This is a genomic window from Citrobacter sp. RHBSTW-00881, assembly GCF_013728515.1.
In the GTDB taxonomy this organism is placed as follows: domain Bacteria; phylum Pseudomonadota; class Gammaproteobacteria; order Enterobacterales; family Enterobacteriaceae; genus Citrobacter; species Citrobacter braakii.
On the sequence record NZ_CP056269.1, the window covers coordinates 57,672 to 173,014 of the forward strand.

At 50.1% G+C, this 115,343-nt stretch carries 112 protein-coding genes, 1 tRNA gene and 2 pseudogenes (2 of these 115 cut by a window edge); 59 read left to right on the forward strand and 56 right to left on the reverse strand.

What is annotated here, in order from left to right; all coding sequences use genetic code 11:
* Positions 1-176, reverse strand: partial view of a S6 family peptidase gene (locus HV311_RS00270; RefSeq protein ID WP_191220590.1) — the 5' end (the start) only. Its footprint begins 3,661 nt before the window's first position; 176 of the gene's 3,837 nt are visible here — the first part of the coding sequence; the start codon lies at positions 174-176; its stop codon lies beyond the left edge, outside the window.
* Between the two features lie 344 nt (positions 177-520).
* Here HV311_RS00270 and HV311_RS00275 point away from each other — a divergent pair, with 344 nt between their 5' ends.
* From HV311_RS00275 to HV311_RS00300, 6 genes are all read left to right on the forward strand, one after another.
* Positions 521-1,051 carry a fimbrial protein gene (locus HV311_RS00275; protein ID WP_049282824.1) on the forward strand — a complete coding sequence of 177 codons (531 nt, stop codon included), beginning with the start codon at positions 521-523 and terminating at the stop codon, positions 1,049-1,051.
* 86 nt (positions 1,052-1,137) lie between these two features.
* Positions 1,138-3,495, forward strand: a complete 2,358-nt coding sequence (gene pefC, locus HV311_RS00280) for a PefC/AfrB family outer membrane usher protein (RefSeq protein ID WP_191220591.1) — start codon at positions 1,138-1,140, stop codon at positions 3,493-3,495.
* The gene (locus HV311_RS00285) at positions 3,488-4,186 is read left to right on the forward strand and encodes a fimbrial chaperone (protein WP_191220592.1); all 699 of its coding nucleotides are present in this window, start codon (positions 3,488-3,490) and stop codon (positions 4,184-4,186) included. Before pefC ends, HV311_RS00285 begins: the two co-directional genes overlap by 8 nt.
* A 20-nt stretch (positions 4,187-4,206) precedes the next feature.
* Positions 4,207-5,214 (forward strand): fimbrial protein, encoded by a 1,008-nt coding sequence (locus tag HV311_RS00290; RefSeq protein WP_181598738.1) that lies wholly within the window; start codon positions 4,207-4,209, stop codon positions 5,212-5,214.
* 11 nt (positions 5,215-5,225) lie between these two features.
* Complete coding sequence (locus HV311_RS00295) at positions 5,226-5,744, forward strand: fimbrial protein (protein ID WP_103767027.1); 519 nt, start codon at positions 5,226-5,228, stop codon at positions 5,742-5,744.
* The gene (locus HV311_RS00300; RefSeq protein WP_155574567.1) at positions 5,737-6,255 is read left to right on the forward strand and encodes a fimbrial protein; all 519 of its coding nucleotides are present in this window, start codon (positions 5,737-5,739) and stop codon (positions 6,253-6,255) included. The genes HV311_RS00295 and HV311_RS00300 overlap by 8 nt, the downstream gene beginning before the upstream one ends.
* 45 nt (positions 6,256-6,300) lie before the next feature.
* Here the strand turns inward: HV311_RS00300 and HV311_RS00305 are convergent, their stop codons facing one another.
* The 15 genes and pseudogenes from HV311_RS00305 to HV311_RS00370 form a co-directional block, all read right to left on the reverse strand.
* The gene (locus HV311_RS00305) at positions 6,301-6,762 is read right to left on the reverse strand and encodes an anti-virulence regulator CigR family protein (protein WP_191221173.1); all 462 of its coding nucleotides are present in this window, start codon (positions 6,760-6,762) and stop codon (positions 6,301-6,303) included.
* Between the two features lie 7 nt (positions 6,763-6,769).
* A pseudogene (locus tag HV311_RS27915) lies at positions 6,770-6,998 on the reverse strand (hypothetical protein); the annotation flags it as partial.
* Between the two features lie 435 nt (positions 6,999-7,433).
* On the reverse strand, positions 7,434-8,267 hold the full coding sequence (locus HV311_RS00310) for a DUF4942 domain-containing protein (protein ID WP_039026305.1): 834 nt from the start codon (positions 8,265-8,267) through the stop codon (positions 7,434-7,436).
* A 115-nt stretch (positions 8,268-8,382) separates the two neighbouring features.
* Positions 8,383-8,724 carry a TA system toxin CbtA family protein gene (locus tag HV311_RS00315; RefSeq protein ID WP_039026306.1) on the reverse strand — a complete coding sequence of 114 codons (342 nt, stop codon included), beginning with the start codon at positions 8,722-8,724 and terminating at the stop codon, positions 8,383-8,385.
* A 21-nt stretch (positions 8,725-8,745) separates the two neighbouring features.
* Positions 8,746-9,063 carry a type IV toxin-antitoxin system YeeU family antitoxin gene (locus tag HV311_RS00320; RefSeq protein ID WP_039026307.1) on the reverse strand — a complete coding sequence of 106 codons (318 nt, stop codon included), beginning with the start codon at positions 9,061-9,063 and terminating at the stop codon, positions 8,746-8,748.
* A gap of 17 nt (positions 9,064-9,080) precedes the next feature.
* Entirely contained in the window at positions 9,081-9,302 is a 222-nt protein-coding gene (locus HV311_RS00325; RefSeq protein ID WP_000691995.1) for a DUF987 domain-containing protein, read from the reverse strand.
* An 8-nt stretch (positions 9,303-9,310) separates the two neighbouring features.
* Positions 9,311-9,787 (reverse strand): JAB domain-containing protein, encoded by a 477-nt coding sequence (locus tag HV311_RS00330; protein ID WP_039026308.1) that lies wholly within the window; start codon positions 9,785-9,787, stop codon positions 9,311-9,313.
* A 15-nt stretch (positions 9,788-9,802) separates the two neighbouring features.
* Positions 9,803-10,261: an antirestriction protein gene (locus HV311_RS00335; RefSeq protein WP_039026309.1), complete on the reverse strand. Its 459-nt coding sequence runs from the start codon at positions 10,259-10,261 to the stop codon at positions 9,803-9,805.
* 114 nt (positions 10,262-10,375) lie between these two features.
* Positions 10,376-10,600, reverse strand: coding sequence for a DUF905 domain-containing protein (locus HV311_RS00340; protein ID WP_039026310.1), 225 nt, complete (start codon positions 10,598-10,600; stop codon positions 10,376-10,378).
* Between the two features lie 95 nt (positions 10,601-10,695).
* Positions 10,696-11,631, reverse strand: a complete 936-nt coding sequence (locus HV311_RS00345) for an Ivy family c-type lysozyme inhibitor (protein ID WP_072038556.1) — start codon at positions 11,629-11,631, stop codon at positions 10,696-10,698.
* Between the two features lie 50 nt (positions 11,632-11,681).
* Positions 11,682-11,897 (reverse strand): hypothetical protein, encoded by a 216-nt coding sequence (locus HV311_RS00350; RefSeq protein WP_039026311.1) that lies wholly within the window; start codon positions 11,895-11,897, stop codon positions 11,682-11,684.
* 327 nt (positions 11,898-12,224) lie between these two features.
* Positions 12,225-12,923: a DeoR family transcriptional regulator gene (locus HV311_RS00355; protein ID WP_039026312.1), complete on the reverse strand. Its 699-nt coding sequence runs from the start codon at positions 12,921-12,923 to the stop codon at positions 12,225-12,227.
* A gap of 208 nt (positions 12,924-13,131) precedes the next feature.
* The gene (locus HV311_RS00360; protein ID WP_039026313.1) at positions 13,132-13,956 is read right to left on the reverse strand and encodes a DUF932 domain-containing protein; all 825 of its coding nucleotides are present in this window, start codon (positions 13,954-13,956) and stop codon (positions 13,132-13,134) included.
* A 93-nt stretch (positions 13,957-14,049) separates the two neighbouring features.
* Positions 14,050-14,913: a GTPase family protein gene (locus tag HV311_RS00365; protein ID WP_039026314.1), complete on the reverse strand. Its 864-nt coding sequence runs from the start codon at positions 14,911-14,913 to the stop codon at positions 14,050-14,052.
* A gap of 99 nt (positions 14,914-15,012) precedes the next feature.
* Positions 15,013-15,942: a hypothetical protein gene (locus HV311_RS00370; RefSeq protein ID WP_073528237.1), complete on the reverse strand. Its 930-nt coding sequence runs from the start codon at positions 15,940-15,942 to the stop codon at positions 15,013-15,015.
* Positions 15,943-16,522: 580 nt separating this feature from the next.
* On the opposite strand from HV311_RS00370, the gene HV311_RS00375 reads away from it, so the two are divergent.
* The 6 genes from HV311_RS00375 to HV311_RS00400 all read left to right on the forward strand — a co-directional run bounded on the left by HV311_RS00375 (position 16,523) and on the right by HV311_RS00400 (position 24,524).
* Complete coding sequence (locus HV311_RS00375) at positions 16,523-17,104, forward strand: rolling circle replication-associated protein (protein ID WP_039026316.1); 582 nt, start codon at positions 16,523-16,525, stop codon at positions 17,102-17,104.
* A gap of 89 nt (positions 17,105-17,193) precedes the next feature.
* Positions 17,194-17,400, forward strand: coding sequence for a helix-turn-helix transcriptional regulator (locus HV311_RS00380; protein WP_039026317.1), 207 nt, complete (start codon positions 17,194-17,196; stop codon positions 17,398-17,400).
* A 102-nt stretch (positions 17,401-17,502) separates the two neighbouring features.
* Positions 17,503-18,078, forward strand: a complete 576-nt coding sequence (locus HV311_RS00385) for a hypothetical protein (RefSeq protein ID WP_039026318.1) — start codon at positions 17,503-17,505, stop codon at positions 18,076-18,078.
* Between the two features lie 165 nt (positions 18,079-18,243).
* On the forward strand, positions 18,244-21,657 hold the full coding sequence (locus tag HV311_RS00390) for a DEAD/DEAH box helicase family protein (protein ID WP_039026319.1): 3,414 nt from the start codon (positions 18,244-18,246) through the stop codon (positions 21,655-21,657).
* Positions 21,658-21,720: 63 nt separating this feature from the next.
* Entirely contained in the window at positions 21,721-23,355 is a 1,635-nt protein-coding gene (locus HV311_RS00395; RefSeq protein WP_032250300.1) for a type I restriction-modification system subunit M, read from the forward strand.
* Positions 23,352-24,524, forward strand: a complete 1,173-nt coding sequence (locus HV311_RS00400; protein WP_032250633.1) for a restriction endonuclease subunit S — start codon at positions 23,352-23,354, stop codon at positions 24,522-24,524. Before HV311_RS00395 ends, HV311_RS00400 begins: the two co-directional genes overlap by 4 nt.
* Positions 24,525-24,567: 43 nt before the next feature.
* On the opposite strand, the gene HV311_RS00405 is transcribed toward HV311_RS00400, so the two are convergent.
* Positions 24,568-26,157: an SIR2 family protein gene (locus tag HV311_RS00405; RefSeq protein WP_032250632.1), complete on the reverse strand. Its 1,590-nt coding sequence runs from the start codon at positions 26,155-26,157 to the stop codon at positions 24,568-24,570.
* 220 nt (positions 26,158-26,377) lie between these two features.
* Here HV311_RS00405 and HV311_RS00410 point away from each other — a divergent pair, with 220 nt between their 5' ends.
* Positions 26,378-27,343 carry a 5'-nucleotidase gene (locus tag HV311_RS00410; protein ID WP_032250630.1) on the forward strand — a complete coding sequence of 322 codons (966 nt, stop codon included), beginning with the start codon at positions 26,378-26,380 and terminating at the stop codon, positions 27,341-27,343.
* Between the two features lie 48 nt (positions 27,344-27,391).
* On the opposite strand, the gene HV311_RS00415 is transcribed toward HV311_RS00410, so the two are convergent.
* Positions 27,392-28,606 carry a tyrosine-type recombinase/integrase gene (locus tag HV311_RS00415; protein WP_191220593.1) on the reverse strand — a complete coding sequence of 405 codons (1,215 nt, stop codon included), beginning with the start codon at positions 28,604-28,606 and terminating at the stop codon, positions 27,392-27,394.
* A 295-nt stretch (positions 28,607-28,901) separates the two neighbouring features.
* Positions 28,902-28,996, reverse strand: a tRNA-Sec gene (locus tag HV311_RS00420).
* Between the two features lie 290 nt (positions 28,997-29,286).
* Between HV311_RS00420 and HV311_RS00425 the strand changes: the two genes are divergently transcribed.
* The 9 genes from HV311_RS00425 (at position 29,287) to HV311_RS00465 (ending at position 39,490) form a co-directional block, all read left to right on the forward strand.
* A complete protein-coding gene (locus HV311_RS00425) occupies positions 29,287-30,669 on the forward strand; it encodes a glycoside-pentoside-hexuronide family transporter (protein WP_016155017.1) in 1,383 nt (460 codons plus the stop codon).
* Positions 30,670-30,679: 10 nt separating this feature from the next.
* Positions 30,680-32,998, forward strand: a complete 2,319-nt coding sequence (gene yicI / locus HV311_RS00430) for an alpha-xylosidase (RefSeq protein ID WP_191220594.1) — start codon at positions 30,680-30,682, stop codon at positions 32,996-32,998.
* Between the two features lie 446 nt (positions 32,999-33,444).
* Entirely contained in the window at positions 33,445-34,998 is a 1,554-nt protein-coding gene (locus HV311_RS00435) for a BglG family transcription antiterminator (protein ID WP_149382467.1), read from the forward strand.
* Between the two features lie 26 nt (positions 34,999-35,024).
* Complete coding sequence (locus HV311_RS00440; protein WP_191220595.1) at positions 35,025-35,495, forward strand: PTS sugar transporter subunit IIA; 471 nt, start codon at positions 35,025-35,027, stop codon at positions 35,493-35,495.
* Positions 35,496-35,514: 19 nt separating this feature from the next.
* Entirely contained in the window at positions 35,515-35,835 is a 321-nt protein-coding gene (locus tag HV311_RS00445; RefSeq protein WP_016155014.1) for a PTS fructose transporter subunit IIB, read from the forward strand.
* Between the two features lie 26 nt (positions 35,836-35,861).
* Positions 35,862-36,953, forward strand: a complete 1,092-nt coding sequence (locus tag HV311_RS00450; protein ID WP_191220596.1) for a PTS fructose transporter subunit IIC — start codon at positions 35,862-35,864, stop codon at positions 36,951-36,953.
* An 11-nt stretch (positions 36,954-36,964) separates the two neighbouring features.
* Entirely contained in the window at positions 36,965-37,816 is an 852-nt protein-coding gene (locus HV311_RS00455) for a class II fructose-bisphosphate aldolase (RefSeq protein WP_191220597.1), read from the forward strand.
* Positions 37,817-37,896: 80 nt separating this feature from the next.
* Positions 37,897-38,757, forward strand: a complete 861-nt coding sequence (locus tag HV311_RS00460; protein ID WP_191220598.1) for a ketose-bisphosphate aldolase — start codon at positions 37,897-37,899, stop codon at positions 38,755-38,757.
* Between the two features lie 49 nt (positions 38,758-38,806).
* The gene (locus HV311_RS00465) at positions 38,807-39,490 is read left to right on the forward strand and encodes a D-lyxose/D-mannose family sugar isomerase (RefSeq protein WP_065554401.1); all 684 of its coding nucleotides are present in this window, start codon (positions 38,807-38,809) and stop codon (positions 39,488-39,490) included.
* 41 nt (positions 39,491-39,531) lie between these two features.
* Here HV311_RS00465 and HV311_RS00470 read toward each other — a convergent pair whose 3' ends face one another.
* Both HV311_RS00470 and xanP read right to left on the reverse strand, forming a co-directional pair.
* Positions 39,532-41,241, reverse strand: coding sequence for an AsmA family protein (locus tag HV311_RS00470; protein WP_047358797.1), 1,710 nt, complete (start codon positions 41,239-41,241; stop codon positions 39,532-39,534).
* A gap of 121 nt (positions 41,242-41,362) precedes the next feature.
* Positions 41,363-42,754 (reverse strand): xanthine/proton symporter XanP, encoded by a 1,392-nt coding sequence (gene xanP, locus HV311_RS00475; RefSeq protein WP_003024026.1) that lies wholly within the window; start codon positions 42,752-42,754, stop codon positions 41,363-41,365.
* Positions 42,755-42,979: 225 nt separating this feature from the next.
* Here xanP and gltS point away from each other — a divergent pair, with 225 nt between their 5' ends.
* A complete protein-coding gene (gltS, locus tag HV311_RS00480; protein ID WP_016155009.1) occupies positions 42,980-44,185 on the forward strand; it encodes a sodium/glutamate symporter in 1,206 nt (401 codons plus the stop codon).
* 42 nt (positions 44,186-44,227) lie between these two features.
* Here gltS and recG read toward each other — a convergent pair whose 3' ends face one another.
* From recG to gmk, 5 genes are read right to left on the reverse strand one after another with little or no spacing between them, the layout of a single operon-like run.
* Entirely contained in the window at positions 44,228-46,309 is a 2,082-nt protein-coding gene (recG, locus tag HV311_RS00485; RefSeq protein WP_065554400.1) for an ATP-dependent DNA helicase RecG, read from the reverse strand.
* Positions 46,310-46,314: 5 nt separating this feature from the next.
* Positions 46,315-47,004, reverse strand: coding sequence for a tRNA (guanosine(18)-2'-O)-methyltransferase TrmH (gene trmH, locus HV311_RS00490; protein WP_016155007.1), 690 nt, complete (start codon positions 47,002-47,004; stop codon positions 46,315-46,317).
* Positions 47,005-47,014: 10 nt separating this feature from the next.
* Entirely contained in the window at positions 47,015-49,129 is a 2,115-nt protein-coding gene (spoT, locus tag HV311_RS00495; RefSeq protein ID WP_003024038.1) for a bifunctional GTP diphosphokinase/guanosine-3',5'-bis pyrophosphate 3'-pyrophosphohydrolase, read from the reverse strand.
* An 18-nt stretch (positions 49,130-49,147) separates the two neighbouring features.
* Entirely contained in the window at positions 49,148-49,423 is a 276-nt protein-coding gene (gene rpoZ, locus HV311_RS00500) for a DNA-directed RNA polymerase subunit omega (RefSeq protein WP_000135058.1), read from the reverse strand.
* A 54-nt stretch (positions 49,424-49,477) separates the two neighbouring features.
* Positions 49,478-50,101: a guanylate kinase gene (gene gmk, locus HV311_RS00505; protein ID WP_191220599.1), complete on the reverse strand. Its 624-nt coding sequence runs from the start codon at positions 50,099-50,101 to the stop codon at positions 49,478-49,480.
* Positions 50,102-50,362: 261 nt separating this feature from the next.
* Between gmk and ligB the strand changes: the two genes are divergently transcribed.
* A complete protein-coding gene (gene ligB, locus HV311_RS00510; protein WP_191220600.1) occupies positions 50,363-52,042 on the forward strand; it encodes an NAD-dependent DNA ligase LigB in 1,680 nt (559 codons plus the stop codon).
* Here the strand turns inward: ligB and HV311_RS00515 are convergent.
* Positions 52,039-52,656: a trimeric intracellular cation channel family protein gene (locus tag HV311_RS00515; RefSeq protein ID WP_003024049.1), complete on the reverse strand. Its 618-nt coding sequence runs from the start codon at positions 52,654-52,656 to the stop codon at positions 52,039-52,041. The genes ligB and HV311_RS00515 overlap by 4 nt on opposite strands.
* Before the next feature lie 549 nt (positions 52,657-53,205).
* Between HV311_RS00515 and HV311_RS00520 the strand changes: the two genes are divergently transcribed.
* Both HV311_RS00520 and HV311_RS00525 read left to right on the forward strand, forming a co-directional pair.
* The gene (locus HV311_RS00520; RefSeq protein WP_223952447.1) at positions 53,206-53,790 is read left to right on the forward strand and encodes a hypothetical protein; all 585 of its coding nucleotides are present in this window, start codon (positions 53,206-53,208) and stop codon (positions 53,788-53,790) included.
* Positions 53,791-53,803: 13 nt separating this feature from the next.
* Positions 53,804-54,244 carry a hypothetical protein gene (locus HV311_RS00525; RefSeq protein WP_019078037.1) on the forward strand — a complete coding sequence of 147 codons (441 nt, stop codon included), beginning with the start codon at positions 53,804-53,806 and terminating at the stop codon, positions 54,242-54,244.
* A gap of 101 nt (positions 54,245-54,345) precedes the next feature.
* Here the strand turns inward: HV311_RS00525 and HV311_RS00530 are convergent, their stop codons facing one another.
* A complete protein-coding gene (locus HV311_RS00530) occupies positions 54,346-55,209 on the reverse strand; it encodes a YicC/YloC family endoribonuclease (RefSeq protein ID WP_080859272.1) in 864 nt (287 codons plus the stop codon).
* 125 nt (positions 55,210-55,334) lie between these two features.
* Here HV311_RS00530 and rph point away from each other — a divergent pair, with 125 nt between their 5' ends.
* A complete protein-coding gene (rph, locus tag HV311_RS00535) occupies positions 55,335-56,051 on the forward strand; it encodes a ribonuclease PH (RefSeq protein WP_016154991.1) in 717 nt (238 codons plus the stop codon).
* Positions 56,052-56,116: 65 nt separating this feature from the next.
* Positions 56,117-56,758 carry an orotate phosphoribosyltransferase gene (gene pyrE, locus HV311_RS00540; RefSeq protein WP_016157763.1) on the forward strand — a complete coding sequence of 214 codons (642 nt, stop codon included), beginning with the start codon at positions 56,117-56,119 and terminating at the stop codon, positions 56,756-56,758.
* An 87-nt stretch (positions 56,759-56,845) separates the two neighbouring features.
* Here pyrE and slmA read toward each other — a convergent pair whose 3' ends face one another.
* The 3 genes from slmA to coaBC form a co-directional block, all read right to left on the reverse strand.
* Positions 56,846-57,442, reverse strand: coding sequence for a nucleoid occlusion factor SlmA (slmA, locus tag HV311_RS00545; RefSeq protein ID WP_016154989.1), 597 nt, complete (start codon positions 57,440-57,442; stop codon positions 56,846-56,848).
* A gap of 116 nt (positions 57,443-57,558) precedes the next feature.
* Positions 57,559-58,017 carry a dUTP diphosphatase gene (gene dut, locus HV311_RS00550; RefSeq protein WP_016154988.1) on the reverse strand — a complete coding sequence of 153 codons (459 nt, stop codon included), beginning with the start codon at positions 58,015-58,017 and terminating at the stop codon, positions 57,559-57,561.
* Complete coding sequence (gene coaBC, locus HV311_RS00555) at positions 57,995-59,215, reverse strand: bifunctional phosphopantothenoylcysteine decarboxylase/phosphopantothenate--cysteine ligase CoaBC (RefSeq protein WP_088583168.1); 1,221 nt, start codon at positions 59,213-59,215, stop codon at positions 57,995-57,997. The genes dut and coaBC overlap by 23 nt, the downstream gene beginning before the upstream one ends.
* Positions 59,216-59,387: 172 nt before the next feature.
* Between coaBC and radC the strand changes: the two genes are divergently transcribed.
* From radC to mutM, 4 genes are all read left to right on the forward strand, one after another.
* Positions 59,388-60,053: a RadC family protein gene (gene radC, locus HV311_RS00560; protein ID WP_016154986.1), complete on the forward strand. Its 666-nt coding sequence runs from the start codon at positions 59,388-59,390 to the stop codon at positions 60,051-60,053.
* 276 nt (positions 60,054-60,329) lie between these two features.
* Positions 60,330-60,566: a 50S ribosomal protein L28 gene (gene rpmB / locus HV311_RS00565; RefSeq protein ID WP_003024071.1), complete on the forward strand. Its 237-nt coding sequence runs from the start codon at positions 60,330-60,332 to the stop codon at positions 60,564-60,566.
* A gap of 20 nt (positions 60,567-60,586) precedes the next feature.
* Positions 60,587-60,754, forward strand: coding sequence for a 50S ribosomal protein L33 (gene rpmG, locus HV311_RS00570; RefSeq protein ID WP_003024094.1), 168 nt, complete (start codon positions 60,587-60,589; stop codon positions 60,752-60,754).
* A 98-nt stretch (positions 60,755-60,852) separates the two neighbouring features.
* Positions 60,853-61,662 (forward strand): bifunctional DNA-formamidopyrimidine glycosylase/DNA-(apurinic or apyrimidinic site) lyase, encoded by an 810-nt coding sequence (gene mutM, locus HV311_RS00575; RefSeq protein ID WP_019078041.1) that lies wholly within the window; start codon positions 60,853-60,855, stop codon positions 61,660-61,662.
* Positions 61,663-61,709: 47 nt separating this feature from the next.
* On the opposite strand, the gene coaD is transcribed toward mutM, so the two are convergent.
* Positions 61,710-62,189 carry a pantetheine-phosphate adenylyltransferase gene (gene coaD / locus HV311_RS00580; RefSeq protein ID WP_016154984.1) on the reverse strand — a complete coding sequence of 160 codons (480 nt, stop codon included), beginning with the start codon at positions 62,187-62,189 and terminating at the stop codon, positions 61,710-61,712.
* A gap of 8 nt (positions 62,190-62,197) precedes the next feature.
* Positions 62,198-63,475, reverse strand: a complete 1,278-nt coding sequence (gene waaA, locus HV311_RS00585; protein ID WP_047415798.1) for a lipid IV(A) 3-deoxy-D-manno-octulosonic acid transferase — start codon at positions 63,473-63,475, stop codon at positions 62,198-62,200.
* Between the two features lie 397 nt (positions 63,476-63,872).
* On the opposite strand from waaA, the gene rfaQ reads away from it, so the two are divergent.
* From rfaQ to HV311_RS00615, 6 genes are all read left to right on the forward strand, one after another.
* Positions 63,873-64,943 carry a lipopolysaccharide core heptosyltransferase RfaQ gene (gene rfaQ, locus HV311_RS00590; RefSeq protein WP_016157758.1) on the forward strand — a complete coding sequence of 357 codons (1,071 nt, stop codon included), beginning with the start codon at positions 63,873-63,875 and terminating at the stop codon, positions 64,941-64,943.
* Positions 64,940-66,064, forward strand: a complete 1,125-nt coding sequence (locus HV311_RS00595; protein ID WP_181629604.1) for a glycosyltransferase family 4 protein — start codon at positions 64,940-64,942, stop codon at positions 66,062-66,064. The genes rfaQ and HV311_RS00595 overlap by 4 nt, the downstream gene beginning before the upstream one ends.
* Positions 66,057-66,854 (forward strand): lipopolysaccharide core heptose(I) kinase RfaP, encoded by a 798-nt coding sequence (gene rfaP / locus HV311_RS00600; RefSeq protein WP_019078045.1) that lies wholly within the window; start codon positions 66,057-66,059, stop codon positions 66,852-66,854. The genes HV311_RS00595 and rfaP overlap by 8 nt, the downstream gene beginning before the upstream one ends.
* 74 nt (positions 66,855-66,928) lie before the next feature.
* Entirely contained in the window at positions 66,929-67,939 is a 1,011-nt protein-coding gene (gene waaO / locus HV311_RS00605; protein WP_191221174.1) for a lipopolysaccharide 3-alpha-galactosyltransferase, read from the forward strand.
* 90 nt (positions 67,940-68,029) lie between these two features.
* Positions 68,030-69,043: a glycosyltransferase family 8 protein gene (locus tag HV311_RS00610; protein WP_191220601.1), complete on the forward strand. Its 1,014-nt coding sequence runs from the start codon at positions 68,030-68,032 to the stop codon at positions 69,041-69,043.
* Between the two features lie 11 nt (positions 69,044-69,054).
* Positions 69,055-70,197, forward strand: coding sequence for a lipopolysaccharide N-acetylglucosaminyltransferase (locus HV311_RS00615; RefSeq protein ID WP_191220602.1), 1,143 nt, complete (start codon positions 69,055-69,057; stop codon positions 70,195-70,197).
* Positions 70,198-70,234: 37 nt separating this feature from the next.
* Here the strand turns inward: HV311_RS00615 and rfaL are convergent, their stop codons facing one another.
* Genes rfaL through rfaD form a run of 4 tightly spaced genes read right to left on the reverse strand, consistent with a single transcriptional unit; the run spans position 70,235 to position 74,420 of the window.
* Positions 70,235-71,443, reverse strand: a complete 1,209-nt coding sequence (gene rfaL, locus HV311_RS00620; protein ID WP_191221175.1) for an O-antigen ligase RfaL — start codon at positions 71,441-71,443, stop codon at positions 70,235-70,237.
* Between the two features lie 14 nt (positions 71,444-71,457).
* Positions 71,458-72,435, reverse strand: coding sequence for a lipopolysaccharide heptosyltransferase RfaC (gene rfaC, locus HV311_RS00625; protein ID WP_016157751.1), 978 nt, complete (start codon positions 72,433-72,435; stop codon positions 71,458-71,460).
* A gap of 3 nt (positions 72,436-72,438) precedes the next feature.
* Positions 72,439-73,485: an ADP-heptose--LPS heptosyltransferase RfaF gene (gene rfaF / locus HV311_RS00630; protein ID WP_016154975.1), complete on the reverse strand. Its 1,047-nt coding sequence runs from the start codon at positions 73,483-73,485 to the stop codon at positions 72,439-72,441.
* Between the two features lie 2 nt (positions 73,486-73,487).
* The gene (rfaD, locus tag HV311_RS00635) at positions 73,488-74,420 is read right to left on the reverse strand and encodes an ADP-glyceromanno-heptose 6-epimerase (protein WP_003827312.1); all 933 of its coding nucleotides are present in this window, start codon (positions 74,418-74,420) and stop codon (positions 73,488-73,490) included.
* 278 nt (positions 74,421-74,698) lie between these two features.
* Here rfaD and yibB point away from each other — a divergent pair, with 278 nt between their 5' ends.
* The 3 genes from yibB to tdh all read left to right on the forward strand — a co-directional run bounded on the left by yibB (position 74,699) and on the right by tdh (position 78,067).
* A complete protein-coding gene (gene yibB, locus HV311_RS00645; RefSeq protein ID WP_032932023.1) occupies positions 74,699-75,556 on the forward strand; it encodes a protein YibB in 858 nt (285 codons plus the stop codon).
* 279 nt (positions 75,557-75,835) lie between these two features.
* Entirely contained in the window at positions 75,836-77,032 is a 1,197-nt protein-coding gene (gene kbl / locus HV311_RS00650; protein ID WP_191220603.1) for a glycine C-acetyltransferase, read from the forward strand.
* Positions 77,033-77,041: 9 nt separating this feature from the next.
* Positions 77,042-78,067: an L-threonine 3-dehydrogenase gene (gene tdh / locus HV311_RS00655; protein WP_046275753.1), complete on the forward strand. Its 1,026-nt coding sequence runs from the start codon at positions 77,042-77,044 to the stop codon at positions 78,065-78,067.
* 67 nt (positions 78,068-78,134) lie between these two features.
* Here the strand turns inward: tdh and rfaY are convergent, their stop codons facing one another.
* Positions 78,135-78,821: a lipopolysaccharide core heptose(II) kinase RfaY gene (gene rfaY / locus HV311_RS00660; protein WP_047502168.1), complete on the reverse strand. Its 687-nt coding sequence runs from the start codon at positions 78,819-78,821 to the stop codon at positions 78,135-78,137.
* A gap of 244 nt (positions 78,822-79,065) precedes the next feature.
* Here rfaY and HV311_RS00665 point away from each other — a divergent pair, with 244 nt between their 5' ends.
* A complete protein-coding gene (locus HV311_RS00665; RefSeq protein ID WP_101700435.1) occupies positions 79,066-80,100 on the forward strand; it encodes a glycosyltransferase in 1,035 nt (344 codons plus the stop codon).
* Here the strand turns inward: HV311_RS00665 and HV311_RS00670 are convergent.
* Genes HV311_RS00670 through gpmM form a run of 3 tightly spaced genes read right to left on the reverse strand, consistent with a single transcriptional unit; the run spans position 80,087 to position 83,899 of the window.
* Entirely contained in the window at positions 80,087-81,058 is a 972-nt protein-coding gene (locus HV311_RS00670) for a divergent polysaccharide deacetylase family protein (protein WP_103284429.1), read from the reverse strand. The two genes, HV311_RS00665 and HV311_RS00670, sit on opposite strands and share 14 nt — an antisense overlap.
* Positions 81,059-81,061: 3 nt before the next feature.
* Positions 81,062-82,321: a murein hydrolase activator EnvC gene (gene envC / locus HV311_RS00675; RefSeq protein WP_231390992.1), complete on the reverse strand. Its 1,260-nt coding sequence runs from the start codon at positions 82,319-82,321 to the stop codon at positions 81,062-81,064.
* Positions 82,322-82,354: 33 nt separating this feature from the next.
* A complete protein-coding gene (gene gpmM, locus HV311_RS00680) occupies positions 82,355-83,899 on the reverse strand; it encodes a 2,3-bisphosphoglycerate-independent phosphoglycerate mutase (protein WP_191220604.1) in 1,545 nt (514 codons plus the stop codon).
* Positions 83,900-84,146: 247 nt separating this feature from the next.
* Here gpmM and HV311_RS00685 point away from each other — a divergent pair, with 247 nt between their 5' ends.
* The 5 genes from HV311_RS00685 (at position 84,147) to cysE (ending at position 87,313) form a co-directional block, all read left to right on the forward strand.
* Positions 84,147-84,578, forward strand: a complete 432-nt coding sequence (locus HV311_RS00685; protein WP_005120473.1) for a rhodanese-like domain-containing protein — start codon at positions 84,147-84,149, stop codon at positions 84,576-84,578.
* A 51-nt stretch (positions 84,579-84,629) separates the two neighbouring features.
* Entirely contained in the window at positions 84,630-84,881 is a 252-nt protein-coding gene (gene grxC, locus HV311_RS00690) for a glutaredoxin 3 (protein WP_003024152.1), read from the forward strand.
* 46 nt (positions 84,882-84,927) lie between these two features.
* On the forward strand, positions 84,928-85,395 hold the full coding sequence (gene secB, locus HV311_RS00695; RefSeq protein WP_003024155.1) for a protein-export chaperone SecB: 468 nt from the start codon (positions 84,928-84,930) through the stop codon (positions 85,393-85,395).
* A complete protein-coding gene (gpsA, locus tag HV311_RS00700) occupies positions 85,395-86,414 on the forward strand; it encodes an NAD(P)H-dependent glycerol-3-phosphate dehydrogenase (protein ID WP_016154966.1) in 1,020 nt (339 codons plus the stop codon). The genes secB and gpsA overlap by 1 nt, the downstream gene beginning before the upstream one ends.
* A gap of 77 nt (positions 86,415-86,491) precedes the next feature.
* Positions 86,492-87,313: a serine O-acetyltransferase gene (gene cysE, locus HV311_RS00705; RefSeq protein ID WP_016154965.1), complete on the forward strand. Its 822-nt coding sequence runs from the start codon at positions 86,492-86,494 to the stop codon at positions 87,311-87,313.
* Positions 87,314-87,494: 181 nt separating this feature from the next.
* Here the strand turns inward: cysE and trmL are convergent, their stop codons facing one another.
* From trmL to HV311_RS00735, 6 genes are all read right to left on the reverse strand, one after another.
* Complete coding sequence (trmL, locus tag HV311_RS00710) at positions 87,495-87,968, reverse strand: tRNA (uridine(34)/cytosine(34)/5-carboxymethylaminomethyluridine(34)-2'-O)-methyltransferase TrmL (RefSeq protein ID WP_049042808.1); 474 nt, start codon at positions 87,966-87,968, stop codon at positions 87,495-87,497.
* A 46-nt stretch (positions 87,969-88,014) separates the two neighbouring features.
* On the reverse strand, positions 88,015-89,355 hold the full coding sequence (locus tag HV311_RS00715; protein WP_191220605.1) for an MFS transporter: 1,341 nt from the start codon (positions 89,353-89,355) through the stop codon (positions 88,015-88,017).
* 195 nt (positions 89,356-89,550) lie between these two features.
* A complete protein-coding gene (lldD, locus tag HV311_RS00720; RefSeq protein ID WP_016154962.1) occupies positions 89,551-90,741 on the reverse strand; it encodes an FMN-dependent L-lactate dehydrogenase LldD in 1,191 nt (396 codons plus the stop codon).
* Positions 90,738-91,514, reverse strand: a complete 777-nt coding sequence (lldR, locus tag HV311_RS00725) for a transcriptional regulator LldR (protein WP_003024170.1) — start codon at positions 91,512-91,514, stop codon at positions 90,738-90,740. The genes lldD and lldR overlap by 4 nt, the downstream gene beginning before the upstream one ends.
* On the reverse strand, positions 91,511-93,166 hold the full coding sequence (lldP, locus tag HV311_RS00730) for an L-lactate permease (protein ID WP_016154960.1): 1,656 nt from the start codon (positions 93,164-93,166) through the stop codon (positions 91,511-91,513). The genes lldR and lldP overlap by 4 nt, the downstream gene beginning before the upstream one ends.
* A 262-nt stretch (positions 93,167-93,428) precedes the next feature.
* Positions 93,429-93,791, reverse strand: coding sequence for a YibL family ribosome-associated protein (locus HV311_RS00735; protein WP_191220606.1), 363 nt, complete (start codon positions 93,789-93,791; stop codon positions 93,429-93,431).
* Between the two features lie 292 nt (positions 93,792-94,083).
* Here HV311_RS00735 and HV311_RS00740 point away from each other — a divergent pair, with 292 nt between their 5' ends.
* Positions 94,084-94,290: a hypothetical protein gene (locus HV311_RS00740; RefSeq protein ID WP_016154958.1), complete on the forward strand. Its 207-nt coding sequence runs from the start codon at positions 94,084-94,086 to the stop codon at positions 94,288-94,290.
* Between the two features lie 12 nt (positions 94,291-94,302).
* On the opposite strand, the gene mtlR is transcribed toward HV311_RS00740, so the two are convergent.
* The 3 genes from mtlR to mtlA form a co-directional block, all read right to left on the reverse strand.
* The gene (mtlR, locus tag HV311_RS00745) at positions 94,303-94,893 is read right to left on the reverse strand and encodes a mannitol operon repressor MtlR (protein WP_005120486.1); all 591 of its coding nucleotides are present in this window, start codon (positions 94,891-94,893) and stop codon (positions 94,303-94,305) included.
* On the reverse strand, positions 94,890-96,038 hold the full coding sequence (mtlD, locus tag HV311_RS00750; RefSeq protein WP_220131810.1) for a mannitol-1-phosphate 5-dehydrogenase: 1,149 nt from the start codon (positions 96,036-96,038) through the stop codon (positions 94,890-94,892). Before mtlD ends, mtlR begins: the two co-directional genes overlap by 4 nt.
* Before the next feature lie 220 nt (positions 96,039-96,258).
* Positions 96,259-98,175, reverse strand: a complete 1,917-nt coding sequence (mtlA, locus tag HV311_RS00755) for a PTS mannitol transporter subunit IICBA (protein WP_016154956.1) — start codon at positions 98,173-98,175, stop codon at positions 96,259-96,261.
* A 533-nt stretch (positions 98,176-98,708) separates the two neighbouring features.
* On the opposite strand from mtlA, the gene HV311_RS00760 reads away from it, so the two are divergent.
* The 9 genes from HV311_RS00760 to HV311_RS00800 all read left to right on the forward strand — a co-directional run bounded on the left by HV311_RS00760 (position 98,709) and on the right by HV311_RS00800 (position 108,841).
* Complete coding sequence (locus tag HV311_RS00760; protein WP_016154955.1) at positions 98,709-99,071, forward strand: DUF3302 domain-containing protein; 363 nt, start codon at positions 98,709-98,711, stop codon at positions 99,069-99,071.
* A gap of 2 nt (positions 99,072-99,073) precedes the next feature.
* Positions 99,074-100,210: an HlyD family secretion protein gene (locus HV311_RS00765; protein ID WP_016157740.1), complete on the forward strand. Its 1,137-nt coding sequence runs from the start codon at positions 99,074-99,076 to the stop codon at positions 100,208-100,210.
* Positions 100,211-100,280: 70 nt separating this feature from the next.
* On the forward strand, positions 100,281-100,889 hold the full coding sequence (locus HV311_RS00770; protein ID WP_191220607.1) for a glutathione S-transferase: 609 nt from the start codon (positions 100,281-100,283) through the stop codon (positions 100,887-100,889).
* A 98-nt stretch (positions 100,890-100,987) separates the two neighbouring features.
* Positions 100,988-102,379: an L-seryl-tRNA(Sec) selenium transferase gene (gene selA, locus HV311_RS00775; protein ID WP_016154951.1), complete on the forward strand. Its 1,392-nt coding sequence runs from the start codon at positions 100,988-100,990 to the stop codon at positions 102,377-102,379.
* Positions 102,376-104,220: a selenocysteine-specific translation elongation factor gene (selB, locus tag HV311_RS00780; protein ID WP_191220608.1), complete on the forward strand. Its 1,845-nt coding sequence runs from the start codon at positions 102,376-102,378 to the stop codon at positions 104,218-104,220. Before selA ends, selB begins: the two co-directional genes overlap by 4 nt.
* A gap of 188 nt (positions 104,221-104,408) precedes the next feature.
* Positions 104,409-105,560, forward strand: coding sequence for an L-threonine dehydrogenase (gene yiaY, locus HV311_RS00785; protein WP_191220609.1), 1,152 nt, complete (start codon positions 104,409-104,411; stop codon positions 105,558-105,560).
* A gap of 92 nt (positions 105,561-105,652) precedes the next feature.
* Positions 105,653-107,191 carry an aldehyde dehydrogenase AldB gene (gene aldB, locus HV311_RS00790; RefSeq protein WP_019078065.1) on the forward strand — a complete coding sequence of 513 codons (1,539 nt, stop codon included), beginning with the start codon at positions 105,653-105,655 and terminating at the stop codon, positions 107,189-107,191.
* 184 nt (positions 107,192-107,375) lie between these two features.
* Positions 107,376-107,699 (forward strand): DUF3302 domain-containing protein, encoded by a 324-nt coding sequence (locus HV311_RS00795; protein ID WP_016154947.1) that lies wholly within the window; start codon positions 107,376-107,378, stop codon positions 107,697-107,699.
* Positions 107,700-107,704: 5 nt separating this feature from the next.
* Positions 107,705-108,841 (forward strand): HlyD family secretion protein, encoded by a 1,137-nt coding sequence (locus HV311_RS00800; protein WP_191220610.1) that lies wholly within the window; start codon positions 107,705-107,707, stop codon positions 108,839-108,841.
* A gap of 48 nt (positions 108,842-108,889) precedes the next feature.
* Here HV311_RS00800 and HV311_RS00805 read toward each other — a convergent pair whose 3' ends face one another.
* Entirely contained in the window at positions 108,890-109,843 is a 954-nt protein-coding gene (locus tag HV311_RS00805; protein WP_047501322.1) for a LysR family transcriptional regulator, read from the reverse strand.
* A 121-nt stretch (positions 109,844-109,964) separates the two neighbouring features.
* Between HV311_RS00805 and HV311_RS00810 the strand changes: the two genes are divergently transcribed.
* Positions 109,965-110,705 (forward strand): MipA/OmpV family protein, encoded by a 741-nt coding sequence (locus HV311_RS00810; protein ID WP_016154944.1) that lies wholly within the window; start codon positions 109,965-109,967, stop codon positions 110,703-110,705.
* Positions 110,706-110,813: 108 nt separating this feature from the next.
* A pseudogene (locus tag HV311_RS00815) lies at positions 110,814-111,293 on the forward strand (helix-turn-helix domain-containing protein); the annotation flags it as partial.
* Positions 111,294-111,297: 4 nt separating this feature from the next.
* Here the strand turns inward: HV311_RS00815 and araD are convergent.
* The 5 genes from araD to HV311_RS00840 all read right to left on the reverse strand — a co-directional run.
* A complete protein-coding gene (gene araD, locus HV311_RS00820) occupies positions 111,298-111,993 on the reverse strand; it encodes an L-ribulose-5-phosphate 4-epimerase (RefSeq protein WP_016154942.1) in 696 nt (231 codons plus the stop codon).
* Positions 111,987-112,847: an L-ribulose-5-phosphate 3-epimerase gene (locus HV311_RS00825; protein WP_047415838.1), complete on the reverse strand. Its 861-nt coding sequence runs from the start codon at positions 112,845-112,847 to the stop codon at positions 111,987-111,989. Before HV311_RS00825 ends, araD begins: the two co-directional genes overlap by 7 nt.
* On the reverse strand, positions 112,840-113,502 hold the full coding sequence (gene ulaD / locus HV311_RS00830; protein ID WP_047359027.1) for a 3-keto-L-gulonate-6-phosphate decarboxylase UlaD: 663 nt from the start codon (positions 113,500-113,502) through the stop codon (positions 112,840-112,842). The genes HV311_RS00825 and ulaD overlap by 8 nt, the downstream gene beginning before the upstream one ends.
* A complete protein-coding gene (locus HV311_RS00835; RefSeq protein ID WP_191220611.1) occupies positions 113,502-115,004 on the reverse strand; it encodes an FGGY-family carbohydrate kinase in 1,503 nt (500 codons plus the stop codon). The genes ulaD and HV311_RS00835 overlap by 1 nt, the downstream gene beginning before the upstream one ends.
* A gap of 98 nt (positions 115,005-115,102) precedes the next feature.
* Positions 115,103-115,343, reverse strand: partial view of an MFS transporter gene (locus HV311_RS00840; RefSeq protein ID WP_016154938.1) — the 3' portion only. It continues 1,079 nt past the right edge of the window; 241 of the gene's 1,320 nt are visible here — the last part of the coding sequence; its start codon lies off the right edge, out of view — the gene reads right to left on this strand; it ends in the stop codon at positions 115,103-115,105.

Sequence of the window (115,343 nt, forward strand, 5' to 3'; positions counted from 1 at the left end):
CCACTGCTGACAACAGAAGCATTTGATGCAGCAGAACATAATATCCCCATCATATTCACTAGCAGTACGCTTATTGATACTCGCGGAGTGATGTTCTTCTTTATACCTTCACTGACTTCTGAAACGACAACGGCCTCATCTTTACTGTTCTTTTTTATCGCGTATATCTTATTCACGTTTCCCCCAGTCACTATCCGCTTAAATAAATGACATTTAAATGAAAATCAGATCCAGTCAATAAAAAAAAGCGTCCTTTTATTTTTTTATCCTGAAAGAGCATTGTAATGAGGGATTTATTGCCACCTTTTTCTATTTTTATCAGCTCTATTGAAAATAAAAGAGTTAGTTATAAAAATTGAAACAATAAAATTAACCTAATCGCAAATAAAAAAAACCGATAAAAAAGTAATGATTGCTATTTTTTGGTTTGCCAGCGAGTTTTTAGAGCAATATATTCCGTCTCGCTCATTAAGATTGTTATGAGCTGAATTATGAATTAAGCCTATTAATGGAGTATAAAATGAAAAAGCTGATTTTAGGTTCGGCAATTGTGGCAGTTCTGGGTGTAGCGTCTAGTGCTATGGCTGCGCCAAACACCGGTACTGTAAACTTTACGGGGGGTGTTTCGAGCGCGACTTGTAATATTGATCTTAAAGATTCTACTGGTAGCGATATTTCAACAGTTGATTTAGGGACAATTGCAACAAATGCTACTGCCGGAACAGTCGTAAACTTCAAATTGATCCCTAAAGAACAAGATTGCCTCACTAAGACTGCTGCGACTATTTCTTGGAGCTCACCAACTTTGAATGCAATGGGTATGAGCAATAGCGTAGCTGATGGTACTAATGCGGTTATGCTTCTGACGGCTTCAAATTCTGGTGCTAAAGATAAATCTGTTAAACAAGGGAACACCACTTTTGATTATAACGTAACGGGTGGTATCAAGTCATTTGATTATGCTGCTGCACTTGCTAAACCGAATGCAAGCACAGCATTTACTGCGGGTGCCTTCAGCGCAGCTGCTACTTACTCAATTGTTTATAAATAATCGCTGTTAACTCTAAGAAGGGAGCATCGTGCTTTCTTGCCTGCTCCCTATTACTTATTAAATTTTATGACTGGTGGCAAGAATAAATGAAAAAAGGGATGGTTTTGTTTTTAATTATTTTTCATTTAGTTCAAAAATATGCTCTTGCCGAGGAGTTTAATTACAGTTTCATTCGTGGTGGAAGCAAACAGATACCTGAGATACTCAATAACATCGACAAAAACGCTTCTGGTAAATACTTCGTCGATATAATATTTAATAAATCAAAAGCTGCTGCCTCCGTTGAGTTAAATATTAATGAAAAAGATTCTGAATATATTTGTCTGTCAGAGGAGTGGCTAGAAAATTCAGGAATTCACATTAACAAAGAATTTTATAAGACTTTTTTTAATGCTAGCCAAGAGTGCTATTATATTGGAAAAGAAAAAAATAGCCAAGTGAAACTGGATCCTTCCTTGCAGGAGTTATCAATCGATATGCCTCAGGCTGGCTTTATAGATTCAAAAAAGGAAGGCGGCACCTGGGATTATGGCAGTACCGGTTTCAAACTCGCCTATGATCTTAATACGTCAAAATCTACTGACCAGGATCGGACAACATACGGTAACATCGAAGGCCAGATCAATATCGGCGAATGGGTCCTGCTGGGCAGGGGATATGCATATCAGGGAGAAAAGTTTGAGAGCAATAACCTGCTGTTAACACATGCGATAAAATCGATTAAATCAGATATTCTTATCGGTAAAACCCAGTCCTACAATACCCTGAACGATGGTTTTACCTTTTATGGCGCGCAGTTAAAGTCTAATCAGGATATGTATCCCTGGGACTCGCAGTCTTATGCTCCGGTCATTAATGGTATTGCCAGAACACATGCCCGTGTCACTGTCGAACAAGGCGGATACACATTAAAGTCGTTCGTGGTTCCACCGGGTCCTTTTGTGATTAACGATCTGACCGGCGTATATTCTGGCGACATTATCTTAAAAATTTATGAAGAGGATGGTTCGGTAAAAGAACAGCGATTCCCCGTCGCCGTGCTGCCAAATTTATTAAAACCCGGAAATTATAATTACAATATCGCGGTGGGGAGTAAAGTTGACCAATACAGTAACAAGCGTGATGATGACAGCTTATTCGCGCAAATGACTTATGATTACGGTTTTGAGCCCTTTACGCTCAATACCTCTGCACTGGTCGATAAAAACTATAACAACATTGGTCTGGGTCTGATCCGCTCTTTCGGCTGGTTTGGCGCCGTGGCAATGAGTGGCAATCTGTCACAGGCAAAATACCATAATGGTAAAGCCATGAACGGCTTTAGCGCATCGGTGAAATATGCCCGCGCCTTAGGGGAAAACGCAAATTTACAGTTGATTGGTTATCGTTTTAACTCAGAAAACTATATTGATTACACGGATTTTAACTATCGCTATTACAGCCTGTTAAACAACAGGCCTAAACAGCGATATGAATCGATTATCACCTATCAGCTTCCGGAAATGAATGTGTTCTTCAACATGTCGGCATGGAAGGAAGACTATTGGGACAGTTCCAGTGAGGTAGGTGCAAACCTGAATCTCAATAAGAGCTTTAATAATATTTCTGTCTCTCTGAATGCCGGGTATTCCCGACTGCAGGGGATGGAAAACGATTATAACACCGGTATCTCACTGAGCGTGCCCTTTAGCGTGTTTGATAAATCGCAATATAGCTTCTCTGGCATAAATTACGATCGCCGTAATGGAACGAATTTCAATACCGGTGTTTCGGGAAGCATTAATTCTCGCCTGAGTTATAACGCATCCATCAGTCAGTCACGCAACACCACGGGAAGTGCGGTTTCAGCTTCTTATCTGTTTGATGAGGTTCAAACCTCGGCCAGCTATTCGCAAATGGGGAGCTCGTCCAGCTCTACCTTCCAGGTTGGCGGAAGTATTATCGGACTGCCAGATGCAGGTATTCTTTTTACGCCAGTGAAAAATGATGAAATTGCCGTTGTACAAATGGAAGATATGCCAGGCGTCAGATTTAATGGCTCCATGCCTGGCGATAAAAAAGGGCGCGCTGTCATACCGTTAACCGCGTATAACAATAATACCATCACCGTCAATGCGGATAACTTGCCACAGAGCGTTGAGTTAACAGAAAACGCAATCAATGTGACGCCGACGGAAAACGCGATTATCTATAAAAAAGTGAAATACAGAAAAATTAACACGTATATCGTTAAAGTCATCAGCAGTAATGGTTTTGTTATTCCAATGGGAAGCATCGCTAAAAATGCAGAAAATCAGGAAATCGGCTACGTCAACAACGGCGGGATTCTGTTAATGAATCTTGAAGATAAAGATGAAGGGATCATTTCTGTTGGTGATTGCAAATTCGATTCACGATCGCTGCAGAAAGATATGGGTAAAGTACAGGAGATTAAGTGTGGCTAAGAACAATACACTGAGAAAGTTTTTCATTTCTGCATCACTGTTGTTATTTACAGCATCAAGTCATGCGGCATTTGCCCTTAACAGCACACGTTATGTGTTTGATGAAAAAAGAGAGAATATCTCTGTACAGGTTGATAACCAGTCCACTCAGGAATATGGCGGACAGATATGGATTGAAAACCAGGACCAAGACGACAAGAACGTCTATTTTGTACCCAGCCCGACGTTCTTTAAAGTGGCCGATCAGCACAAACAGATCCTGCGTATCCTGAAAATTAATGATGCGCTACCAAAAGATAAAGAATCTCTCTTTTGGATAAACGTACAGGAGATTCCGAAGGCACCAAAAGATGGCGCAAATGCATTGTCTATCGCCCTTCACACTCAGGTGAAAATGATATATCGACCTGATATATTGAAGGACAAAAGAGAAAATGCAGAAAAGAACATTAAACTTATTAATGATGAAAGCAGTACGGTGTTGTTCAATGACTCTCCATATTATTTTGCGGTAATCAATGTTAAGCAAAATGGAAAAACTGTAAATCTGGAAGATGATGTTAAAAATAAAATAGCTGTATTTTCTCCTTTTGAGAAAATATCACTCAACAAAAAACTAACTGGAAATATTAGTTTCGTTGCTTTTGATGATTACGGTGTTGATAGAGAATATAATATTTCTCAACATTAATTAGTAGATGGGATATCTATATGCTTAAATTTTTTATATCTCTCCTGATACCATTTTCATTATTGATACATCCTGCCAGTGCAAAAAATTGTGGGACAGGACTCGGCATCGTATGGAATTTAGGAAGTGCAGGTTCAGAATATTTAGCATCAGGTTATTATACCTCCGTGGATAGTTACTATGCAGGGGAGCTTATAGCTACCATTAATGGTGATATGTATTGTGACGCCGATTACATGGATGGAGTTACAGGGATTAGCCGAATGATAATGAGGTTAAATGATGGGCTACAATGTAAGGATAGTAGTACCATCTCAATAGATGGAGTGACCGGCGCGGAATGGAAATTAACTGGAATGGTCTGCGAGAATAATAAGATACGCTCGACGACGACAAAGAGTACACCTTGGGATCAAAAAGCTAAGTGGCCTAATGGAACAACCATTGGATCAGCTAAATTACTCATAGGTTCAGCATATTGGAAAAACTATCATGTAGATGATCAGCGAAGTGTAATGATACCCTCTCCAAGTTTCGGGTTGGGAGTTTTAGACAATAGCCCAACTATCAATGTTGGTTCCGTTATTGAAAAGGGGAGACAAATGAATATATATAATCAAGGTACCTGTACGATGTCTTTATCTACTGAGAACTTAAACTTTGGACGCTTATCCCCGCCAGATATTAATAACGGAAATATTAAAAAGGATTTCTACTTAGATTATTCCTGTAAAAATAAAGGTGCAGTAAATGGTGTATATATCAAGTATGAACCAGAACACACAATAGATGCTTCCCAAGGCACATTTAGTGCCAAAGACAAGAGTGGGAATAATTTAATTTTTAAAATAAGCACACCTTCTTATTCCAATCGCACTATTCCTCTTAACACATTATGGCCAATGGTTTCCCCATCGGCCTCAGATACATCTGGTAGAGTCTATTATGACGTACAAGTTATGCCTTCTACGCCACTACCTTCCGGTGCTGTATCTACTTATTTAAATGTTTCTCTTGTTTATAGATAATTGGTGGCTGTATGCAAAGGTGGTGTTTATATCTGTTCTTGATAATGCTCCCTTGTTGTAAAGGATTTGCAGTAACAATACCGAAGAAAGTAACTATTAATGCAGAAATAGCATTAAATACATGCGCGGTAACACTATCACCTGCAAATATTAATTTTCAGCAAGTGAGTGTAAGCCAACTTGAAAACAACGCAACTACACCACAGACAGTTGATTTGAATATTGCTTGCAGTTGGCCCGCAACCGGGATCTCACTAAAATTCTCGCCTGCTGCTGGCGTTTCCAAGAGCAGCACTAACCTGATGAATACGGGGTTATCCGGCGTTGGGCTTGCGTTGTCATGGAAAGATCCAGCCGGCACAGATTTTAAGTCGCTAGAATTAAATAAGCCTTTTGCGCTCCCAACTGCATCAAGTAACAAAAATGAAACGCTTGGTCAGTTTCAGCTGTTGCCTAAACAAATTCCGGGTGAAACGCTCCAGGCAGGGAATATTTCCACCAGTCTGACTGTCGAGGTGACCTATGATTGACAGGAGATGTCTTTTTTTCCCATTGCTGGCGGGACTGTTAAGCACATTAACGGCGTTTAATAACCAGGCCGCACAAAAGGCAAGCGTAAGTCTCCCCATTGCAATGCAGGTCACTAATCCTCAGTGCCAAATCAATAAAGGACTTGGCCTGCCTGAAACCGTGCAACTTCCGCTGATCACAACTTCAGGTGCCTTATTAGGTGATAGTAACGTTGAAGTTCCCATTGTGATTGACTGTGCCAGTGATATCACCAAATTTGAAGTTACCCTGGCAGGGGGCAGTAATTCGAAACTCAGCACGTCAAATAATAAGGTTGATATTACCTTGTCATGGAAGAAAGGTGGAGGAGCCGTAGAATTCGGGAAGCCGGTCGAGCTGAGTAAAGCACCGTTTCTTGTGAGCCAAAAGCAATTTGATGGCTCCTTATTGGCCAGAGTGTCTCCACATACAGGGAACATACCGGCAGGTAATTACACAGCCAGTTTACCGGTGACGTTTACTTATTATTGAGATAGCATAATAAAAGCTGGGGAAATTCCCCAGCTTGTTAATCAATTAATCAAACACGCCATTGATAATTGCGGTCACTACTGAGGTGCTCAGTGCAATAAGAACGAAATCATTCCTTACTATTTTCCATTCATAGCCAGGATAATAAGGTCGTTGCCCCAACATCGATGCCGGAACCGTTTTTTTCGCAATGCCTGGTGGTAAGGAGCCACACCCCGCCAGGCCATAATTCACCGCCAAATGTCGGGCAGCCGAAAAACTGATATCAGAATCGACATGATCCGGTTTGCCATATTTTTTACGGTGATCGGATGATGCGTTATTTTTCTGACCCGCATTGCCTTTCTGCGCATTCCCTTTATTTCCGTGATTATCACTATTATTGCCATGGTTGCCACTATTACCATTGCCGTTCCCATTGCCTGGATTCGCCAGTGCCGGGGTGGCAAAGAGCGAAAGAGAAATGAGGGTTGCCAGTACAACTTTTAAACCATGCCGTGTACCTATGCCCCTGTTCATCACCCGTGCTGAGTGGCAGGTGCAGCGCTGAATCATCCAGTTTGCGGGTCGCCACCAGCAACACCCGGAATCCTTGCGCGTTGTAATCTTTCGTTTTCGCCAGCAGTAACTCACGACGGTTTCATTCAGCGCGACCACCTTGTCACCATCAGCATCTCTTCCACTGCGCCTTTGCAAATCAGACTATTATCACCGTTACGTACATCCTCTACCGACGCAGATACTAGGGTTATTTCTCTTTTTTTATCAGGTATTACAGGGGTTTTGTTGACTTCGAGGGAGCTCAGGAGAGGCTAATTGGCGGAGATCACAGGAGTCGCATTTGATACTTAACTCATTGATTTAAAATTGCCATTTTGTGTTGGATAAGTGAGTAACCCCCATAAGCACCCCCAAATGATTTTGCTTGTGGAGAGCAGAGGCATCCAGAGCTACTTTTTGGCCTGTAGTAAAGCGGCAATATCCTTTTCGCCTCCGGCTTCTGTTTAACGCCGAGTTGTTTGGTAAAACCGAACAACTGAAGTTTCGCATATTCAGTTTGCCAGCGTCTGGCGATGCTCTCCCTGCTGAACTTGTAAATTAGACTTACAGGTTACGTAGTAGCCTGTTGAGAGTTCTTGGCCGCAATGATTATGCCAGAAACCCATAATCTACTCAGGTTATCTTGCAGGTAGCGCTCCAGGAAAATGTTTTGCCACGATATCATTCATCCTCTCCACCAGATCAAGGCGTTTAAACGTGATATGTCCGCTGCCTTTCTGAAAATAACGAATGCTAAAGAAATCATCCTCGAAGACCTGTTGATGTGGATTATCGCGAACAAAATCCATGAACCGAATGGAGATATCGTGCCGGTTATCAGGGATGGTTTTACCATCCAGCAAATACAGCATACGTTCCAGATCGGCTAACTGATCGCGCCGCCAGCCCCAGTTCAGGCTGTAGCCCCATCGGTCATGCTTCACCAGATTGTTGACGATAATCTTCTTACCGAAGCTGCAGGGACTGTTGGTTTTGTAATCCCACGACAGGCCTTTGAACACGTTAATGATGCTGCGTTCGAAGACGTCCATTTTATTCAGATGTAGCTGCTCAAAGGTGCTGAGGATATTCGCCTCGCTGATAGCAGGAAGATCGCCCTCCTCCAAGTTCTTATGCCACTGGTCACGAGCCTGCGCATCCATCAAGGCCATCATGCCGGACTTCAGCATCAAATCGCGCCAGATACTGCGGTCAATATTGTGGGTGACGGCAGGTAGCGCTCTATCAGTATTTTCAGTCAGCCAACTGTCGTAACGGTGCCCGGCTTTCATCGCCCAGTCTTGCGCTGTACCACCGCCTATTTCTGAGGTCAGCCGTGAAATGGCATCAATTTGCTGAATGAGTTGTTCGATCTGTTTTAGTGCTGTATCGCGGCCTGTCACTATACGTTCAATACTAGTCGAGCAAATCAGTTCGCTATGACCGGTTAATACTTCAGCTTCAGTTTGCATGATATTTTATCCGCAAAAAGCAAACGCGGCTGCCGGGTAGTGGCAGCCGCATTATGCAATATGTAAACAAGGGAGAAAGATCGGAAGTGCAAATCGGGAAGGTTGTACGCAATATTCACCGTACTGCGTTGTTACGGCTTTGTCGCAACAGGCCAGTTGCCTGTCTTGCCCGTAAAATATCTACCGCCCGAATATAAGGTGATTGCTCCTGACAGTTAAAACTTCTGCGATCGATACGAACCAGTTCGTACTTTTCCACCAGAAAGTTAACGGCATCAGCCAGCGTAATACCGGCGTTGATATGCTCCTGAATAACGGTTACATCACTGAATGGTGTGTCGTTCAGCGTCAGGCCATAGTGTTGCTCCAGCAGGCGTGTCAGTAGCATTTGCCAGACTGCAACGGTCGACAGACAGGGCTTCGCCGCCCGCGAAATTGTAGCAGGTAGAGTTTTCATGCTTGTTCTCGTGAAATTAAGTTAGCGTTGAGTGGGATAAACAGCGATGTATACGTAGCCGCAACTGCCAAGAGTATCGGCTTCGCAGGTATAACCGTTGTGGTACAGGGTGACGCAATGGGCATGCCGAGGATTCATTTCACCAGTGGTCAGCATCGATTCCATCTGACTGATAAAATGCGGAAATGCGATATCCAACTTCTGGCATTCGGCATCACTAAACTTACTGGTGATACTGGCCCGGTCAGCCAGATAGTGCAGCCGGTTGCCCTCCTGTACCAGACGTGCCCCCATGCGCGGTGTAATATCCCGCTGCAGGCCCCATGTGGTGTTGCTCATTTATAACCTCTTTATTGTCAGTTCAGGGTGATACTCATCAGGCAGGCGTAAGGCCCGTTACGGTCCTGGCGGCGTTCGGCGTACACAGCCAGGACTCCAGTGATATCCGGAACGTCCCTGCCTGTGTAATGACAGACGCTACCGTGCCACTGGTATTTGCCGGTGCAGTAGCGAAAGATTCGGGACTCAGGATGCTGGCGGTATATCGTCATTGCCCGGCGTTTACTGATAATTTTCATTTAATACCTCACAGAAGACCGTGTTCCGCGAACGAATAGATTTGCCTGCCGCCGACAATCAGATGGTCAGGGATACGGATATCCACCAGTTGAAGTACCTGAACCAGTCGCTGCGTGAGGGCTTTGTCAGCTTGGCTGGGCATCGTCTCGCCGGAAGGATGGTTATGCGCCAGTATCACCGCCGCCGCATTGAAGTGCAGTGCACGTTTTACCACTTCCCGGGGATAGACCTCGGTGCGGTTAATCGTGCCACTAAAGAGGGTCTCATGGGCGATAAGCTGGTTCTGATTATCCAGATACAGCACCCTAAACTCTTCCCGCTCAAGTGCGGCCATATGTAGTCGCAACCACTCCCGAACGGCATGAGTGGAGGTGAAGGATACCCCTGGCTCATGCAGGTGCCGCTCCAGAGCCCTGAGCGCCCGCTGAATGAGACGCCGGTCCTGTGGCGTCATCTCGCCGGGTAAAAAGGAAAGCTGTTTCATTCGTTGTTCCTCTGGTCAGTCAATGATACGCAGAATGGCGTGGGCTTCTGGATGCTGCAGGGCGTAGTCCCGCAGACGGTAATAGTGCTCCGTCATGGCATCGCATTCGGTACGGCAGGCATGGTGGCTGTATTCAATCAGGCAGACAGCAATACCTGCGGCTTCTGCGCTCATTTCCGCACCATTGCCGTTCATGCCGTTGAACAGATGCCATTTATCGTCACCTTCAGCATCAGGAGCCATAAACGCACCGCCATTGCTCAGCGTGTAAAACTGCCAGATACCGCCACTGTAATCCGCGCAGAAGCGGTCCATCCAGGCAAAGATGCGCGGCTCCAGCATTAGCCACTGTGGAATGGTGCCAAAATGCTGCGGCCAGAAATGAATACGCAGCGCATCGGGGACGTCGGCGACAGTAAGGGTAAGTTGCGGCTCATTAGCCGGGGTAAATACAGGCTGAGTCAGGGAGGTCATGGTGTTCTCCATTAATAAAAACGCCAGCGGTTGTGGCTGGCGTATCGGGGAATAAAGAGATGTTGATGGCGTGTGACGCTGGGTGAAATACGTAAGAAATTTGCAGGGTGACGGCTATCGCCGGATGCTGTACTGCCGGAGATACGGGTTAATCCCTGCACCGGCGTCAGGCTCAAAGCTCCAGGCTCGCCAGACCATACTTCCTTCGCTATCGTGAACCACCAGCCGAAAATGGCTGTCCTGGTCATCTTCAATAGCGATGTTGCGGTAAGCTGTGGCGACAGCTTCTGCCTGCTCCCGGGTGAATGGCCCGGGCGGCAGCAAAACAAATTCAGGCATTTTGTTGCACCTTAAAAAGTAAAAACCCCTGGCGCAGAAGCGACAGGGGACAGAAAGAGGGGGGATTTGGTATGTTTCGTGTTGTAACGATAACGCTACTGCTTAGCCGCTTGTTTTGCTTTTTCCCAGGACGGACGATCCTTACCGGTGAAGTCGCGTACCAGTGACCAATACTCGACCGGGTACTGCATCACAACTTCACTGCCTACACCAACATCAACAGTCCAGTATTGGCCGTTGTTCATAGAGCCTTTGCGTATCCAAGCATTCGGACTACAAGTTCCGGTATCGTACTGTTTCCAAAACAATTCATCTTTGTCAACCATGTAGATATCACCGAAAGCACACCCGTTCAGAGACTGGTGGTTCCAGATGGCCACGATATGTTTGGTACTGCCCACAACCGTACACGTCTGTTTATTACCACCACAAACATCGCCCAGCGTTCTACCGTCATCACCAGTGACTTCCCAGATGGTCTTTGGTGCTGCCTTCGCTGGGGCGGCTGTCGGAGCTGGAGTAGCGGAAGCTGTCGTGCTGTTTTGTGCCGGCGTCACTTCTCCTTTGACCAGGGAACGCAGTACCTTCGCTTCCCCGTCACTCGGGGTATTTACCCACTGTCCGTCGTTACGGTTAGTGTAAAATCCGATGAAGTTCCCGTGGTCGAGTTCGTACAGGAAGATCAGGTTGTGATCGCCACAATCTCCGTCAGCACACATCGAACCTTTCAGATAATCTTTCCCGTCGATTTTCAACGGCTCCAATGGCCCCTGTGGGCCATTGAGTGCTCCCTCCTGCCCCAGCAAACCAACCAGTCCATTCCAGGACATGGCGGTTTCAATAGACTTCTTGAACTCCGGGTCAGTCTTCATTAGGTCGGCTGGGTACGGACAATTGTTCGCTTGCGGCTGACAGTTTTTAGCGTCCATCGCAGTTTTGAAATCGGCGTGGGCGATGGTAGGTGCTACCAATGCTGCAGATAGTACCAACCAACCCCATTTCACGCTGGCAGGGAAATATTTTCTTTTCATTATCAAACTCCTGAAATAAAAAAAGGGCCATATCAGGCCCTGTACAGTGATTAACTCTCGCCACGGTCACGTAAAGTTTTTCGTGCAAGGCGTTTTTCCATTTCTGTTGCGCCGCTGAAGTAACCGTCATCCGCGACAATTTTCTTCAACGCGGTACTGCTCTGACCATCTAGGCGGTCATGAATCGCCTTCATTTCCCGGGAACTGTCGAGCGCGTCTTTAGCGACGTTTTTGGCGAGTTTCCCGGCAGTATCCCAGAATCCCATGTATTCCTCCTTTGCAGGTAACCCTTGGCGATGTTGAGCAGCGTGTGATAAACCAGTACCGCCCACCCGATACGGCGCTAGACGCCTACTCAAATGCCATGCCGGAGGTGTGTTGCACTGTGCTAGGGCGGCCATCAGTGGCGTGGTGGAAAGCTGTTGCCACTCCGTCATTCCCTACCGCCATACCAGCGTGGATACGGTCAGCTCACTGCGTTGTATGCGTCCGGTGATATCGTCTTCAGTCACACCGTCGTGACGTACGCTATTTTTCTCGTAAAACTAGGCCATTGTTTTTTTCCTTGTTAACAGAGGTCATTAAACCGAAGCCTAGCCCGATTCCACATTATCGGCAGCCTGTGACAGAACTTCACGGATACAGTCGAAGTGCGGAAGTGCCCGGATAAAGCCCGACTGTGTGGTTAACTGGCTGAGACGTTTTTTCGGGATAAAAGTGGTATTGAGGACTGTCACCGCATGGATGGTCGTCAGAGGATGCACGGTGATATACCCGTTAAGTTCACCAGTGAGGTACCAGCAGCCGTCGAGTGATATCAGGCGGTATGGGGCCAACCCGTCACAGCGCTCTCCCTCGGCCAGCAGCAGTACCCGCTGGCAGGCGGTAATGGCACTGACGAGACGGTAGAAGACCAGTGAGCTGGTCGGTGACACAGACTGTGGCGGCTGCCATACCAGACACGGCATCCCTCCTGCAGTGAGCAGCATGCCCGCCAGACGCCGGTCCAGCCCCGGAAAAATATCAGCCAGTCCGGCCCGGTGCGCGAAGGTCAGCGCATCGAGCTCCCCCTGTACGCCCCCACCGGTGCTGCGCAGGCGGCATTGCCCCCGTCGATACTCAAGGTCGAGGTACATCAGCCGTTCACGAAAATCCCGTCGCAGGGTACGGACTGACACTCCAAACTCTGCAGCAAGCCGCGTCATGTTCAGCGTTTCACCTGCAACCAGGCGGCTGATTATCAGTGACAGCCTGACAGCCAGCCGGTCATGACGGCGCTCTGCCTGTGTCATCTTAAATCTCCGTAATAGTTAACTGACTGAATATGAAATGATTCTAAAGAGGGGGGAGGACAGGGTATGGACATGGAATGAACTATTTTTTATCTGCCACCGGAAGCAGGCCCGACGCGGCACATCGTGAAATACGGTGAAAAAACACTCAATCCAGAGGAGGTAAAACGGACAGGGAGTGTCCTTTCCTAACATGCTGATAACAAGCTCAGGACTGAAACCCACTCAGCATCGCTTCAGCCATCACCCACAGTGCCCGGTTGAGCTTAACGTCGCCGTCGATACCGCGCACTGCACGGGTATGCGTTCGTCCGCCTTTTGCACTCCGTCCACTGAGCCCGCCCTTAATCAGGTTCTCCTGAATACGCTGATACGTGGTCCACAGGTCGTTACTCTCATCCTGCCAGCGACGCGGGGAGAGTACCTGTGACGGCGCAACCGGCTGGTGGTCCTCCCCGAAACGGTACGTCAGTGCAGCCTGTGCCAGAGCCTGTTGTGCAGAGGGCGGCAGCATCAACGACTGCATGGCATCCCGTTTCTCTTCTACACGGTCAAAAATCCCCAGTACCTCATAGGCTCCCTCAATCACCTGACTCACCACATCGCCTTTGTGCGGTACCCGCACCTCGCCAAACGACTCACCGCAGACGAGCCCGTTCTGGCATACCGCACGGAATAATCCCGGCAGCATCTGATACGAGCTGGTGCCATCATGGGAGTTGAGCAGAATAATTTCCGGCACCTGCTTACCGGTAATCTGCCCCTCACGCCGCAGACGCAGCATGTGCTTGGTATGTTCACGGCGCCCTGGGTCACGAACGCGAGTCTGACAGGCAAAGAACGGCTGAAAACCCTCTCGCTGCAGATTTTCAAGAACAGTAATGGTTGGTATCCAGGTATACCGTGTGCTGCGTGACGCATGCTTCTCCTCACTGAACACGCTGGGCACCACCCGACACAACTCTTCACGGGTTAGCGGGCGGTCACGGCGAATAAGGTTTGCTGCGCCAAAGCGCGAAGCCAGACGGGTCATAAGCAGACTCCTCATGATGGAAAATAAAGACAAAAAAGCCCTGTCGCTCAAATGGCGGCAGGGCTCAGGAAACGACGGATTAAGTGGCAATATTCAGAAGAAGAAATTCCAGACGGCCCGGGCGACCGACACCACGGTATCGCGTACAGCCTGAATGATGGTCCGAACCGGGGCTGGTATCAGGGGTAGGGAACTTACTGTATCCAGTACCGAGCCGACCGTTTCCCCAAAATCGTCACGGGCTTTTTTATTAATGGCATCGGTACGAAGCGGGGCACTGAGCTGTACCGCTACCGGGCTGCTGGCCTCGCGTGGCAGGCAACGGATCATCCTTTCAGCCATTACCCGAAGCCCCCATTGCAGACGTACTGACACCGCACAAACCGGGTTTACCGGCTGGAACAGTTCATGTAACAGGCAGATTTTGCGGCTGATATTCTGTTTCTGCTCTGTAGACAGCTTTTCACCACCGCTGGTGGGTTCGGCCTTATCCGACTGACTGATAACAAACAACACCTTATGCCGGTATGCCTCACCAATCACCTCCCGGTAAAAATGTTCATCCACTGCCAGCGCCCGGTCATCGGCCTTAATCAACCACAGCACCAGGTCCAGCCGGGGAAGCTGTTCGCTGTAAAGCGCAGCATATTCTTCATCGTGCCTTTCACTTTCACCGACACCGGGCAGATCCACGATGGTCATAAAGTGCTCACCCACCTGAAAACGGAAGCGTAGCGGTTTACGGGTACAGGCTGCAACATCACTGACCGGCGAAACGTTCCCGGCAAAAAGCGCATTACACAGGCTGGATTTTCCGGCTCCGGTCTTACCCATAATGCCGATCACTGGCTCATAATCCGCAAGCCTGCTAATATTCGAAAGTATTTGTTTTCTAATAAAATCAGGAAGAACAGCCACAGACTGCGTGATATCTTGCAAACCTTCATGTATCTTCATCAAATAACCTCAGACAAATAAAAGAAACTCGCCTTAATGTCTATAATTCAGGCGAGCTTTCGGGGATGATCATTGTGATAATATCTGTCTGAAATATTTTTAAATGCTTCTGATATTCTTCGGAAGTTTTAAATATGCAGAATTAATGCATAACTCTAACATCTCTTGCCGGGTCATTTCACTGGCTTGTGATAAATCAGACAATTTTTTTTGTAATTCAGGCGTCAAAATGGCAAGAACCGTATTCTTGACTTTGTCTTTTTTATTTTTCCCAGATAATTTGAAATTCCTCTGAGCATATGCATTCTTTATCTTTTTACTAAAATTAATAATGGTTTCATCAAGTAAAACAGTGGAAGTACACCATATATCAAATGCTGCATTGACAGCCAGATAAACGTCATGTGGGTTATCCATTATGGGCGTAATGTATTCACCAATCATTTTTCTTTCACTAAGATAATTCCATGCCCACAGACAATCATCTTTTTTCTTGGGCGACAGAAATGATAGTGCGTTTTTTTTACAAGTAATCTGTCTGTAAGAATTTCTCATTTCATTTAAAAATCTACGTTTGCCTTGAGGGTTAATCCATCGATCAAAAAAATTCACAATATTAAAGAATCGTGCCCTGCTATTTCCAGGGAGGGGATCACAGCCCAAAAAAATATAAGGAGTTACGCCTGGTTTCTTAATAGGTGGTGAAAAAAAGAGCGCAGGCATTGTGTAAATGTTACACCACATCCAGTAACAAGCCCGGTCACTGTCCTCAATCCAAGAGAAATCACTGAATTTATATACATTTTCTAATGCGGAACTAACTATGTTATCCAGTAATAATTTTGTTTGTTCAACATCAATGTCGGTATTAATTTCGGGTATTTCTTTATGTAGAAACCTTATCCAATTGTCCACCCCTGATTTCATTAAATGGCTCGTGAATGTAATGGACTGGCTTTTCAACGCCTGACTGATGTAGCCGCATAAGCGACTATCGTAATCTGAATCTGAGCTAAATCGTCCTTTCATCGTACCTTCTACACACTCATCATTGAAGTAATTAAAGGATAATAAAACAGTAACCAAATGATAATCAATAGGTAATAAAATGGTAATGAAAAAATCCAGGAAAGGCTTGTCCGTAGCTGTTAAAAAAGCCTATCACATGCTTACAGTTTAAGAAATTGATGAATCATGTACCCTGCATCATCGTCTGCACATACCAGTGGCTATCTACACCCAATCGATTTAGAGTTACAGGACGATGACCAGCCCGCGAGTCCCCAGGAGCATAGATAACTATGTGACTGGAGCGGGTGGGCGCAACCAACGCACCTGTATAGTTATTATCGGAATGGTCCAGTAGGTTACCTCTTATTATACAAGGGAGAATAGAGTACGGAGGATGATAAAAAGTCTTAATAGCCAAGAGTAAGTTCATAAAATTAATAATTAAGGTTAATTGGTATTATAGAGAGTAGATCCCAATTGATAGACATCTAACATCCCAACCTCGGGATGATACATATCCGTCATAAGTGATTGAACCCTGCTTGACAGAAAAAACAGATGCACTAGTTCCTTTGAATTCATCCAAAGGAACAGAGCAATGCAAAGACATTACCCACATTTAAAGAAAATCATCCCTAACGACTTCCTGCTGAATTTGATTAATCACCATCTCAATCAGATCCTGGCATGTCACGCCAAGATACTGGCGTTTCGAATGGATTTTGATTATCAGCGTGGTACGAATCGATTCATTCGTAACTCCTCGATAGAAATACAAGATGACCTCAGAGAGCTTACTCAGGCAATGATCAGCCTTCCTGGCGTTATCGGTAGCTTCTGGGTACTGGAATGGACATCAGAAGGGGCAGTTCATGCCCATGCTATTTTTTATCTTAATGGCCGGGAACATCAGAAATCATTCCCATTCATTTCACAGGCAGGAGAACTGTGGCATCAAATTACTTATGGCGAGGGAAAATACCAGCGATGCAAACCAAAGGAATATCATCAGGACAACATTAACAATGTTGTTGAATATCACAATAACGAAGCCATAAACAGTCTCAGACGTATAGCCAGTTATCTAACAAAAGAAGACCAAAAATATGGTTATCTAATTTGGGGATGTAATGAGGTTCCCTCGCCTGCAAGGCAGGGTAGACCAAGAAAGTTTTGTTAGTTTTTAACAGCAGCACCGGTTGCTATGCCGGAGCGGGCAGCAGAATAACCCCGACTTCGGTTTCCATTTAGCTACCGGAGAATCAAATCATGACAGTTAAACCAACCCTACTTGAAGATCGCTTTGTTGATATGGCTTTCATCACCCGCCTGCTGGGGGTCAGTGATAAGTGGATTTACCGACTCATCAAAGGTGGCATATTCCCCAAACCTATCAAATTGGGGCGAAGTTCACGATGGCTACAGAGTGAAGTGGAAGCATGGCTACAGGAGCGTATCGCTCAATCTCGTCAGTAACGCTTTCCGGTGTTTGCCACATATTTCCCAGCCAGCTTAACGATCCGCCTGCTGCGGAGGTTTCTGGCTGTCTGTTTTACAGAGATGAAGGATTCTTTACCGATGAAAGAAACCATTGCCCGTTACGACTATTTACTTAACACCTACCAACGCTGGTTGGCCGATTTAACCAATATCGCAGTCCGAAACGGCATGTGCCATCCGGATATTCAATCAAGCCATCTTCTTACGCTCTCAACGTTACATTTTCCTGAGACTGGCGCAGTGGTTGCGGTCGTGCCGCAATGCCTCTACCGGATTATTTATGGTAAAGCACGACCAGAACCGTTGACTATCCAAAACGATTTGCAAATAAGTCTTGAAACCGAAAATGAACTTCTGTTCACCCATGCCGGGATGGAAGGGGTTTTACTGAGTGAGTGTGTCAGATTGAAGCAAAGCCGCATAGCCAATAAGTTGATCAGCCTTTCCGCGCGATTTAAGGCGCGTGAGATTCGTCATAAGCTGATCTGGCTGTGCTGGCACGATTTGATGCAGGGGGCTTCGATGACCGATTGGCTGGAGAACCTGAAGCGGATGAATCATGTGGAAATTTGCTTCTGGCTGGGGCAACGACAGGAGAAAAATGCGGCGCTGACGAAGCTGATGGATGAGTATGTGGTTTTTACGCGTTATTAGCCTTTTAAACTTAATAAGTTAGCTTTTCCTCTCTTTGCCATAGAGATAACTTCTCCACCAGTCTATTCATTCCTGCCATATGTCATCGGGCTCACTTTGCCAGCTAAATTAGTGTGATATTCTTTCCAGAATTCCTGTTGTATCCACGACATAAGGCGATGATTGATGGAGCAGTCTCTCAATTTTGAAATGTTGCGCAGCCAGTGGCCGGAACTGGCTGAGCTGGGATTAATGGCGGAACGTTATGTTCACACCGATCCAGAAAGCTGTCTGGTGAAACTGCGTAACTACACCGAATTGATGGTGCGTTGGTTATATCGTCAGGAGCGACTGCCGGAAGGTATCAAAGCGAATCTGTATGATTTAATGAACGCCGATGTCTTCGCCAGCATGATGCCGGAAGCCATCATCATGAAAATGGATGCGCTACGTATCCACGGTAACCGCGCCGCGCACGGCGGACGTATCAAAGCTAAAGATACTTACTGGCTGCTTAAGGAAGCATATTTACTGGGGGTTTGGCTGTATGTTCGCTATGCCCACGGGAATGTTGATGACTGCCCCAAATTCTCTCTCCCACCATTAACACAATCTTCAGGACGTGCTGATGAAAAACGTCTGGAAGATGCAATCAGGGCTCAAGATGAAAGCCGTGAGCGCGAACTGGCATTACAACGTGCACTACAGCAAGAGCAGGAAAAGGCCGAACACCTTACTCAGCGCCTGAATGAAGCCAGAGCTCGCAACCAGCATATTGTCGACATTCTTTCTATTGATGAAGCGGAAACCCGCCGCCGCCTGATTGACTCCCGCCTGCTTGCTGCTGACTGGAATGTAGGGGAAGAGCTTAACAACACCGATCAGGTTACGCAGGAACATCCAGTTAAAGAACAACCTACCGCAACCGGCGACGGTTATGCGGATTATATCTTGTGGGATGAGGCGCACAAACCGCTGGCGGTAGTGGAAGCCAAAAAAACCAGCGTCAATGCCGAACAAGGACGAATTCAGGCCCGGTTGTATGCAGACTGGCTGGAAAAAGAATATGGTCAGCGTCCGGTCATCTTCTGCACCAACGGCTACGATATCTGGCTATGGGACGACCATAAAACTCATGGCTATCCTCCGCGCCGGGTATTTGGCTTCTATTGCAAGGAAAGCCTGCAATATCTTATTCAGCAGCGTGAAACCCGTCTGCCGCTGAATAGTGTGCCGCATGTCAAAGACAACGAAGGTAAGGCCGTTGCCGGACGTTTGTATCAGCTTGAAACCATCGCCCGCGTCAGCGAACGGTTTACCAACAAGTACCGACAATCGTTAATTGTACAGGCCACTGGTACAGGCAAAACCCGCGTGGCAATTGCACTAAGCAAACTGATGATTGATGCTCGCTGGGTAAAACGCGTCCTGTTTCTTTGCGACCGTAAAGAGCTGCGTAAACAGGCGGCGAATGCCTTCAATCAGTTCACCAATGAGCCGCTGTATGTGGTCGGGAAATCAAAGAAAGCAGACAGACAGAATGCCAGAATCTACATCGCTACCTATCCGGGCATGATGAAAATCATGGACCATTTCGATGTCGGTTATTTCGATCTGATCATCGCCGATGAATCCCACCGCTCTATCTACAACGTCTACGGCGATCTATTTAAGTATTTTGATGCCCTCCAGATTGGCCTGACGGCCACGCCGATCGACATGGTGAGCAAAACCACTTTCGGTCTGTTTGGTTGTGAAGGACGCATCCCTACCGCCAACTACAGCCTGGAAGATGCTATCGCCGATAACAATCTGGTGCCTTATGAAGTCGTTACGCACACCACGGAATTCCTGCGCGAAGGCATTAAACGGGAGAAATTAAGCGACGCACAAATCCGTGAGCTGGAAGAACAGGGTATCGACCCCAATACGCTGGAATTTGATGGCAAGGCACTGGATGAGGCGATCTACAACAAAGACACCAACCGCTATATCCTGCGTAACCTGATGGAAAATGGCCTGAAAGATCGGGACGGCCAACTGCCAGGTAAAACCATCATTTTCGCCCGTAACCACAAACACGCGCTGCTGTTGAATGAATTGTTCGACGACATGTACCCGCAGTTTGCCGGACGTTTCTGCCAGGTCATCGACAACTACGATCCCCGCGCCGAGCAACTGATTGACGATTTTAAAGGGCTGGATGAAAGCACCAATAAAGAGCTGACCATCGCTATCTCTGTTGACATGCTCGATACCGGTATTGATGTCCCGGAGATTGTGAATCTGGTCTTTGCCAAACCGGTCAAATCGAAAGTGAAGTTCTGGCAGATGATTGGCCGTGGTACACGCCTCTGCTCGGGGCTTTACGGCAACGATGAAAACGGCAAGCCGCTGGATAAACAGAAATTCCGTATTTTCGATCACTGGGGCAACTTTGAGTATCACGAACTGCATACCGAAGAGGCCGAAGTAACAGCTACAAAATCGCTGGCGCAAAAACGCTTCGAAGCGTGGGTTATGCTGGGGGCTGCTGCACAGCGTAAGTTCGACAAACAGGCGGTGGATTTAGTCGCTCACCAGCTCCGCGAGCAGATCAACGCGCTGGATGAAAAGTCGATTGCCGTACAGGAAAAGTGGCAGCAAAAAGCGCAGTACAGTGATGAAAAGGTGCTGCGCCAGCTTTCTCCGAAAACACAGCAGGATCTGCTATCTGTTCTGGCCCCGCTGATGCAGTGGCTGGACGTGCGCGGACAAAGCGATGCCATACGCTTTGATATGGATATTCTGGCGGCGCAAACTGCCCGTTATACCAACCCGGAAGAGCTGGATGTGCTCTGGCCGGTCATCGTCGAAAAAGTGGAGCGCCTGCCGCCGCATTTGGCGCAGGTGCAGCAACAGGGACAACGAATCAATCAGCTTCGTGATCTAGGCTGGTGGAAGCAAGCCAGCCTGGAAGAGCTGGAGGATATTCGCATTCATCTGCGTGGGATCATGCACCTGATGGAAAAAGACGCGACGCCAAAATTTGGTTCGATACAGGTGGATATTACCGAAGATGCGAACCTCATCCAGACAGAAACCCGCAAAACTAATATCCGCTCGATTGATTTCAAACTCTATCGCCAGCAGGTTCAGGGGGCACTGGAGCCGCTGTTCCAGCAAAATCCGGTGCTGAAGAAAATCCGCAACGGCGAGCCAGTCACGCAAAACGAGCTGGATGAGCTGGCGAAGCTTGTGCTGATCCAGAACCCCAACGTTGATATTCGTGCGCTGAAAGAGTTCTATCCGCAGGCAACTGCCAGCCTGGATAAACTTTTGCGTACCATCATCGGGATGGACAGCGACGCGGTGGAAGTGCGCTTTGCTCAGTTCGCCGCTGATAACAGTCTGACCAGCCAACAACTGCGCTTCCTGTCATTGCTGAAAAACCACATTCGCGATTACGGCACCATTGAAATGCGGCAGCTCTTTGAACAGCCTTTTACGCATATCCACAACGAAGGCGTTACCGGTGTGTTCCCTGATATAGAGCAGATCGCCCGCTTGCAAAAGATAGTCGAAGAGCTGGGTGTTGTGACCGACGCAGCGACGGTATAATACACGCATGACAAGCCCCGGCAGCGGGGCTTTTGTATTTAAAACAGGATATAAACGCTAACAATGATCACCGGTGACTTAAAAAGTAAAATCGACGGACTATGGGAAGATTTCTGGGTGGGTGGTATCACCAACCCGCTGACCGTAATCGAACAGATCACCTATCTAATGTATTCCCGGATGCTGGATACTCAGGAACAACGTGACGAGAAGCGTAAACAAATCGCGGGTATTGATTTTAAACCGCGTTTTACGCCAGAACAGCAGGAGTTCCGTTTCAGTCACTATAGCAATCTTGGCTCGGATGAGATGATGGAAGTGGTGCGCGATGGCGTATTCCAGCATTTTCGTCAGCTCGGCCAGGCCGATGCGTCGAAGGTAACGCTGCTGGGCAACTTTATGAAAGATGCCCGTCTGGAGATTGTTAAGCCGTCATTGCTAACCAAAGCGGTTGAGGTGATCAAAAACCTGCCATTGGATCGCGGCGATACCAAAGGCGACCTTTACGAATACCTGTTAAGCAAGCTGACCACTGCCGGGATCAACGGTCAGTTCCGCACACCGCGCCACATTATCCGCACGATGGTTGAAATGATGGAGCCGAATCCCGCCCGCGACGAGACGATTTGCGATCCGGCCTGTGGCACCGGTGGCTTTCTGGCGACCAGCTATGAATATCTGCTGGAGAAGTACAGCTCGCTGGAATCCATTCATACTGAGATTGGCACCAACGAGCGTGGCGAGCTGGAAGAACAAAAAATCTTTACCGGCGATCTGCTGACGCCATGGCGTAACCATGTGGATAACAATATGTTCCACGGTTACGATTTTGATACCACCATGCTGCGTATCGCTGCCATGAACCTGATTATGCACGGCGTGGAAGCGCCTGATATTCACTATCAGGACACAATGAGCCAGAGTTTCAGCACTAACTTCCCGCAGGCCAGTAAAAACGCCTTCAACCTGATTCTGGCGAACCCGCCGTTTACCGGTTCACTGGATGAGGAAGATATCGACTCCACGCTGTCGGCAATGGTGAAAACCAAGAAAACCGAGCTGCTGTTCCTGGCACGTATTCTGCAAATGCTGAAAGTTGGCGGACGCAGTGCCACTATCGTGCCGCAGGGCGTGCTGTTTGGCTCCAGTAAGGCGCACCAGTCACTGCGTAAAACGCTGGTGGAAGATAACCAACTGGAAGCGGTGATCAATCTGCCTTCCGGCGTATTTAAACCTTACGCTGGCGTGGCGACGGCGATCCTGATCTTCACCAAAGGCGGTCAGACGGATGAGGTCTGGTTCTACGATCTACAAAATGACGGCTACAGCCTGGATGACAAGCGCAACCCGATAAAAGACAACGATCTGCCGCATCTACTGGCAAGCTGGAAGCATTACCGTACTTTACGCGGGCTACCGGTTGATAACTTTATGGGCGAGAAATTAGCCTCGTTGCTGAAACAGCAGTACCCAGAAGGGATTGATGCTGACGTTGATTTTAAAGATCGCACTCAGGCGGCGTTTGTTGTACCAAAAGAAGATATTGCTGCGCAGAAATACGACCTCTCTATTAATCGTTATAAAGAAGTGGTGTATCAGGCGGAAGAGTATGAAGATCCGAAGGTGATACTGAAGCGATTAAAAGATCTGGAAAAAGAGATTCTGGCGGATCTGGATGAGCTGGAGGGGATGCTGTGAGTTGGCCGATGGTGAAGTTAGGGGATGTAGCACCTGCAATTCCAATTAAAAATGTTAATTTGGACGAAGATGAACTGGTTTGGCAGTTAAATCTTGATCAAGTTGAATCCAATACAGGAAAAATCATTGATAAAGTTAAACAACCTTTATCAAGTGCAGGCCCATCTACTCATTTTTTCAATAATGAACATGTTCTGTACTCAAAATTACGCCCTTATTTAAATAAAGTAGTTGTCCCGGATGAGTTGGGTATCGCAACTACTGAATTAGTGCCAATGAAGCCGGACCAGAAGAGATTAAATAAAAAATATTTATCCTACTACCTGCGTTCAAAGCCATTTGTCGAGTGGGTATCTACCCAAGTCTCTGGTGCAAAAATGCCTAGGGTTGTAATGAGTATTTTCTGGCAACATGAAATGCCTCTTCCTCCACTATATGAGCAAGAGAGAATCGTTGCTATTCTCGATAAATCCGATGGAGTATGCAAAAAACGTGAGCAAGCTAACAAACTGGCTGATAACTTTTTAAAAACTACGTTTCAAAAAAAATTCAATGATGAAACTTTTTTATTAAATGGTTGGGAGTTGAAAGATTTAAAAGACATAGCATTTATCCAAACTGGACCATTTGGAACCCAGCTTCATAAGGAAGATTATGTTGAAAATGGTATACCACTAATTAACCCTACAAATATTAAAAATGGTATTATCATTCCCAACTTTAAACTATGCGTAGATCGCCACAAATATGACAAACTAAAAGAATATCATTTAAAAAAAGGTGACATTATAATGGGCCGAAGAGGAGAAATGGGTCGTTGTGCACTGATTAATGATAAAGAGGATGGATGGTTTTGCGGCACAGGAAGCCTTTTTATTAGATTAAAAACGCCAAATGAAATACTTTCTTTTTATTTGAACGAATATTTATCTAGCGATTCGATTAAGAACTTTTTACAGAAAGAGTCTCGTGGGGTTACGATGGCGAACCTGAATAAAGATATAGTTGGGAAGATTAAAATAAACATCCCCCCAGAAAACGTACTGACTTCTTTTATGAAGATAAAATTAAAAGTCGATAGCATTAAGAAAAAAATAAACCATAACGATTTGGAAGAATTACTGTCATCATTAAGTAAAAAACACTTTCAAATTCAAAATCTATTATAATCTATAAGTCAAAGGTTTCACTTAATAAGTGAAACCTTAACTCTTAAAATTTATTGCTATTCTTTATAAAATCATACAGACAGACCAGTCTACAAAAATTACTTGATAGAGCCTGAATGCTCATCGCTTCATCAATATGCTTTTTCAGTATTTTATGTAGTTCATTCATATCTCGATTAATTAAACCTGGTTCCATATAGGGCATCATCCTCAAAAAAAAACCGAAATCATAAGCAAGATATAACTCATTTACACCAACTCTAACTTCAGGAACGTTTTCAGAACGTCGTTTATCCCAACCTTGAGACTGAAAACTTACAGGAGTAATATCTAATCGTGATAAAACACCACCTGCAAGTTCAGGCTCGTTAATTATACTCCCGTCAGGATTAATTAAATTAGCATGATTTAAGAAATGAAAAATAGGAATGCGCGCATTACCTTTGCAAATATTTGGCAGAACATCATTAACAACGCATTCCCAATCATAATGTCCATTTTCGAATACAACTTCACGGATGAGGTCTACACGCTCCAGCCCAACCAATCCTTTTGCTGCCATCGATTCTGATTTTTTCACCATCGAAATAGCACCATATCCCACAACAAACTCTGTTGTATTGGCGCCCTCTTCAATCTTCTCTGAGTCCCTCACATATAATTTCCCTTTCGGATCATCAGTTAAGACTAATTCATAAAGTTCATCTTTTATCATTCGGAATAAATGTGCTGGAATCCTTTTTTTAGTTTCACTCAGCACTTCAAATATTTCTTTATAAGATGGTGCCTGAACATATTTTACTGGTATTTTTTTATGAATAACAGAATCACTAATGTCGGCCTCTTCAAGTTCAGGTTTCCATTCAACAAACAATAATTTGTTCTGTAAAAAATCCAAACTAGCATCAGGAAAACAACTAACTATATCTTCCAGGATTTCAGCTATATGTTCATCTGTTAAAGAGTAACCTAAGAAAATAACAGGCCTCTCTATAAACATAGTTAGTAACTTAGATGATAGGTAGGGGTTTTTCTTCCTATATTTATCATAGTCACTTGATGTTAAAATCAATGAGTTAGGCTCAGTGCAGCAACCATGTATTTTATATATTTCGGCAATGCCGTGACTCCTGCCAGTAATCAACCCGTCCTGGCCTATAAAGGTTGTAAATTTAGGGAAAAGGCTTTCTAGAAAAACATCCCAGTTTGTGGTAATAACCCCATCAATATTTGCTTTCGCAAAAAGAGAAATTTCGTGTTTTAACTCATCATTTTCTATAATATTTTTATGTGCATTCTCAATATATTTAGATATTGACAACTTCAAAGGAGACTGTTCGTTAATGAAAATTTTCTCCTGTTCTTTTTCACTTAATGCTAATTGTCCTTCTTTAGTATCCCACCATTTCTCAGCGTATGCCGACACTAATAATTGTGCATATTCGGGTAAGTCACCATTAGATTTTGTTTTTAATTTTATATGATTTTCCCCAATCGCCTCAGCAAAATGCTTCAAAAGGTCTTGCCAACATGGCACACCAAGGTAACGACGAGACACTCCGGAGCCAACAAATAACACAGGGGATGCCTCAAACTGCTTAAAATGCTCTTCGAGTTTTTTCTTGAAATTCATATTGGTATTCCCTATCAAAAATCCTCAACTGAGACAACGGTAAGACATTGCGGTTGCCATCTCCAGTGCATGATTAAAAAATTTTGCACCTTTAAAATTCATTTATCTGTTCTGGCAATTTGGCCCATTATCTATAGATCTGTGGCCAGTATCCGCTACACAGTGCCTGCGTTATGATACGGTGGTGCAGTAATCTTGCCCCTTTACTTCAGGATAAACAATGCCTTTAGATTTAAGTAACACCTTAGTTATTGGCATCAGTGCAACTGCGCTTTTTGACATGAGTGAATCCGATCGCATGTTTCGGGAAACCTATGCGACCGATCCTGATAGCGCCATTGAAAAGTATCGCGCCTACATGCTGGAACACGAAAACCAACCTTTGCAGCCTGGTACAGGTTACCCCTTGGTCAAAGCGCTTCTGGGTCTGAACCAGTATCGTCAACCGGATGATCAATCACCGTTGGTTGAAGTCGTTGTTATGTCGCGTAACAGTCCTGATACAGGTATCCGTGTTCTAAATACCATTCGCCATGACAAACTCGATATTACACGTTCAGCTTTTACCGCAGGCGAAACCGTTGCCGATTACCTTGATGCCTTTGATGTGGATCTGTTTTTAACAACTAACGTTGAAGATGCGCAAAAGGTAATTGATTCCCGATTCTGCGCCGCTGCAATCCTCAAAGATCCTCCCTCCGACGCCTCAGATATCCCGGAAGGGCAGGTCCGCATTGCGTTTGACGGTGATGCCGTGCTTTTCTCTGATGAAAGTGAGTTAGTTTATAAGACTCAAGGGATGGCTGCTTTTCATGCGCTGGAGGATGCACAACAAGATATCCCAATGGCTGAGGGTCCATATGCCACTTTGCTAAAAAAAATAGCCAAGCTTCAGGAGCGACTACCGACAAGAGTTGAGTATTCCCCTGTCCGTATTGCACTGGTGACCGCCAGAAACAGCCCATCGGAAATGCGCGTCATTAAAACACTGAGAAGCTGGGGGGTGTATGTCGATGAAGCTTTTTTTCTTGGCGGTGTAGAGAAAACAAAAGTTTTGAAGGCATTTAAACCGCACATTTTCTTTGACGATCAGGATGTGCATTTGAATACTGCTGCAAAGGTGGTTCCTTCCGGGAAAGTACCTTACGCCAGCAATTCAGAGCTTTTTGAAAACAAAGCGTCATGAAACCTTAAATAAATAGCCATCTTTACCGCTAGAAGGCTATTTATTAATTTATGCAGTCTTCCCAAACATCCCTTCTACCACTGCCCCAGCTCTCCCTAACTCATCGATATAATCCGCATACCACTGCATCATTTCCCTACGCCCATCAAGATACTGAGCATGGTTATACGTCCCGCGAATCGCGTTCTTATCGACGTGTGCAAGCTGCGTTTCAATCCACGCGGAGTTAAACCCCTGCTCATGCAGAATGGTGCTCATCGTGTGGCGGAAACCGTGCCCCGTCAGCCTGCCTTTATATCCCAGCAATTCGATAACCTGATTAATGCTTTCCTTGCTGATCGGCTTGCGAGGATCATTCCTGCCGATAAAAACCAGCGGGTGATGCCTTGAGATCGGTTCAAGCTGTGCAAACAGCGCAATGACCTGCTCTGAGAGCGGCACAATATGAGGCCGTTTCATCTTCATCACTTCTGCCGGGATTTCCCACAATTTCTTCTCAAAATAGATATCTTCCCAGCGAGCGAAACGCAGCTCTTGTGTACGCACGCCGGTTAACATGATGATCTGTGTGGCTGTTTTGGTGATAATACTACCGGTGTATCCGGCCAGATCTTTAAGGAAGTGTGGTAACTCTTCGACTGTGAGGAACGGGAAATGTGTTTTCTTAGGCGTTGCCAGCGCTGTAGCAAGATCTGACACGGGATTATATTCAGCTCTCCCGGTAACGATAGCGTAACGGTAGACTTCATTACAACGCTGGCGGACTTTGCGCATTTTCTCTAAAGCGCCGCGCTTTTCAAGGCGACGAAGGATCTCAAGCCAGTCCATCGGCTTAATATCGACGATAGGGCGTCTTCCCGTATGAGGGAAGATATCCTTCTCGAAGGTGTCGATGATTTCATCGCGGTAGCGTAATGACCAGCGATCGGCTTTCGTCTGATGCCATTCGCGGGCAATGGCCTCGAACGTATTCTTTTGGCTCATTTGCTGGGCGATTTTTTCTTCTTTCTTTACTTCACCCGGATCTCCTCCAGCGGAGAGAATTTTTCTGGCCTCACTGCGCTTTTCGCGTGCGTCTGCCAGGGAAACATCAGGGTATACGCCAATGGAAAGCATCTTTTCTTTACCGGCGAAGCGGTACTTCATACGCCAGTATTTGGAACCATTAGCGTTAATCAGTAGATACATGCCGCCGCCATCGGTCAGCTTATAGGGCTTTTCTTTTGGCTTTGCGGTTTTCACTTTTACATCGGTTAGCGCCATTACATCCTCCGGCTTTTGATAAATCCATCCTCCAGGGGACTTCCGCTAATGATTAACCTGATACCCCCATGTACCCCTTATATAACAAAGATGTCTTTGAAACCTGTTGTTATATATCACATTTTTACCATTATGGGGGTGCTGATATTTTAAAGGAAAATAACACCCCCTAATGTACCCCCAAAAAGGACTTGATGCCGATTACCTTCAGGCGACAATGGTGGGGTTATTTCTCTTATTTTATCAGGTATTACAGGGGTTTTGTTGACTTCGAGGGAGTTCAGGAGAGGCAAATTGGCGGAAGATCACAGGAGTCGAACCTGCCCGGGAACGCTGGCGTCCCCAACTGGATTTGAAGTCCAGCCACCTCACCGGAGATGACGATCTTCCGCGCCTCGATTGCTACATGGAGGCGGGGCGCATTATAGCTACTTCCAAACGTTTCCACACCCCCTCACTCACTTTTTTAACTTCCGTTTCTCTATACCATGACCAGTTTCAAATAAATCCCCGCAAAATCCATTACTTACACTTAGACACATTTTTAGACGCTACGCTGATCACAGAAAACAAGAATCGTAATTTGATAACGAGATATCGGAATACCCGCGCTCACAGGGATGGTTTACAAGAACTGTAACCGGTATCAGGGCGTGTGAAAGTGCTAACAAGGATGCGTAATGAAAAGTGAAATTCTGTCTGTTAAAGAGAAGATTGGCTACGGAATGGGCGATGCGGCTAGCCACATTATCTTCGATAACGTCATGTTATATATGATGTTCTTCTATACCGATATTTTTGGTATCCCAGCCGGATTTGTCGGCACCATGTTCTTACTGGCCCGCGCGCTGGATGCCATCTCAGACCCTTGCATGGGGTTGCTGGCCGACCGTACCCGTTCGCGCTGGGGGAAATTCCGCCCATGGGTGCTGTTCGGCGCACTGCCGTTTGGTCTGGTTTGCGTGCTGGCCTATAGCACGCCGGATCTCAGCCTGAACGGCAAAATGATTTATGCCGCAATCACCTACACGCTGCTGACCCTGCTTTATACCGTGGTCAATATTCCCTACTGCGCGCTGGGCGGCGTGATCACTAATGACCCTACGCAGCGTATCTCCCTGCAATCATGGCGCTTTGTGCTGGCGACGGCGGGCGGCATGCTCTCCACCGTGCTGATGATGCCGCTGGTGAATCTGATTGGTGGCGAGGATAAAGCGTTCGGCTTTCAAGGTGGGATTGCGGTGCTCTCCGTGGTGGCGTTCCTGATGCTGGCGTTCTGCTTCTTCACTACCAAAGAACGCGTGGAAGCGCCGCCGAGCACCACCTCTATGCGTGAAGACCTGCGCGACATCTGGCAAAACGACCAATGGCGCATCGTCGGCCTGCTGACCATCCTCAATATTCTGGCCGTCTGCGTTCGTGGCGGCGCGATGATGTATTACGTCACCTGGATTTTGGGTAAGCCGGAGGTGTTTGTCGCCTTTCTCACCGCCTATTGCGTCGGCAACCTGATCGGCTCTGCGCTGGCAAAACCGCTGACCGACTGGAAATGCAAAGTCAGCGTCTTCTGGTGGACCAACGCTGCGCTGGCGGTGGCGAGCCTGGCGATGTTCTTTGTGCCGATGCACGCCAGCATCACCATGTTTATCTTTATTTTTGTCATTGGTGTACTGCACCAGCTCGTTACGCCAATCCAGTGGGTAATGATGTCCGACACCGTTGATTACGGCGAATGGTGCAACGGTAAACGCCTGACGGGGATCAGCTTTGCGGGCACGTTGTTCGTGCTCAAGCTGGGTCTGGCGCTCGGTGGGGCGCTGATCGGCTGGATGCTGGCGGGCGGTGGCTACGACGCCGCAGCGAAAACCCAGAACAGCGCCACCATTAGCATCATCATCGCCCTGTTCACCATTGTCCCGGCGATTTGTTACCTGCTGAGTGCCGTGATTGCCAAACGCTTCTATACCCTGAAAACGCCGTATCTGACGGAAATTATGAGTCAGTTGGCTCAGGGCGCGCGCCGCAACCAGCAGGATTTCACGACGAAAGAATTACAGAACTAAGGAACTGACGATGAAAATTAGCGATGGTAACTGGCTGACCCAACCTGGCCTGAATTTAATACACCCAATTCAGGTGTTCGACGTTGAACAGCAGGGTAACGAGATGATTGTCTACGTTGCGCCGCGCGACGTGCGTGAACGTACCTGGCAACTGGATACCCCACTCTTCACCTTACGCTTTTTCTCGCCGCAGGAAGGGGTGGTGGGCGTACGTATGGAGCACTTCCAGGGCGCGCTGGATACCGGCCCGCATTACCCGCTGAACGTGTTGCAGGACGTCAATGTTGAGATGCGAAACACCGCTGAATTTGCCGAACTGAAGAGCGGCAATCTGAGCGTTCGGGTGACCAAAGGTGAGTTCTGGTTGCTGGATTTCCTGCGTAATGGTGAACGTATTACCGGCAGTCAGCTAAAGAATAGCGGTTACGTGCAGGATACCCACAGCGGGCGTAACTATATGTTTGAGCGTCTGGATTTGGGCGTGGGGGAAACGGTGTACGGGCTGGGGGAGCGTTTTACCGCGTTGGTACGTAACGGTCAGACGGTGGAAACCTGGAACCGCGACGGCGGTACCAGTACCGAACAGTCTTACAAGAACATCCCGTTTTATCTCACCAACCGCGGCTACGGTGTGCTGGTGAACCATCCGCAGTGCGTGTCGTTTGAAATCGGCTCTGAGAAAGTGTCGAAAGTGCAGTTCAGCGTTGAAAGCGAGTATCTGGAATATTTCGTCATCGACGGCCCAACGCCGAAGGCGGTGCTGGATCGCTATACCCGCTTTACCGGCCGTCCGGCGCTGCCGCCAGCCTGGTCGTTCGGTCTGTGGCTGACCACGTCATTCACCACCAATTACGACGAAGCGACGGTGAACAGCTTTATCGACGGCATGGCCGAGCGCAATCTGCCGCTGCACGTCTTTCACTTCGACTGTTTCTGGATGAAGGCCTTCCAGTGGTGCGACTTTGAGTGGGACCCGGTGACCTTCCCGGACCCGGAAGGTATGATCCGCCGCCTGAAAGAGAAAGGGCTGAAGGTGTGCGTATGGATAAACCCCTACATCGGTCAGAAATCCCCGCTGTTCAATGAACTGAAAGCGAAAGGGTATCTGCTCAAGCGCCCGGACGGTTCCCTGTGGCAATGGGATAAATGGCAGCCGGGCCTGGCGATTTATGACTTCACTAATCCACAAGCCTGCGAGTGGTATGCCAACAAGCTGAAAGGTCTGGTGGATATCGGCGTTGACTGCTTCAAAACTGACTTTGGCGAACGCATCCCCACGGATGTGCAGTGGTTTGACGGTGCCGATCCGCAGAAGATGCACAACCATTATGCGTACATCTACAACGAACTGGTGTGGAACGTGCTGAAAGAAACCGTCGGTGAAGAAGAGGCGGTGCTGTTCGCCCGTTCGGCCTCCGTGGGCGCACAGCAGTTTCCGGTGCACTGGGGCGGCGACTGCTACGCCAACTATGAATCGATGGCGGAAAGCCTGCGCGGTGGTTTGTCTATTGGCCTGTCCGGCTTTGGCTTCTGGAGCCACGATATCGGCGGCTTTGAGAATACCGCTCCGGCGCACGTCTACAAGCGCTGGTGTGCGTTTGGGCTGCTCTCCAGCCACAGCCGCCTGCATGGCAGTAAATCCTACCGTGTGCCATGGGCGTACGATGACGAATCCTGCGATGTGGTGCGCTACTTCACCGAACAGAAATGCCGCATGATGCCGTACCTGTATCGTGAAGCAGCGCGCGCTAATGCGCAGGGCACCCCGATGATGCGCGCGATGATGCTGGAGTTCCCGGACGATCCGGCGTGTGATTATCTCGACCGCCAGTACATGCTGGGCGATAGCGTGATGGTCGCGCCGGTGTTTAGCGAGGCGGGCGATGTGCAGTTCTACCTGCCGGAAGGACGCTGGACGCATCTGTGGCGTAATGATGAGGTGGCCGGCAGCCGCTGGCATAAGCAGCAGCATGACTTCCTGAGTCTGCCGGTTTATGTGCGTGAGAACACCCTGCTGGCGCTGGGCAGCAATAACCAGAAGCCGGACTACGCCTGGCACGAAGGGACAGCGTTCCAGCTGTTCCATCTGCAGGAGGGGCGGGAAGCACTCTGTGAAGTTCCGGCTGCTGACGGCTCGGTTATCTTCACGCTGAAGGCGGTGCGCACGGGTAATACCATCACCGTGCAAGGTAGTGGAGATGCGCGTAACTGGACGCTGTGCCTGCGAAATATTCAGAAAATTGGCGGCATTAAATGCGGTTCGCATATGGGCAGCGAGCTGGGTGTAGTTATTACTCCACAGGGCAGTGAGCTGACGATTACCTTGTAAGCATGTGTCGACGTGGTGCCGGATGCGTCTTATCCGGCCCACGCCGCGAGCAGCGTTCCAGATCTGAAAATCAAAAACATCCAGACTTTAATTTTTACCTCCCCATATTTGCGAGCGCTATCACTCTAATTCCCGCGAAAAATGTGATCTGCGCCGTAAATATCTCACTATTTCCTCTTTTTGTCTTATTTCTGTCCGGAATACAGGACACGATTTAGTATTGTTGGCGCATCGTAGTCCTCTTATATTTATCATCACGGATTACACGTGGAGCATAAACGCTTCTTTATAACCTAAATAATTCGAGTTGCAGGAAGGCGGCGACGCAGCGAATCCCCTGAGCGTACATAAGTACGTGACAGGGGTGAGCGAGGAAAGCCAACGCACATGCAGCTTGAAGTATGACGGGTATAGATATTTAATCTGGTATGTAATAAGGGTAAATAATGCAAATGATTACCTCGCGACAAAACAGATTATTAAAGTTTCTTCTGTCCAGGAAGGAATATGTTACGCTGCTAAAAATTGCCGAATATTTATCTGTTTCAGAGAAAACCGTCCAGCGCGATCTGCGGTTACTGGAACAATGGTTATCGGAATGGAAAATATCCATCGATAAACGTGCCGGTGCGGGCGTGATATTAAGTGCCGATAACATTACTGACCTTTTATATCTGGATCAGTTATTAGGGTCGGAGGGTGATGATGCTGACGGCATGATGAATAATTCACGGCGGGTTAAGATAGCCTCGCAATTATTAAGTGAAACGCCGCATGAAACATCGATCAATAAATTATCCGAACGTTATTTTATTAGTAGTGCATCGATTGTTAACGATCTGAAAGTAATTGAATCCTGGATTACCCCGCTGGGCCTGTCGCTGATTCGCAGCCAGAGCGGCACACACATTGAAGGCAGCGAGAGCGGGGTGCGCCAGGCGATGGCGTCGCTGATTAACGGTGTGATTAACCATAATGAACCTGGAAGCGTGATTTATTCACGACTTGATCCGGGCAGTTATAAAGCGTTAGTGCATTACTTTGGCGAAGAAGACGTTTTATTTGTCCAGACGCTGTTGCAGGAAATGGAGAACGATCTGTGCTGGTCGCTGGGCGAGCCTTATTACGTCAATATCTTTACTCATATTCTGATCATGATGTACCGCATTACGCGGGGCAATGCGCTACCGAGAAAAGAAGAAAGCATCACGTCATGTGATGAGAACATCTTTTCCATTGCCAGTCGCATGATTCAGCATATCGAAAAACGCATTGCCCATCCGCTGCCGGAAGACGAAGTCTGGTTTATTTATCAATATATTATCTCCTCCGGTATGGTGATTGAAGAGCATAACGATGTGACCGTAATTGGCCATATGCACTCCAGCGACGAAGCACGCTTGATTACCCATCGGCTGATTGCCACCTTCGCCGAAATGGTTGACTGCGATCTTAGCCAGGACACTGCGCTGTATGACGGATTGCTGATCCATATTAAGCCGCTGATTAACCGCCTGAACTACCAGATCCGCATTCGTAATCCGCTGCTGGAGGACATTAAAGGCGAGTTGCAGGACGTCTGGCGTCTGACTCAGTGTGCGGTGAATCGGGTGTTTAGCGGCTGGGGCGAACGGGCCGTGTCGGATGATGAGGTGGGATATTTAACCGTGCATTTTCAGGCCGCGATGGAGCGTCAGATAGCGCGTAAACGTGTGCTGCTGGTTTGCTCAACCGGTATCGGCACCTCTCACTTACTCAAAAGCCGCATTCTGCGCGCCTTTCCGGACTGGACCATCGTCGGCGTGGTGTCGGCAGGCAGCTTGCCCTCCGTCCTGACGGACGATATTGAACTGGTGGTATCGACGATCAATTTACCTGCCGTTGCCATGCCGGTCGTGTATGTCACCGCCTTCTTCAATGATGCGGATATTAAGCGGGTAACAGAAACGGTTATTACGGAAAAATTACATCGGGCGACGTCGCTGGTCGTTGAAAATTAATGTCTGAACTCCATGAGGTATGATTTATGGACATCACGAAAATACTCAATACAAATCGCGTTATTTTGGACATGAAGGCCACAAACAAAACGGAGGTTATTGAGGAACTGACGGATATTCTGCAAAAAGATGGGGCAATTAGCTGTCGGGAAACGTTTATTCAGGATGTCTGGCAGCGTGAAGCAGAAGGCTCGACCGGATTCGAAAATCATATTGCGATTCCGCACGGGAAATCCTCGGCGGTGGTCAATACCACGCTGGCGATTGGGCGTACCCGCCAGGATATTCCCTGGGAAACCCTGGACGGCAGCAACGTGCGCTGCATCATTCTGTTTGCCGTACGCCTTGAAGATCAAAACACTACCCATATTCGTCTGCTTTCGCAGGTTGCCGGCGCGTTGGCGGATGAGGACATTATTGAACAACTGTTAGTCGAAAGCAGTCCACAGAAAATTATTGAGCTTTTTAGCCAATATGCTGAATCCAATGTCTGCTAAATAAAACGTGGAGCATGTTATGAATATTGTTTGTGTTGCCGCCTGTACGGCGGGTATTGCGCACACCTATATTGCCCGTGAGAAGTTAATTAAAGGTGCTAAAGCGCTTGGTCATAATATAAGAGTAGAAACCCAGGGGACTATCGGCACGGAAAACGAACTGCTGACAGAGGACATTTCTGCTGCTGATGTCGTGATTCTCGCTGTGGATGTAAAAATAAAAGGGGAGGAACGATTTTTAAATAAACGTATTGTGCGAGTAAAAACTGAAATCGTCATAAAATCGCCCATTCAGTTTCTTGAAAAGGTCGAAAAATCATTAGTTAATAATAACCAGTAGCGATCCCCATTCTGGAGGGATTTCACATGAGTGAAAATAAAATTCCGCTATCTCAGGAAATAAAAAGACATTTATTAACGGGGATTTCGTGGATGATCCCGTTAATTGTTGCCGCCGGGATCTGTATTGCTCTCGGGCAAATACTTGGCGGCACTGACGTGGGTGAAAAAACAGGAACCATCCCCTGGATGCTCAACCAGATTGGCGGCTGGGGGATGGGGTTAATCGTACCGCTGATTAGCGCGGCGATTGCGTACTCCATTGCTGACCGCCCCGGATTCGCACCGGGTCTGATTGTCGGCTTTGTCTGCGGTGAAATTCATACCGGTTTTATCGGCGGGATGCTGGGCGGTTTTCTGGTCGGTTATACCGTCCTGCTGCTCAAGCGCTATATCCGTTTGCCGCAGTCGATGCAGGGGTTGATGCCCATCATGGTGTTGCCGGTACTGAGTACCGTCATTGGCGGCCTGTTGATGATGACGCTCATTGGCAAACCGATAGCCTGGCTGCAGGACGCGTTGATTCATCTGCTGGAGTCCATGCAGGGCGGGTCACGCTTTTTAATGGGGGCCATCCTTGGCGCAATGGCGACATTCGACTTTGGCGGACCGGTGAATAAAACCATGTCGCTATTTGCTGACGGCATGTTGGTCAGCGGCGTGTACGGTCCGGAAGCGGTGAAGTTTGTCGGTTCGATAATCCCTCCGTTCGGCATTACGCTCTCCTTTTTGCTGACGCGTCACAAGTACACCCGCGCGGAGCGTGAGGCGCTGAAAGCGGCATTCCCGATGGGGATCTGCATGATTACCGAAGGAGTCATTCCCATTGCGGCGCGCGACCTGCTGCGCGTGGTGGGGTCCTGCGTGGTGGCCTCGGCGATAGCGGGCGGTCTGATTATGGTGTGGGGCGTCGAAAGCCCGGTACCGCACGGCGGCATGTTCGTGGTCCCGCTCTTTACGCATCCGCTACTGTTTTGCATGGCGCTGGGGATCGGCACGGTGATTTGCGGCGTCATGCTGTCGTTGTGGAAGAAACCGGTGACCGAACGTGACGAAGAGTTTGATGAACTTAGCGATCAAAAGCTGAAAGACGAAGAGATCACCTTCACCCTGGAATAACCGGAGGCCGTATGTTTGCCGATATGAAAAGCATGGTGACGAAAGCCTGGCGCGAGCAGTACGCGCTGCTGGCCATCAACTGTATGAACCTGGAAAGCGCCCGTGCGGCGGTGCGGGTGGCTGAGAAACACCGTGCGCCCATCATTCTGAATCTGTATCAGGGGCATCTGGGCCATTTTCCTGCACCGATAGCGGTGGCGGTCGTCAAAACGCTGGCAGAGGAAGCGTCGATACCGGTCGCGCTGGCGCTGGATCATGGAAAGGACCCAGTGCGCATTCGCCAGGCTTTTCGCGCCGGATTCAGCGGGTTAATGATCGACGCCTCCGCCTTTGCGCTGGAGGAGAACATTCGCCAGACCCGGGCGGTGGTTGAGCTCGCGACCAGCGTTTCTCTGTGCGTGGAAGGTGAGCTGGGGCATCTGGCCGACGCCCCGCGCTATGATCACGCAGCTAACGCTGATTTGATGACCCAGGCCGCCGATGTGGAGCCCTTTATCCAACAAACCGGGATCGATTTACTGGCGGTCTCGGTCGGCACGGCACATGGCATGTACGCGCCCGGTGTCATACCCGCCATTGATTTCCAGCGACTGGAGGAAATTGCCCGTTTATCAACGGTGCCGCTGGCGCTGCATGGCGGCAGCGGGACGCCGTTTGACCAGCTACAGCGCTGCCCGACGTTTGGCGTCGCCAAGATAAACGTTGGCGCGGCGGTTTTCGAGGCCGGAAAGGCTGCTCTGCTGCATACCCTGTGTCGCGACACATCCGGTGAACTCGTTGATGCCCTGGCCCTGATGGAGCAGGCCTGCGAGGAAGCCATTATTCCGTACCTGCAGGCCAGCGGCGCTATCGACAAAGCCTGATTCATTTTCTGTAACGCCTTCTATGCCTCTGCGACGACGCACTGGCAGGGCTTTCTACACCCTGAAACTGGAGAATTAACATGTTAGTTTCGATGAAAGAATTACTGCAACCTACCCGTCAGCACGGTTTTGCCATCGGCGCATTCAACGTGGCGGACAGCTGCTTTGTACGTGCAGTAGTGGAAGAAGCGGAAGCAACCAATACCCCGGCGATTATCTCCATTCACCCCAGCGAACATGATTTTGTAGGCGATGCGTTTTTTAGCTACGTCCGTGATATCACTCTGCGCAGCCCGGTTCCCTTTACTCTGCATCTGGACCACGGCGCTTCGGTCGAGCATGTCCTGCGGGCGATTCAGTGTGGGTTTACCTCGGTGATGATTGATGGCTCGCTGCTGCCGTATGAAGAGAACGTGGCGCTGACCCGCGAAGTGGTCAAGCTGGCGCATGCGGTAGGCGTTTCGGTGGAAGGGGAACTGGGTACGATTGGTCAAACCGGGACGTCAGTGGAAGGTGGCGTATCGAAGGTCACTTATACCGATCCTGATCAGGCACAGGATTTTATCGCCCGTACCGGCGCGGACACGCTGGCGGTGGCGATTGGAACTGCACACGGCATCTACCCGAAAGGGATGCAGCCAGAGCTGCAAATGAGCATCCTGCGCGACATCGCCGGGCGAGTGGACATTCCGCTCGTGCTGCACGGAGGTTCCGCGAACCCGGATGCGGAAATTGCTGAGTCCGTTACGCTGGGCGTTGGCAAAATCAACATTTCCAGCGATATGAAATACGCTTACTTCCAGAAAGTCCGCGAAATCCTGGCGAAAGAAACCTGGTGGGACCCGAACGTTATTTACCCGGAAGCCATTAGCGCCGCGCGAGATGTGATCCGTCACAAAATGAAACTGTTCGGCTCAACCGGCAAAGCGTCACTTTACTAACAGCATACAGGCGGGGTGACCCGCCTTTTTCGCAACAAGGAAAAGTGGAATGAAGCGTTCACACATTAATTATGCCGTCGATAAAGCGCATGCCATCGCCGAGACTTTTCGGGTTTGCCTGCCTGACTTTGCGTATTTTACGGCTGATGCCTGGCGGCAACAGGATCACACTCTGTGGCGTGAAGTGCTCGATCTCCAACTGGGCTGGGATATAACCGACTTTGGGCGCGGAGATTTTGCGCAAACGGGGCTGACGTTACTGACGTTGCGCAATGGTCAGTTAGGGTCAGCCAGCTACCCCAAACCGTACGCCGAAAAGATGCTGCAGATTCAGCAGGATCAGCAGACGCCATGGCATTTTCATCGTCATAAAATGGAAGATATCGTTAACCGCGGCGGCGGTGATTTATGTATGCAGTTGGCGTGGGCTACGCCTGATGGCGGGTATGATGCCCGGCGCATTGTTGAGGTTAGCGTCGATGGTCAGCGGCGTTCCGTTGACGCTGGCGAGACGCTGGTATTGAAACCGGGGCAGGGGGTATGCCTGCCGCCGCGGTTGTATCATCGCTTTTGGGCGGAGAAAGCGTTCGTGCTGGGCTGGGAGATCTCGATGGTCAATGACGACCTGCATGACAATCACTTCCTTGAGCCAGGCGGTCGCTTCCCGGCGATAGAAGAGGACGAGCCGGTGAAGTGGCTGTTGTGCAGTGAATATGCGCGCTTACAGCGATAAACGGCGACCCAGTCGGCAAATCGCCGCCGGGCCGTCAGATTTTACTGCGCAGCGGGTGGGGCGGTAACTTCACTACCGGATACCACGCCCGCCTGCATGGTTTGCGTTACCTGCTGTTTCTCCACGTTCACCGCATGCAACTGGCCGCTGACCGTTGGCTTGAGTGGCGCATCGGCTTGAATATTGCCGCTGGCCGTAAGCTGGATGTTACCGTCGCCGGAAAGCGGCAGTGCGGGCCATCCCCACTGTTGCAGAATCGTCATTGGCACGCCGCGCCCGTTCAGGCTGACCTGAGTTTGACGCTGAGGCAACTGTGAAATACTGGCAGTGGCCTCCAGCAACCCTTTTTCCGTATAGGCGCTTAGTTCGCTGATATTGATGGTGCTGCTGTTCGCCGTCAGCGCCAGCGAAGGACGACGCACGTCGGTGCGGTTAAAGGTGCCGGCAGCGGCGTTGAGGTTAGCGCTCCCGCTCCAGATCCCCCACTGATTGTTCTGCACCAGCCCGAGGTTAGCACCGTAGCCGTCCAGCGCGGTGAGCTGCCATGGGAAGCTCGGGTCGATATCAATCACCAGATTACGGCTGGCGCTGAATTTCTTCAGCGTCAGGCTGGCTAGCCAGGCTGGTAGGGGTTTCATCCACAACTGTTTCCAGTTTTCCGGCAGCGTGTACTCCAGGCCGGCAATGGCGGCATCATCGAGGACCAGCGCTTTGTTGTTGCGCTGCCAGTTTCCGGAGGTTCTGACCATTCCCCCTTCCCAGCGGGTGGTGAACTGACGCAGCGCTATGCCCTGCGGCGAAAACTCGGCGTTCATAATCGGATCGAAAAAGTGCAGAGAGCCGTAGATAAACTCGCTGGCGTTCATCGACAGTTTTCCTTCCTGAGTTTGCCAGTCGTCCTTGCTGAAGGTCATGTTGCGCAAGCTCAGATCGAGATCCGTCACCGCCCAGTCAGGGCCTTGCAGACGGGCATCTGTTACTTCCAGACGACCAATTTGCAGGGAAGGAATAGTGCTTAACGGAGCAAAAAACTCGGCCAGCGATTTGTCGCTTTGCAGCCGAATATCGTTCAGGCGCAGATTCTCCACTACCCAACTACCGTCGGCATTGCGTTGTGCCACGCCGGTTAATGCGCCACGCGCCACGTCTGCGCCAATATTGCTCAGCATCACACGGTCATGGTCAATACTGCCTTCAATCAATACGTTGGTCGTGGGGACGTCGTTCAGCGTCAACGAACTGGCGCTGAGCTGAATTTGCGCTTTACTCCCGAGAATTTTACCCGCCTCAGGACTCCAGGGAATGACTCCGCCGTTAACGCGCTGCGCGCTCAGGGTCCACTCGCTACCGGGACTGTTAAGCGCCATATCTTGCAATTGCAGGCGATCGGCCTGGAACGGCAGCGGCGCAGTTTGCTGGGAAAGATTCAGCGTGCCGTTTTGCAAAAGGATGGTGTCTACGTGCAGCGGGTCGGTGATTTGGCGGCTGCTCAGTCCAATATCGACCGTTTTGGCGACCAGCGTTGCGGGCTGACCATCCCGGCCAAAGGTGACGTTTTCCAGCAGAATATGGGAAGGAGAAGAAAACCGGTGATCGATGGCATCAAATGCCAGATGGTAGCTGCTGTTCTGCGAAACCCAGGCGCTGACGTGCTCTGCGCCCCAGCGGGTTTGCAGTAGAAAATATAAGCCGAGGATCGCCACTGCAAGGGCGATCAGCACGTAAAGAAGCAGCTTTCCAATAAATTTCATGGTCTTCCATCCCGCGAAGTGCACATAGTCAAGTTATGCACGATTTAGGCGCAATGCTCAAGGCGGGAATGGTGAAAGAGCGTTACAGCGGCGTTGATTCAGAATCAACGCCGCATTTTGCTTATTGCTTCTCTGGTGGGAACACCAGATTCAGAACGATAGCGGTAATACCGCCTGCGGCAATGCCGGAAGAGAGCAGGTTTTTCACCCAGTCCGGAGCGAACTGCAGGATCAGCGGCTGCTGGGAAACGCCGAGGCCGACGGCCAGCGACAGCGCGATAATCAGAATTGCGCGGCGGTTCAGCGGTTCGCGGGATACGATACGCACGCCGGATGCCGCGATAGTACCGAACATCACCAGCGTTGCGCCGCCGAGTACCGGCTCAGGAATATGCTGTACAAAACCGCTGACCGCCGGGAACAGGCCCAACGCGATCAGCATCAGCGCAACCACAAAACCAACGTAGCGGCTGGCAACGCCCGTTAACTGAATAACCCCGTTGTTTTGTCCAAAACAGGAGTTCGGGAAGGTGTTAAATACGGCTGAAACAAACGAGTTCAGACCGTTCGCCAGTACGCCGCCTTTCAGGCGTTTCATGTACAGCGGACCAGAAACGGGCTGCTCGGAGACATCGGAGGTGGCTGTAATATCACCGATGGTTTCCAGCGAGGTAATCATAAACACTAGCATCAGCGGCAGCAGTAAGCTCCAGTCGATACCCAGGCCATAATACAACGGCGTTGGCACCATCAGCAGGTCCTGACTTACCGGCGCGGTATTTTGCGGCAGCATATCCATAAACCACGCCAACAGGTAACCTGCCGCCATCGCAATCACCAGTGACGCAACGCGCAGGTACGGGTTGCGCTGGCGGTTAAGCAGGATAATCAGCGCCAGCACGACGCCAGCCAGCAGTAAATTCTTTGGTGCGCCAAAGGTGTTGTCGCTCATTGCCGCATAGCCGCCGCCAATCGACGTCAGACCTACCTGAATCAGTGACAGGCCGATAATCATCACCACCACGCCTGAGACCAGCGGGGTAATGATACGACGCGCCAGATGCAGTACGCGTGAGATAACCATCTCAGTGCAGCTTGCCAGCATCAGTGTACCGAACAGCGCCGCCATCATGGTTGGGACATCTGCACCACCGGTTTTTAGCGCTGTACCGCCCATAATCAGTGGCGCAACAAAGTTAAAGCTGGTGCCCTGAATGGATAATAGCCCTGAGCCGACCGGCCCCCAAGCTTTGATCTGAATGATAGAAGCCACGCCGGAAGCGAACAGCGACATACTGATAATGTGTTGAGTATCCTGAGCCGGTAAACCGAGCGCCTGGCAAATTAACAGCGCTGGGGTGATTACCGCGACGAACATGGCCAGCAGGTGCTGACAGGCGGCAAACAGGGTCTGGGCTAGCGGGGGGCGATCTTCAAGACGGTAAATCAGTTCACTGTTGTGAGTCTGCGCAACCGGTTGCGCATTTGTTGACTCTACGGCGTTAACGGACATCAGAGGCAATCCCATGGTGGAAAAGCGGTGATTTTATCTGACCATGGCGGAAATGCAAACGTTTGCTACCAGGTGTTCTTAATATTTAAAACGGATAAACAAACATTTTTATATAACTTTTCATGATTTTCTGCTTAAAATCCACACCGAAAACTCAATAAGAGCTAAAAATCGGTCTGGAATGCATCGTGCGTGATTGTGCTAAACGCACTAATGGAGTTGTAAATGTTTTATCTCGATACGTTATCAACGCTGGTTGCGGCAACCCTTGTGTTGCTGCTGGGACGTAAGCTCGTCCAGTCTGTTTCCTTCCTGAAAAAATACACCATTCCCGAACCTGTAGCTGGCGGATTGCTGGTGGCGATTGCGCTGCTGGTGCTGAAAAAAAGCATGGGTTGGGAAGTGAACTTCGATATGACCCTGCGCGATCCGCTGATGCTGGCATTCTTCGCCACTATCGGCCTGAACGCCAATATCGCCAGCCTGCGCGCGGGTGGCCGCGTGGTGGGTATCTTTCTGATTGTGGTTGTTGGCCTGCTGCTGATGCAAAACGCCATCGGTATTGGTATGGCGACCCTGCTGGGTCTGGATCCGCTGATGGGTCTGATCGCCGGTTCGATAACCCTCTCTGGCGGGCATGGAACCGGGGCCGCATGGAGCAAACTGTTTATTGAGCGCTATGGTTTCGCTAATGCGACGGAAGTGGCGATGGCTTGCGCAACGTTTGGCCTGGTGCTGGGCGGATTGATTGGCGGCCCGGTGGCCCGCTATCTGGTCAAACACTCTACCACGCCAGACGGCATGCCGGACGATCAGGCTGTGCCTACCGCATTTGAAAAGCCGGATGTCGGACGCATAATCACTTCGCTGGTGCTGATTGAAACCATTGCGCTGATCGCTATCTGTCTGACGGTGGGTAAAATCGTTGCACAAATGTTGGTCGGAACGGTGCTGGAACTGCCGACTTTCGTCTGCGTGCTGTTTGTTGGGGTGATCCTCAGTAACGGCCTGGCGTTAATGGGTTTTTATCGGGTGTTCGAGCGCGCGGTTTCGGTGTTGGGTAACGTTAGCCTGTCGCTGTTCCTGGCGATGGCGCTAATGAGTCTGAAGCTGTGGGAGCTGGCTTCTCTGGCCCTGCCGATGCTGGCAATCCTGGTTGTGCAGACCATTTTCATGGCGCTGTACGCGATATTCGTCACCTGGCGCATGATGGGTAAGAACTACGATGCCGCCGTGCTGGCAGCCGGACACTGCGGTTTTGGCCTCGGTGCGACACCCACGGCGATTGCCAACATGCAGGCAATTACAGAACGTTTTGGACCATCCCATATGGCGTTTCTGGTGGTGCCGATGGTGGGGGCGTTCTTTATCGATATCGTCAATGCGCTGGTGATTAAGCTGTATCTACTGCTGCCGATTTTTGCGCAATAATGTCTGTGCGGCGGGGTCACATCCGCCGCCGCTATGAATCGACTATGCGTTGGAGTAGCGCTCGGTTTCCGGCATCCAGCGTTCAATCAGTGCCACAGCCTGTTGCGGGTAACGTTCGTGAATATGACGGGCAATGCGCTGAACTTCCGGGATAATCGCCTGATCGCGCAGCAAATCTGCGACTTTGAATTCTGCCGTTCCGGTCTGGCGCGTACCCAACAGCTCGCCGGGCCCGCGGATCTCTAAATCTTTTTGCGCGATCACGAATCCGTCGTTGCTGTCGCGCAGAACCTGCAGACGTTTTTGCGCGGTTTTTGACAGCGGCGATTTGTAGAGCAGGACGCAGTGGGAGGCCACCGCGCCACGACCTACGCGACCACGTAGCTGGTGCAACTGCGCCAGGCCCAAGCGCTCCGGGTTTTCAATAATCATCAGGCTGGCGTTAGGTACGTCTACGCCCACTTCAATCACCGTGGTGGCAACCAGCAGCTGCAGTTCGCCCTGCTTAAACGCCGCCATTACCGACTGCTTCTCTGCGGGCTTCATACGGCCGTGTACCAGGCCAATATTCAGCTCTGGCAGCACCAGTTTAAGCTCTTCCCACGTGGCTTCAGCCGCCTGAGCTTCTAACAAATCAGACTCCTCAATCAGCGTACAGACCCAGTACGCCTGGCGCCCTTCATGGGTACAAGCGTTGCGCACGCGGTCAATAATATCGCTGCGGCGGGTATCCGGAATCGCCACCGTGGTGACCGGCGTACGCCCCGGAGGGAGTTCGTCAATGACCGACGTGTCGAGATCGGCATAGGCGGTCATCGCCAGCGTACGCGGGATTGGGGTGGCGGTCATGATTAGCTGGTGTGGATGGAAACCCTGCTGCTGGCCTTTCTCCCACAGCGCCAGGCGCTGATGTACGCCAAAACGGTGCTGTTCGTCGATGATAACCAGTGCCAGTCCGTTGAACTGCACCTGTTCCTGGAAAATTGCGTGCGTGCCGACAATCATCTGCACCTCACCGCTGGCGATAGCTTCCTGCTGTGCCTGGCGCGCTTTGCCTTTCTGTTTACCTGCCAGCCAGCCAACTTCAATACCCAGTGGCGCGAACCAGTTGCGGAAGTTATTGGCGTGCTGTTCAGCCAGCAGTTCGGTGGGGGCCATTAGCGCAACTTGCTTACCATGTGCGATGGCACGTAGGGCGGCCAGCGCCGCAACCAGCGTTTTACCTGAGCCGACATCGCCCTGAACCAGACGCATCATGGGGACATCCAGTGCCATATCGCGTTCGATCTCAGCGGTAACGCGGGCCTGGGCGCCGGTGGGTTTAAACGGTAGAGCCGCCAGCAGCTTATCTTTCAGCGCGTTGTTTGCGATCAGCGGCTGGGCGTGGAAACGTTGCGCCCCGGCGCGTAGTGCCAGCATGCTGAGGTTATGCGCCAGCAGTTCTTCCAGAATCAGACGTCGCTGTGCTGGATGCTGACCGGTTTCCAGATCGCTCAACTGCAGTGACGGCGGTGGACGGTGCAATGTGCGCAAAGCTTCCGGCAGGCTCATCATACCTTGCAACAGCTCTGGCGGCAGCAGTTCGGCAATAGCGCAGGTATCGAGCAGGTCCAGCGCTTGATCGGTCAGTTTGCGCAGCGTGGCCTGCTTCACGCCTTCGGTGGTTGGATACACCGGTGTGAGCGTTTCCTGCAATTCCGGCGTGCTGAGATCGCCCTGCACGCGATACTCCGGGTGGATCATCTCTGCGCCGTATTTTCCGCGTTTGGCTTCGCCATAGGCCAGCACCCGGCGACCGGTGGCGAGACTGTTTTTCATTGCGGCGCTGAAGTTGAAAAAGCGCATGGTGAGAATGCCGGAGCCATCACTGATCTGACAGGTCATCATCCGGCGTCCGCCGAAGGTGATATTGCAGTTCAGCACTTCACCTTCTACGGTGGCATAAACGCCCGGCAGCAGTTCGCCAATCGGGTACAGGTGCGTGCGGTCTTCGTAACGCAGAGGGAGGTGGAGCAGAAGGTCCTGCACGGTGTGCAGGCCAATTTTCGCCAGTTTACTGCTTTGCGCTGCGCCAACGCCGGTCAGAGAATTGAGTGGGATGGCATCCAGTAAACGGCCTTTCATCGCGTTTATCTCGCAGATTGCATAGTGGCCCACCACGTTGCATCGGCTTCAATTTCGCCCTGCGTGTTTACGTGGGGGTAGGGAAGACCTTTGCGCTTAGCGACATTCGCCAGCACCGGATAACCGCCTTCAAACAGCAAACGCTGCTGCTCATCTTGCGCCAGCATGCTGTTTTCTCGTCGGTACATGCCGGCGTTTTGCCGCTGGCGCTGTGCTTCGTACAGAATCAGCGCGGAGGCGACCGAAACGTTCAGCGATTGCACCATGCCAGTCATGGGAATGATGATGTCCTGATCCGCCAGATCCAACGCTTCCTGAGTGATGCCGGTTTTCTCCTGGCCCATCAGGATGCAGGTGGGGCGCGTGTAATCAATCTCGCGAAAATCCACGGCTTTATCTGACAGATGTGTTGCCAGAACCTGCATTCCCTGGCTTTTTAAATGTGTGACCGCATCGCCAATAGTGCGGTGAGTCTTCACCTGTACCCAACTGTTGCTGCCTGCGGCAGAAGAGGCCATGGTGCGCATACGGCTACCAGGCCAGACGGCGTGGACTTCATGCACGCCGACCGCGTCTGCAGTACGAATGATTGCAGAAACGTTATGAGGTTTGTGGACCTGCTCCATGCAGACGGTCAGATCGGGCTGACGACGTGCGAGCATCTCGCAAATACGTGCATAACGTTGAGTATTCATAAAACGTGTTCTAGTTACGGTTACGGGTGACTTTTATCACGTCCGGCATGACGCGGATTTTGCGCATGATATTCGCCAGGTGCACGCGATCGCGAGCGGTCAGGCGAATAAAGGCGCTATAGACGCGGCCATCTTTCTCTTCCGTATTCAGACTTTGAATGTTGGAGGTGGTCGTGTTGATTGCCGCCGTCAGGTTCGCCAGAGCACCCTGGTGGTTAAACATATCCACCTTAATCTCGGTAATGAACTCCTGCTCTGTCTCTTTATCCCATTCCACCGCCATAAACTTCTCTGGCTCTTTTTGATAGCCACGAATGTTACGGCAGGATTCATGGTGAATCACCAGACCTTTACCCGGGCTGACGTGGGCAATGATTGGATCGCCAGGAATCGGACGACAGCATTTCGCGAAGGTGATCAGCACGCCATCTGCGCCTTTGATCGGCAGATGACCGTGGCCAGATTGCGCTGGCACGTTTGCCGTTGCTTCGCCCTGCTGGAGGTTTTTCGCTACCACCACGCTCATGGCGTTACCCAGACCGATTTCCGCGAGCAGATCGTCAAGCGTGGCGAGCTTCATGCGCTCAAGCTCACGCTGGATGCTCTCTGGCGGGATCTCAGCCAGTTTACGGCTACCGCCTAAGGCATGGTTGAGCAGTCGACGACCCAGACTGACGGAATCATCGCGCTTAAGGTTTTTCAGCAGTTGGCGAATTTTGGCGCGCGCTTTCGAACTGACGACGAAGTTGAGCCACGCTGCATTCGGACGGGCGCCCGGAGCGGTAATAATCTCAACGGTCTGGCCACTAAAGAGCGGCTGCGAAAGCGGGTAAGGTTGTCTGTCGACGCGTGCGCCGACGCAGGCGTGACCGATATCGGTATGCACGGCGTAGGCGAAGTCGACAGGCGTTGCACCGGCAGGCAGTTCGACAATGCGCCCTTCCGGTGTGAAAACATAAATCTCATCCGGGAAGAGATCAGATTTGACGCTTTCAATAAATTCAAACGAGCTACCGGCGCTCTGCTGCAGTTCCAGCAGGCTTTGCATCCAGCGTTGAGCGCGGATTTGTGCGGTGGTGCTGCTTTCGCCGCCGTGCTCTTTGTAAGCCCAGTGCGCTGCTACACCCATTTCTGCCATCTGGTCCATGTCTTCGGTACGAATCTGTACTTCAACCGGGACGCCGTGAGGGCCGATCATTGAGGTGTGCAAAGACTGATATCCGTTCGCTTTCGGAATGGCGATATAGTCTTTCACGCGACCAGGACGAGGTTTGTACAGGCTGTGCATCTGGCCGAGTACGCGATAACAGGTATCGGAATCATGAACGATAACGCGAAAAGCGTAGATATCCATGATGGAGTGAAAACGCTGCTCTTTGAGCACCATTTTGCAGTAAATAGAGTACAGGTGCTTCTCGCGGCCACTTACGCGACACGGAATGCCTGCCTCCTGTAAACGCCCTTCGATTTCCGAGAGGATTTTTTGGATCATCTCTTTGCGGTTGCCACGAGCGGCTTTAACCACTTCTTTAATCACGCGATAGCGGTTCGGGTACAGCGCTTCAAAACCCAGCTCTTCCAGCTCGGTTTTAATGTGATGAATACCTAAACGGTGTGCCAGCGGACTATAGATTTCGAGGGTTTCACGGGCGATGCGGCGACGCTTGTCCGGGCGTAATGAGCCCAGCGTGCGCATGTTGTGGGTACGGTCAGCGAGTTTGATGAGAATGACGCGGATATCCTGCACCATCGCCATAATCATCTTGCGAAAGTTTTCAGCTTGCGCCTCTTTCTTATCGCGAAACTTAAGCTTATCAAGTTTCGACACCCCTTCTACCAGTTCAGCAACGCTTTTACCAAAAAGCTGTTCCATGTCCTGGTAGGTGGCTGGGGTATCTTCAATCACGTCATGCAGCAGCGCAGCCATCAGCGTTTCATAGTCGAGTTTCATCTCGGCCAGAATGCAGGCTACCGCTACCGGGTGCGTGATATAGGGTTCACCGCTTGAACGTGTCTGGCCCTCGTGAGCGTCACGTGCAACGAGATACGCCTGCCGAAGACGCTTAATCTGGTCTTCCGGCAGGTAGTTTTGAATCAGTTGATTCAGGCTTTCAAACAGATACAAGGGCGACCCGCTTTGTGATTAACGACGACCTTCAGCAATAGCGGTAACGGCTTGTAATTCAGCGGCTTCCTGCTCTTGCTGTTCCTGGCGCTCACGCACGTCGAGGATCTGGTTGTTGATCAGACCTTCTTCGATTTCGCGCAGCGCGATAACGGTAGTTTTATCGTTTTCTTCCGGTACGAGCGGATCCTTTCCGCCTACCTGCATCTGACGAGCGCGACGCGCGGCGACCAGTACCAGGTCAAAACGGTTACCAATTTTCTCTACAGCGTCCTGAACAGTTACGCGTGCCATACTTAAAATGCTCCACAGGTGAAGAAATGACTGGGCATGATACTGAATGTGGGTTCAGTCTGCCAACAGTTTGCTGATTAAAGCGTCATGACGCTGCTTTTGGCGGCTCATGCGCAGACGTTCGGCGCGAATGATAGTTTTCAAATCGCCCAGGGCGGTATCGAAATCATCATTCACAATAAGATAATCATATTCGGCGTAATGGCTCATTTCTGCAACAGCTTGCGCCATACGTTTTGCGATCACGTCTTCGCTATCCTGACCGCGGCCACGAAGACGGCGATCCAGCTCAATCTTAGATGGCGGCAAAATAAAAATACTGCGCGCATGCGGCATTTTTTGACGAATCTGCTGCGCACCTTGCCAGTCGATATCTAAAAAGACGTCTACGCCGGATGCTAATACTTGCTCAATGGTCTCACGCGAGGTGCCGTAGTAATTACCGAAAACCTCAGCGTGTTCCAGGAACGCGTCTCTGCCAATCATGTTTCTGAATTCGTCATGGTTCACAAAAAAATAGTGTTCACCGTGCACTTCCCCCGGGCGCGGTGCGCGCGTGGTGTGCGAAACAGAAACCTGGGTGTCATACAACGGTTGGGTCTTTAATAAAGCCTGAATCAGGCTGGATTTACCCGCGCCACTGGGGGCAGAAACAATATAAAGCGTGCCTTGAGCCATGAGTATCTTAATGTATGTGATTGTCGAAAGAGAGCCTACATACGGGCTTATTATACACGTAGCCGCTATGTGACGTAGCCCTTGTCACACTTTTTGCGCATGTTTATTGCGTTTTGCGTACCAGTTTCCTGTTTTATCCGCGATTTGCAGCAATTCGTGCAAATGTCAGGAACGTTGCTCGCAGGATGAGTTTTTGCCGCTCTGTTTCCATTTCAATTCGCGTTATACCTGCCGGGAAACGTATGGTTCAGCGGAGATAGCATGGGATTATGGAAATGCATAGGGCTGGTTTTGCTAATGTGGTATCTACCCTCATGGGCGGTATGCCCCGTCTGGTCGCCAGCCAGGGCACAAGAGGAAATTTCACGGCTACAGCAGCAGATAACACAGTGGAATGACAGTTACTGGAAACAAGGGGAAAGTGTCGTAGACGACGCTGTTTATGACCAGCTCAATGCGCAACTCATCCAATGGCAGCGCTGTTTTGGCGATGAAGCCCCACCAGATCTATCTGCGCCCCCAATAAGTGGAACAGTCTCGCACCCCGTTCCCCATACGGGAGTTCGAAAACTTGCCGATAAGCAAGCGCTACAGCAATGGATGCATGCTCGTAGCGATCTCTGGGTGCAGCCGAAGGTGGATGGCGTGGCGGTCACGCTGGTTTATCGCAATGGAAATCTGATACGGGCGATTAGCCGTGGTAACGGTCTGAAAGGCGAAGACTGGACGCAAAAGGTTCTTCAGATCCCTTCCGTTCCACGTACTACCACCGGGCCGCTCTCTAACAGTACGTTGCAGGGGGAGATATTTTTGCAGCAACAAGGGCATATTCAGCAGCAGAGAGGGGGAATGAACGCCCGCTCAAAGGTTGCTGGAATGATGATGCGCCAGAGCAACCCGGAAATGTTACGTTCGCTGGCTATTTTTATCTGGGCCTGGCCTGATGGTCCAGTTGCCATGTCGGAAAGACTTGAGCAACTCACTGCTGCCGGGTTCAGTTTCACGCAACGATATACTCAGGCCGTGAAGAGTGTGGATGACGTCGAGCAGGCGCGTGCCAGGTGGTGGACTTCAGCGTTACCTTTTGTGACGGATGGTGTGGTGGTGCGAACGGGAAAAGAACCGCGGGCGCAATATTGGCTACCCGGACAAGGAGACTGGCTGGCAGCGTGGAAATATCCTCCCGTGGCCAGGGTATCTGAGGTGACGGGTATTCAGTTCTCCGTTGGCAAAAGCGGGAAAATTGCGGTGGTTGCATTGCTGGTCCCCGTCATGCTGGATGATAAGCGGGTGCAGCGCGTCAATATTGGCTCAATCCGGCGCTGGAATGAATGGGATATTGCGCCTGGCGATCAGATTCTGATAAGTCTGGCTGGACAGGGGATTCCCCGTATAGATGAGGTGGTCTGGCGCAGCATCCAGCGTAATAAGCCAGCACCACCTGAGGGGCGCTTCAATTCACTAACTTGTTTTTATGCCACAGCGGAGTGTCAGGAACAGTTTGTTGCCAGACTCGTCTGGCTGGGGGCCAAAGATGTGCTAGGGCTGGAGGGTATGAGCGAAGCGGGATGGCGGGAGTTACATCAGACGTATCGCTTTGAACATATCTTTTCCTGGCTTGGATTAACGCAGGAGCAGCTACAGTCCACATTTGGCGTGAACAAAGGGGGGAAGCTGTGGCATCAGTTCAATCTGTCACGCCATCTTCCATTTACGCGCTGGGTGATTGCCATGGGAATACCGTTAACACAGGCAACGTTGAATGCCAGTCGGGATGGATCGTGGCAGCAGTTACGGGAACGCAGTGAACAAAGCTGGCGGCAACTTCCTTTCATGGGAGAGCGACGGGCACGACAGGTTATTCAGTGGCTGGAAGATAAAGAGATCACAGCGCTGAGCAAGTGGTTAGCTGCTCAGCGGATCACGGGCTTTATGCCTTAATGGCCTTCATGGCGATAGTAAAATACCGGCAGCCCCAACTTCAGGCGCAGGGCCAGTAGTCGGGCGGTAAAGCCGAAGAGCAGGGTAGAGATCACCACCACATCGTGGCTGGAGACATAATGTTGCAGCACGATATACAGCACAGCAGCGGCAAATGAAACGCCGGCATACAGTTCTTTCTGGAATACTAACGGGATGCGTTTGCAGAACATGTCACGTAATACACCACCAAAGACCCCGGTAGTGACCGCAGCGACCACGGCAATAATCGGTCCATGACCCATATCCAGTGCCACCTGGGCGCCAATAATAGAAAAGACCACCAGGCCCAGCGCATCCAGGACGAGGAATATTTTACGCAGATAGGGCATGACGGGGGCAATAATGGTGGTGAGTACCGCAGCGGTCGCCACGATAATGACGTATTCAGGGTGCTTTACCCAGCCGAGCGGATAGTGGCCGAGAAGAATGTCGCGTACCGAGCCGCCGCCAATGGCCGTCGCGGTGGCAATGATAATAACGCCAAATGTATCCATACGGCGACGCCCAGCCGCAAGCGCACCGGTCATGGCTTCGGCAGTAATACCAATTAAATATAAAACGTGTAACAGCATGTATTCCCCCTGATTTGCTGGGGCTAAGGTTAACGATTTGTGCGCATTGTCACGATTGAGATTTTCTAAGGTGAAGCGATTTTAATAACTACAGCTAATGTGAGTTTGCTGTAAATGCGTTATGGCATGCACTTTGTTTTATTAGTGTTGATAATAAAGGATGAGAAAATATAATTCGAACTGGATGGGTCACAACCGAAGTGTTGGGAAAACACGTAACCCCGCCGTTTATGGGGGGGCTACGTATCATATTTCACCCAAACTATCACCCTCGACCACTGGACAAATTGACACTCCGGTTCGTATTTGAGTCATACCTTGAATGTTGCAGCGAGAGATTAGTAGGTGTGGTATGTACTTTGGTGCGCTGCAAAAATGGTATTTCTTACAATGACTACACATCCAGATGTCATTGGGGAAGTTATTCTGAGTAAAGTCTGATATTCAGCGGCTTCTATTCTGAAAAATGACTTCCTCAGCTATCGCTTCTATATGTATGGGTGCATTTACAGCAAAATCTTCAGCATTTAGTGCGTTGGAGTGCTAGGTATGAGCGTAAGAGAAGAAATTCAGGATGTCAGAAAGTTACTCTCGGATATGCACCAAGGCGAGCATTCAGGAAACAATTATTACGATGTAAAATACACTCAAAGTATGGGAAAAGGAGGGCTCACAATTGGGAAGTTCATTAGATGGAGAATTAAAAAAGGGCGCAGCTTATTTGAACGATATAGTATAGCGCTTTCCATGATGATGGCGCTTGCTCATCGTTTTGAAGGTTTACAGTCAAAATTCCCCTTTTATCTTTACACCGACAGCGGTTTCAGTGGTGAGGATTTAGTATCCGATTTGTTGGGCTTCTACCGAGTCGTCTCAAATAGTAACCCATTCCCGCTATTGCAGCCCGTCAGCAAAGAGGAAGCCCTCAGACGTTGGGATTATTATGGTCCAATCGGCTCTTTTAAAAACACCTCATTCCAACCGATTTTATTTCCCGATCCGATGAAATCAGCTTTAGCTCTTCCTGTAAAAGATGTTTTACCCTCATTCATGAGAACAGTGATACCTTACAGCGATTTCAGTTCTGGTAACGTTAAAATAGTTTCCAGAGATGGAACGGTCGTTAACTCGTAAAACAGGGAAACATATGAAACAGGCAGTCATAATAGTGCTGATGGTAATAGCTATATGCAGCTCTTATTTCTGGCCTAATATTAAAATGAGACTTGCAGGTAACGCACAATATACAGAGTTTGATAAAGCCAAATATGATTATTACACTCCCCAAGTTTTAAAAAAAATGCCGAGAATATCCCAAGTGTATGACTTTAATTATACGAACATTTCTGGTCCTAAGGCTGATGTATGGAGTGTGACGTTCCATGATACCAGGGATACGGGGAGGATTAGTAAGTATCTCTCAATGGCGGGCTATGAAAAACAGGTAAAATGCGATGTTGAGGCAGAATGCTGGCGCCTCAGGGGATCCGATGAAGTACTGACAGTCGTGAATATGAACAGCAGTAATGCTGTTCGGGTTGATATTCTGAAGAGTATTTATAACGACAAATATATGCCAGATAAATAAGTATTCAATTTTATATCAATCAGCACTTACTGGCGGTACGGATAGCCTGCATTGAGCAGGCTATCTAGTACGTTACGATAGCATAGGCATGGTACGCAAAATTACTCGATATTCTGAATCTGCTCGCGCATTTGCTCGATCAATACCTTCAGTTCAATTGCGGAATTAGTCACCTCGGCATTGATAGACTTGGATGCAAGAGTGTTCGACTCACGGTTGAATTCCTGCATCATGAAGTCCAGACGGCGGCCAACAGCCTCTTTTTTCTTCAGAATGTTGTAGGTTTCTTTGACGTGGGCTTCCAGACGATCTAACTCTTCTGCTACATCTATGCGCTGCGCCATCAGCACCAGTTCTTGCTCAAGGCGGTTATTCTCCAGTTGCACCTGGGCGTCTTCCAGTTTGGCTACCAGACGCTCACGCTGCCATTGCAGAATTTCCGGCATATGTGCACGCACTTTAGCGACTTCAGTGCTGACGCCTTCCAGACGCTGCTCGATCAGCGCTTTCAGCGCCTGACCTTCGGTTTCTCGCGCGATGATGAAGTCATCCAGCGTACCGTCAAGCGCGGCGAGGATCTCGGCGGCAATGGCGTCCAGATCTTGCTCCTGGGCAGCCATTACGCCTGGCCAGCGCAGGATATCAACTGGGTTAATTTCACCTTCATCACTCTGCATTTTGACCCAGTTAGCAGCGCTAACGAGCTGTTTAGCGAGCTTTTCATTTAGAATCAGCTCGCCCTGGGCGCTGGCATCAGGTTCAAAACGCAGCGTACACTCGACTTTACCGCGCGTCAGACGCGTGCGTATGCGTTCGCGAACAACGGGTTCAAGACTACGGAACTGTTCCGGCAGGCGAAAATAAGTTTCCAGATAACGCTGGTTTACCGAGCGCATTTCCCAGGTAGCGCTACCCCATTCACCCTTGATTTCACGCCGGGCGTAGGCGGTCATGCTGCGGATCATAGACGTTCCTGTTTTTAAAGATGAGATGGGAGGATTATAGCCATCCACGTCTTGTCAGGATAGGAATAACAGTCGGAAGTCCGTATAATGCGCAGCCACATTCGTTTCAAGCCGGAGATTTTATCATGCGTCCAGCAGGTCGTAGTGCCAACCAGGTGCGTCCCGTCACCCTGACCCGTAATTATACAAAACACGCTGAAGGCTCCGTGCTGGTCGAATTTGGTGATACCAAAGTGCTGTGTACCGCCTCTATTGATGAAGGCGTACCGCGTTTTCTGAAAGGTCAGGGCCAGGGCTGGATCACCGCAGAATATGGCATGCTGCCACGCGCCACGCACACCCGTAACGCCCGTGAAGCGGCGAAAGGTAAGCAGGGCGGTCGTACCATGGAAATCCAGCGTCTGATCGCTCGTGCGCTGCGCGCCGCCGTTGATCTGAAGACGCTCGGTGAATTCACTATTACGCTGGACTGCGATGTTATTCAGGCAGATGGCGGTACGCGCACTGCATCAATTACCGGCGCATGTGTGGCATTGGCTGATGCGCTGAACAAGCTGGTAGCGAGCGGTAAACTGAAAACTAACCCGATGAAAGGGATGGTCGCCGCGGTTTCCGTGGGCATTGTGAATGGTGAAGCGCTCTGTGACCTCGAATACGTTGAGGATTCTGCCGCAGAAACCGACATGAACGTGGTGATGACTGAAGACGGACGCATTATAGAGGTGCAGGGTACGGCAGAAGGCGAGCCGTTCAGCCATGAAGAACTTCTCACACTACTGGCGTTAGCCCGAGGGGGAATCGAATCCATTGTAACGACGCAGAAGGCGGCGTTAGAAAATTGATTTTAAAGGCGACTGATGAGTCGCCTTTTTTTTGTCTGTAATAAAGTGAGATGAGGAGCGAATCCATGAAACCGTATCAGCGCCAGTTTATTGAGTTTGCGCTTAGCAAGCAGGTACTAAAGTTTGGCGAGTTTACGCTGAAATCCGGGCGTAAAAGCCCCTATTTCTTCAACGCCGGGCTGTTTAATACCGGGCGCTGCCTGGCACTATTAGGCCGTTTTTATGCCGAAGCGCTGATGGATTCCGGTATTGAGTTCGATTTGCTGTTTGGTCCGGCCTACAAAGGTATCCCGATTGCGACCACCACGGCTGTTGCGCTGGCGGAACACCACGATAAAGATTTGCCGTACTGCTTTAACCGTAAAGAGGCGAAGACCCACGGTGAAGGCGGTAATCTGGTAGGTAGCGCACTTGAGGGGCGTGTAATGCTGGTGGATGATGTTATCACCGCAGGTACGGCTATTCGTGAGTCGATGGAAATTATTCAGGCTAACGGCGCCACGCTGGCGGGGGTACTGATTTCTCTCGATCGTCAGGAACGCGGTCGCGGCGAGATTTCAGCTATTCAGGAAGTGGAACGCGATTATGGCTGCAAGGTGATTTCTATCATTACCCTGAAAGATCTAATTGCGTATCTGGAAGAAAAACCAGAAATGGCAGAACACCTGGCCGCAGTACGGGCGTATCGCGAAGCGTACGGCGTATAAGAACTGCCGGATGGCGCTGCGCTTATCCAGCCTACGCACCGCGGGGTTCGTAGGCAAAATAGGCGAGGTCGCCATCCAACAACGGTGTTACTGCAATTGAGCGGCAACCAACGGCCAGCGGATGTCGAAATCATCCGTTGGGCGGTATTTAAATTCGCTACGTACAAACCGGGACAGCATACCTTCGCAGAAAGCCAGTAGCTGGCTGGCCAGCAGCGTTTCATCCACGGTGTAGCCTTCACCTTCACGCATTCTTTTTTCTCGCAGAACCTGGCGTAACTGCGCCTCAATTCGCTCAAAAAGCTGGTTAATACGGCCTTGCAGACGGTCTTGCTCGAACATCAATGCGTGTCCGGTCAGAATTCGCGTCAGGCCAGGATTACGTTCACCGAACCCTAAAATCAGCAGTACGATCAGACGCAATCGCGCGTTAGTGTCTTTTTCATCTTTCAAAATCAGATTGATACGGGTAATCAGACTATCTTCGATAAACTCAATCAGGCTATCGAACATGCGGGTCTTGCTGGGAAAATGGCGATACAAGGCCGCTTCGGAAACGCCCACAGAGGCCGCCAGTTTAGCTGTCGTGATGCGTTGGCTACCATCGCTGGACTCAAGCATCAGTGCCAGAGACTGAAGTATTTCTTCGCGACGATTCCTTTTCGCAGTTTGCTTTTCTACCATGTTACAAAATACCCCTGAAAATAAGCTCTTGCCAGGCAGGCATCCACACAGCGACCGCAAACGGGTGTTTGCGGTGTGTTATTGCGTTATTACGCTGTGAGATACTTTTCTGCGGGTTACTTGCGCCCGGAATGGCCGAAGCCACCTTCGCCACGATCGGTGGCTTCAAACTCTTCCACCAAATTAAATTCAGCCTGGACGACCGGTACAAATACCATCTGCGCGATACGTTCGCCCGGTTCAATAGTAAAGTTGTCCTGACCACGGTTCCAGATTGAAACCATCAGCTGGCCCTGGTAGTCGGAATCAATCAAACCGACCAGATTGCCCAGTACGATCCCGTGCTTATGGCCCAGCCCGGAGCGCGGGAGCATCACTGCCGCAAGAGAAGGATCGGCAATGTGGATAGCTAACCCGGTTGGCACCAGCGTTGTTGCGCCAGGCGCCAGTTCTACGGCGTCATCAAGACAGGCACGCAGGTCAAGTCCGGCAGAACCAGAAGTGGCGTACGTCGGGAGCGGAAATTGTTGCCCTACGCGCGGGTCCAGAATCTTAACGTCGATTTTTTTCATCATAACGGGTCACGATCTCGTCGAGTAATAATTGGCCCAGGAGTTCTTTGCGCTCAAGCGGTAAGACTTTATCTCCATCCTGCCAAAAAAGGTGTAATGCGTTGCTGTCGCTGTTAAATCCTTGAGTGGACAGCGAAACGTCGTTCGCACAGATCACATCAAGGTTTTTGCGGATGCGTTTTTGCCGGGCATATTCTTCCACATTATTTGTTTCGGCGGCAAACCCAACGACAAAAGGACGGTTAGCATCCAGTGCGGCAACACCAGCGATGATGTCCGGGTTTTTGACCATTTTTACTGTTAATTCATCACCCTGCGTGGCCTGTTTTTTGATTTTTTCACTGGCGACAGTTTCAGCGCGATAATCAGCGACTGCGGCGCAGCCGATAAAAATATGCTGTTGTTGCACCGCAGATTGCACAGCGGCTTCCATTTCCAGCGCGGTCATCACATCAATGCGCTGGACAAAAGGCGGTGTAGGTAACGAAACCGGACCTGATACCAGCGTGACGTTTGCCCCGCGTTTTGCGGCAGCGGCCGCGATAGCAAATCCCATTTTCCCGGAGCTGTGGTTGGAAATATAACGCACGGGATCAAGCGGTTCACGCGTCGGGCCTGCTGTAATCATGATGTTGAGATGTTGCAGATCTTTGACAGGTGAAAAATGTTCTGCCGCCATATCCACAATTGTTAACGGATCCAGCATACGTCCAGGACCGACATCACCACATGCCTGACTACCGCTGTCAGGGCCCCAAATGAGCAAACCGCGCGAGGCAAGAATGCCCAGATTGTGTTGGGTTGCGGCAGCGCGGTACATCTGCTGGTTCATAGCCGGCAGCACGGCAACAGGCGCTGGCGTTGCCAGACAGATCGTAGACACCAGATCGTTGGCCATACCTGCGGCAACGCGGGCAATCAGGTCTGCCGTCGCTGGGGCCAGTATAACCAAATCGGCCCATTTCCCCAGTTCAATATGGCCCATCGCGGCTTCGGCTGCGGGGTCAAGCAGGCTGTCGGAAACGGGATAGCCCGAAACCGCCTGTAAGCTCAGAGGAGTAATAAACGCTTTTGCTGCTTCGGTCATCGCCACGCGGACGTCTGCGCCGCGTTCCCGTAAACGACGCACCAGCTCAGGGGTTTTGTACGCAGCAATCCCGCCACTGACGCCAAGTACGATTTTTTTACCGGCCAGGCTCATCATGATCTTTCCTGTTGGGTTTCACCAGAAGGCGGATATTTTATCACAATCCGCAATGTGTCGTGCTTTTGCCCGCGCTCCAGTTTGCGAGGCTCTACGAAGAAGTGAAAACAGAGCGTCGATTCGCCGCTGGCGTTATGCCACTATGCGGAGGCGAAAGGAGGGGAAAAGCATGGAAAATACAGGACGTATAATGCCTCGGGAAAAGCTGTTGGCGCAGGGGGCCAGTTCGCTGACCGACGTAGAGCTACTGGCTCTTTTTCTACGCACCGGAATACTGGGTAAAGATGTGCTTACGCTGGCGAAAGAGATGCTTCAGCATTTTGATTCGTTGTATGGCCTGTTGTCTGCTGATTACATGGATTTCAGCTATGTTCAGGGCATCGGTATCGCGAAGTACGCACAGTTGAAGGGAATAGTGGAGCTGGCAAGGCGCTACTACAACGTACAGGTGATAGAGGAACGTGCGATACTTAGCCCGGAAATGGCGCGTGAATTTCTGCAAAGCCAGCTTTCGCAAGAGGAACGCGAGATCTTCTATGTGATCTTTATGGATTCTCAACATCGCGTGATTAAACACCGTAAACTTTTTTCCGGAACGCTAAGCCACGTTGAAGTGCATCCGCGAGAAATTGTCCGCGAAGCGATAAAAATGAATGCTTCTGCGGTGATCCTTGCACATAATCACCCTTCGGGGTGTGCAGAGCCGAGCAAAGCAGATAAACTCATCACCGAGCGTGTTGTGAAATGCTGTCAGTTCATGGATATCCGGGTGCTTGATCATCTGGTCATTGGGCGCGGAGAGTACGTTTCTTTTGCGGAACGCGGTTGGATTTAACGCACTTTACGCGATCCATCGGGATCTTTGTCTGTTCGGGACTTGAGCACATCGCTGACTCAGCGTATACTACGCCACCTTTGAGAATCTCGGGTTTGGCATTTGGGCCTGGCAATCGAGAGTTCGCAAATACGCAAAATCATTCTTGTTGCGTCCAATGACGAGGCAACGATGAAAGATTTAGTGTATTGAACTGCGATAACCGGGCTGAGAAGCCTGACGAGGCGCCAATACCCCATACGAAGCTCGAGCTAATTTGATTTTTGGAGAATAGACATGTCCCGAGTCTGCCAAGTTACTGGCAAGCGTCCGGTGACCGGTAACAACCGTTCCCACGCACTGAACGCGACTAAACGCCGTTTCCTGCCTAACCTGCACTCTCACCGTTTTTGGGTTGAGAGCGAGAAGCGTTTTGTCACCCTGCGTGTATCTGCTAAAGGTATGCGTGTTATTGATAAGAAAGGCATCGAAACAGTTCTGTCTGAACTGCGTGCCCGTGGCGAAAAGTACTAAGTACTAAGAGGAAATAAATCATGGCTAAAGGTATTCGTGAGAAAATCAAGCTGGTTTCTTCTGCTGGTACTGGTCACTTCTATACCACCACGAAGAACAAACGTACTAAGCCGGAAAAACTGGAGCTGAAAAAGTTCGATCCAGTTGTTCGTCAGCACGTTTTATACAAAGAAGCGAAAATCAAATAATTTCCGCTTTGATGTAAAGAAAAACCCTGCCTCGGCGGGGTTTTTTGTTTTCTGGCCGTCCCCATATTAATGAGACCTGATACACCGCCGGAGATACTATGCCTGAATTACCTGAAGTCGAAACCAGCCGCCGCGGTATTGAGCCGCATCTGGTGGGGGCAACGATTATGCACGCGACTGTGCGTAACGGTCGTTTGCGTTGGCCAGTATCAGAGGAAATCTATCGTCTGAGTGATAAACCTGTCCTGAGCGTACAGCGGCGCGCGAAATACCTGCTGCTGGAGCTATCAGATGGCTGGGTAATCATTCACCTGGGGATGTCGGGTAGTTTGCGTATCCTTTCTGAAGAGCTTCCGGCAGAAAAACATGACCACGTCGACTTAGTGATGAGTAACGGCAAAGTCCTGCGCTATACCGATCCGCGTCGTTTTGGCGCCTGGCTGTGGACTAAAGAGCTGGATGGGCATAATGTCCTCGCCCATCTTGGCCCTGAGCCTCTTAGCGACGATTTCAATGCTGGTTATCTGCAGCAGAAATGTGCGAAGAAGAAAACTGCGATTAAACCCTGGCTGATGGATAACAAGCTGGTCGTGGGGGTGGGAAACATCTATGCCAGCGAGTCGCTGTTTGCGGCTGGTATCCATCCTGACCGTCTGGCGTCATCTTTGTCGCAGGATGAGTGCGAACTGCTGGTGCGCGTTATCAAGGCGGTTTTGCTGCGTTCTATCGAGCAGGGCGGGACCACGCTGAAGGACTTTCTGCAAAGTGACGGTAAGCCGGGTTATTTTGCCCAGGAGCTGCAGGTCTATGGGAGAGAAGGTGAACCCTGTCGCGTATGCGGCGCGCCAATCATTGCGACAAAACACGCTCAGCGCACAACGTTTTATTGCCGTCGCTGTCAGAAATAACACCATTATCGGCCGGACGTAGCGTATGCCTCATCCGGCCAGACGCATTACTTCAGTTTACTCAATAATGCCTGATGAACGTTTTCCGGCAGAAAGTGCGCTACGTCACCCTGGTGGCGGGCAACTTCTTTTACCAGTGACGATGAGATAAATGACCACTCTTTAGACGGCATCAGAAAGACGCTTTCCAGTTGTGGCATCAGATGACGGTTCATATGGGCCAGCTGCATTTCATACTCAAAATCGGCTACCGCACGCAGGCCACGGATCAGAATGTTAGCCTGATTATCGCGGGCAAAGTTTGCCATCAGATCGCTGAATCCCAGAACCTCCACATTACCGAGATGCGCCGTTGCCTGTTGTGCCAGCTCAACGCGCTCTTCCAGAGTAAACATCGGTTTTTTACTGGGACTTGCGGCAATTGCCAGGATTACGTGATCGAACATGCTTGTCGCTCGTGTCACGATATCGAGGTGGCCGTTAGTAATGGGATCAAAGGTTCCTGGATAAATCGCCCGTTTTTGCATGACTTGCCTCAATGCGTTTTGGGTGGCAGATAAGGTTCCAGCAGCTGCAGCAGACGCTGAAGCGCGCCCTGATTTTGATACAGAACTTCAACTGCGTGACGGCCATAAAAATTACGATAATCTGCATCGGTCAGTAAAGAAGAGACCTCTTTCACCAGAGTAGTTGCGTCGGTGACGGTGATCAATCCGCTTGCCTGTTCGAGGCGGGCGCAAATATCTTTAAAATTAAAAGTATGTGGCCCCATCAGTACCGGAATGGCGTGCGCCGCGGCTTCCAGTGGGTTGTGTCCACCGCGTTCAACCAGCGAACCGCCAACAAAAGCAAGGTCAGCTATGCCGTACAGCAACATCAACTCGCCCATGGTGTCGCCGATTACGACTTGGGTTCCTGATGACGGAACTTCGCCCGAAGAACGTGTCGTATAGCTTAGCCCAGCCTGGCGTACGAGGTTAATGGCATCCGGGAACCGTTCAGGATGTCTGGGTACCAGAATCAGTAAAAGATTAGGGAACTGGTTTAATAACGCCTGATGGGCGGCAATGATTATGCTTTCTTCGCCGTCGTGCGTGCTGGTTGCAATCCATACCGGGCGGTGAGGTGCCCATTGACGGCGCAATGTAATCGCTTTTGCGGCCAGCTGCGGCGTGACGGAAATATCAAACTTCAGGCTACCGGTAACGGTGACCTGATTGTTTCTGGCACCAAGCGTGATAAAACGAGCGCCATCTTCTTCGTTCTGGGCGGCAATCAACGTAATTCGGCGCAGTAGCCTGCCAACAAATTTACCTAATTTAGCGTAGCCAGCAGCTGAGCGAGCGGAAAGACGTGCATTGGCAATGACCAGCGGAATATGGCGCTTATGCAGTGCTGCGATCAGATTCGGCCACAGCTCGGTTTCCATAATTAGCACCAGCTTGGGGTCAACTTTATTCAGGAAACGGTTAAGGGCATCCGGTAAGTCGTACGGCAGATAAATATGCTGAACGTCAGGGCCAAAAGCGGATTGTACGCGCTCGGAACCGGTTGGCGTCATGGTGGTGACCGTGATCGGCAAGTCGGGGTAACGATGTCGCAGAGCGCGGACTAATGGGATAGCTGCCAGCGTTTCGCCTACGGAAACCGAATGAAGCATGATACCGCCTGGTTTTAGCGGACGGCGGTAAAAGCCGTAGCGTTCACCCCAGCGTTTACGGTAGGCCGGAGCCTTACGTCCGCGCACCCAAAGCCGTATCCAGATCAAAGGCTGAATAAGGTAGAAAAGGGCGGTGTAAAGCAATTCGAGCATAATGGTAGCTGACTTATGAATGTGCTGGGGATTCTATGTATTTAGCTGTGGCTTTACCAATACTTTTCCCATTTTTAAATTAAATAGCGTCCCTCGCGGGGGAAGTCCAGGGTACCAGCATCTTTTGCATCTTTACGTTTTCTGTTGATATTTTCCGGTTTAGTCGAGATAGAGGGCTAAAAATCAAAAGGTCTGAACATCTTAATTCATTGATTTATATGTTTTAAAATCATTGGCTGTGCAAGAATTATTCGAGTCGGAACATGGCGAAAGAAGTGATACACTAGCGCGTAAAAAATCAGTGCGATATCAGTAATCAGGTAGCTGTTGAGCCTGGGGCGGTAGCGTGCTTTTTTCTGCTTAACTTTACCGGACACTCACGATAAAAGAGCCGCTTGTGGATAAGCCAATTAATAGAATTCTGGTCATAAAAATGCGTTTTCACGGAGATATGTTGTTAACAACTCCGGTCATTAGTACGCTAAAGCAGAACTATCCTGATGCGAAAATCGACGTGCTTCTCTATCAGGATACCATCCCAATTTTGTCGGAAAACCCAGAAATTAATGCCCTTTATGGTATTAAAAATAAAAAGACAAAAGTAACTGATAAAATTACTAATTTTCTGCACCTGATCGGAACGTTGCGCGCAAACGGGTATGATTTAGTTGTAAACCTTACCGATCAGTGGATGGTTGCGATACTGATGCGGCTACTGAACGCGCCAATCAAAATCTCTCAAGATTATGCACATCGGCAATCTTCTTTTTGGAAAAATAGTTTTACATGTCTGGCTCCGCTTAGCGGTGAAAATGTGGTGGAAAGCAATCTGTCTGTGCTGGCCCCGTTGAAACTTAAATCGACTGTTACGCATACAACAATGAGCTATCCTCCGGATAGCTGGGAACGTATGCGCACAGAATTAAATCGGGCTGGAGTTGGTGATGAATACGTTGTAATTCAACCAACGGCACGCCAACGCTTCAAGTGCTGGAATAACGAAAAGTTTTCACAGGTAATTGACGCCTTACACCAGCGTGGTTTGGAGGTAGTTATGACCTCAGGCCCAGGCGAAGACGATCTGGCTTGCGTGAATGAAATTGCACAAGGTTGCAAAGAAAAGCCCGTTACTGCTCTGGCGGGAAAGATGAGCTTCCCCGAGCTAGGAGCGGTCATCGATCATGCGCAGTTGTTTATTGGGGTGGATTCTGCTCCGGGACACATTGCTGCTGCGGTTGATACACCATTGATATGCCTGTTTGGCGCAACGGATCATAATTTTTGGCGACCATGGTCAAAGCAGATGATTCAATTTTGGGCTGGTGATTATCGTCCGATGCCTCCACGCGAGCAGCGCGATCGCAATGAAATGTATCTTTCGGTGATACCCGCTGACGATGTTATTGCTGCTATCGATAAATTATTACCGGGTAGACTTGTGCCGCCACAAGCGGGGAGTCCCGTATGATTGTTGCTTTCTGTTTGTATAAATACTTCCCATTCGGTGGGTTACAGCGTGATTTTATGCGCATTGCGCAAACTGTAGCGGCACGTGGTCACCATGTTCGTGTCTATACGCAGTCCTGGGAAGGTGAGTGTCCTGACGTTTTTGAATTGGTTCTTGTACCGGTCAAGTCCCGGACAAACCATGGTCGCAATGCGGAGTATTATTCCTGGGTCCAGGCACATTTACTTCAGCACCCTGTCGATCGGGTAGTTGGTTTTAATAAAATGCCAGGGCTGGATCTCTACTATGCTGCTGACGTTTGCTATGCCGAGAAAGTGGCACAAGAAAAAGGTTTCCTCTATCGGTTAACTTCACGATATCGGCACTATGCAGAGTTTGAACGCGCGACGTTTGAGCAGGGTAAACCGACGCAACTATTGATGCTAACTGATAAGCAGATTGCTGATTTTCAGAAACACTATCAGACAGAAGCTCAACGATTTCATATTCTTCCTCCAGGGATTTATCCAGACAGGAAGTATAGCCAGCAGATTCCGAATAGCCGTGAAGTTTATCGCCAGAAAAACGGTATAACAGAGCAACAAAATCTATTATTGCAGGTAGGCTCTGATTTCACTCGTAAAGGTGTGGATCGTTCAATACGTGCACTGGCCTCGTTACCAGAAACGCTTCGAACTAATACGCTACTGTATGTTGTTGGACAAGACAGACCGAGAAAATTTGAGGCGCTGGCGGAAAAACTTGGCGTACGCAGTAATGTCCATTTCTACTCTGGCCGTAATGATGTTGCAGAATTAATGGCTGCGGCTGATATATTGATGCATCCAGCTTATCAGGAGGCGGCAGGTATTGTTTTACTAGAAGCAATCACTGCCGGGCTGCCGGTGTTGACCACAGCCGTATGCGGTTACGCGCATTATATTGTTGATGCTAATTGTGGTATGGCAATTACAGAACCATTCCGGCAAGAAACGCTGAATGAAGCCTTACGTAAAGCGCTGGTAGAGCCTTCATTGCGTTCGGAATGGAGGGCAAATGCACGACACTATGCGGATACGCAAGATTTATACAGCCTACCGGAGAAAGCAGCGGATATGATTACGGGTGGTTTAGATGGTTGAATTAAAAGAACCGTTAGCCACACTATGGCGCGGGAAAGATGCATTTGAAGAAGTTAAAAATTTACAAGGTGAAGTATTCAGAGAACTGGAGACTCGCCGTACTCTACGATTTGAACTAACGGGTAAAAGCTATTTTTTAAAATGGCACAGAGGCACTTCTCTGAAAGAGATTGTTAAAAACCTACTTTCATTACGCATGCCAGTATTAGGTGCTGATAGAGAATGGAATGCCATTCATCGCCTGAGTCAGTTAGGTGTGGATACAATGACAGGCGTGGGATTTGGTGAGAAAGGGTTGAATCCACTGACTAAAACCTCGTTTATTATTACTGAGGATCTCACACCAACTATCAGCTTAGAAGATTACTGTGCTGATTGGGCCACAAATTCTCCCGATGTGAAAGTGAAGCGTATAATTATTGATCGTGTTGCCACCATGGTGCGTAAGATGCATGCTGGTGGTATCAATCATCGCGATTGCTATATTTGCCACTTTTTATTACATCTGCCTTTTTCAGGGCATGAGGACGATCTCAAGATTTCAGTGATTGATTTGCACCGTGCTCAGATTCGGTCGACTGTTCCCCGACGCTGGCGCGATAAGGACTTAATCGGTCTCTATTTTTCGTCCATGAACATTGGATTAACCCAGCGTGATATTTATAGATTTCTACGCATCTATTGCGAGTTGCCGTTGAAAAGCATCCTAAGTCAGGAGGCTGATTTGTTCAAGGAAGCTCAGGTTAAAGCTAATAAAATACGCGAAAGAACAATCCGTAAATCTCTGTGATTAATTTATCCTGAACTATTTGAAATGCATCATGTGAGAACATGGTCTATTTCTCAAAAATTGGTAAGAGTCAAATGTCTCAATTTAGCGATAAAGAAGTTATCCTTTCTGTTTTTGAGTACGATTTTCGGGAAAATGCTTCTGCAGACTGTTTTAATATCGGTTATGGTATTGACAGGAATTTTTTATTTGGCTGCGGTGTATCAATAGCCTCTGTATTATTGTCGAATAAAAAAATCGATTTCACATTTCATATATTTACTGATTATTTCGATGAGAGTGATAAAGCCAGATTCGCCGATCTTGCTAAACAATATCAATCCTGTATCAAAGTTTACCTAATTGATTGCAATAAATTAAAAGACTTACCTAGTACAAAAAACTGGACTTATGCAACATACTTCCGTTTTGTTATTGCAGATTATTTCTATAATAAAATAGATAATTTATTATACCTGGATGCCGATATTGCTTGCCAGGGTAGTGTACGAGAACTGGTCGATTATAAGTTTTCCGCAGATGAGATCGCTGTCGTTGTAACGGAAAGAGATTCCGAATGGTGGCATAATCGTTCTGTAACGCTGGCCACTCCAGAATTAATCACCGGATACTTTAATGCTGGATTCTTACTTATCAACATCAACGCATGGCACAGTAATAATATCTCTTCCCGAGCCATCGAAATGTTGCGAGTTCCAGAATGGGTGGAAAGAATAACTCATCTTGATCAAGATGTCCTTAATGTATTGTTAGCCGGAAAAGTAACTTTTATCAATGGTAAATACAATACACGCTTTAGCATTAATTATGAACTGAAAGATAAAGTAGTCAATCCTGTGAATAATGAAACTGTCTTCATTCATTATGTGGGACCGACAAAACCCTGGCATGAGTGGTCCAACTATCCGGTATCGAAGAGTTTTTTAGTTGCGAAAGAGGCCTCGCCCTGGCATTCAGTAGCGCTTCTCAAACCGACCAATAGCAATCAATTCAGATATTGTGCAAAGCATAAATTTAAACAAGGGTTATACGTTCAGGGACTGTGTAACTACTTTAATTATTATCTGACCAAGTTGAAAGGTTAACTGCTGGCTAAGTACATTGTTAAAATAATCAACAGCAATGCATATCTTAGCCGCTGGAAAATATAGCTGAAATAATTAAAGGTAATTAACTTGGACTTCAAAAGATTAACTAACTTCAAAGATATTATTGAGTTAGACAGACGTGTTACACCATGTGATGATCGTGACACTTTTAATATCTCATGGGGAATCGATAAAAATTACCAAACTGGTGCGGCAATTTCTATTGCCTCAATCCTTGAAAATAATAAACAGAGTAATATTAATTTTACTTTTCATATTATTGCGGATTATTTAGATCAAGAATATATTGTACTTTTGACACAATTAGCAGAACAGTATAAAACAGTTATTAAGCTATATCATATTGATTCTGAACCGTTGGTGTCACTACCTAAAACAAATATATGGCCAGTGTCAATATACTATCGCTTGCTTTCATTTGATTATTTTTCTGAACGATTAGAACGACTGCTATATCTTGATGCTGATATTACGTGTAAAGGCTCTTTAGAGGATCTTGCCGCACTGAAATTTGATGGGGAATATGGTGCGGTTGTTGTAGATGTTGATTCAATGCAGGATAAAAGTGCAGAGCGTCTACATAATCCTGAGTTTAAAGGCAACTACTTTAACTCGGGTGTCATGTATATAAACTTGCAGCAATGGCTTAACTCTAATTTAACGAAAAAATTCTTCGAACTATTGTCAGATGAAAGTATAGTTTCCAGAGTAAAATATCCTGACCAGGATATTTTAAATATCATGTTTTTGCATCATGCGGTATTACTACCGAGGAAATATAACTCAATTTATTCATTGAAGTCTGAGTTTGAGATTAAAAATAAAAATTACTATAAATCAGTGATTAATGAAGAGACAGTATTTATTCATTATACTGGTGTAACAAAACCATGGCACGAGTGGGCTGACTATTCCTCAGCACAATTTTTCCGCACAGTATATGAGAAGTCACCATGGAAGAATCAGCCTTATCAAGTTGCAAAACAAAAGCACGAATATAGAGAAGAATATAAACACCTTCTTTATCAAAATAAAATAATTCCAGGCCTGATCGCAGCAATTAAATATAAAACAATGTAATGGTGATCTTTATGATTGATAAAATCATATTTACTGTAACACCTATTTATTCTATTCCACCACGTGGTGCCGCAGCAGTTGAGACCTGGATGTATCAGGTTGCCCAAAGAACCAAATTCCCTAATCGTATTGTCTGTATAAAGAATGAAGGATATTCTGATTATTCTTACGTAAACGAAAGATGTAGTATTCATCGTATTGGATTTAGCTCGGTATATAAGCGTATTTTCCAAAAGTGGACTCGGCTGGATCCGTTACCTTATTCAAAGCGCATACTGAAAGTTGCCGAAAAGTTTGAGATAACCGATCAAAGTGTGATTGTTGTCCATAACAGTATGAAGCTATATCGACAAATTCGTTCGCAAGCTCCTCAGGCTAAAGTTGTGATTCATATGCATAATGCGTTTGAACCTAAGTTGCTTGATAAAAAAGTTAAGATGATCGTACCAAGTTTGTTTTTGAAGAACTATTATCAATCTTATCTTCCTGAAGCTGATATTGTTATTGTGCCTAATGGTATTGACCTGGATATCTATCAATCGTCATATGAATCAATATCAAAAAATAAATTAAATATTCCCCCTGAAAGCAAGGTGGTATTTTTTGCTGGACGTATAGTCCCTGATAAAGGCGTTCTCTTACTTCTGCAGGCTTTTGAAAAGTTGCTGCATGAGAACAATAATCTGAAGCTTGTGGTTGTTGGTGATCACATGGAAGTAAGTAAGAACGATAAAGGTGATTATCAGCGTGAAGTTCGGGAAATAGCTGAGCGCCTCAAACCACATTGTATTATGTTAGGTAGTATCTCACCCGAGAAAATGCACTATTACTATCCACTGGCAGATATAGTTGTGATTCCTTCTCAATTTCAGGAGCCATTTTGTATGGTGGCTATTGAGGCTATGGGCGCTGGAAGACCTGTATTAGTCAGTACTCGAGGCGGCATGGTTGAGTTTGTTAAAGATAAAATTACAGGCTATCACCTTACAGAGCCGATGACTGCAGAAACTATTGCTCAGGATATTACCAGGGTAATGGCGGAAAGTAGTTTAGCGGATACCGCCCAACGAGGTCAGCAATATGTCTTTGGAAACTATAGTTGGTCTGCGGTTACACAACGGTTTGAAGAGGTTATTTGTAACTGGTTCGAGTGAAAAAAAGACTACATAAAGTAGCCTTTTTTTTACTATTTTATTTATTCTTCAGCGCTAACAGAAAACCTGCAAAAATACCCAACAGATCTAACTCAATCTGCTCAACGTTGCCACGTATAATAAAATAACCGAAAAATGAAAGTAAAATTATTATATAAGCATTGTATGGGGAATAGTAATTCTCCCTAAATGCATGCGTAACACATTCTCTCACAATGCTAGTGTACACCAGTATTAAACCCACAAGTCCAAGTAATCCTGTACCAAACCATACAAAAAGAATAAGGTTGTGTGGTCCAATTGACTCGCGGAATGTCCAGTTTGGATAATCAACAACACGCTTGTTGTATACAGTTTTATAAGCGTTATTACCAAAACCATAACCAATAACTGGATTTTCTAAGATTAGGTCAAACGCACTTCCTTGCGTACCGTTAGTATAGCGATATGAACTGTCAGTTTGCTGCAATTTAAAGGTCAGTTTTTCTGACATATCTTTGTGTGAAAATATAGCTGTCAGAGCAACAATAGCTACGAGGATTCCTACAGTAAGCAATCGCCATTGTTTGTACATGATTATCCATGTAAGAGCAATAATGAATACAGATAACCATGCGCCACGGGACAATGTTCCAAGAATTAAAAAGGTGTATATCGCCCCTAACAACAGGAATAATATACGGTATTTCGCTGATTTAACGAGCCATAGATTCAGAAGCACTGGGAATAAAAACACCATTGCATCTGAAATTCCGCGATGTTGGTAATTAGTAAAAGGCATGATTCCTTGCTGATAGTCCTGATAATAAAGGACAAGTTCTGAAAGGCATCGCAAACTAAGAGCTGTAATGAACGAGAAGAATATCAACTTTGAAATGGTTTCTTTGCTTTCTTCTCTTAGTAATACAGGGATCGCAATAGTGCATAATAAGACATTTTCAACAACTGAGTTGTTTATCTCTTTCAGGCTAGCTTTTAGTTCAGGAGTGAACACTAAAGAGACGAAGGTAGCGATTACAAGAAATGATACACTTGCAAAAACAAATGTTTTAAAAATAGGAATATAATGTCGAGGATTCTTACATAAATAAACTATCGTTGTGATAGTCATCAGGATGACAATCAAATGTTTATAACGAGTAATACCACCTAAGAAATAGGTGGCGACAAACAGAAATATAAGTCCTCTATTCCAGTTTATCTTCCAGTTTTTTTTCTCATCTAAAAAAAACTTTGTTAAAGCCATCATTTCTCCGACACTTACAGACAATTATTTAAAAAATCGCAATTAATTGATTTCAATACGGTCGAAGAACGTAAGTCTGAAAGATTTTCACTTCCTGAGCGACATACCACTTGATTCTTCCCATACCCACCAATCAATCCTGGGTCCGTTGGACCGTACAACGTAATATTTGGGCGATCCAGTGCAGCGGTTAAATGACTCAGGCCTGTATCAACCGACACCACAAATTTTGCCCCCGCCAGTACGCGAGCGACCTCTCCCAAAGTCATCCGTGGAAGAACATCAACATAAGAAAAACCATTTGCCAGCCTACGGGCTCGTGCTTCTTCATGAGGAGCACCCCATGGCAGTTTAATACGTATGCCAGCGTTATTTAACAAGCCAATTAGCTCCCGCCAGTTGGCTTCTGGCCAGTGCTTATCATCACGCGTTGTGGCATGCAGAAATACGGCATACTGGCCCGCATCAGCATTACGTTCTTTCAGAAAATGCTGAGCGATAGCGTAATCACCCTGCGACTGGGGCCTGGAATATCCCAGACTTTTGGCGAACAATTCACGCGTACGTTCTACCGCGTGCTGCTGTTTGGCAATGTGATGTTTGCGATTATAAAACAGGCTCGCCAATGGTTCGCGCGCCGTGCTCCAGTCCATACCATGCTTGATGCCACGTGCCAGACGCGTAACCAACGCCGCGCTTTTAACCAGACCCTGCGCATCAATTATCGCGTCATACTGCTGTAAACGCACCGCATCACGAAAGGCTTTACGCTCGGCTTTAATCGGCGCTGAAAACCAGGCTTTACGCCAGCGGCGGATCGCCACTGGAATAACCCGGTCAACGGCTGCATGCCAGGATGGGATCTGCGCGAAGCCTTCTTCCACTACCCAATCAAATTGAATATCCGGCATGACCTGCTGCGCATCGGTTAATGCCGGTAACGTATGCAGTACATCGCCCATAGACGATGTTTTAACGATCAGTACCCGCATCCGTCAGGCTTCCTCTTGTAACAACAGGTCGTTGAGTTCTTCCAGCACGCGCTGGGGTGTGATGTCAATCAGGCTCTGATGATAGCCTTCTGCTGCATCTCCCTTGCGTACTTTGTGATAGCCCGTAATCAAGCGAATTACGCGAGCCTTGTGTGAAAGCGGCGGAGTAAAATCCGGGCTGCTGGGGCCATATAACGCTACCAGAGGTCGATTCAACGCTGCGGCAACGTGCATTAATCCAGAGTCGTTGGTGACCACCGCTTTGCAGGCGGCGAGCAGAATAACGGCCTGCTCCAGCTGTGTTTCGCCCGCCAGATTACGGCACCAGGCCTGCTGATCAACGCTCAGCGTCGCCAGGATCTCATTTCCGGCGTCATGGTCTTTTGCAGAGCCAAAAAGCACAATCTGATGGCCTTCATCGATCAGTTGCTTCGCCAGGTCTGCGTAGTGGTAATGTGGCCAGCGTTTCGCTGGACCAAATTCCGCACCAGGGCAAAAGCCGATGATGGGGCGTTCGGCAGAAAGGGAAAACTGGCGACAGGTCAGGGACTTTTCACCTTCGCTTACCTGCAACTGCGGCCATAGCAGAGGCTGCGGTAAATCTTTAGCTGACAGCATTACGCCTTTATCATAGGCCAGGGCTACATAGCGTTCGACCATCAGCGGCCAGGCATCTTTATCCAGCACGCGCGCATCGTTTAGCAGGCCGTAGCGCATTTCACCACGCCATCCGGTACGATGGGGAATGCCAGCAAAAAACGGTACCAGCGCGGATTTAAACGAGTTAGGCAGCACATAGGCGCGGTCATAGCGTTTTTCACGCAGGCTATGACCGAGTTTACGCCGCTCGCCGATCTCCAGCGCGCCGTGTCCCAGCGGCATGGCGATAGCTTCGTTAACTTCAGGCATGCGCGACAATAACGGACGGCACCATGCAGGTGCCATCACGTCGATTATCGCCTGGGGATAGCGCGCCTTAAGCGTGCGATAGAGACTTTGCGACATCATCATGTCGCCCACCCAGGACGGGCCTACCACCAAAATTTTCATACTTACGCGTCGCGGTTCAGCCAGGCCATATATTCCGTTACACCTTCAGCAACGGTTTTAAACGGCTTGTCATAGCCCGCAGCACGCAGATTAGTCAGATCGGCCTGGGTAAACGCCTGATAGCGACCTTTCAGTTTTTCCGGGAATGGGATGTACTCAATGCTGCCTTTTTTGTGGTACGCAAGCGTTGCATCGGCAACGGCCTGGAAAGATTCCGCACGACCGGTACCAAGGTTAAAGATGCCGGAAACCCCGTTTTCCAGGAACCACAGGTTCACCGCAGCCACATCGCCTACGTAAACGAAATCACGCTTGAAGTTTTCACTGCCTTCGAACAGTTTTGGTGTTTCGCCATTGTTGAGCTGGGTGTTGAGGTGGAAAGCGACGCTCGCCATACTGCCTTTATGGCCTTCACGCGGTCCGTAGACGTTGAAATAGCGGAAGCCAACAATCTGAGAATTGGCTTCTGGCAGGATCTGACGAACGTACTCGTCGAACAGGAATTTTGAGTAGCCGTAAACGTTCAGCGGTTTCTCATATTCACGGGATTCGATGAAATCAGAAGTGCGGCCGCCGTAGGTGGCGGCAGAGGACGCATACAGGAACGGAATTTCACGCTCCAGGCAGTAGTGCAACAGCTCTTTGGAGTATTGATAGTTGTTATCCATCATATACTTGCCGTCCCACTCGGTAGTGGAGGAGCATGCGCCTTCGTGGAAGATCGCTTCGATATCGCCGAAATCTTCTCCGGCCATAATTTGGATCAGGAAGTCTTCCTTGTCCATGTAGTCAGCAATATTCAGATCCACTAGGTTAACAAACTTGGTGCCATCTTTCAGGTTGTCCACCACCAGGATGTCGGTGATGCCTTTATCATTCAATGACTTGACGATGTTGCTGCCGATAAAGCCCGCGCCGCCGGTAACGATGATCATAAATGTAACCTTCGAATTTTGGAGTCAGAGACAATCTCAGACACTAATGTCTGTAATCATACCATCACATCGGCATCCCTTCAGCCTCTTAAGTAAGATGGTGGGTCGGTAGAAGGCCTATAAACACCAGTATAATAATGCTTATTTAATGGTTATTAAGTCTATTAAATTAATCTTAAATGTACTTAGTTTTTTTATATCCATCTATGTATATTATATGTACAAAAACAAAAACTATGTGATATAATATTTTTTTTATTAATGGTTTGAAAATGGTTATGAAATCGTCTACCACTATTGTGACAGCATATTTTGATATCGGTAGGGGGGAGTGGACTGTTAATAAAGGCTTCCGTGAAAAACTTTCCCGATCTTCTGATGTCTATTTTGACTACTTCAAACGGTTAGCCGCTTTAGAAAATGATATGGTTATTTTTACCTCGTCTGAGTTTGAAGACAGAGTTGCGGAAATACGCAAAGGTAAGCCCACAAAAATTATAACCATAGATTTAGGTAAAAAATTTAAGCATATTAATAATAAAATAAGACAAATTCAGCAGGATGATACCTTTAAGAATAAATTAGAGACGCGACAGCTAGGTAACCCTGAGTACTGGTCTCCAGAATATGTGTTGATCAATAATTTAAAAGCATATTTTGTAGTGAAGGCCATAAATGCAGGCTTAGTTAATACTCCGATGGTTGCCTGGGTAGACTTCGGATATTGCCGTAAACCGCAGGTTACTCGCGGATTAAAAGTATGGGACTTCCCTTTTGACCGTAATAAAATGCATCTCTTCACGATTAAAAAGGGTCTGGTTATATCATCCAGAAAACAGGTTTTTGATTTTATGATCGGAAATCATACTTATATTATCGGCGGCGCTATTGTTGGTTCACCAGAGAAATGGAAAGAGTTTTACTCATTAGTCACTGAGTGTCAAAAAGAGACTCTCAGAAATAATATTGTTGATGATGATCAGGGTATTTTTGTCATGTGTTATTACAAGCGCCCTGATCTATTAATGCTTAATTACCTTGGTCGTGGCAAATGGTTCGATCTGTTCCGTGTTTATCGGCGAACCGCTTTAGGTGCAAAACTCCAGGCATTGCGAATTTTTCTCACTCGAAAGTAGTGGCTTGAATGAGATTGAAGGGTTACCTAACCAGATAGAATGCTGCAAAGGCATTCTTCTGCTATTGCTGTTGTTTTTTTATGATTTTTTATAAAATCCAGCCAATTCAATTGGTTGAGATTCAGTGCGTCCAATGAATCCATACGACGGCATCACTGATTAGCCATGTGGGTATACGTGATTTATGCTTCATTTTGAAGAAGTGATGATGCGTCATCTCGTATCAGCGTATAGCTTTGGGTAATATGTGCTGAAATTTGCCCAGTCTGGAGAATTGAAATGCGTGGGGATTTTTACAAACAGTTAACGAACGATCTCGAAACCGCACGTGCGGAAGGATTGTTTAAAGAAGAGCGCATTATTACGTCTGCCCAGCAGGCGGATATCACCGTGGCGGACGGAAGCCACGTTATTAACTTTTGTGCGAACAACTATCTGGGGCTGGCTAACCACCCGGAACTGATTGCAGCTGCAAAAGCAGGTATGGATTCTCACGGATTTGGTATGGCTTCGGTCCGCTTTATTTGCGGTACCCAGGACAGCCATAAGCAACTGGAGCAAAAACTGGCGGCATTCCTCGGTATGGAAGATGCCATTCTTTACTCTTCCTGCTTTGACGCCAACGGCGGCCTGTTTGAAACGCTGCTGGGCGCAGAAGATGCGATTATCTCAGATGCGCTCAACCACGCTTCTATCATTGACGGTGTTCGCTTGTGTAAAGCAAAGCGTTTCCGTTACGCCAACAACGACATGGTCGAACTGGAAGCTCGTTTGAAAGAAGCGCGTGAAGCGGGAGCCCGTCATATCATGATCGCCACCGATGGCGTGTTCTCTATGGATGGTGTGATAGCTAACCTGAAAGGCGTTTGTGACCTGGCGGATAAATACGACGCGCTGGTCATGGTTGATGATTCCCATGCTGTCGGCTTTGTCGGCGAAAATGGTCGTGGCTCACATGAATACTGTGACGTTATGGGGCGTGTGGACATCATCACTGGTACGCTGGGTAAAGCTCTCGGCGGCGCATCTGGCGGTTATACCGCAGCGCGCAAAGAGGTTGTTGAGTGGCTGCGCCAGCGTTCCCGTCCGTATCTGTTCTCCAACTCATTGGCTCCTGCAATTGTTTCTGCCTCCATTAAAGTGCTGGAGATGGTCGAAGCAGGCAGCGAGCTGCGCGATCGCCTGTGGGCGAACGCACGTCAGTTCCGCGAGCAAATGTCTGCCGCAGGCTTTACGTTAGCGGGAGCGGATCACGCAATTATCCCGGTCATGTTGGGGGATGCGGTAGTGGCGCAAGATTTCGCCCGCGAGCTGCAAAAAGAGGGGATTTACGTTACTGGATTCTTCTATCCGGTGGTTCCAAAAGGTCAGGCGCGTATTCGTACCCAGATGTCTGCGGCGCATACCCCTGAGCAGATTACGCGTGCTGTTGAGGCGTTCACACGCATTGGTAAACAACTGGGCGTTATTGCCTGAGGATGTGAAATGAAAGCGTTATCCAAACTGAAAGCGGAAGAGGGCATTTGGATGACCGACGTTCCTGAACCGGAAGTCGGCCATAACGATTTGCTGATTAAAATCCGTAAAACAGCCATCTGCGGGACTGACGTTCACATTTATAACTGGGATGAATGGTCGCAAAAAACCATCCCGGTACCGATGGTCGTTGGACATGAATATGTCGGCGAAGTTGTTGGCATCGGCCAGGAAGTTAAAGGCTTTAAAATCGGCGATCGCGTTTCAGGCGAAGGTCATATCACCTGCGGGCATTGCCGTAACTGCCGCGGTGGACGTACTCACCTGTGCCGCAATACGACCGGTGTTGGCGTAAACCGTCCAGGCTGCTTTGCAGAGTACCTGGTGATCCCGGCATTTAACGCGTTTAAAATTCCGGACAACATCTCTGACGACCTGGCGTCTATCTTCGATCCGTTCGGTAATGCGGTGCATACGGCGCTGTCGTTCGATCTGGTTGGGGAAGATGTGCTGGTTTCCGGCGCGGGTCCAATCGGTATTATGGCGGCAGCGGTTGCCAGGCACGTTGGCGCACGCCACGTGGTGATTACCGATGTTAATGAGTATCGCCTTGAACTGGCGCGTAAAATGGGCATCACTCGCGCGGTCAACGTGTCGAAAGAGAGTCTGACCGACGTGATGGCTGAACTGGGCATGACCGAAGGGTTTGATGTCGGTCTGGAGATGTCCGGCGCGCCGCCAGCGTTTCGCACCATGCTGGACACCATGAACCACGGTGGCCGTATTGCTATGCTGGGTATTCCACCATCAGACATGTCCATCGACTGGACTAAAGTTATCTTTAAGGGATTGTTTATTAAAGGTATCTACGGTCGTGAGATGTTTGAGACCTGGTACAAGATGGCCGCATTGATTCAGTCTGGTCTGGATTTGTCGCCGATCATCACCCATCGATTCTCCATTGATGAATTCCAGCAGGGCTTTGACGCGATGCGCTCGGGCCAGTCAGGGAAAGTGATCCTGAGCTGGGATTGAATGCTCGACTTGTATTAAATGCTACCAACGGCCAGATTCTTTATTCTGGCCGTATAAATAATAAATACTATTTGCCACGAAGCTTTCTGGATAAAGATCTTATCGCTTCTTTGAGCCAGATGAGCTTATAGATTAATCCTTTTCCTTTGATGTTAATATGATATTTTCGCTGCAAAGCTAAAATATCATTAGCCTGGCAAATCTTCATATTTCCCTTACAGGATAAGTCAATTATTCTTAATTCACCGCCTGGCGTACGAATGAAATTTCCAGGGTGGATATCATTAGATGCCAACCCGGCTTTGTGAAGGCGCAGAACGCACTGCTTCACTTCATCGGCATTCTTATGGTTAATTTCTTTTAAAGGAGTGCCTTCAACATATTCATGAATAATATAAACATCATGACACTGACGAAGTCGTACTTTTTCAGCGGCATAGTAGAGATCGGCTGTACAGGCGCGCATTTCCGGGGAGAGTGTGTCCAGCTTCTTGATGAGCCAGGAATAAAAGGGGCCGGAGATAAAATTCTGCATTTTTTTCTCAAATCGAGGATCAACTTCACGGTCGTTTTTGATGATAAATTTTTGTGAGTTGTACTCGACCAGTTCTACACTGCGCATGGCGTTACCACTGCTCAATGGTTTGCCACTGATTTCTTTGTTTATATACTTATTCATCAGTGACTTAAGGTCTGTTTTGGTCTCTTTGCAATAGACCGTATAACCTTTCTCATGTGTCTTACTGATGGCCATCACTTTCCTCAATATCAGTGTACATCGCGCGTTAATTTACAGGGGTATAGTATACAGGTTGTGTCCCTCAATATGTAGACGATCTGAGCTATCACAGCCCGCTGAACTCAGGCGCCGCATGGCATTTTCCCATACTGGTTGCTTTCGCTGCGCCGCTTCTGAAAATTAAACGTTCTAGCCTTAATAATTCCTTAATGAAACTGTAGTAAAAGTCATCAGTGTACTGACAAACTTGGGTTATCTGATGAGAAACCGCACAAATATGTTGAGTGTTATTATTCCGTTGTATAACGCGGGTGATAGTTTTCGGGGTTGCATGGAATCTTTGATCGCACAGACATGGGCTGCGATAGAGATCATTATTGTGGATGACGGTTCAACGGATAACTCTGTTGATATTGCAAGACATTATGCTGATAACTATTCCCATGTCCGGTTGTTACATCAGGCTAACGCCGGGGCATCTGTCGCGCGTAATCGTGGTCTGGCAGTGGCCAAAGGGGATTATGTTGCATTTGTCGATGCCGATGACCTGGTTTATCCCAATATGTATGAAACCCTGATGACCATGGCGCTTCAGGATGACCTCGATCTGGCACAGTGCAATTCTGATTGGTGCATTTTCGAAACGGGGGACACCTGGCAATCAATACCGACGGACCGTCTGCGGTCTACGGGTGTATTGACCGGCCCCGACTGGTTACGTATGGCATTGGCTTCACGCCGTTGGACGCATGTGGTCTGGATGGGGGTTTATCGCAGAGATGTTATCGAGAAAAACAAGATAGCGTTTATTCCAGGGTTGCATCATCAGGATATTGTATGGACGACGGAGTTTATGTTTAACGCCAAACGTGTGCGATATACCGAGCAATCATTGTATAAATACTTCTTACACGATCAATCAGTTAGCCGCCTTAAAAGACAAGGCTTAAAAAATCTCAATTACCAACGCCACTATATTAAAATTACACGGTTATTGGATAAGTTGAATCGTGAATATGCGGGTCGGATTACTATTTATCCGGAATTTCATCAGCAAATAACCTATGAAGCATTACGCGTTTGCCACGCAGTACGCAAAGAGCCGGATGTCCATATTCGTCAACGCATGATTGCAGAGATTTTTGTCTCTGGTATGTATAAGCGCATGATTACTAACGTACGCAGCGCCAAAGTTTTGTACCAGGCGCTGCTATGGTCATTCCGTCTCTGGAAATGGCGCGATAAAACATCCTCGCCCTCTCGTATTGCCCGTAAAACGCTTAATTTACGTTAGCGTTCATAGCGCTGGGTGAGGATGTATTCCCCCAGCCCTGCCATTGCAGGCGCATGTACTGCACCAGCGTGCTTTGGGTGATGCTTTCACCGAGCACGCTGAAGAAGCGGCTGGCGTAAACCGGCTCTAACGGCTGCTTCGGTTTGCATAATCTCACCCCGCGGAAAGGATTACGTGGCACATCAGGTTTACCATTCTTCGGCGGTGTAAGGTTTGGTCTGGAGGTGTCTACCTGTGGTTCATTGAGCAGGCTGCTTGGGCGAACCAGCGTAATGTCCGCAGGCAGGTTATAAAGCATCTGCTGCAGGACGCGAACCGTCGAAGGGTGAGGATGCCCAATGGCAATTGCTGAACCGTTGCGGCGCGCAAGCTCAACGGCCCGATTAAACTGACGGCGAATATCGGCTTCGTTTTGCGTGTCATCCAGGAAGACTTTGCGTTTGATAACCTTCACGCCGGTTCCTGATGCTGCGCGCATTGCCTGACTGTTGCCGATGGTCATACTGTCCAGGAAGTAGAGATCGTAGCGTTCCAGCGCCTGCATCACCTTCTGCATGCCGAACAGGCTGGAGGTCATCGCGCTGCCCATATGGTTGTTCAGCCCGACCGCATTCGGTACTTTGCTTACCGCGTCGCGAATAATCCGCTCAATCTCTTCGCTGCTCATTTCCGGGCGCAAAGTATCTTTCTCTAACGGCTGTTTGCTCAGCGGCGCCATCGGTAGATGGATTAACACTTCATGCCCGCTGTTATGCGCTTTAATCGCCATTTCACGCGCGTGTGGGGCATTAGGCAGAACGGCAACGGAGAGGGTGGAAGGCATCGCCAGAACCTGATTTTCGGTGTGTGGACGATAGCCGAAATCATCAATAACGATGGCAAGTTTGCCAGCAAAAACAGGTGTTGCGAAGGCCAGCACGCTGGCGAGAGAGAATAATAGACGACGAAATTGAGGCAAAACTTATCTTCCCAACCACGGCTGTGGATTGACCGCCTGACCCTGGCGACGAATTTCGAAATAGAGTGCCGGCCTGCCCTGTCCGCCGCTGCTACCCACAAGTGCAATAGGCTGCCCGGCGCGAACCTGCGTACCGACGCTGACCAGCGCGCTCTGGTTATAACCGTAAAGGCTCATATCGCCTTTACCGTGCTCAACGACGACCACCAGACCGTAGCCTTGCAACCAGTCCGCCAGAATGACGCGACCATCGGCAATGGCTTTAACTTCGGTGCCTTCGGATGCGCCAATAACCATCCCCTTCCAACGTAGCTCACCTTGCAACTGTTCGCCATAACGATGTAGCGTTGGACCACGAACGGGCCAGAATGCCTGGCCGCGTGGGGAACCTAAACCGCCGGTACGGGACATCAGTGATTTTTCGCTTTCGGTTGGCTTGTAGGTTGAGCCTTTCCGTGACGCATCCTTCTGTTTGTCACGTACGGCCTGCGCCTCGCGTGCTTCACGTTCCGCGCGTGCTTTGGCTGCGGCTTCGGCGCGAGCAATGCTGTTGCGCAGGCGTGATTCGTTGGCGCGCATTTCGCCCAGTTGCTGCTGACCCTGCTGAATCGATGACTCCAGACCCGAGAGCGTCTTCTTGCGTTCATTACGCGCCTGCTCCAGCTTAGCCTGCTGAGCGCGCTGTTCGTACAGCAACGTCTGCTGTTCGCTCTGCTTATCTTCCAGCTCGGCTTTTTGCGAGTCGACCTCTTCGCGGGTTTGTTTCAACTGCGCGATGGTTTCCTGCCGCGCCTGGTTCAGATAGCCGAAATAGGCCTGCAGGCGTTGCCCGCGCTGGCTCTCTTCCCCGCTCAGAATGAGCTGAATACCGGTGTGTTCGCCCTGGCGAAACGCTGCGTCAAGTTGCGCTGCCAGGCTACGCTCTTGCGCAGCCCGCTGTTTTTCCAGCTTCGCGAGGGCGGCATTCATCTCTGTGATTTGTGCATTCAGCTGCGCCAGCGAGTTTTGCGTTTCGCGTAGTTGCCTGGCGGCAACGGCGATGGCCTGTTCCTGAGCTTTAAGTTGAGCGAGGAGAGTGGAGCGTTGTTGTTGTTGTTGGCGTACCGCGCGTTCTTTTGCCGCGATATCAGCCTGAATAGATTTGAGCTGATCGCGCTCGTCCGCGTGGGCGGAAAAGGCGCACAGCAATACGCCAGCGCTAAGCGCGCTGGCGTAGAACAAGGGCCTGACTGAAAGCTTTCGCAGTTTCACGGCCCAAGTGATGGTATTAATCGCCTTTCCCCTCATGGGGAGGGATTATTCCACGATGAACAGCGGCTTACCAGTCATCTCTTGCGGGATTTCCATACCCATCAGCGTCAGCATCGTCGGGGCGATATCAGAAAGTTTGCCGCCTTCAACTGCTTTGACGTTTTTACCACCGACATAAATCAGCGGAACGGGCAGGTTGGTGTGTGCTGTATGCGCCTGACCGGTGGACGGATCGCGCATTTGCTCTGCGTTACCGTGGTCGGCGGTGATCAGCAGTTGGCCGCCAACGGATTCAACCGCTTTAGTCACCTGCTCAACGCAGTGATCCAGCGCTTCAACCGCTTTAACCGCAGCTTCCATCACCCCGGTGTGACCAACCATGTCGCCGTTCGGGTAGTTACAAATGATGGTGTCGTATTTTCCGCTCTGAATCGCAGCAACCAGCTTCTCAGTCAGCTCAGCAGAGCTCATTTCCGGCTGCAGATCGTAGGTCGAGACTTTCGGCGAGTTGATCAGGATGCGATCTTCGCCTTTGAACGGCTCTTCTACGCCGCCGTTAAAGAAGAAGGTCACGTGGGCATATTTTTCAGTTTCGGAAATACGCAGCTGCGTTTTGTCATTCTTCGCCATCCACTCGCCAAGGGTGTTGGCCAGAGACGCTGGTGGGTAAGCAACAGCCGTTTTGATGTCGGCTGCGTATTCGGTCAGCATCACAAAGTTGAGGTTAACGACTTTCTTACGGGCGAAGCCGTCGAAGTCAGCGTTAACAAACGCACGGGTGATTTCACGCGCACGGTCAGCACGGAAGTTCATGAAAATCAGCGTATCGCCGTCTTCCATGGCGGCTTCAGCCTGGCCTTCAGCACGGATCACGGTCGCTTTCACGAATTCGTCGTTTTCGTCGCGGGCATAAGCAGCCTGCAGGCCTTCAACAGCCGTAGCGAACTGGAACTCGCCTTTTGCCAGCGTCATCAGGTCATAAGCCTGTTCAACGCGATCCCAACGGTTGTCGCGGTCCATGGCGTAGTAACGACCGATGATGGACGCTACGCGGCCTTTGCCCAGCGCGGCAAATTTCTCTTCGAATTTCTGCAGCGAATGTTCAGCGCTGCGCGGCGGGGTATCACGGCCATCAAGGAAAGCGTGCAGATAGATTTTCTCAGCACCGCGTTCAGCTGCCATTTCGACCATCGCCATGATGTGATCTTCGTGGCTGTGAACGCCGCCAGCAGAGAGCAGGCCCATGATATGAACCGCTTTGCCGCTATTTTTTGCCTGGTCGACCGCATCGGTCAGCACTGGGTTAGCGAAGAAAGTCCGTTCTTTAATTTCAACATCCAGACGGGTCAGGTCCTGATACACGATGCGGCCCGCGCCCAGGTTGACGTGACCCACTTCGGAGTTGCCCATCTGGCGATCGGGCAGGCCGACTTCCAGGCCAGAGGCATCAATCAGGGTATGCGGACGTTTTGCCCACAGAGCATCCATTACCGGGGTTTTGGCATTAAAGATGGCGTTATCCTGGCTGTCTTCACGATAGCCATAGCCATCCAGAATCACCAGTACCATAGGTTTTTTAGAAACCGACATTGCGACAACCTCACACTCAATAGACAAAAATAATTGCGTAATTTTACTACAGCTGAATCGATAAAATAGCCCCAGAAGATCAAATAATCGACCAGAGCGTGTCGCAGAGGGCGCGGATTTACGTTTTTTTTTCCGTAGCGCCCCGCAAAAATGCAATCCAATGCACGCTCTGGCTGTATTTGCGCCAACGCGCAGGTATACTCCTTTCCTGGTTTTTTAATCACTAAGTCGGGAGTTGTTACCCCCCATGCAAGAAATTATGCAATTTGTTAGTCGCCACCCTGTATTGAGTATCGCCTGGATTGCGTTACTGGCGGCTGTATTATTTACCACGTTTAAGAGCCTGACTTCGAAAGTGAAGGTAATTACGCGCGGAGAAGCCACTCGTCTTATCAACAAAGAAGATGCGGTGATTGTGGATTTACGTCAGCGCGACGACTTCCGCAAAGGTCATATCGCGGGCTCCACTAACCTGCTGCCGAGCGAAATCAAAGCCAACAATTTTGGTGAGCTGGAAAAACACAAAAACAAACCTGTTATTGTGGTTGATGGCTCTGGTATGCAGTGCCAGGATTCAGCAACTGCGCTGATTAAAGCCGGTTTTGAGCAGGTATCTGTACTGAAAGACGGCGTAGCGGGCTGGAGTGGCGAGAATCTGCCACTGGTTCGCGGCAAGTAATTTACCCGTATTCTTTCATGCCGCAGGGTAAAAGAACACTGGAGATAAGTCATGGCCAATATTGAGATCTATACCAAAGCGACCTGCCCGTTTTGCCATCGCGCAAAGGCACTGTTGAACAGCAAGGGTGTGAGTTTCCAGGAACTTCCGATTGACGGCGATGCCGTGAAGCGTGAAGAGATGATCAAGCGCAGTGGCCGTACAACGGTTCCGCAGATTTTTATTGATGCACAGCACATTGGTGGTTGTGACGACTTGTATGCGTTGGATGCACGTGGTGGACTGGATCCACTGCTGCGTTAAGGCGTACCGAAGTATTTAAAGGACAACACTAAAGGGTTTTCTCAACATGTCAGAACAAAATAACACTGAAATGGCTTTCCAGATCCAACGTATTTATACCAAGGATGTGTCTTTCGAAGCGCCAAATGCACCACATGTTTTCCAGAAAGATTGGCAGCCAGAGGTTAAACTGGATCTTGATACCGCATCTACCCAACTGGCAGATGATGTGTATGAAGTAGTGCTGCGTGTCACCGTAACGGCTTCTCTGGGTGAAGAAACTGCGTTCCTGTGTGAAGTTCAGCAGGGCGGTATTTTCTCCATCAGTGGTATTGAAGGGACTCAGATGGCGCATTGCCTTGGTGCATACTGCCCGAACATTCTGTTCCCGTATGCCCGCGAATGCATCACCAGCCTGGTTTCCCGCGGTACATTCCCGCAACTGAACCTTGCGCCGGTCAACTTTGATGCGCTGTTCATGAACTATTTACAGCAGCAGGCTGGCGAAGGTACTGAAGAACATCAGGATGCCTGATGAACCAAAGTAATGCTTCAATGACTGTGATTGGTGCCGGCTCGTACGGCACCGCTCTTGCCATCACCCTGGCAAGAAATGGCCATCAGGTTGTCCTGTGGGGCCATGATCCGAAACATATCGCGACCCTCGAGCACGATCGCTGCAACGTCGCGTTCCTCCCTGATGTGCCTTTTCCCGAAACGCTGCGCCTGGAAAGTGATTTAGCCACTGCGCTGGCCGCCAGTCGTAATATTCTGGTGGTGGTGCCTAGCCACGTCTTTGGCGAAGTGCTGCGCAACATCAAACCGCTGATGCGTCCTGACGCGCGTCTGGTCTGGGCGACAAAGGGTCTGGAAGCGGAAACGGGACGCCTGCTGCAGGACGTCGCGCGTGAAGCGCTGGGGAATTCTATTCCACTGGCGGTTATCTCCGGTCCGACGTTCGCCAAAGAGCTGGCGGCGGGCATGCCGACGGCGATTTCTCTGGCCTCGACGGACGACACCTTTGCTGACGATCTCCAGCAGTTGCTGCACTGCGGCAAGAGCTTCCGCGTTTACAGCAATCCGGATTTCATTGGCGTGCAGCTTGGCGGCGCGGTGAAAAACGTCATTGCGATTGGCGCGGGGATGTCTGACGGCATCGGTTTCGGCGCGAATGCGCGAACCGCATTGATCACCCGTGGACTGACCGAAATGTCTCGCCTTGGCGCGGCGTTGGGTGCCGATCCTGCCACCTTTATGGGGATGGCGGGTTTAGGCGATCTGGTGCTGACCTGTACCGACAACCAGTCGCGTAACCGTCGTTTTGGCATGATGCTCGGCCAGGGGATGGACGTGCAGGGGGCGCAGGATAAGATTGGTCAGGTGGTTGAAGGCTACCGCAATACGAAAGAAGTTCGTGAATTGGCGCACCGTTTTGGTGTTGAGATGCCAATAACCGAGGAAATTTATCAAGTATTGTATTGCGGAAAAAACGCGCGCGAGGCAGCATTGACGTTATTAGGCCGTGCACGCAGGGACGAGCTGAGTCGCCACTAGCTGTAAGGAACTGTTGAATATAACGACCCGACCCGCGAAGAACGGGTCGGTCGTTTTGCTACCTTCTGGAGTACGCAATGCCGTGTGAAGAACTGGATATCGTCTGGAAAAACATTAAAGCGGAAGCCCGGGCACTGGCGGAATGTGAGCCAATGCTGGCCAGTTTTTATCACGCAACGTTGCTCAAGCATGAAAACCTCGGCAGTGCGCTGAGCTATATGCTGGCGAATAAACTCGCTTCTCCGATCATGCCCGCCATTGCCATTCGCGAAGTCGTGGAAGAGGCCTACGCGGCCGATCCTGAAATGATTGCCTCAGCGGCCTGTGATATTCAGGCGGTACGCACGCGTGATCCGGCTGTCGATAAATATTCCACCCCACTTCTGTATCTGAAGGGCTTTCATGCGCTTCAGGCCTACCGTATCGGTCACTGGCTGTGGCATCAGGGGCGTCAGGCGCTGGCGATCTTCCTGCAAAATCAGGTGTCCGTTAGCTTCCAGGTAGACATTCACCCGGCGGCAAAAATTGGCCGTGGGATTATGCTCGATCACGCCACTGGTATTGTGGTCGGTGAAACTGCCGTGATTGAAAACGACGTCTCTATTTTGCAATCCGTCACGCTGGGCGGGACCGGTAAAGCTGGCGGTGACCGTCATCCGAAAATTCGTGAAGGCGTGATGATTGGCGCGGGAGCAAAAATTCTCGGCAACATTGAAGTCGGGCGCGGCGCGAAGATTGGCGCAGGTTCCGTCGTTTTACAGCCGGTACCCCCGCATACCACTGCAGCAGGCGTTCCGGCACGCATCGTCGGCAAGCCTGACAGCGATAAGCCGTCCATGGATATGGATCAGCATTTCAACGGGATACATCATACTTTTGAGTATGGAGATGGTATCTGATTTCGAGCTATCTTACCTGGCAGATTAAACCTGGGCTGTGCTCGTCATCCTCACGGACTGCGTGTACGCTCCGGTGACTGCGCGCAGTCCGTGTTCAATCTGTCTGCGCCGATAACGCTCGAAATGAATTTCATCAAATTAATGTAGGTCGGATCAGGCGCTAGCCGCCATCCAACAATCATCAGCTACGCAGTACCGCGCCCGGATACCCTAGCTGGCGCCAGGCCTCATACACCACCACCGACACCGCATTTGACAGGTTCATGCTGCGACTGTCTGGCATCATTGGAATACGAATTTTTTGTTCGGCCGGCAGCGCGTCAAGGATGCTGGCTGGCAGACCGCGTGTTTCCGGACCAAACATCAGATAATCCCCGTCCTGATAGCATACCGCGCTATGCGCTGGCGTACCTTTGGTGGTCAGAGCAAACAGGCGCTGCGGATGTTCTGCGGCGACGAAGGCGGCGTAATCAGAGTGGCGCAGCACGGCGGTAAATTCATGGTAATCCAGCCCCGCGCGACGCAGGCGCTTGTCGTCCCAGGTAAAGCCCATTGGCTCTATAATATGCAGACGAAAGCCGGTGTTGGCGCAAAGACGGATAATATTGCCGGTATTTGGCGGGATTTCTGGTTCGAATAAAACGATGTTAAGCATACTGCCCCCTTGATAACGGGGGGCAGAATAGCAGAAAGAGCGGGTACTATGCGACGGTCAGCGCGTGCGGTTTATAGCGTTGCAGCTTGTAAATTGTCGCGGCAGCAGCGACCAGGGCCGGAAGGCTGAGGAACATTAAGATACTGTCTGCCTGCCATTGCAGGGAAAGCAACTGGGCGCTCATCATCGTTCCGGCTACGCCGCCGAAGCGGCCCACGCCCTGCATCCAGGCAATGCCCGTCGCACGGCAGTGGGTTGGATAAAACGTGGCGGCCAGCGTCTGCAGCCCGGACTGCGCGCCGTTCATGGTAATCCCCATCAGGAAGATCAGTGCGCCGAACAAGATGATGTGGTTATGTTCAAACCCGAGAGCGAGGGCAAACAGCATCGTCAGAATGAAGCCGAGTGAGACCACTTTATGGGCTTCCCAGCGGTCCATTAACCAACCGGCCAGCAGGATCCCCGCCGTACCGCCAAAGGTAAACAGCGATGTCAGCCAGGCGGATTCGGCCAGCGCATAGCCCATTCCCAGCATCAGCGTTGGCATCCAGCTCAGCAGCACGTAATAGATAACCAGCCCCATAAAGTAGGTCATCCAGAGCATCAGCGTACCCGGCAGCCAGGGCATACTAAATAACTGTGCCACGCTGCTTTTTTTGACCGTGATACGGTCTTCATCCAGATAAAACTGGGTAACCTGTTCCAGACTTCCCAACATAAAGCGTTGAGCAATGCGTTTGATCTGTGCAACCCCTTTACCGCGGTGAACCAGATACTTAACCGACTCCGGCAGGAACAGCACCAACAGTACGGTGAGGACCAGTGGGGCGATCGCACCAGCAAGCAGAACACTGTGCCAGCCGTAGTTGGGGATCAGCCAGGAGGAGATCACGCCGCCGCCCGCAGCCCCTAATGGAAAGCCACAGTACATGGTGTTAATCGCCATTGAACGACAGCGTTTCGGGGCGAATTCTGACACCAGGGTGATGGCATTGGGCATTGCCGCGCCAAGCCCAAGCCCGGTGAGAAAGCGCCAAAACGTGAGCATATTCAGCGTCTGGGCATAGGCGGTTCCCAGACTGGCGAGGCCAAAGAACAGACAGGAAAAGACCAGGACGCGCTTACGACCCATACGATCGGAAATCGGTCCGGCCAGCAGGGCACCAAATGAGAGGCCCAATAGCGCGGCGCTTAACACCGGTCCAAGATCTTGTTTCTTGATGCCCCAGTCGGCTGAAAGCGTGGGGGCAATATAGCCCATCGCCGCCGTATCGAAGCCGTCAATGGCTAAAACCAGAAAACCCAGGACAATAATGACCCAGTGGAAGCGCGAAAAAGCACTGTCATCTATCGCCTGCTGGATATTCACTTTTCCGGAATAAGCCATGTCACCCTCGCCCGTTATGATGGTTGTTATATGTATAAAATGCTGTTGTATTAGCTTGTCTATACATTTGGCAGGTGGATAAAAAGTTGTCAAATATATTGGTTGTAAATGTTAACTAGTCGTTATTTTTGGATAAAAAATGGTCGAGCTGAAAACAGACCGACCATTCAGAAAATGGGGTTTACGGGGATGTTGTTACGCTGCGCTACCCTGGACCAGAGGTGCCAGCGCGGCAGGCAGGCTCTTACCCAGTTCCTGTACCAGCGAATCACGGCTGATTTCACTAATCGACTTCGCACCGGTCAGGGTCATCGCCACCTTCATCTCTTTCTCGATCAGGTTCAGCAGATTCGCCACACCGGCCTGGCCGTGGGTCGCCAGCGCGTACAGATAAGCACGCCCCAGCAGCACGCTATCCGCGCCCAGCGCTATCATGCGTACAACGTCCAGACCATTGCGGATCCCGCTATCAGCCAGAATGGTAATATCGCCTTTCACCGCATCGGCAATGGCGGGCAGCGCACGAGCTGAAGACAGCACGCCATCTAACTGACGGCCACCGTGGTTAGAGACAACGATGCCATCCGCGCCAAAGCGTACGGCGTCGCGGGCATCTTCAGGATCGAGGATCCCTTTGATCACCATCGGACCATCCCAGAATTCACGGATCCACTCGAGGTCTTTCCAGGAAATCGACGGATCGAAGTTATTCGCCAGCCAGCCGATGTAATCTTCAAGGCCGGTGGGTTTGCCAAGATAAGTCGAAATATTGCCTAAATCATGCGGGCGACCGTTCAGACCAACGTCCCATGCCCACTGTGGATGAGTGACTGCTTGCCAGTAGCGACGCAGTGCCGCATTTGGGCCGCTCATACCGGAATGGGCATCACGGTAGCGTGCGCCAGGCGTTGGCATATCGACGGTAAAGACCAGCGTGGAGCAACCCGCCGCTTTGGCGCGCTCCAGTGCGTTACGCATAAAACCGCGATCGCGCAGAACATACAGCTGGAACCACATCGGACGCTTGATGGTCGGGGCGACTTCTTCAATCGGACATACGGACACTGTGGAAAGCGTAAACGGAATGCCTTTGGCATCAGCGGCGGCGGCGGCCTGAACCTCGCCCCGGCGTGCGTACATGCCGCATAAGCCGACAGGCGCGAGGGCTACCGGCATGGAGAGTGTTTCGTTGAACAGCTTGGTTTCCAGGCTCAGGTCGGACATATTCTTCAGTACGCGCTGGCGCAGCGCCACCTCTGACAGGTCTGCCACGTTACGGCGCAAGGTGTGCTCGGCATACGCCCCGCCGTCAATATAGTGGAACAAGAAGGGGGGCAGGATGCGCTGGGCTGCGGCGCGATAGTCGCTGGCTGCTGAAATAATCATGTGTTGTTCTCCCTGCTATTCTCACCAGGATCACCGGGCAGGCGAGTAATACGCGCCTGCCGGGCCTGATCTTCATCAAATCGTTTAATTGTGGTGTGGACAAAACTGAGGTGCGCCATCATGGCCTTACGCGCCCCGTCGGCATCCCCGGCAACAATGGCGTCCAGCACGGCCTGATGCTGCGCCGTCAGTTGAGAAAATACGGGCGGTACCAGGTACATACGTTGGCGGCTCTGTTTTACCGAAGACTGCAGGACGTCGAAGAAACCGCGCATGGTCTGCAACAGCACCACGTTGTGTGAGGCTTCCGCAATGGCGAGATGAAAGCGAACGTCAGCCTGCGAGGCGAGATCCGGATCTTCGCTTTGCGTGGCCTCGAAACAGAGCCTGATTTTCTCTTTATCCGCGGCGGTGGCCCGCATGGCTGCGTGCCAGGCGGTACTGGCTTCGATGGCGTGGCGGGCCTCCAGAATATCGAAACTGTAATCAGGATCGTCCGCCAGTAGGGTTTTCAGCGGCTGAACGATGTTTTGTTCAGACCAGGCCTCATGCTGCCAGCGGATAAACGTCCCGCCGCCACGACGGCTAATCAGTACGCCTTCACTGACCAGCTTTGCTAACGCCTCGCGCAGCGAGTTACGCGATACGCCGAGCTGTACGGCCAGTTGGCGCTCAGCGGGCAACTTCATGCCCGCCTCCAGCTGTTGTTCTTCAATCAGCGCCCGCACACGAGATGCGACTTCGTCTGACAGGCGTCTGGGCATCACTATCATGGAATCATCCAGGTTAAGACATAGGCCTGCAGCGTGGTAATCACACCCACCATGCAGGTGAAAATCAGGCTGTGTTTCACGGTAAAGCGGAACAGGTCAGACTCTTTCCCCACTAATCCCACTGCCGCACAGGCGATAGCGATAGATTGCGGCGAGATCATCTTGCCGGTCACGCCGCCGGTGGTATTTGCCGCAACCATCAGCACATCCGAAACGCCGATTTGCTGAGCAGCCGTAGCCTGCAGGGCGGCAAACAGTGCGTTTGATGAGGTGTCGGACCCGGTCAGAAATACCCCCAGCCAGCCGAGGAACGGTGAGAAGAAGGTAAACGCGCTGCCGGTGTGTGCCAGGGCCAACGCCAGGGTTGATGAAAGCCCGGAGTAGTTTGAGATAAACGCGAATGCCAGCACCATTCCGATGGAGTAAATAGGTAATGCCAGATCTTTCAGCGTGCTGCCAAAAGTCTGCAGCGCTGCGGACGGCTTCATCTTCAACCAGACGATAGACAGCAGGGCGGCAAACAAAATTGCGGTACCGGTCGCGGAGAACCAGTCAAATTTATACACCGCCGCGTAGGCTGTGGCTTCGTGTACGACCGGCGGCATACGGGCAACCAGCTTATCGAGGTACGGAACCGGAATATTGACCACCCAGTGGTACATCGCGCCGCCTGGCGCAAACAGCGCTTTAAACGGCGGTACGCTCCACAGCGTGACGGTGGCGGTCAGGAACAGGAACGGAGACCAGGCGCGGACCACCTGTCCAGCGGTATAGTGGGTGCGAGCCAGCGTCTGATCGACCTGTGAAGCGCCCATATCGCCAAAGCGGAAGATGCGTACTGGCTGCCAGCGTTTCAGGAACAGCGTCAGGCAGACCAGCGAAACCAGAGACGAGATAATGTCTGGCAGTTCTGGCCCGATAAAGTTAGAGCTGAGGTACTGCGCGATAGCAAACGAGCCGCCAGCGACCATCACCGCAGGCCAGGTCTCTTTTACGCCGCGCCAGCCATCCATAATCGCCATAATCCAGAACAACACGATAATGGTCAGGAACGGTAACTGACGGCCCACCATCTGACCAATCTCGAAGCTATCCAGCCCGGTAACCTGACCGGCAACCAGAATCGGAATGCCCATTGCGCCAAAAGCGACCGGAGCGGTGTTTACGATCAGGCACAAACCTGCCGCGTACAGAGGATTAAAGCCCAGACCAACCAGCAGTGCGGCGGTAATCGCTACCGGAGCGCCAAATCCTGCCGCCCCTTCGAGGAATGCGCCAAAGGAGAAACCGACAATCAGCATTTGCAGACGTTGGTCCGGGGTAATCGAGAGTATTGAGGAGCGGATGATGTCGAACTGCCCGGTTTTCACCGAGATTTTATAGACGAATACCGCGGCGATAATAATCCAGGCAATTGGCCACAAACCATAGAAGAAGCCGTACACCACGGAAGCCAGAGCGTGATCGACCGGCATTTTGTAAAACAGCAGGGCGACCGTCAGAGCGATCACCACCGTCCATGACGCCGCAACATAGCCTTTCAGCTTGAGCTTAATCAGGGCGAAGAAAAAGAACAGGATAGGGAGCGATGCGATCAGACTGGAAAGCCAGATGTTACCGGCCGGGTCGTAGTTCTGTTGCCAGAGATTCATTGCAGGTCTCCTGGGGGCCGCCGACATAATGGAATGAGTCTGTGCTCATCTCCTGGTCACATTATGTGTAAAAGTGGCCCTGCCAATATTGTTGTGTAGGGGTAATGACAATGAATGGTTAATCAAATGTTATTTATTGGCAACGGTATTGTACGCACATTTTAATGAAATGTGAGGTGCTGGTAGGATCTGGCTGAAATTGGTAGGGCCAATTGCGAGGGGAAGGGAAGGACCGGGCAAGAGAATGTTGCCCGGTGGGAGATCAGAACTCGCTCTTCGCGAAGCCCGTCATCTCTTTCAGGCCCATTTCACGGCCAAGCTCGGTCATCGGGTGAACGACGATCAGGCCGCGCACGCTCTTCTTCAGCTTGCCCATGTCGGCCTGTTCTTTTTTGGTGATAGCACGACGGAAAGGAAGTTTCGCCAGCTTTTGCGCTTCTTTGCTCAGCTTCTGGCCGTGGACGTCACGCAGACGCGTAATCTCGGTTTCCAGCGTTTCTTTCTCTTGCTCCAGCTCGGCATATTTGTCGGCGGCTTCAACCAGGGACAGGTCTGCCTGCTGGTGGCGGATAGCGTCCAGACGATCGCTCAGGCGTTTAATTTCGTTTTTTTCGACTTCTTTCATAGGATAGCTTCTGATAAAAATAGGATGAATATCCTATAGTATGCGCGCAGAGCGGGATTATTCACAACTAATCGAAGATAAATAATCAAATGCCGTAAGTATTAATTAGCTAATGATAACTCTACTGTTTTGATTAACAAGGAATTTTAAGCAATAAGATCGGCCATGGTGCTTTTTGTTGACGTGTTCGTGGTGAAGCACGTTTTCCTCAATATAAACACCCAACCGATCCTAAACTTAAATGAGCAACCGCACAGGCTGAGCGCGGTTAATACATGGAGGAGGGAAGATTATGGCGAAAATAGGTGAGAACGTTTCGGCCCTTATTGATAAAACTGTCGATTTTATGGCTTCAAGCCAGGCTTTTCGCGAATATCTGAATAAAACACCCCCGCGCAACGTTGTGCCTACTGAAATACCGCAGGAGAATGCGCAGCTGTATCTGCAACGTCTGGCGTATTATCGGCAGCTGTATCGACCGCAGCAGGAAGAGAAGTAAGCATGCAGGGTCTTATTTTTGAAAGGCTTTTTTTAAGCTGATTTTAGAAATCAGCTCGGTCAGGGAAAGTACCATCGTGGAGCGTACCATCTGCTGGTAGCGCTGAATCTGCATTGCGTGCAAACCTGAGTCTGAGGTATCAAACTGCGGTGGCGGCGGGAGTGCCGTCACGCAGTGGAGTTCGCCAAACGGGCCAAGAATTTCGTCGTCGGTGAACGCGTATTCATTACCGTCATGGTTTAACTCTTCCCGCAGCGCCATCAGAAGCTCCGCATCTTCATACTCCGGCCGGCTGAGTACGCCCAGACCGTAAATTAGCTTCAGACGAACGGAAAGATCGCCCAGCGGACCGTCGCCGTCGAGCAGGGGTTCTACGGCATATTTTACCGCATAGTCGTCTTTGCGAAATACCTGAAGCACAAGGATATTCACCGCTTCGGTGAGCAGTTCTACGGCGGTGATGAGGAAGCTGCGTACGGTTTTGCCAGCATTCAGACGCTCAAGCACACGATTTTCAAAGGCCTGCGTTTGTTCCATTATTGCCTGCATATCTGACAATCTGTCATTTGGGCGCAGGCTGACCTGCGCCACATTCTCTATCATTTGGTTGCGTTATATACGTTAACCGCCTCCGCCACCACATCACTGTTGGCATCCAGACCGGAAACCTGCGCCAGCGCGGCCTGTGGACCTTTTTCGTCAATCAGCGCGACCAGTTCCTGGGCCTGCGGATCTTCTTCACTGCGATAGTGCATCGCTGCAGCAATACCGGTGACCAGATTCGCGTGCGGCAGGCCATACTCCAGCGTGCCCAGCAGCGGTTTAATCAGACGGTCGCCCGCGCTCAGTTTACGCAGCGGCTGACGCCCCACGCGCTCAACGTCATCTTTCAGATACGGGTTTTCAAAGCGACCGAGGATTTTCTGAATGTATGCCGCATGTTTTGCTGCATCAAAGCCATAGCGTTTGATCAGTACCGCGCCGCTCTCTTCCATCGCACCTTTTACCACTGCACGGATTTTCTCGTCGAGAATCGCGTCACGGATGGTCTGATGACCGGTCAATTTTCCGAGGTACGCGGTTATAGCATGCCCGGTGTTCAGCGTGAAGAGTTTACGTTCGACAAATGCCATCAGGTTATCAGTTAATTCCATTCCCGGGATGTCAGGCAGTTCGCCTTTGAACTGTGTTTTGTCGACAATCCACTCACTGAAGGTTTCGACGGTGACTTCCAGCGGATCGTTGGTCGCAGAAGCCGACGGGGGAACAATGCGGTCCACGGCGGAATCGACGAAGCCAACATGTTCTTCAACCCAGGATTTGTCTTCATCTGCCAGCGCGTTCATAACGTGGCCTTTCAACTGGGTGGTTCCGCGCACCATGTTTTCACAGGCGATAATATTCAGCGGAGTGGCGATGCCCTGCGCCTTGCGTTTAACCAGCCCTTTGGCGATGGCCGGAGCGATACGCTCAAGAACGACCGGACCGACGGCGGTAGTGACTAAATCTACCTGGGCAATCAGGTCGACAACATCATCGCCGATGCTGCTCACGGCGTTGACGCCGGAAACGGTATCAACCTGCTCGTTTTCACCCACCACATGAACCTGATAGCTATGACGGGCATTCAGGGCATCGAGCACGACCTGGTTTACATCCGCGAACGTCAGTTGTATCCCCGCGTCCGCCAGCAGTTTGCCGATAAAGCCACGACCGATATTACCTGCGCCAAAATGTAATGCTTTCATAGTATTAACCTTCATTAATGTTTTTACCCAAGAGGGCTGGGGTGAGGCTTTTCCCTCAACCTAACCCTCTCCACAAGGGAGAGGATATCGCCTTCATATTTCGAACTGCAGATGCGTTGGCTCTCCTCGCTCACCCCAGTCACGTACTTATGTACGCTCCTGGGGATTCGCTGCGTTGCCGCCTTTCTGCAGCTCGAACTATTTTGGAGATACTTAACGGTTAAGCTTTTTTACCAGCCAGCAGTTCCAGAACTTCATCCACGCTGGTGGTATGGGCCAGACGTTCGATCACGGATTCGTCATCCAGAGCGTTGGTCAGGCTGGTGATCACCTGGATATGTTCATTGTTACGTGCGGCGATACCAATGACCAGGCGGGCAATGTCGTCTTCTTCTTCACCGAAGCGCACGCCTTCCGGGTACTGGCAGAACACCACGCCGGTTTTCAGCACGCGGTCTTTGGCTTCAACCGTACCGTGCGGCACTGCGATGGACTCACCGAGGTAAGTCGGGGTTAGTTTTTCGCGGTCCAGCATTGCCTCGACGTATTCTGGCTCAACGTAGCCGCCTTTCACCAGTTGCTCACCGGCAAAGCGAATCGCTTCTTCTTTGTTAGTGGCTTTACGGCCGAGGAAGATATTCTCCGCACCCAGTTTGAACAGGTGGGTATCACCCTCTTCGAAGCTGTCTTTCAGGTGATCGCGGACTTTCTCTTCGTTCACGTTGTGGCGCTGTGCAGCAACCAGACGTTCGGTCAGGCTGGCGTACAGGCCGCTGTCGAGGAAGTTGGTCAGCGAAATGTGTTGTGCCTGAGGCACCTGGCGCATCGCACGTTCGGTCAGGTCACGGTGAGTAATGACCAGATCGACATCCGGCGGCAGATTGTTAATCGCGCTGTTGGTGACGGAAATCTGAGACAGACCGGCATCCTGCACTTTCTTGCGCAGTACGCCCGCCCCCATGGCGCTGGAGCCCATACCCGCATCGCAGGCAACGATGATTTTACGCACATGGCTCAGGTCGTTAGTCACGTCGCCAGCCGCCAGCGGAGATGCACCTTTGGATTCCGCTTTCATGTCGTGCATACGACGAGTTGCGGCATCAATGTCATCATCTTCTTTCACTTTGCTGGTTTTCAGCAGAATGGCTGAGACGACAAAGGAGACAGCCATTGCGGCACAAATAGCAGCGATGTTCGCGAAGTAAGCACCCTTCGGCGTCATTGCCAGCACGGCCAGGATAGAACCCGGAGAAGCCGGAGAAACCAGGCCGCCGTTCAGGATAGTCAGGGTAAATACGCCAGTCATACCGCCGAGGATAACGGCCAGGATCAGACGCGGGTTCATCAGCACGTACGGGAAGTAAATTTCGTGGATACCACCCAGGAAGTGGATGATAGCCGCGCCGCCTGCAGACTGCTTAGCGCTGCCGCGACCGAAGAACATGTATGCCAGCAGAACGCCCATACCCGGACCCGGGTTAGCTTCAATCAGGAAGAAGATGGATTTGCCCATCTCATGGGACTGCTGAATACCCAGCGGTGAGAAAATACCGTGGTTGATGGCGTTGTTGAGGAACAGGATTTTCGCCGGTTCAACGAAGATAGACGCCAGCGGCAGCATGTCATGGACAACCATGAAGTTAACGCCTGCCGCCAGGATTTTGGACAGTGCTTCAACCAATGGGCCAATGCCAAGGAATGCCAGAATGGCGAGGATCATCCCGATGATGCCTGCGGAGAAGTTATTCACCAGCATCTCAAAACCGGACTTGATCTTACCGTCTACCCAGTTGTCGAAATGTTTGATAGCCCAGCCGCCCAGCGGACCTGCGATCATCGCGCCGAGGAACATTGGCATATCGGCACCGACGATAACGCCCATGGTGGTGATAGCACCCACCACGCCGCCACGCTCGCCGCCAACCAGCTTACCACCGGTATAACCGATCAGCAGCGGCAGCAGATAGGTGATCATTGGGCCGACAAGCTTCGCCAGCGTTTCGTTCGGCAACCACCCTGTCGGAATGAATAATGCGGTGATAATACCCCACGCGATAAACGCGCCGATATTTGGCATCACCATGTTACTGAGGAATCGACCAAAGCTTTGCACTTTGATCTTAATATCGGATGACATAAAAACACCCCTTCTTATGTTTGCTGTCGCGCAGGCTAAAAGCCCGAGGTTTGTTAATGTAGCGGCAGGAGGTAGCCGGACCCTGTAGATACTGCGAAATCTGGCACTGAATCGTTCAACTGTCCAGTCGACGACTTTTTATGTGACGTTTGTCACGTAAATATAGGGTGTATGGCGTTAGTTAATGTGATTTTCATCACAAAATATCGGTACAAAAAAACATCACAGGTCAAGAATTGGCTAAAAATGGTCGTTAAGTGTGAAGTTATTCACGTTTTTGCTTTGGCTGTTTGTTGGATATTTGTGATCTACATCGCAATAAATATTTGTCTGGATTTCTCTTGGTGTGATCTGGAGCGGATTCTGTTTCATCACCTATTTCTTGCAACTACCCCGCAAGCCATCAACCTGAAAATTTATACCCTGGTGGTATGGCGGAAATGGCTAACTGCAATTATGTTCAAATTACCAGCCATGACTCCTTTCGGCTGCCTGCAATTGAAAGCTCTGATTAGCGTGAATACGAGGCGGGTATGTTTCTAAACTATTTCGCGTTAGGTGTGCTGATCTTCGTTTTTCTGGTTCTGTTTTACGGAATCATCGCCATCCATGATATTCCCTATAACATGGCTAAGAAGCGCAACCATCCCCATGCCGATGCCATCCATACGGCGGGTTGGGTGAGCTTATTTACGCTGCATGTTATTTGGCCCTTCCTGTGGATCTGGGCCACGCTCTATCAGCCAGAACGAGGCTGGGGAATGCAGTCACACATCACGCCGTCCGGGAAGGAACCTGACCCTGAAATTGCCGCGCTGGCCGCGCGCATCACCCAGTTGGAAAATAGACTGGATGGGGAGAAAAAAAACGATAACTCCACCTTTCCGGAGATTTGATCATGGACTTGTTGATTGTCCTGACCTATGTGGCATTCGCCTGGGCCATTTTTAAAATATTCCGTATTCCGGTAAATCAATGGACGCTTGCTACCGCCGCATTAGGTGGGGTGTTTATTGTGGCGGGACTGATTTTATTAATGAACTATAACCACCCGTATACCTTTACGGCGCAAAAGGCGGTTATTTCAATTCCTGTTACCCCACAGGTCACCGGAATTGTTAGTGAAGTGACAGATAAAAATAATCAGCTGATTAAAAAAGGCGAGGTGTTATTTAAACTCGATCCCGTTCGTTATCAGGCGCGGGTCGACAGGCTGCAGGCCGACCTGGTGACCGCTACGCACAACATCGACAATATGAAAGCGCAGCTGTCTGAAGCCGTAGCCAATACCACCCGCGTTTCCGCTGAACGAGATCGCCTGTATAAAGATTATCAACGCTATTTGAAGGGTAGTCAGGCGAAGGTTAATCCATTCTCTGAAAGCGACATCGACAATGCCCGGCAAAACTACCTGGCGCAGGATGCGCTGGTCAAAGGCTCCGTTGCTGAACAGACGCAGATTCAGAGCCAGTTAGACAGTATGGTCAATGGAGAGCAATCTCAGGTTGCGTCTCTGCGCGCCCAGCTCGCTGAAGCCAAATACAATCTTGAACAGACTATCGTACGTGCGCCCAGCAACGGTTATGTAACACAGGTGCTTATCCGGCCCGGGACCTATGCCGCCGCGCTGCCTCTACGCCCGGTGATGGTATTTATTCCGGAACAAAAACGGCAAATCGTGGCGCAATTCCGCCAGAATTCGTTGCTGCGCCTTAAACCGGGTGATGAAGCGGAAGTGGTCTTCAACGCGCTGCCAGGCCAGGTATTCTCCGGCAAGCTCACCAGCATTCTGCCGGTTGTTCCGGGCGGTTCTTATCAGGCGCAGGGAGCATTACAGTCCTTAACGGTGGTGCCGGGTACCGATGGCGTGCTGGCCACGATTGAGCTGGCTCCCAATGCCGATGTGGATGCGCTGCCGGACGGTATCTATGCCCAGGTGGCGGTCTATTCCGACCATTTCGCTCACGTTTCAGTGATGCGTAAAGTGCTGCTGCGCATGACCAGTTGGATGCATTACCTTTATTTGGATCATTGAGACCGTCATCACCTGCCATTTGCACTGACCTGAGCCATACTGATATTTTTGTTGGCAAAAAGGACCCGGCATGAAACTCATTGGCAGCTATACCAGCCCTTTTGTGCGTAAAATTTCTATTCTGTTACTGGAAAAGGGTATCACCTTCGAATTTGTGAATGAACTCCCCTATAACGCAGATAACGGCGTGGCACGCTATAACCCGTTAGGAAAAGTGCCCGCGTTGGTTACCGATGAGGGCGAGTACTGGTTTGACTCTCCGATCATCGGGGAATACATAGAACTGCTGGATATTGCGCCAGCGATGCTGCCGCGTGAACCACTGGCGGCGCTGAAGGTACGCCAGTTGGAAGCGCTGGCCGATGGCATTATGGATGCCGGTTTAGTCTCAGTACGCGAACAGGCTCGCCCCGCCGCGCAGCAGTCAGAAACCGAACTGTTACGCCAGCGGGAGAAGATTACCCGTAGTCTGGATATGCTGGAAGGTTATCTGGCGGAGGGGACGCTGAAAACGGATACGGTTAACCTGGCCACCATTGCGATTGCCTGTGCCGTCGGTTATCTCAATTTCCGTCGGGTTGCGCCCGGCTGGTGTGTTGATCGCCCGCATCTGGTCAAACTGGTGGAAACGCTCTTTCAACGCGAAAGTTTTGCCCGTACGGAACCGCCAAAGGCTTGATACACATTATACTCGCCTGAGCAAAGTCACGGTACAATCCTTCCTATATCGATATCCCTCTCCACGGTGGAGAGGGCCACCAACAGCCAGGCCCTTTCATGACAACCGACATGCGTTCACTCTACAGCCAGCTTCCTGCTATCGATCGTTTATTGCGCGATAGCGCCTTCCCAGCCTTACGTGAGTCTCACGGTCATACCCGGGTGGTTGACCTGCTGCGTCACATGCTCGACGAAGCCAGAGAAGCTATTCGCGACACGCACGCGCTCCCGGCATGGTGTGAGGACTGGGCGCAAGAGGCCTGCGCCCGGCTGGAACGAGAATCGCAAAGTGCGCTGCGTCCGGTGATTAACCTGACCGGAACGGTGCTGCATACCAATCTTGGTCGCGCATCGCAGGCCGAAGAAGCGATCGAGGCGGTGGTGCAGGCGATGCGCACGCCAGTGACGCTGGAATACAGCCTGGATGATGCCGGGCGTGGACATCGGGATCGGGCCCTGGCGGATTTACTCTGCCGTCTGACGGGGGCGGAAGACGCCTGTATCGTCAATAACAACGCGGCAGCGGTTTTGCTGATGCTGGCGGCCACGGCTAACGGCAAAGAGGTGGTCGTTTCACGCGGAGAACTGGTAGAAATTGGCGGCGCATTTCGTATTCCGGACGTGATGTGTCAGGCCGGATGTATTCTGCGCGAAGTGGGTACCACCAACCGGACCCACACGAAAGATTATCGTCAGGCGGTAAATGAAAACACCGGTCTGCTGATGAAAGTGCATACCAGTAATTACAGCATCGAAGGCTTTACGAAGTCGGTGGATGAGGCAGAGCTGGCCACTATTGGCAAGGAGCTGGATGTTCCGGTAGTGGCGGATCTCGGCAGCGGCTCGCTGGTTGATCTCAGCCAGTATGGATTACCGCAGGAGCCGATGCCGCAACAGCTGATTGCAGCTGGCGTTAGCCTGGTGAGCTTCTCTGGCGATAAATTACTGGGAGGGCCGCAGGCAGGGATTATTGTCGGTAAAAAAGAGATGATCGCGCGCTTACAGAGCCATCCGCTGAAACGTGCATTACGGGCTGATAAAATGACGCTGGCTGCGCTGGAAGCGACGCTGCGGCTCTACCTGCACCCGGAAGCGCTGGCAGCGAAGTTGCCGACGTTACGCCAGCTCACCCGCTCGCAGGAGGCTGTCCACGCGCAGGCACAACAATTACAGGCACGGCTTGCTGATCATTACGGCGACGAATTCGCCCTGAACGTTATGCCTTGTTTATCGCAGATAGGCAGCGGTTCGCTACCTGTTGATAGGCTGCCCAGCGCGGCATTAACCTTTACTCCACATGACGGGCGCGGTAGCCGCCTCGAAGCACTGGCCGCCCGTTGGCGTGCGCTGCCCGTGCCGATCATTGGGCGAATTTATGATGGTCGCTTATGGCTGGATCTGCGCTGCCTTGAGGACGAGACCCGGTTTATGGAGATGATGCTGAAATGATTATTGCAACCGCCGGACACGTTGACCACGGAAAAACAACGTTATTACAGGCGATTACCGGCGTGAATGCCGACCGTTTGCCGGAAGAAAAAAAGCGCGGCATGACCATCGATCTCGGTTATGCCTACTGGCCGCAGCCGGACGGAAGGATTCTGGGATTTATCGATGTTCCCGGACACGAAAAGTTTTTGTCCAACATGCTGGCGGGTGTCGGCGGGATCGACCATGCGCTGCTGGTGGTGGCGTGTGATGACGGCGTGATGGCGCAAACGCGTGAGCATTTGCAAATTCTGCAACTGACGGGCAATCCGCAGATCACCGTGGCGCTCACGAAAGCCGATCGCGTGGATGACGATCGCATCAACGCGGTACGTACTGAGGTGCATACTGCGCTTGAGAACTATGGATTCGCCGATGCGGTTCTGTTCGTGACGGCTGCCAGTGAAGGTCGTGGAATCGAAGAACTGCGCGATCATTTACAGCAATTAACGTCGCGCGAGCATGCCCGCGATCGCAACTTTCGCCTGGCGATTGACCGTGCCTTTACGGTCAAAGGCGCGGGTCTGGTGGTGACCGGGACGGCGCTTAGCGGTGAAGTGACTGTTGGTGACACGCTGTGGCTCACGGGCGTCAACAAACCGATGCGCGTACGTAGCTTGCATGCGCAAAATCAGGCCACCGATCGCGCGCAGGCGGGGCAACGTATTGCGCTGAATATTGCCGGTGATGCACAAAAAGAAGAGCTTAACCGCGGCGACTGGCTGCTCTCCGATGCACCGCCAGAGGCGTTTACCCGCGTGATTGTCTCTTTAGAGCATGCCGCGCCGCTGATGCAGTGGCAACCGCTGCATATTCACCACGCGGCCAGCCACGTCACCGGGAGAATCTCGCTGCTTGAAGGGACGCTGGCGGAACTGGTGTTTGATACACCGCTCTGGCTCGCCGATAACGACCGTCTGGTGCTACGCGATATTTCGGCCCGCACGACGCTGGCTGGCGCGCGTGTGGTAACGCTCAATCCGCCGCGTCGCGGGAAGCGTAAGCCGGAATATTTGCAGTGGCTGGCAGCGCTGGAGAAGGTACAGAGTGACGGCGAAGCTCTGGCGCTGCATCTGACGCGCGGGGCGGTGAATATTCCTGACTTCGCCTGGGCGCGTCAGCTCAACGGCAACGGTATGCGTCCGTTGATTGAGCTGCATGGCTTTATTCAGGCGGGATACAGTCTGTTGAATGCTGCCGTTGCAGCGCGCTGGCAGCGGAAAGTCCTTGATACGCTGGCAACGTACCACGAGCAGCACCGTGATGAACCAGGACCAGGGCGAGAACGCCTGCGCCGTATGGCTTTGCCGATGGAAGACGAAGCGTTGGTCCTGCTGCTGATTGAAAAGATGCGTGAGAGCGGCGCCATCCATAGCCATCATGGCTGGCTGCATTTGCCGGATCATAAGGCCGGTTTCAGCGAAGAGCAGCAGGCTATCTGGCAAAAAGCAGAACCGCTTTTTGGCGATGAGCCGTGGTGGGTGCGCGATTTGGCAAAACAGACGGGCACAGATGAGCAGATGATGCGTGTGGCGTTACGACAAGCAGCGCAGCAAGGCATCATCACCGCGATCGTCAAAGATCGCTATTACCGTAACGATCGGATTGTGGCCTTTGCCAATATGATCCGCGAACTGGATCAGGAGAAAGGATCGACCTGTGCTGCCGATTTCCGCGACAGGCTTAACGTTGGACGCAAATTGGCTATCCAGATTCTGGAATATTTTGACCGCATTGGTTTTACGCGTCGCCGGGGAAATGATCATTTATTACGCGATGCTTTGCTGTTTCCCGAAAAGTAATGAAACAATTAATTCAGGAATTAAATGAATTAATACAAAATCAATATTGATTGAAATAAGCACATTAGATTATGAACCTAATGTGCTTTTTAATTGTGGGTGTTATTAAAATAACAACCACGATCATATTTTGTTGGATATTTCACTCGTATGCTTCCTGACTCTTTAGAGTAATTAAGGATCGTACAATGACTGCTTCAACATTTTTTATTCCTTCCGTGAATATAATTGGCGCTGATTCATTAAAAGACGCAATGAATACAATGGCGGAATATGGTTTTCGTCGTACGCTGATTGTCACGGATGCCATGCTGACAAAATTAGGTATGGCTGGCGAGATTCAAAAAGCATTACAGGAACGTGATATTTTCAGCGTAATTTTCGACGGTACGCATCCTAATCCCACGACCAGTAACGTCGCTGCTGGCCTGCATATACTGAAAGAAAACGAATGTGATAGCGTTATTTCCCTCGGCGGCGGTTCTCCGCACGATTGTGCGAAGGGCATTGCGCTGGTGGCGGCTAACGGCGGCGATATTCGCGATTACGAAGGTGTGGACCGTTCTGCAAAACCACAGCTGCCGATGATCGCCATTAACACCACCGCGGGCACGGCATCTGAAATGACCCGTTTCTGCATCATTACCGATGAAGTACGCCACATTAAAATGGCGATTGTGGATAAGCATGTTACGCCGCTGCTGTCCGTTAATGACTCCTCGCTGATGGTCGGCATGCCGAAGTCCCTGACAGCGGCAACCGGTATGGATGCGCTGACCCACGCCATTGAAGCCTACGTGTCTATTGCTGCAACGCCGATTACCGATGCGTGCGCGTTGAAAGCTGTCACCATGATTGCGGAAAACCTGCCGGTCGCCGTTGCAGAGGGCAGCAATGCTCAGGCGCGCGAAGCCATGGCTTACGCGCAGTTCCTCGCGGGCATGGCTTTTAACAACGCTTCTCTTGGTTATGTGCACGCAATGGCGCACCAGTTGGGTGGCTTCTACGATCTGCCGCACGGTGTATGTAACGCAGTGCTGCTGCCGCATGTGCAGGTTTTCAATAGCAAAGTGGCTGCCGCTCGCCTGCGTGATTGCGCTGCGGCAATGGGCGTGGACGTTGCTGGCTTGAGCGCAGAGCAAGGTGCGGAAGCCTGCATCGCGGCGATCCGCGAACTGGCGCAGAAAGTGAATATCCCGGCCGGTCTGCGTGAGTTGAACGTAAAGGAAGAGGATATTGCCGTACTGGCGACCAATGCTCTGAAAGATGCCTGCGGTTTCACTAACCCGATTCAGGCGACTCATGAAGAAATCATGGTGATTTATCGCGCAGCCATGTAATTCGTGATACCTGTCGTAAAGCAGTAAATGGCTGGCGAATAATTCGCCAGCCCCGTCTACCCTTGTAGTACCCCTACAGCAAGGAGACGGTCATGACCAATAACCCCCCTTCAACGCGTATTTATCCCGGCGAGTATGGTTACCCTCTGAAGTTAAAAGCCCGATACGATAACTTTATCGGCGGTGACTGGGTTGCCCCGGTGGACGGCGAGTATTACCAAAACCTGACGCCGGTAACCGGGCAATTACTGTGCGAAGTGGCCTCTTCCGGCAAAAAGGATATCGATCTGGCACTGGATGCCGCGCACAAAGTAAAAGACAAGTGGGCGCAGACATCCGTGCAGGACAGGGCGGCGATACTGTTCAAAATCGCCGATCGTATGGAGCAAAACCTGGAACTGCTGGCGACGGCAGAAACCTGGGATAACGGTAAGCCCATCCGCGAAACCAGCGCGGCAGATGTTCCGCTGGCGATTGACCATTTCCGCTATTTCGCTTCCTGTATTCGTGCGCAGGAAGGGGGTATAAGCGAGGTTGATAGCGAGACCGTGGCTTATCACTTCCATGAACCTCTTGGCGTGGTAGGGCAAATTATCCCGTGGAATTTCCCGTTGCTGATGGCCAGCTGGAAGATGGCGCCCGCGCTGGCGGCGGGTAACTGCGTCGTGCTTAAACCCGCGCGCCTCACGCCGCTGTCCGTGCTGTTGCTGATGGAAGTCATCGGCGATCTGCTCCCGCCAGGCGTGGTAAACGTGGTAAACGGTGCGGGTGGGGAAATCGGTGAGTATCTGGCGACGTCTAAACGCATTGCGAAAGTGGCGTTTACCGGCTCCACGGAAGTTGGGCAGCAGATCATGCAATACGCTACGCAGAACATTATTCCCGTCACGCTGGAGCTGGGTGGGAAATCGCCCAATATCTTCTTCGCTGATGTGATGGATGAAGAGGATGCTTTTTTTGACAAAGCGCTGGAAGGTTTCGCGCTGTTTGCCTTCAATCAGGGTGAAGTGTGTACCTGTCCGAGCCGTGCGTTAGTACAGGAATCTATTTACGAACGTTTTATGGAAAGAGCTATTCGCCGGGTGGAGAGTATTCGCAGCGGCAACCCGTTAGACAGCGTGACGCAAATGGGTGCGCAGGTCTCGCATGGTCAACTGGAAACCATTTTGAATTACATCGATATTGGTAAGAAAGAAGGGGCTGATGTTCTCACCGGCGGGCGGCGCAAGCAACTGGATGGCGACTTAAAAGAAGGTTATTACCTCGAACCAACCATTCTGTTTGGCAAGAACAACATGCGGGTTTTCCAGGAAGAGATCTTCGGGCCTGTGCTGGCCGTCACGACCTTTAAAACTATGGAAGAGGCGCTGGAAATCGCCAATGACACCCAATATGGGCTTGGCGCTGGTGTCTGGAGCCGTAACGGAAATCTGGCGTACAAGATGGGCCGTGGGATTCAGGCGGGGCGTGTATGGACCAACTGTTACCATGCTTACCCGGCCCATGCGGCATTCGGTGGCTATAAGCAGTCGGGCATCGGGCGCGAGACGCATAAGATGATGCTCGAGCATTATCAGCAAACCAAATGTCTGCTGGTGAGCTACTCAGATAAACCGCTGGGACTATTTTAATTTCTCATCACTTATTGCCCGGTTTTGCGCCGGGCATATCTTTATTCTGCAGTTATATATAAACCCATATATCGTTATATAAATAAGACGATTGCATCCAATCTGGTCATTCCACTACTATTATCAACTCTATTGTGTAAATCAAATTGCAGCCGAATTTTCAATTTAAATCCCTGAGGCAAATATGTTCCTTAATTATTTTGCATTAGGAGTGCTTATTTTTGTATTCCTGGTCATTTTTTACGGGATTATTATTCTGCATGATATTCCCTATCTCATTGCAAAGAAACGTAACCATCCTCATGCTGACGCAATACATGTCGCGGGCTGGGTGAGTTTGTTTACCTTACATGTCATGTGGCCCTTTTTATGGATCTGGGCAACGCTTTATCGCCCGGAACGCGGGTGGGGTATGCAAAGCGCGGATTCTTCCCTGATCCAGTTGCAGGCCAGGGTTGCCGATCTGGAAAAGAAACTGGGTGAGGCGAAGACCTCTCCGGCGGAGTAATATCGATGGATTTATTGATCGTTCTGACCTATGTGGCGTGCGCATGGTCAATATTTAAGATTTTTAAAATTCCTGCCAATAAATGGACAGTACCCACTGCAGCATTGGGCGGTATATTCATTGTTTGCGGGCTTATATTACTGATGAATTATAACCATCCGTATACATTTAAGGCACAAAAGGCAGTAATTTCTATTCCCGTAGTACCGCAGGTCACGGGGGTCGTGACGGAAGTGACGGACAAGAAGAATACGCTGATCAAAAAAGGTGAGGTACTGTTTAAACTTAATCCGGGACGTTATCAGGCACGAGTTGATCGCCTGAAAGCTGATATTGTCACCGCACAACATAAAGAGCAGGTGCTGGTAGCGCAGTTAGACGAAATGCAAGCCAACACGCAGCGGGCAAAGGCTACGCGTGACAAGCTAGCTAAAGATTACCAGCGCTATGCGCAGGGGAGTCAGGCGAAGGTCAATCCTTTTTCTGAACGCGATATCGATGCGGCGCGGCAAAACTATTTGGCGCAGGAAGCAGCAGTGAAGTCCTCCGTTGCGGAACAACAGCAAATCCAGAGTCAGTTAGACAGCCTGGTGCAGGGTGAGAATTCGCAAATTGCCAGCCTGAAAGCGCAGTTAGCCGAAGCGGAGTTCAACCTGGACCAGACAGTGGTTCGCGCGCCCAGCGATGGTTACGTTACGCAGGTGCTGATGCGACCGGGAACCTATGCCGCCGCGCTGCCTATGCGTCCGGTGATGGTGTTTATTCCGGATCAAAAACGGCAAATTATCGCCCAGTTCCGGCAAAACTCGTTGCTGCGATTGGAGCCAGGCGATGAAGCTGAAGTGGTGTTTAACGCCCTGCCAGGTAAGGTTTTCAGCGGCAAACTGGCTGCCATCAGTCCGGCCGTACCGGGGGGGACATACCAGTCGAATGGGTCGCTGCAATCCTTAAATTCTACGCCCGGATCGGAAGGGGTGATCGCCACGATTGAGCTGAATGATAATGTGGATGTGAACGCTCTGCCTGATGGGATTTATGCGCAGGTCGCGGTTTATTCTGATCACTTCACCCATGTGTCAGTGATGCGTAAGGTTCTGCTGCGTATGACCAGTTGGGTGCATTATCTGTATCTCGATCACTAGGCGCAGGCTATTTTGCTTACCATTTTGAACCTGGTAACCTACTTTCGCTTACTCAGGCTGCTGTTCCAGCGCCTGAGTAAGTTGCTGGCGGAGCTCTGCCAACATCTCATCAAGAATAAACTGTACCCGCCATGGCTGATATTCACGTTTGCGGAAAATCACCACCAAATCCAGCCACCATTCATGTTGTTCTGAGAAACATGGAACCAGCGACCCGGATTCAATATCTTTTTGGATACTCGCATTTGGCGCAAAAACAATGCCCAGATGGTTACGTGCCAGCGCCAGTGCAGACTGCGTATTGTCGCAGACATAATTTCCGGTCACCCGATAATCGTGCATCTCCTTGCCTCCGGCAGAAGTGAAACGCCAGATATTAGCCTCATCTATCATCATGGAATCAATCAGGATACAGGAATGTTCTTCCAGTTCATCAGGGCTACTAATAGGATGTGCTTTGATATACTCAGGGCTGGCAAAAGCCGTCACCGCATATTTGGTAATGAAACTGGCAACCAGAGATTCATCTTTAGGATGCGCATAGGTGATTAAAATATCACAATCTTCAGGGAAGTCGACACCTTCAAAAAATGCCTTTCGTTCCAGGTTACATGTTTTAAGTGAGAGGCTAATTCCACCGATATCCTGAATTTTTGCGATCACATGTTGCGATAAATAAGCAATTATGCCCGTCGGTGCATATACGGTTACCCGGCCACGTTTTTCGTGCTTATAATCAGCAATGAAATTATTGAGCTGATCGTTTCTGTCCAACATGTCATTGATGTAAGGAAGCAGCGCCGTACCAAACGGCGTGAGGGTGAGCTGTCGAGTGGTGCGATCAAATACCTTTAGTCCAACTTTTGATTCAAAATCAGCAAGGTACTTACTAACGTTGGCTTGTGCGATGCCGAGAACCGTAGCGGCATGACTGATGTTTTCACTGGCAGCAATTACTGAAATAATCTTCAGTTCCCGGTGTTTGAGTTGTAATTTGTTCATCGCCAAACCCAATATATATATGTTTGTATATATTACTATATAAATATGAATCTTGCACCGATGAAATTGTAAGCATTATTATGCACGCGTTTTGTATCTTATTTTAAAATGGAATGTGGGCATGTTAATTAAACGCAATATTGTGGCGCTATTCGCCTTTTCATTTATGGCGAGCGCAACTGCCGCAGAATTTTCTATTGGCGGCGGCGCTGTATATAACGAATCTCCTTATCGTGGATATAATGATAACGTTCACGCAGTACCGCTTGTCAGTTATGAAAGTGAATCATTTTATTTTAGGCAAACAACGTTAGGTTATATTCTTTCAAAAAATGAAAGTAATGAATTTAGCATTACTGCCTCGTACATGCCGCTTGAGTTTGATCCGGGTGATAACGACGATCAAGCGATGAAGCAACTGAACAAGCGTGACGCAACCGCGATGGCGGGTGCTGCATGGTATCACCATGAGAAATGGGGCAGCGTGAAAGTCTCCGCAGCAGCGGATGTGCTGGACAACAGCAACGGTTGGGTTGGGGAAATGTCTCTGTTTCGCCAAATGCCGATGGGCAAGCTGACGCTGACGCCGGCGATTGGCGTGCTCTACTATGACGAAAACTTCAACGAATATTACTACGGCATCTCTGGCAATGAATCCCGCCGTAGTGGGTTATCAAGCTACTCCCCTGGCGATAGCTGGACACCGTATGTTGGCCTGTCCGCTAAATACGCATTGACCAGCAATCTGACGCTGCTGGCCAGCGCCAACTATAGTGCGCTGCCAGATGATATTAAAAATAGCCCGATGGTTGACCGTGATGACAGCTTTACCTTTATGTCCGGTCTGACCTGGCGTTTCTGATTCTCACCCGTTTGTCCTCAGGGAGGAGGGCAATCTTTTCAATGTGATAGACCGGATAAGACTCGAAGCATCGTCATCCGGCACGCCTTCAGTTACTACTCGTTTACCCAGATACGCATTTCGCTGTTTCGCAAGTTCTTACGCGTGCAGGAAAATATTCATCGCAGCGTTGCGTTGGAACTGATCCTACTGCTGATTTTGCAGCAAATCTCCGCGGCGGCTAGCGAGCAACCCGCAGATAGCCCCGGTAATGCGCTGGCATGGAAAGCGCAACAAATAATCCACACCCAGTTCCACCTGCCGATTAGTGCTTCAACTCTGGCGAAAGAACTGTATTGCAATGCGGATTATCTGGGGCGTGTATTCCGTAGCGCTTTCAGGCTGACGCTAACTGAAGCATTGCATCGCCAGCGGGTAAGGGCGGCAGAAAAACTGTTGATCAGTGGCTCGCTGTCGCTTACCGAAGTGGCGATAAAATGTGGATTTAATGATGTGGGTTACTTTCGCAAAATCTTTCGCAAGCATACCAGCCTGACACCCGCGGCGTGGAAACGGCGCTATTGCAAAGAGCATATTAATAGCGCCTGACCCGTTACTGCCCGTAATACGCATTCACGCCGTGTTTGCGCAGATAGTGTTTATCCAGCAACTCCGACTGCATATCCGGCAACTGAGGGGCTAACTGGCGCGAGAACAGCCCCATGTAGGCGCACTCTTCGAGCACCACCGCGTTATGTACGGCGTCTGCGGCATCTTTACCCCAGGCGAACGGACCGTGTGAATGCACTAATACCGCCGGAACCTGCAGCGGATTAAGATCGCGTTGCTCAAAGGTCTGAATAATGACCTCACCGGTTTGATATTCATATTCGCCGTTAATCTCCTCAACGGTCATCAGACGAGTACACGGAATAGAACCATAGAAATAATCGGCATGTGTGGTGCCCCATGCCGGGAGATCAAGACCCGCCTGTGACCAGATCGTCGCGTGGCGTGAATGGGTGTGGACGATCCCACCGATTTCAGGGTAGCGACGGTACAGCGCCAGATGGGTTGGCGTGTCTGAGGAGGGTTTTTTACTGCCTTCAACCACATTGCCGCTGGCAATATCCACCACCACCATATCGTCGGCGGCCATCACGTTATATTCCACGCCGGACGGCTTAATCACCATCAGCTTACGCGTTTCATCCACCGCGCTGACGTTACCCCAGGTAAAGGTGACTAAACCATGAGCCGGAAGCGCCAGATTGGCCGCCAGCACCTCGGCCTTCAGTTGTTCTAACATGGAAATCCTCCTTCCTGCATACGTGCTTCTATCCAGCGTCGCGCCTGGATAATTTCCAGTACCGGCTCATTCGCTTTTTCAGTCCACATTTCAATCAGAAACGATCCGCGATAGTTCAGCTCATGCAGCGTTTTAAAGATACCGACAAAGTCCACGCACCCTTCGCCAAAAGGCACATCGCGAAACTGGCCCGGATGGGTTTCGGTTACCGGTAGCGTGTCTTTCAGGTGGATAGCGGCGATACGGTCGATGCCCAGCGTCAATTCGGCAGTGACGTCATTTCCCCAGGCGCTGAGATTGCCTACGTCCGGATAGACGGTGAACCACGGCGATGACAGCATTTCGTCCCACTTTTTCCACTTGCTAATCGAGTTCATAAAAGCGGTATCCATAATTTCTACCGCAAGCATGACCTGCGCGGCGGCGGCTTGCTCGACTGCCCATGCCAGCCCTTCGGCAAAGCGCTGCTGCGTACCTTCGTCATGTTCCTCGTAATAGACGTCGTAACCTGCCAGTTGAATGGTGCGAATACCGAGATCGCGCGCCAGACGAATAGCTTTGGTCATGATGTCGCGCGCCCGAACGCGGACTGATTCATCGCGGCTGCCAAAGGGAAAACGGCGGTGGGCGGACAGGCACATTGAGGGGATTGCCACGCCGGTTTCCAGCATCGCGCTCACCAGCGATGCGCGCTGAGCGGGGCTCCAGTCGAGACGCGACAGACGTTCATCGGTTTCATCCACCGACATCTCGACGAAATCAAAACCGCAGCTTTTCGCCAGCACCAAACGCTCCGGCCAGGATAGGTCTTTCGCCAGCGCTTTTTCATAGATACCTAACGGATGATTACGCATACTGTGCTCCCCAGATGGCGTCGATTTGCGCATGGAATTCAGCGGCAACCTGCGTTGGGTTTTGCGCCCCAGCCAGCGCGCGTCCGGCGATAAAGGCTTTGACGTTGATATCGCGAAACAGCGGCAGGTCGGCGGGCGTAATCCCGCCGGTAATCGACAACTCCAGACCGATATCGGAAAGCGCTTTCATGCGCGCCAGATCCGCTTCTCCCCACTGTTGCCCGCTGGCCTGGGCATCGCGCCCCCGATGGTAAATCGCCTGGCGAACCCCAACGTGATACCAGTCACGGGCGTCATCCAGCGTCCAGTTGCCGAACAGTTCCATCTGAATTTCGCCGCCGCAGGACTGCGCGACGCCATGGCCTTTCTCTACCGTCGCCAGCGGCGCAGCGCAGATGATGGTCATCCAGTTAGCGCCAGCACCAAACGCTTGCTGTGCAAGGGTTTCGCCCGCATCGGCTACCTTCCAGTCGGCGACGATGATTTTATTTGGGCACTGGGCGCGCAGCGCTTTGACGGCGCTAAGGCCTTCGGTTAAGCAGAGAATCGTTCCCGCTTCAACGATATCGACACTTTCTTGTAGCAGTGCGACATCGCGCTGGGCTGCCTGCAGGTTGGTGTGGTCGAGCGCCAGTTGCAGTAATGGTCGACTCATCATTCATGCTCCTTAATGCGGGCGTGATAGCCCTGTAGTGCGGTAATTAAATTCTGGTATTGGCGGTATTTGCGCTGGTAGCTCGCATGCGCGGCGGCGTCTGGCAGCAGTGTGCGCACTGGGTGCTGTAAGCTGCGCTGCGCGCCGCTGAAATTGTGATAAACGCCGGTGCCTACGCGGGCGGCGAGTGCTGCGCCAAAGCAGCCGGTCTCTTCAATCTGTGGCAGCTCGATACGTAAGCCGCTGACGTCTGCCAGCATTTGCATCCAGATGTCGGAGTGCGCCGGACCTCCGGTGACGCGCAGGGTATGTGCCTGCGTAAAACGTTCACGCATGCGGTTCAGGTGGGTCATGTGGCTGAAAACCACGCCTTCGTAGATGGCCTGTAATAAGTGGGCGCGAGTGTGTATAGCCTGCATGCCATAAAAGCCGCTGGTCATCTCCAGCCCGGCGTTACTGCCGTACAAAAAGGGCAGGAAGAAAAGCGCGCTACCGGCTTTCGGTAAGCTAGCAACGGCCTGATTAATTTCATCAAAAGAGAGCTCACCCCACTGAGCGGTAAACCATTCCAGATTGCCGGAGGAGGTCGGACTGGCTTCATGAACGATGTACTGCCCGTCATTCACATAGCGGCCATAAACATAGGGATGAGGCTCGTGGTCGCGCAGGCCGTGAGCGATCCCGCTGGTGACAGCCCACGTTCCCATCACCGCGTTAAGGGTGTGCTCATCTTCGATACCGGCGCAGAGTGCGGTGGAAACCACATCAAACAGACCGCCGACGACGGGCGTACCCGCCGCCAGACCGGTGATGGCGGCTGTCTGGGCGGTGATTTCCCCGCATATTTCTGCTGACCCCACGATGGGGGGCAGGGCATGGTCGATTTCACTGATACCCAGCCACTGAGTCAGCTTCGGGTCGTACTGACCCGTGGTCATGTTGTAGAGGTTCGACTCGGAGATATTGCTCTCTTCGCAGCCTTTGACGCCGGTTAAGCACCAGCGCAGGTAGTCATGACCCATCATGACGCTACCAATTTGCGCGTAGCGCTGAGGGGTGTTCTCTTTCACCCAGCGTAGGAGCGATGCCGGATGCCCGGTCCACAATGTCTGGCGGGTGACCGGGTAGAGCTGCTCAGGGATCCCATCCTGCTGCCAGCGCTGTACGATGTCCATCGCACGTCGGTCAGAAGAGAGAATGGCATTACCTAGCGGCTTATCTTGCTTATCAAGTAGGAACAGGCCTTTGCCCTGAGCGGATATACCGACACCTTTGATTTGCTCGCCGCAGACACCTGTACGCTTTAACAGCCCGGCAATGGTCGCGACGCACTGTTGCCACAGTTGGTGCATATCGCGTTCGGCGTACCCGGGTAATGGCGATATTGTCTGCAGCGATTGCCGGTTAATTCCCTGCTCGTGACCTTTGGCATCATACAAACCTGCTTTCAGATATGTACCGCCGCAATCAATACCCAGCCAGAAGGTCGCTTTCTCACTCATCTTTGTTATCTCATTTTTGCCGGATGGCGCTGCGCTTATCCGGCCTACGACGGTTGCTACCTGTAGGCCCGGTAAGCGAAGCGCCACCGGGCATTGTTTTAAGCTGTACGTTTATGTGGATTCAGTGTATTTAGCGGCGCGGCGCCGGCATCGCATTTCGCTGGCAGCAGCAGGGCCATCAGCGCGGCCAGAGCCAGTGAAATTGCCAGGCAGTAAACGCCCGCATCTTTGCTGTACAGGGTGATGAGTACGCCGACCGCGTAAGGACCGCAAAAGCCACCGAGGTTGCCGAGAGCGTTGATGACCCCACGTGCGCCACCGGCCATTTCCGCGCTGAAC

Coding starts and splice junctions, on each gene's coding strand:
- gmk (WP_191220599.1), bottom strand. CDS start 50,101: ATGGCTCAAGGCACGCTTTATATTGTTTCTGCCCCCAGTGGCGCGGGT.
- HV311_RS00300 (WP_155574567.1), top strand. CDS start 5,737: ATGATTGACAGGAGATGTCTTTTTTTCCCATTGCTGGCGGGACTGTTA.
- slmA (WP_016154989.1), bottom strand. CDS start 57,442: ATGGTAGAAAAGCAAACTGCGAAAAGGAATCGTCGCGAAGAAATACTT.
- HV311_RS00770 (WP_191220607.1), top strand. CDS start 100,281: ATGAAACTCATTGGCAGCTATACCAGCCCTTTTGTGCGTAAAATTTCT.
- rfaF (WP_016154975.1), bottom strand. CDS start 73,485: ATGAAAATTTTGGTGGTAGGCCCGTCCTGGGTGGGCGACATGATGATG.
- HV311_RS00410 (WP_032250630.1), top strand. CDS start 26,378: ATGCCTTTAGATTTAAGTAACACCTTAGTTATTGGCATCAGTGCAACT.
- HV311_RS00415 (WP_191220593.1), bottom strand. CDS start 28,606: ATGGCGCTAACCGATGTAAAAGTGAAAACCGCAAAGCCAAAAGAAAAG.
- coaD (WP_016154984.1), bottom strand. CDS start 62,189: ATGCAAAAACGGGCGATTTATCCAGGAACCTTTGATCCCATTACTAAC.
- HV311_RS00805 (WP_047501322.1), bottom strand. CDS start 109,843: ATGAACAAATTACAACTCAAACACCGGGAACTGAAGATTATTTCAGTA.
- araD (WP_016154942.1), bottom strand. CDS start 111,993: ATGTTAGAACAACTGAAGGCCGAGGTGCTGGCGGCCAATCTGGCGCTT.
- HV311_RS00385 (WP_039026318.1), top strand. CDS start 17,503: ATGAAAGAAACCATTGCCCGTTACGACTATTTACTTAACACCTACCAA.
- coaBC (WP_088583168.1), bottom strand. CDS start 59,215: ATGAGCCTGGCCGGTAAAAAAATCGTACTTGGCGTCAGTGGCGGGATT.
- HV311_RS00460 (WP_191220598.1), top strand. CDS start 37,897: ATGTTAGTTTCGATGAAAGAATTACTGCAACCTACCCGTCAGCACGGT.
- aldB (WP_019078065.1), top strand. CDS start 105,653: ATGACCAATAACCCCCCTTCAACGCGTATTTATCCCGGCGAGTATGGT.
- HV311_RS00435 (WP_149382467.1), top strand. CDS start 33,445: ATGCAAATGATTACCTCGCGACAAAACAGATTATTAAAGTTTCTTCTG.
- rfaP (WP_019078045.1), top strand. CDS start 66,057: ATGGTTGAATTAAAAGAACCGTTAGCCACACTATGGCGCGGGAAAGAT.
- HV311_RS00615 (WP_191220602.1), top strand. CDS start 69,055: ATGATTGATAAAATCATATTTACTGTAACACCTATTTATTCTATTCCA.
- HV311_RS00330 (WP_039026308.1), bottom strand. CDS start 9,787: ATGAAACAGCTTTCCTTTTTACCCGGCGAGATGACGCCACAGGACCGG.
- HV311_RS00450 (WP_191220596.1), top strand. CDS start 35,862: ATGAGTGAAAATAAAATTCCGCTATCTCAGGAAATAAAAAGACATTTA.
- ulaD (WP_047359027.1), bottom strand. CDS start 113,502: ATGAGTCGACCATTACTGCAACTGGCGCTCGACCACACCAACCTGCAG.
- rph (WP_016154991.1), top strand. CDS start 55,335: ATGCGTCCAGCAGGTCGTAGTGCCAACCAGGTGCGTCCCGTCACCCTG.
- HV311_RS00470 (WP_047358797.1), bottom strand. CDS start 41,241: ATGAAATTTATTGGAAAGCTGCTTCTTTACGTGCTGATCGCCCTTGCA.
- pyrE (WP_016157763.1), top strand. CDS start 56,117: ATGAAACCGTATCAGCGCCAGTTTATTGAGTTTGCGCTTAGCAAGCAG.
- HV311_RS00375 (WP_039026316.1), top strand. CDS start 16,523: ATGCAAAGACATTACCCACATTTAAAGAAAATCATCCCTAACGACTTC.
- HV311_RS00595 (WP_181629604.1), top strand. CDS start 64,940: ATGATTGTTGCTTTCTGTTTGTATAAATACTTCCCATTCGGTGGGTTA.
- xanP (WP_003024026.1), bottom strand. CDS start 42,754: ATGTCCGTTAACGCCGTAGAGTCAACAAATGCGCAACCGGTTGCGCAG.
- kbl (WP_191220603.1), top strand. CDS start 75,836: ATGCGTGGGGATTTTTACAAACAGTTAACGAACGATCTCGAAACCGCA.
- HV311_RS00810 (WP_016154944.1), top strand. CDS start 109,965: ATGTTAATTAAACGCAATATTGTGGCGCTATTCGCCTTTTCATTTATG.
- rfaL (WP_191221175.1), bottom strand. CDS start 71,443: ATGGCTTTAACAAAGTTTTTTTTAGATGAGAAAAAAAACTGGAAGATA.
- rpmB (WP_003024071.1), top strand. CDS start 60,330: ATGTCCCGAGTCTGCCAAGTTACTGGCAAGCGTCCGGTGACCGGTAAC.
- HV311_RS00765 (WP_016157740.1), top strand. CDS start 99,074: ATGGACTTGTTGATTGTCCTGACCTATGTGGCATTCGCCTGGGCCATT.
- HV311_RS00740 (WP_016154958.1), top strand. CDS start 94,084: ATGGCGAAAATAGGTGAGAACGTTTCGGCCCTTATTGATAAAACTGTC.
- HV311_RS00360 (WP_039026313.1), bottom strand. CDS start 13,956: ATGACCCGTCTGGCTTCGCGCTTTGGCGCAGCAAACCTTATTCGCCGT.
- HV311_RS00440 (WP_191220595.1), top strand. CDS start 35,025: ATGGACATCACGAAAATACTCAATACAAATCGCGTTATTTTGGACATG.
- lldD (WP_016154962.1), bottom strand. CDS start 90,741: ATGATTATTTCAGCAGCCAGCGACTATCGCGCCGCAGCCCAGCGCATC.
- HV311_RS00465 (WP_065554401.1), top strand. CDS start 38,807: ATGAAGCGTTCACACATTAATTATGCCGTCGATAAAGCGCATGCCATC.
- HV311_RS00515 (WP_003024049.1), bottom strand. CDS start 52,656: ATGCTGTTACACGTTTTATATTTAATTGGTATTACTGCCGAAGCCATG.
- HV311_RS00275 (WP_049282824.1), top strand. CDS start 521: ATGAAAAAGCTGATTTTAGGTTCGGCAATTGTGGCAGTTCTGGGTGTA.
- recG (WP_065554400.1), bottom strand. CDS start 46,309: ATGAAAGGCCGTTTACTGGATGCCATCCCACTCAATTCTCTGACCGGC.
- HV311_RS00825 (WP_047415838.1), bottom strand. CDS start 112,847: ATGCGTAATCATCCGTTAGGTATCTATGAAAAAGCGCTGGCGAAAGAC.
- HV311_RS00390 (WP_039026319.1), top strand. CDS start 18,244: ATGGAGCAGTCTCTCAATTTTGAAATGTTGCGCAGCCAGTGGCCGGAA.
- cysE (WP_016154965.1), top strand. CDS start 86,492: ATGCCGTGTGAAGAACTGGATATCGTCTGGAAAAACATTAAAGCGGAA.
- waaA (WP_047415798.1), bottom strand. CDS start 63,475: ATGCTCGAATTGCTTTACACCGCCCTTTTCTACCTTATTCAGCCTTTG.
- HV311_RS00370 (WP_073528237.1), bottom strand. CDS start 15,942: ATGAAAGGACGATTTAGCTCAGATTCAGATTACGATAGTCGCTTATGC.
- yibB (WP_032932023.1), top strand. CDS start 74,699: ATGAAATCGTCTACCACTATTGTGACAGCATATTTTGATATCGGTAGG.
- ligB (WP_191220600.1), top strand. CDS start 50,363: ATGGGATTATGGAAATGCATAGGGCTGGTTTTGCTAATGTGGTATCTA.
- lldP (WP_016154960.1), bottom strand. CDS start 93,166: ATGAATCTCTGGCAACAGAACTACGACCCGGCCGGTAACATCTGGCTT.
- HV311_RS00665 (WP_101700435.1), top strand. CDS start 79,066: ATGAGAAACCGCACAAATATGTTGAGTGTTATTATTCCGTTGTATAAC.
- secB (WP_003024155.1), top strand. CDS start 84,928: ATGTCAGAACAAAATAACACTGAAATGGCTTTCCAGATCCAACGTATT.
- rfaC (WP_016157751.1), bottom strand. CDS start 72,435: ATGCGGGTACTGATCGTTAAAACATCGTCTATGGGCGATGTACTGCAT.
- HV311_RS00395 (WP_032250300.1), top strand. CDS start 21,721: ATGATCACCGGTGACTTAAAAAGTAAAATCGACGGACTATGGGAAGAT.
- rfaD (WP_003827312.1), bottom strand. CDS start 74,420: ATGATCATCGTTACCGGCGGCGCGGGCTTTATCGGCAGCAACATCGTC.
- HV311_RS00335 (WP_039026309.1), bottom strand. CDS start 10,261: ATGACCTCCCTGACTCAGCCTGTATTTACCCCGGCTAATGAGCCGCAA.
- HV311_RS00735 (WP_191220606.1), bottom strand. CDS start 93,791: ATGAAAGAAGTCGAAAAAAACGAAATTAAACGCCTGAGCGATCGTCTG.
- HV311_RS00405 (WP_032250632.1), bottom strand. CDS start 26,157: ATGAATTTCAAGAAAAAACTCGAAGAGCATTTTAAGCAGTTTGAGGCA.
- HV311_RS00455 (WP_191220597.1), top strand. CDS start 36,965: ATGTTTGCCGATATGAAAAGCATGGTGACGAAAGCCTGGCGCGAGCAG.
- rpoZ (WP_000135058.1), bottom strand. CDS start 49,423: ATGGCACGCGTAACTGTTCAGGACGCTGTAGAGAAAATTGGTAACCGT.
- mtlA (WP_016154956.1), bottom strand. CDS start 98,175: ATGTCATCCGATATTAAGATCAAAGTGCAAAGCTTTGGTCGATTCCTC.
- HV311_RS00365 (WP_039026314.1), bottom strand. CDS start 14,913: ATGAAGATACATGAAGGTTTGCAAGATATCACGCAGTCTGTGGCTGTT.
- HV311_RS00355 (WP_039026312.1), bottom strand. CDS start 12,923: ATGACACAGGCAGAGCGCCGTCATGACCGGCTGGCTGTCAGGCTGTCA.
- HV311_RS00295 (WP_103767027.1), top strand. CDS start 5,226: ATGCAAAGGTGGTGTTTATATCTGTTCTTGATAATGCTCCCTTGTTGT.
- lldR (WP_003024170.1), bottom strand. CDS start 91,514: ATGATAGTGATGCCCAGACGCCTGTCAGACGAAGTCGCATCTCGTGTG.
- dut (WP_016154988.1), bottom strand. CDS start 58,017: ATGATGAAAAAAATCGACGTTAAGATTCTGGACCCGCGCGTAGGGCAA.
- tdh (WP_046275753.1), top strand. CDS start 77,042: ATGAAAGCGTTATCCAAACTGAAAGCGGAAGAGGGCATTTGGATGACC.
- gltS (WP_016155009.1), top strand. CDS start 42,980: ATGTTTTATCTCGATACGTTATCAACGCTGGTTGCGGCAACCCTTGTG.
- HV311_RS00800 (WP_191220610.1), top strand. CDS start 107,705: ATGGATTTATTGATCGTTCTGACCTATGTGGCGTGCGCATGGTCAATA.
- HV311_RS00345 (WP_072038556.1), bottom strand. CDS start 11,631: ATGAAAAGAAAATATTTCCCTGCCAGCGTGAAATGGGGTTGGTTGGTA.
- HV311_RS00530 (WP_080859272.1), bottom strand. CDS start 55,209: ATGATCCGCAGCATGACCGCCTACGCCCGGCGTGAAATCAAGGGTGAA.
- rpmG (WP_003024094.1), top strand. CDS start 60,587: ATGGCTAAAGGTATTCGTGAGAAAATCAAGCTGGTTTCTTCTGCTGGT.
- HV311_RS00290 (WP_181598738.1), top strand. CDS start 4,207: ATGCTTAAATTTTTTATATCTCTCCTGATACCATTTTCATTATTGATA.
- mutM (WP_019078041.1), top strand. CDS start 60,853: ATGCCTGAATTACCTGAAGTCGAAACCAGCCGCCGCGGTATTGAGCCG.
- HV311_RS00350 (WP_039026311.1), bottom strand. CDS start 11,897: ATGGGATTCTGGGATACTGCCGGGAAACTCGCCAAAAACGTCGCTAAA.
- trmL (WP_049042808.1), bottom strand. CDS start 87,968: ATGCTTAACATCGTTTTATTCGAACCAGAAATCCCGCCAAATACCGGC.
- gpmM (WP_191220604.1), bottom strand. CDS start 83,899: ATGTCGGTTTCTAAAAAACCTATGGTACTGGTGATTCTGGATGGCTAT.
- yicI (WP_191220594.1), top strand. CDS start 30,680: ATGAAAATTAGCGATGGTAACTGGCTGACCCAACCTGGCCTGAATTTA.
- HV311_RS00835 (WP_191220611.1), bottom strand. CDS start 115,004: ATGAGTGAGAAAGCGACCTTCTGGCTGGGTATTGATTGCGGCGGTACA.
- HV311_RS00325 (WP_000691995.1), bottom strand. CDS start 9,302: ATGAAAATTATCAGTAAACGCCGGGCAATGACGATATACCGCCAGCAT.
- radC (WP_016154986.1), top strand. CDS start 59,388: ATGGAAAATACAGGACGTATAATGCCTCGGGAAAAGCTGTTGGCGCAG.
- HV311_RS00525 (WP_019078037.1), top strand. CDS start 53,804: ATGAAACAGGCAGTCATAATAGTGCTGATGGTAATAGCTATATGCAGC.
- HV311_RS00445 (WP_016155014.1), top strand. CDS start 35,515: ATGAATATTGTTTGTGTTGCCGCCTGTACGGCGGGTATTGCGCACACC.
- HV311_RS00715 (WP_191220605.1), bottom strand. CDS start 89,355: ATGGCTTATTCCGGAAAAGTGAATATCCAGCAGGCGATAGATGACAGT.
- HV311_RS00425 (WP_016155017.1), top strand. CDS start 29,287: ATGAAAAGTGAAATTCTGTCTGTTAAAGAGAAGATTGGCTACGGAATG.
- HV311_RS00310 (WP_039026305.1), bottom strand. CDS start 8,267: ATGCAAACTGAAGCTGAAGTATTAACCGGTCATAGCGAACTGATTTGC.
- pefC (WP_191220591.1), top strand. CDS start 1,138: ATGAAAAAAGGGATGGTTTTGTTTTTAATTATTTTTCATTTAGTTCAA.
- mtlD (WP_220131810.1), bottom strand. CDS start 96,038: ATGAAAGCATTACATTTTGGCGCAGGTAATATCGGTCGTGGCTTTATC.
- gpsA (WP_016154966.1), top strand. CDS start 85,395: ATGAACCAAAGTAATGCTTCAATGACTGTGATTGGTGCCGGCTCGTAC.
- HV311_RS00795 (WP_016154947.1), top strand. CDS start 107,376: ATGTTCCTTAATTATTTTGCATTAGGAGTGCTTATTTTTGTATTCCTG.
- rfaY (WP_047502168.1), bottom strand. CDS start 78,821: ATGGCCATCAGTAAGACACATGAGAAAGGTTATACGGTCTATTGCAAA.
- HV311_RS00340 (WP_039026310.1), bottom strand. CDS start 10,600: ATGCCTGAATTTGTTTTGCTGCCGCCCGGGCCATTCACCCGGGAGCAG.
- yiaY (WP_191220609.1), top strand. CDS start 104,409: ATGACTGCTTCAACATTTTTTATTCCTTCCGTGAATATAATTGGCGCT.
- HV311_RS00520 (WP_223952447.1), top strand. CDS start 53,206: ATGAGCGTAAGAGAAGAAATTCAGGATGTCAGAAAGTTACTCTCGGAT.
- HV311_RS00685 (WP_005120473.1), top strand. CDS start 84,147: ATGCAAGAAATTATGCAATTTGTTAGTCGCCACCCTGTATTGAGTATC.
- selA (WP_016154951.1), top strand. CDS start 100,988: ATGACAACCGACATGCGTTCACTCTACAGCCAGCTTCCTGCTATCGAT.
- HV311_RS00315 (WP_039026306.1), bottom strand. CDS start 8,724: ATGAAAACTCTACCTGCTACAATTTCGCGGGCGGCGAAGCCCTGTCTG.
- HV311_RS00760 (WP_016154955.1), top strand. CDS start 98,709: ATGTTTCTAAACTATTTCGCGTTAGGTGTGCTGATCTTCGTTTTTCTG.
- HV311_RS00380 (WP_039026317.1), top strand. CDS start 17,194: ATGACAGTTAAACCAACCCTACTTGAAGATCGCTTTGTTGATATGGCT.
- waaO (WP_191221174.1), top strand. CDS start 66,929: ATGTCTCAATTTAGCGATAAAGAAGTTATCCTTTCTGTTTTTGAGTAC.
- HV311_RS00320 (WP_039026307.1), bottom strand. CDS start 9,063: ATGAGCAACACCACATGGGGCCTGCAGCGGGATATTACACCGCGCATG.
- mtlR (WP_005120486.1), bottom strand. CDS start 94,893: ATGATAGAGAATGTGGCGCAGGTCAGCCTGCGCCCAAATGACAGATTG.
- grxC (WP_003024152.1), top strand. CDS start 84,630: ATGGCCAATATTGAGATCTATACCAAAGCGACCTGCCCGTTTTGCCAT.
- selB (WP_191220608.1), top strand. CDS start 102,376: ATGATTATTGCAACCGCCGGACACGTTGACCACGGAAAAACAACGTTA.
- trmH (WP_016155007.1), bottom strand. CDS start 47,004: ATGAATACTCAACGTTATGCACGTATTTGCGAGATGCTCGCACGTCGT.